This window comes from Marmoricola sp. Leaf446 (assembly GCF_001424755.1).
Lineage (GTDB): Bacteria > Actinomycetota > Actinomycetes > Propionibacteriales > Nocardioidaceae > Marmoricola.
Window position 1 is genome coordinate 56115 of sequence record NZ_LMRF01000005.1, and the last position, 115343, is coordinate 171457.

Sequence of the window (115343 nt, forward strand, 5' to 3'; positions counted from 1 at the left end):
TGTCGGCCGCGAAGACCGGCACGCCCTGGGCCGAGAGCTGCTCGGCGAGCAGCTGGAGGGTCTTGGTCTTGCCGGTGCCGGTGGCCCCGGCGACGAGACCGTGGCGGTTGAGCATGGCGAGCGGGATGCGGACGCGGACGTCGGTCAGGGTGCTCGGGTCGGTCATCAGGCCGCCCAGCTCGAGGGCGGCGCCCTCGAAGGAGTAACCCGCCGCGACGGTGCTGCTGATCGTGTCCGCTGGTCCGGGCGCCTGGCTCATGCGGGCCAGAGTAGACCGGGCCGGGGCCGGCCCGTCCCTATGATGTGGCGGTGATCTTCAAGCGCGTGGGCGAGGGACGGCCCTACCCCGACCACGAGCTGGCCGCCCGCGACTGGGCCGCGCTGCCGCCGCGTCCGGTGCGCCTCGACGAGCTGGTCACCACCAAGGACACGCTGCAGCTGGCCGCCCTGCTGGACGAGGACTCAACCTTCTTCGGCGACCTGTTCGCCCACGTCGTGGAGTGGCGCGACGACCTCTACCTGGAGGACGGCCTGCACCGTGCGCTGCGCGCGGCGCTGCACCAGCGGCACGTGCTGCATGCGAGGGTCCACGTCATCGACGACCTCTCCTGACCGACGCCGACCTGGGGGACCCACCGTGGACCGACGCCACATCACGACCGCCGCCACCCTCGTGGTGCTGCTGCTCGTGCTCGCCGGGATGGCGGTGTTCGGGGTGCGCGCGCTGACGGCCCCCCTGCCCGACCGCAGCGCCGGCGGGCCCGCGTGCAGCTCGGCCGAGCGGCAGGTGCAGGAGTTCGTCACCCGCCGCGACGTGCAGGTCAGCGTCTACAACGCAGGATCCATCTCCGGACGCGCCGGCACCGTGCTCGAGACGCTGGAGGAGGCCGGCTTCCGCGGCGGCAACGCCGGCAACGCCCCGGCCGACGTCCGGGTCCAGCGCGCGGTCGTGTGGACGACCGAGGCCGACGACAGCGCCGCCGAGCTGGTGGCTGCGTCGCTCGGGCCGCGCACGCGGGTGGAGGTGGTGCCCGAGGACCTCGGCCCCGGCGTCGACGTGCTGGTCGGCGACCGGCAGATCTCGGTCTCGCCCGACGCGCCGCGACGGGTCAGGCTCCCGCAGCCCGTCGAGAAGTGCATCGACGTCAGCTGAGCACCCCCCTCGCCCCGCCACCCACCGGGGCTCATGCCGGCGGGCGGGTGCCCAGCCACTGCGCGAGCCGGCCCCCGACCGAGACCGCCCGCAGCCGCTTCTCCGTCGCCTCGCGCAGCGCCCGGGGGGTGACGACGAGGACGTCGTCACCGTGCCGCAGCACGGTGCGGCGCTCGGGCACGATGGTGTGGCCGTCGCGCACCACCAGGGCCACCGAGGAGCCCGGCGGCAGCCGCAGCTCGCCCACCTCGACGCCGTGCATCAACGAGCGCGGCGAGATGGTGATCTGGAGCAGGTCGGCCGCGATCCGCTCCAGCGGGGCCGCCTCGACCTCGAGGTCTCGCGGCTCGCTGCGCCGGGCCAGCCGCAGCGCCCGGGCCACCCACGGCAGCGTCGGACCGGTCACCAGGGTGTCGAGCAGCACCACCACGAAGACGATGTCGAACAGCTGGGTCGAGCCGTCGACGGCGTCGGCGAGCGGGATGGTCGTGAGCACGATCGGGACCGCCCCGCGCAGCCCCGCCCACGACAGGAACGCCCCCTCGCGCAGCCCCACCGGCTGCACCAGGGAGGCCACCCCGACCGAGAGCGGCCGGGCGACCAGGGTCAGGGCCAGCAGCGCCAGCACCGCGATCACCACCGTCTCCAGGGTGATCCGCCCCGGCGCCGCGAGCAGGCCGAGCATCACGAACAACCCGATCTGGGCCAGCCACGCCACGCCCTCGGAGAACGACCGCGTCGCCGCCCGGTGGGGCAGCTCGGCGTTGCCGAGGACGAGCGCCGCGACGTAGACCGCGGCGAAGCCGGAGCCGTGCAGGGTCGCCGTCCCGGCGTACGCCAGGACCGTGAAGGACAGCACCGCGAGCGGGTAGAGGCCCGAGGCGGGGAGCGCCGAGCGGCGCAGCAGCCAGGCCCCGCCGAACCCGACCAGCGCACCGCCGAGGACACCGAGGCCGAGCTCGTAGACGATCTCGAGCGTGAAGCCGAGGACGCCGTGGCCGCCGCCCGCGCTGCCGGCGCTGACCAGGGTGACCAGCACGACCGTCGGGGCGTCGTTGAGGCCCGACTCGGCCTCGAGCGCGCCGGTGAGCCGGCGTGGCAGCGGCAACCGTCGCAGCACCGAGAACACCGCCGCGGCGTCGGTGGGCGCGGTCACCGCCCCCAGCAGCACAGCGAGCTCCCAGGTCAGCCCCAGCAGGAAGTGGCCGACGAGCGCCATCGTGAGCACGCTCACCGCCACCCCGACGGTGGCGAGCGAGACCCCCAGCCGCATCACCGGCCGGATCTCCGGCCAGGGGGTGGTGAGACCACCCTCGGCCAGGATCAGCACCAGCGCGGCGAAGCCCAGCGCGTGCGCGACCTCGGCGTCGTCGAAGCGGATGCCGAGGCCGGACTCGCCCATCACCACGCCCATGGCGAGGTAGACCAGCAGGCTCGGCAGCCCGGCCCGCACGCTCAGCCGCACGGCCAGGATCGCCAGCAGCAGCACGCCCGCCCCGACCAGCAGCAGGCGGTCGAGCTCGTGGACGTCGAGTGTCACGGGGGCACCTCGGCGGTCGTGGGGGCGGAGGCCCAGTCTAGTGCCGCGGGCGCCCCACCCACCGGACACGGCCCTTGGCGTCGGGGCCCGGCACTGCCACGATCCCGCTGTGCCGCAGCCGCTGATGTGGGAGCCCGACGACGGGCCCGCCGCGCGCGCCCTGCGGCGGGCGCTGACGCGCGGCGTCGGTCTGCTGTACGCCGGTGGCACCGTGCTCGCCCTGGTGGGGGCCCGGGTCGCCACGGGCGACGCACGGCTGCTGTACGCCGGGGCCGGGCTGGTCAGCCTGGTGCTGACCGGGCGCTGCGCCCGCGGCCGGCTCGTGCTGCCCGACCTGCTGCTGCTCCTGGCGCCGGTGGTGATGGTCAACGCCGTGCCCGACGTGCTCCCCATCGGGGCGGGCCTGCTGGGCGGGCTGTTCTCCTCGTTCTTCCTGGTCGGCTCGCTCACCGTGCTCACCCGCGCCTGGGGCCTCGCCCTGCTGGGGGTGTGCACGGTGGCGTGGCTGCTGGCCAGCCTGACCGGGCTGTCGGGGCAGGCGGTGGCGGACGCCCTCGACGTCGCCGCCCTCAACACCGGGATGTGCGTGGCCGAGGTGGTGTTCCTGCGCAGCCTGGTCGGCAACGCCCGCGTCCAGGACCGGCTGGCCGCCGAGCAGGAGCGGCTGGAGACCGAGACCAGCCTGCGCGACCTCGAGCACGCCTCGACCGCGGTCGTGCAGCGGGTGCTGCACGACGACGTGCTCAGCGCCCTGCGCGCCGTCGCGGACTCCCCCGCCGGGGTGACGCGCGACCCCGGCCAGGAGGAGGACGTGCGTCGTGCCTGTCGCGACGCGGCCGCCGCCGTACGGCTCCGGACGGGCGCCCCGTGAGCCCCGTGGGGCCCGTGACCCCGGCGAGCGCGGCCGCCGGCTTCGCCCGCGCGGCCACCGAGGGGCTCGGGCTGCGCGTGACGGTCGACGTCGTCGATCGCGCCTGGGAGGTGCCGGACGCCGTGGTGGCCGCCATGACCGGCGCGGTCCGCGAGGCGCTGCGCAACGTCGGTCGCCACGCCGGCACCGACGAGGCGACGGTCACCGTCGTCGCGACGGCCCGGGGCCTCGAGGTCGAGGTGGTCGACCGGGGACGCGGCCTGGGCCCGGACGCGGCCGAGGGGTTCGGGCTGCGCCGCTCGGTGCGCGAGCCCCTCGAGGCCGTCGGCGGCGGAGCCGAGGTGGCCCCGCGCTCGCCGGGTCCCGGCACGACGGTCCGGCTGTGGTGGCACGCACCGCCCCGGGACGGTGACGCCCGGCTGGCGCAGGCCTACGCCACCACGATGCGCTCCTCGGGCGGCTCGGGGATCGCCCGGACGGTGGCGATCCCGCTGCTGCTCGCCAACGCCGCCGTGGGCCTGCACGCGGCCGGGCAGGCGCGCTTCCCGGTCGCCACGGTCCTCGTCGTCGTGGCGCTCGCCCTCGCGACGCTCGTCGCGCTGCGCGACGTCGAGCGCGGCGCCCCCACCGCCCGTCGGCTGTGGGCCTGGGGCACGTGGGTGGCGGCCGCCGGCGGGGCGGGGCTGCTGCTGGCGGGGCCGGGGGCGCTCGCCGGCTTCGACTCCTTCTCCGTCGGGTTCGCCGCGCTGCCCCTGGTGCTGCTGGCGTACGTCGTGCCCGCCCGCGACCTGCCGGTGCTGGTCGTGCCGCCGCTGGCCACCGTGGTCGTGGCTCTGGCGCTCGACCCGGGCGTCGACCTCGTCGGCGGGTTCGGGGCGCTGAACGCGACCGTCACCCCGACCGCGGTCGCCTGCGCGATCGGCACGGCGCTGCGTCGCTCCGTGGCCGACCTCGACCAGCAGCGGCACCGCGTCGTGCGCGCCCGCGCCGACGCCAGCCGCGCCGACTTCCTCGCCCGGGCCGGCCAGCGCCACCTCGACCACACCCGGCGCCGGATCCTGCCGTGGCTGCACCGGGTCGCCTCCGGGGAGCTCGACCTCGACGACCCGGCCGTCCGCACCCGGGCGGCGCTGCTGGCCGCGGAGGCGCGCGACGACCTCTACGTGCCCGAGTTCTTCGACGACGACCTGCGGGAGCTGGTGACCGACTTCCGCCGCGGGGGCGGCACCGTCGTGGTCCGGCCCGGCGCCGACCCGGGGGTCGGTGAGCGCGACGCCGGCCGGGTGCTGCGCTCGCTGCTGACCGGCCTGCCGCCCGGGAGCCGGGTCACCTTCCACCAGCAGCCCGACGGTCGGCGGGTGCGGCTGGCGGTCGTGCCGCCGGCGGCCCCGGACCTGCTCGCCACGCTGCGGGTCCGCCACCCGGGCGTCACCGCCCGGTCCGACGCGTTCGCCACGACGCTGCACCTGGACGACCTCCCCTGAACCGGGGATGGCGAGCCGGTGCGGGAGGGGCGTACGACGTGCACATGCCGGTCCCCGCCACCCCGCCGCGCCCGCTCGAGGTCGTCGTCGTGGAGAACCACGAGAGCACGCTGGCCGGCATCGCCGAGCTGTGCGCCGCGCACCCCGAGGAGCTGCGGCTCGCCGGCGGACACACCTCGCTCGACGCCCTCGACCTCGACGGTCCGGCCCCCGACGTGGTCGTCCTCGACCTGCTCCTCGGCCGCGACGACGTGCTCTCCACCCCGGCCATCCCGCGGCTGCGCGACTGGCCGGCCAAGGTGCTGGTGCACACCTCGGAGGAGAAGCCGGTCGTGCTCCGCGCCGCCGTGCTGGCGGGGGCCAACGGCGTCGCGCTCAAGAACGACGGGCTCGGCGCCCTCCTCGGGGCGCTGCGCGACCTGCGCGAGGGCACCCACACGGTCTCCAGCGCCCTCGCCCTGGCGCTGCTCGAGGACGCCTCCCTGGCGGCGGCGCTCACCGCCCGCGAGGTCGAGGTGCTGCAGGGGGTCGACGACGGCCTGAGCCACAAGCAGATCGCCGCCCGGCTCGGCATCGCCCAGCACACCGTGAAGAGCCACGTCGACAACGCGTGCGCGAAGTACCGCCGCATCGGCCGCCCGGTGACCAACACCGTCTCGGTCGTGCGCCAGGCCCGCTCGGACGGCTGGCTGGACGGCTAGGCCCGTCGGCCCGTCGTGCGCCCACCGAACCCGGTTGGCCGCCCCCGGGGGCGTCCGCTGTGATGGACCCATGAGCCCCGAGCCGACGACCTCCGACGCGCCGCCGCCCGTCGTGCCGCCCGTCCTGCCGCCCGTCCTGCCGCCCGCCCCGCACCTGGCCGAGCCGTCGCTGGAGCAGGTCACCCCCGCGACGTTCGTCGACTGGACCAAGGCGTTCGCGCGCGGGTTCCACGAGGAGCACCACCCGGAGACCGAGGACCTCGACCGCGAGGTGTTCGAGGACGACCGCTCCTTCGGCTTCCGGGTCGGCGACCGCTGGGTCGCCACGTGCGGGGCGCTGACCCGCGAGCTCACCGTGCCGGGCGGCGCGTCGGTGCCGACGGCCGCGGTGACGGTGGTGACCGTGCACCCGCCGTACCGGCGACGGGGCCTGCTGAGCGCGATGATGCGCCACCAGCTCGACGACGTCGCCCGGCGCGGCGAGCCGCTGGCGGCGCTGTGGGCCTCGGAGTCGCTGATCTACGGCCGCTTCGGCTACGGCCCGGCGGTGTCACGGCTGCGGCTGCACGGGCGCACCCGGTCGCTCGACTTCCTCCCGGGCGTGGCGACCGGCGGCTCGGTCGACGAGGTCACCCGCGAGCAGTTCGAGGCGGTGGTCCGGCCGCTGCACGAGCGGCTGCGGCGGACGCGCCCCGGCACGATGGCGCGCCCCGCCGACCACTCCTGGGAGATGGCGCTCCTCGACCGGCCGTTCGTCCGCGACGGTGCCACCGAGCTGCGCCACGTCGTGCACTGGAGCCGGGCGGGCGAGGTCGACGGGTTCGCGACGTACCGCTTCAAGGAGGGCGGCACCGCCACCGAGCCCGACAGCGAGGTGCGGGTGCAGGAGCTGTGGGCCGAGGACCCCGTCGCGCACGCGACGCTGTGGCGCTACCTGCTCGACCTCGACCTCGCGCGTCGTTTCCTCGCCCGCAACGCGGCCTCCGACGAGCCGCTGCGGCTGCTGGTGCGCGACGCCCGTGCCGTGGGCACGGAGGTCCTCGACGCGCTCTACGTGCGCCTGGTCGACGTGCCCGCCGCGCTCCGCGCCCGGTCGTACGCCGCCCCGGTCGACGTCGTGCTCGAGGTCACCGACGAGCTGCTCCCCGCCAACGCCGGCCGCTGGCGGCTGCGCACCGACGGCCCGGCGGCGAGCACCACCGTCGAGCGCACCTCGGACCCGGCCGACGTCTCGCTGGGGGTGCTGGAGCTGGGCACGGCCTACCTCGGCGGCGTACGGCTGACCGACCTGCACCGCGTCGACCGCGTCACCGAGCACACGAGCGGGGCGGTCGCGGCGGCCGGCACCGCGCTGTCGTGGCACCGCGACCCCTGGTGCCCCGACTTCTTCTAGCCGGCGGAGGGCGGTCCCGGCGCGCCCGCGTCAGGTGCCCGTACGCCGGGCCGGCCGGCCGAGCCGCTCCTCGAGCACCTTGACGACGGCGACCGAGTCCTCGGCGCCGTGGCCCGCCTCGACCGCCTGCTCGTGCAGCGCCAGGGCGGCGGCACCGACCGGCAGCTCGACGCCGAGCGAGGCGGCGAGCCCGACAGCGAGCGCGTTGTCCTTGCGCACCAGGTCGAGCGCGAAGATCGGGTCGAAGTCGCCGGCCACGGCCCGGGGCGCGATCGAGCGGAACAGGCCGCTCACGCTGGCGGCGCCCGAGTCGACGACGGTGTCGACGAAGACACCGGGGTCGAGCCCGGCGGCGGTCGCGAGCACCAGCGCCTCGGCGGTGACGGCGTTGATGACGCTGAACATCAGGTTGTTGGCGACCTTGAGCGTCGCCCCCGCCCCCACGTCGCCGACGTGGACCACCCGGGCCGCCACCGGCGCGAGCACCCGGGCGACCTCGGGCTGCGCGGCGGCCGGGCCGCCCATCGGCACCGTCCAGCGGCCGACCATCTCGGGGCGGCCGAGCACCGGGGTGTCGAGGTAGGTCGCCCCGGCGGCGCGTGCCGTGGCGGCGATGCTCCGGGAGTCCTCGGGCCCGATCGTGCTGGTGTCGAGCAGCAGCAGCTCCGGGCCCGCACCGGCCACCTCCGCCACCTGGGCCACCACCTCCGACACCACCTGGGCCACCACCTGGGCCACCACCGCGGCCGACGGGAGCGAGAGCACGACGGCCCCGCACTCCCGGGCCAGGTGCTCCAGCGACGTGGCGAGCGCGACGCCCTCGCCGACCGCCCGGTCGCGGGCGCCGGGGTCGGCGTCCCAGGCGAGCACCGGACCGGCCGACCCGAGCGCGAGCGCCATCGGCCGGCCCATCGCGCCGAGACCGACGACCCCGACGACCCCGACAGGGAGCTCCCCGGCGGGGTCGTCGGCAGCAGGGACGTCGGTCACTGCTTGGCCTTGGCCGCCTCGATGAACAGCGAGGTGTCGAAGAACTCCTGCGGGTCGACGTACTCCGGCACGCCGCCGAGCTCGACGTAGGCCTTCTCGGCCTGGCCGACCCAGTCGAGGACGTCGCCGTCCTCGTAGGCCTCGAGCCACTCCTCGTTGGTGTAGTCCTCCTGGAAGCCCACCTGGTACTGCAGGTCAGAGAGCTCGGCCGCGTCCTGGTAGCCCGCCTCGTGGACCTTCTCCAGCGACGCCTCCGGGTCGGCGCGGAAGGCCTCGTTGACGTCGAGCCAGGCGCCGATCAGCTGCTTCACGGTGTCCTGGTTCTCGGCGTACCACTCGTTGTTGGCGATCCAGCCGTCACCGACGCCGGCGTCGGGGTAGCTGCCCGCGTCGTCGATCTCGCGGGCGTCGATGCCCGACTCCTTGACGCGCAGGTCGAAGGGGACCCAGAGCGCGATGGCGTCGACCTGGCCGCTGATGAAGGCCTGGACGGCGTCGGGCATCTTGGCGTTGACCACCTCGACGTCCTCGCGGGTGAGGTCGGCCTTCTGCAGGGCGCGGTGCAGGAAGATGTCGGCCGTCGTGCCCTCGGTCGTGATGACCTTCTTGCCCTTCAGGTCGGCCGCGCTCTCGATGCCGCTGTCGCCCTGCACCCACAGCCGCGCCGTGGCGGTCTCGCGGGAGTTGAGCATGAAGATCTTGCCCTGGCCCTGGGCCGGGAAGTTGGAGGTGACGCCGCCCATGATGGCGACGTCGACGCTGCCGCCGGTCAGCGCCTGCGCCAGCTCGACGCCGGTGTCGAACTGGGTGGTCTGCAGGTCCAGCCCGGCGTCGGCCCACTGGCCCTCGACCTGGCCGAGCCACAGCTTGTCGTCCACGGCGATGGTGTGCAGGTAGCCGACCTTGACCGGGGTCGCGCCCTCCTTGGGCTCCGCGGCCGCGTCGTCGCCGCCCCCGCCCTCGTCCAGCGCCCCGCACGCCGCCAGCAGCAGCGTGAGCAGGGCGGCCAGCAGCGTCCCGAGCAAACGTCGTGTCCTCATCGGTGTTCCTTCTCTCTGGGCTCTCGCCCCGGGCGGAGGGTCATGGACCTCATGACCTCTTCGAGGTGCTGCCGGAGCTCGACGAACTCCGGGGTGTGGCGTGACTGCGGGGTGCGCGGCCACGCGACGTCGACGTCGACGACCTCGTGGACCCGCGTGGGGCGGTTGGTGAGCACGACGATGCGGCGCGAGAGGAAGATCGCCTCCTCCACCGAGTGGGTGATGAGCATCGCCGCGCGCCGGTCCTGCCGGCTCGTGTCGTGGAGGAGCTCTTGCATGTACTCCCGGGTCTGCGCGTCCAGCGCCGCGAAGGGCTCGTCGAGCAGCATCACGTCGGGGTCCGTGGCGTAGGCCCGCGCCAGCGCGACCCGCTGCCGCATCCCGCCCGAGAGCGTCTTGGGCAGCGCCTTCTCGAACCCCTCCAGGCCCATCAGCCGGACGTAGCGCGCGACCACCTCGCGCACCTCGGCGGTCGGGCGGCGGTTGGCCCGCAGCGTCAGCCCGAAGGCGATGTTCTTCTCCACCGTCAGCCACGGGAAGATGGCGTACTGCTGGAACACCACCCCGCGCCGGGCGTCCAGGCCGCGCACCTCCTCGCCGTCGACGGCGACCGCGCCGGCGTCCGGGCGCAGGAAGCCCGCGGCGAGGTTGAGCAGCGTCGACTTGCCGCACCCGCTGGGGCCCAGCACGCTCACGAACTCGCCCGCGCCGACCGTGAAGCCGACGCCGTCGAGCACCTCCAGGCGCTGCCTGCCCCGGCCGAAGCCCAGGTGCACGTCGTCGAAGCGGATCCGCTCGCTCGTCGGGGCGCCGACCTGGTCGCTCATCGGGCCACCCGCTCCTGCCAGCGCACCGTGCGGGCCATGGCGAGCTGCACCAGCTTGTCCATCACCAGGGCGCTCAGGCCGATCAGGATGATGCCGGCGTAGACCTCGTCCTGGCGGAAGAAGTTCTGCGCGTCCTGCATCATCGCGCCGAGGCCGCGCTGGGCCGCCACGAGCTCGGCTGCGACCACGGTGGCCCAGCAGACGCCGAGCGCGACGCGGACCGCGACGAAGAGCTGCGGAACGGTCAGCGGCACCACCACCCGGCGGAACAGCTCGAGCTGGGTGGCACCCAGCGCCAGCCCGGCACGGACGTAGAGGTCGTCGACGGCGGCCACGCTCTCGTAGATCACGATCACGGCGGAGAAGAAGGCGGCGTAGGTCAGCACCGAGATCCGCGCCGTCTCACCGATGCCGAGGTAGACGATCACCAGGGGGATCAGGGCGAGCGGCGGCAGCGCCCGGAAGAAGCTGACGAGCGGGTTGAACATCGCGCGCACGACCGGGAACCACGCCAGCGCGAAGCCCACCGGGACGGCCGCCGTCGCCCCGAGGGCGACCCCGATGAGCACGCGCAGGACCGAGAGCCGGGTGTCGAGCAGCAGTCCGTCGGGCTCCACCAGGCCCCGGCCGACGACGCCCAGGACCGCGACCGGGCCGGGGGTCCGGTCGTCGAGCTCGCTCGCGAGCCACCAGGCCGCGAGGGCGAGGGCGATGCCCGCGAGCGGCAGCAGCACGCGTCGTACGGTGGCGGTCACCCGAGCTCCCCGAGTCGTCTAAGTCAATGGGTCCGGTGCACAATAAGCGGACCCACGAGAGGAAACGCATGCGACTCGCCCTGGAGCACGGCGACGGTCACGTCGAGGTCGAGCTGCCCGACGACACCACCGTCGTGTCGCCGTCGTACGCCGCGCGGGCCGGGCACCGCGAGCCCGAGCCGCTGCCCGACCCGGTCGCCGCCACCCGGGCCGCGCTCGCCGACCCGCTCGGCTCGGCGCCGCTGCGCGAGCTGGTGGGCCGCGGGAGCAGCGTGACCGTCGCCTTCCCCGACCGGGTCAAGGGCGGCGCCCACGACACCGCCCACCGCAAGGTGGCGCTGCCGCTGGTGCTCGACGAGCTCGAGGCCGGCGGCGTCGACCTGCGCGACGTGCGCCTGGTCTGCGCCATCGGGCTGCACCGCAAGAACCACCGCGACGAGATCGAGGGCTACCTCGGAGCAGAGACGCTCGCGCGGCTGCGGCCCGAGCAGGTCGTCAACCACGACGCCGAGGACCCCGACGGCATGGTCGACCTCGGGTCGTCCGCGCTCGGCGACCCCGTCCAGGTCAACCGCGCCGTCGTCGACTCCGACCTCACGGTGCTGGTCGGGCACGCGGCGGGCAACCCCTACGGCGGCTTCAGCGGCGGCTACAAGATGCCCGCCACCGGGCTCACCTCGTGGCGCTCGATCGCCTCCCACCACGCGCCGCGCTCGCTCTACCGCGACGACTTCGTGCCGGTCTCGGCGCGCAGCCGGTTCCGCGACCAGCTGCGGTCGATCGGCGAGGGCATCGAGGCCGCGATGCCGCAGCCGTTCTTCAGCATCGACGCCGTGCTCGACTCCGGCTCGCGCCAGCTCGGCGTCAGCGCCGGACGCATCCCCGACGTCGAGCAGGCCACCTGGCCGCTGGCCGGGCGGCGTACCGACCTGGAGGTGGTGGGCGAGCCCGCCGACGTCCTGGTCGTCGGGATCCCCCGGAACTTCCACTACGGCCCCGGCATGGGCAGCAACCCGATCCTGATGATGCAGGCGGTCGGCGCCTCGCTGGTGCGGGCCAAGCGGGCGCTGGTCGAGCGGCCGATCGTGATCGCGGCGGCGGTGTGCGACGGGTGGTTCAACGACGACGAGTTCCCGCCCTACCGCGCCGCCTTCGAGCTGCTGCAGACCTGCCAGCACCCGGCCGACATGGTCGACCACCAGGAGCTGCTGGCCACCGACCCGGTGTGGGTGGAGAAGTACCGCCACGGCTACGGCTACCACCCCTTCCACGCGTTCTCGATGGTCTACGTCGGCGGCATCGCCCGCGACCGGTCCAGCGCGGTCTACGTCGCCGGCGCGAAGCGGCCCGACCTCGCCCGTGCCATGGGCGCCCGCACCACGGCCACCGTCGAGGAGGCGCTGCGCGAGGCCACCGCCACCCTCGGCCGGGCGCCGCGGGTGCTGGCCGTCCCCGAGCTGTCCAAGCCGGCCTTCCACCTCGCCACCGCCGGGGGTCGCACGGCCTGAGCGGGCGCTCCCGCGCGGCTCCTACGATGGCTGCGATGACGCAGCTGCCGGACACCCGACTCCAGGTCGCCTCGCGGGCGAACGTGCCGCCCTTCCACGTGATGGACCTGCTGGCCGCCGCGCAGCGGCGCCAGCTCTCGCACGGCGACCTCGTCAACTGCGTGGCGGGGCAGCCCTCGACCGGCGCGCCGCGGGCGGTGCGCGAGGAGGCCAAGCGGCTGCTCGACGCCGAGGTGCTCGGCTACACCGTCTCGACCGGGATCCCCGGGCTGCGCCAGGCCGTGGCCGACCACCACCGCCGCACCAGCGGCATCGACGTCGACCTCGACGACGTGGTGATCACGACCGGGTCCTCGGGCGGCTTCCTGCTGGCGTTCCTGGCGTCCTTCGAGCCCGGCGACCGCGTCGTGATGGCCCGGCCCGGCTACGCCTGCTACCGCAACGTGCTGCGCGCGCTCGGGTGCGAGGTGGTCGAGGTCGAGTGCGGCCCGGAGACCCGCTTCCAGCCGACCGTCGAGCTGCTCGACGCCGTCGAGGGGCCCGTGGCCGGGCTGGTCATCGCCTCCCCGGCCAACCCGACCGGCACGATGATCGAGCCCGACGAGCTCGCCGCCGTCGCCCGGTGGTGCGAGGCGCGCGGCGTACGCCTGGTGAGCGACGAGATCTACCACGGCATCACCTACGACACCGGCGGCCCGACGACCAGCTCGGCCTGGGAGACCTCCCGGACGGGCGTGGTGTTCGGGTCGTTCAGCAAGTACTTCTCGATGACCGGCTGGCGGCTCGGCTGGATGCTCGTGCCCGAGGACCTGCGCCGCCCGGTCGAGGTGCTGACCGGCAACTTCACGATCTGTCCGCCGGCGCTCGGCCAGTACGCCGCCCTCGCGGCCTTCACCCCGGAGTCGTACGCCGAGCTCGACGGCCACGTCGCCCGCTACGCCACCAACCGCGCGCTGCTGCTCGACCGGCTCCCGCGGCTCGGCATCGACCGGCTGGCCCCCGCCGACGGGGCGTTCTACGTCTACGCCGACGTCTCCCACCTCACCGACGACTCCTACGCCTGGTGCCTGCGGCTGCTCGACCAGACCGGCGTGGCCACCGCGCCGGGCCTCGACTTCGACACCGTCCGGGGCCACGAGTTCGTCCGGCTGTCCTTCGCCGGCGGCACCGAGGAGATCGCCACCGGCCTCGACCGGCTGGCCGCCTGGCTCCCCTGACCCACCCGGAGCATCCACTGGGCCAGCCCGAGGTAGACCACTTCGTCATTTCCGCCCGGTTTGTGACGCCGCTGTCTAGCGTCGGGCGTCGTCCGACCTCCCCCCACTCGGACCTCGGGAGCTGTGCTGTGTCCACGTCTGGTCGTGTCCCCCTCGTCCGTCCGTCCGCCGTCGGCGCGCGGCTGGCCGCCCTCGTCGCGGCCCTGCTCGCCGCCTCGGTCGTCGCCCTCGCGCCGTCCGCCGCCCAGGCCGCGTCGAGCAGCGACGCCGACAGCCGGAGCGACGTCGTCGTGCAGGGCGGAGCCGCGCCGGGCCGTGTCGACGCCGGTCGCAGCAACGGCGACGTCACCTCCGTCCGCGTCGTCCACGGCCGCCGGGCCGTCAGCCTCGAGCTGCGCTTCGCCACGCTGCAGGCGACGGGGTCCTGGCACCGCCACTGGTTCCGGATGGTCACCGACGAGGGCGTGCGCCGCGAGCTCGCCGTCACCGCCGGCCCCGGCGCCTGGCAGGGCCGGGCGCAGCTGACCGGCGTCGACCGCAGCCCCGAGGGCTGCGTGCTGCGCAGCACCATCGGCTACGGCGCCGGCGCCACCGTCCGTGTCGTCGTCCCCCGCGCCTGCCTGAGCTCGCCCGCCTGGGTGCGGGTGGCGGCCGGCACCGTCACCGCCTCGGGCACCCGCGTGTGGGCCGACGACGCGCGCACCCGCGGGCAGCTCTGGGACGCCCCGGTCTTCGGCCCCCGGGTCCACCGCGGCTGACCCCGTCGAGGTGGCCCCCCGTGGACGCTGTCGGTGCCAGTGACTAACGTCACAGACCTACTCGGAGGAGGCACCATGACGGACACCCAGACCAGCGCCGCCGCGCTCAGCCGCCGCGCCCTGCTGCTCGGCACCGGCTCGGCCGGCCTGGCGATCGGGCTCTCGGGCCGCGCCGACGCGCTCTACACCGCGATGCCGGACGCCGGCCGCCGCGGTCCCCGCAAGGGCTACGGCCCGCTGGTGCGCGACCCCCGCGGCATCCTCGACCTGCCCCGCGGCTTCTCCTACCGGATCCTGTCCCGCGAGGGCCGGCCGATGCGCTCGGGCGGCGGCGCGGTCCCCAGCAACCACGACGGCATGGGCAGCTTCGCCAACCGCCGCGGCGGCGGCTTCCGGCTGGTGCGCAACCACGAGGTCTACCCCGACGCCGAGTTCCGGGTGCCGACCAGGGGCCTGGCGACGACGTACGACCCGGGCGCCGGCGGCGGCACGACCAACCTCGTGCTCGGCAGCGACCTCAAGCTGCGCGAGGAGTACGTCAGCCTCGGCGGCACGGCCATCAACTGCTCCGGCGGCATCACCCCGTGGGGCACCTGGCTGACCTGCGAGGAGACCGAGGACCGCACCGGCACCAACGGCTACACCAAGGACCACGGCTGGATCTTCGAGGTCGACCCCTACGACAACCGGCGCAACGCCGACCCCGTGCCGTTGACCGACATGGGCCGGTTCATGCACGAGGCCGTGGCCATCGACCCGAGCACCGGCATCGCCTACGAGACCGAGGACGCGTTCTCCGGTGCGCCGCTCGGCAGCTACTACCGCTTCCTGCCCCACAAGCCACGCGGCGGCTACGGCTCGCTGCGGGCCGGCGGCAGGCTCCAGGCGCTCCACGTGCCCGGGCTCGAGGACCTCAGCACCGTCCGCGAGGCCGGCACCACCTTCCGCGGGATCGAGTGGCTCGACGTGCCCGACCCGACCGCCGCGACGACCCCGACGCGCGCCCAGGCCTACAAGAAGCCGATCACCCGCGGGCAGAAGCTCGAGGGCGCGTGGTGGGGGCGGGCCGACAGCTCGTCCTACTTCGTCTCCAGCTTCGCCCGGCCCAAGGACGGCTCCGCGGCCAGCCACGACGGGCAGGTGTGGCGCTACGACACCCGTCGCAACACCCTGACGCTCGAGCTGATCTTCGTCGGCACCGAGGGCGACGACGTCTACGAGTGCCCCGACAACATCTGCGTCTCGCCGTACGGCGGGCTGATGATCTGCGAGGACTCCGACGGCCAGAACTACATGCTCGGCACCACCGCCGCGGGCGAGCCCTTCGTCTTCGCCCGCAACCGCCAGGCCACCACGCCCGGCAACACCGGCGAGCTGTCCGGCGTCTCGTTCTCCCCCGACGGCCGGGTGATGTTCTTCAACGTCTACGACCCCGGCACCACGTTCGCCGTCACCGGCCCCTGGCGCCGCCGGGGCGGCCGTCGTCGCGGCGGCCGCTGAGGGGGTGGGCGGGCGGCCGGCGGCGGACGGGGACGGCCGTCCGCATGTAACGCGGAGTTATTGATTCTGAACAAGGGGCGTACGCCGCACTCGGCAGCAACAGCACCGCACCAGATGGGGCGGCCGGGCTAGCCCTTGCGGCGCTCGAGGAACGCCGCCATCGCCTCCCGGGCGCCTTCCGATCCGAACAGCCGGGCGCTGAGGGTCGCCATCTCCTCGGCCTGGGAGTCGATGCGCCGCAGCAGGTCGCCGGCGAGCAGCGCCTTGGTCTCGCGCAGGCCCTGCGGGTGGGCCTGGCGCAGCTCCTCGCAGGCCTGCTCGACCTCCGTGTCGAGCTGGTCGGCGGGCACCGCGCGGGTCACCAACCCCATCGCGGCCGCCTCGGCGGCGTCGAAGGTGCGCCCGGTCAGGAAGGTGTCGGCGGCCGCCCGGCTGGTCAGCCGCGGCACGACGGTCAGCGAGATCACCGCCGGCGCCAGGCCCAGCCGGCTCTCGGTGAACGCGAACGTCACGTCGTCGCTGCACAACACCACGTCGCTGGCGGCCACGATGCCAAGCCCACCCGCGCGGACCGGACCGGCGAGCCGGGTCACGACCGGCTTGGGGTGCGCCACGATCGTGCGCTGCAGCGCGACCAGCGCCCGAGCGCCCTGCTGCATCCCGCCGGCGCCGGCCTCCTTGAGGTCGGCGCCGCTGCAGAAGACCCGGTCGGCCGAGCGCAGCAGCACGATCCGCGCCGCGTCGTCGTCCGCCGCCCGGTCGAGCGCGTCGAGCAGCTGGGTCACCAGCAGCGCCGAGAGCGCGTTGCGGTTGTGGGGCGAGTCCAGCGTGATGGTCGCGACGGCCTGCTGGACGTCGTACGTCACGAGGGTGGTGGTCTCGGTCATGCGGTCTCCTCGGGGCGGGTCTGTGGCTGCGCACGCGGCGTGCACCGCATCTGACGCGGCGCTGTTGCTGCCGAGTGCGGCGTGTGCGGCTTGTTCAGAATCAATAACTCCGCGTTACATGGGATCCGGCGGGCCGATCCGGCGGGCCGATCCGGCGAGCCGACGCTCAGTACGACTTCGGGAGGCCGAGGGAGTGCATGCCGACGTAGTTGAGGATCATCTCGCGGCTGACCGGGGCGATCCGGCCCGCGCGGGCGGCGACGAGGAGGCCGGCGACGCCGTACTCCTGGGTGATGCCGTTGCCGCCGTGGGCCTGGACGGCGCGGTCGGCCGCGTCGCAGGCGGCCTCGGCCGCGGCGTACTTGGCCATGTTGGCCGCCTCGCCCGCCTCGGAGTCGAGGCCGGCGTCGTAGAGGGCGGCGGCCTTCTGCGTCATCAGCCGGGCCAGCTCGATCTCGATCTTGGACTGCGCCAGCGGGTGGGCGAGGCCCTGGTGGGAGCCGATCGGGACGCCCCAGACCTCCCGCTCCTTGACGTACGCCGTGGCCTTGTCGAGGGCGAAGCGCGCGAGGCCGGTCGAGAACGACGCCGCCATGATGCGCTCGGGGTTGAGCCCGGCGAAGAGCTGCACCAGGCCGCCGTCCTCGTCGCCGACCACCGCGTCGGCGGGGAGCCGGACGTCGTCGAGGAAGACCTGGAACTGCCGCTCGGGGCTGACGATCTCCATCGGGATCGCCCGCGCCTCGAAGCCGGGCGCGTCGGTGGGCACCACGAACAGCACCGGCTTGACCCGGCCGCTGCCGTCGTCGGTCACCCGGGCCACGACGAGCACGTGGTCGGCCTCGTCGATGCCGGAGATCCAGACCTTGCGACCGTTGAGCACCCACTCGTCGCCGTCCTTGCGGCCGGTCGTGGTGATCTTGTGGGTGTTGGTGCCGGCGTCGGGCTCGGTGATGGCGAAGGCCATGGTGCCGGTGCCGTCGCAGATGCCGGGCAGCCACTTCTGCTTCTGGGCCTCGGTGCCGTAGCGACCGATGATCGTGCCGCAGATGGCGGGGCTGACGACCATGAGCAGCAGCGGGCAGCCCTGCGCGGCCAGCTCCTCGCAGACCGCAGCGGTGTCGCCGATGCCGCCGCCTCCGCCGCCGTACTCCTCGGGCAGGTTGGTGCCGAGGAACCCCTGCTTGCCGATCTCGAGCCACAGCTCGGTCGTCTTCTCGCCGGAGCGGGCCTTCTCGGTGAAGTACTCCCGGCCGTACGCCGACGCGAGCGACCTCACCGCCTTGCGCAGCTCCAGCCGCTCGTCGGACTCGGTGTAGGTGCTCATGCGGGTTCTCCTTCGTCGTGGTGGGTCGTGCCGTCATCGCTGGTCGAGCTCGTCGAGACCACCGCGAGCACGTCGCCCGCGGCCACCTGCTGGCCCGCGGCGACGAGGTCGGTGACGACGCCGTCGACGGGGGCCTTGATCGTGTGCTGCATCTTCATGGCCTCGAGGACCACGACGGGGTCGCCGGCGGCGACCTGCGCGCCCTCGGCGACCGGGACGCCCACCACGGTGCCGGGCATGGGCGCCAGCAGCGACCCCTCGGCGAGCACGTCGGCGGGGTCGACGAAGCGCGGGAGCGCGACGAGCGCCAGGTGGCCGGCCGCCGCGTCGACGTCGACCGCGTGGGGGACGAGGTCGCCGTGGAGCGTCACCTCGACCGGGTGGCTCACCCCGCCGTGCTCGACCACGACCTGCCACCGCTCCGGGCCGCCGGTGACCGACACCGCCCGGGCGCCGTGGACCTCGCCGTAGGTGTCGACGAACCGGTAGCCGCCCCGCCCGCCGAGCCAGCCCACGTCGACCCGCGTCCCGCGCACCTCCAGCGGCGTCACCTGCGGGGCCGAGACCACGTTGCGCCACCCCGACGGGATCCCGCGCTGCACCGGGCGCCGAGCGACGTCGCGCTCGGTCAGCGCCACCGCCGCCGCGAAGCAGAGCAGGCCCTGGTCGGTCGCGGTGCCGGGCAGCGCGTCGTCCTCGATGCTGGCGAACGCGTGGTCGTGCAGGAAGTCGGTGGACAGGTCTCCGGCCAGGAACGCCTCGTGGCCGAGCACCTCGACGAGCAGCTCCCGGTTGGTGCGTACGCCGTGCAGCCGGGCGCGGCGCAGCGCCCCGGCCAGCCGCCGGGCGGCCTGCTCGCGGGTCGGCGCCCAGGCGATCACCTTGGCCAGCATCGCGTCGTAGTGGGTGCCGACCTCGTTGCCGCTCTCGAAGCCGGAGTCGAGCCGGATCCCCGGGCCGGCGAGCGGCCCGAACGCGACGTCGACGTCGGGGACCTCGAAGCGACCGAGCCGGCCGCTCTGCGGCTGGTAGTCGGCCGACGGGTCCTCGGCGTACAGGCGGACCTCGATGGCGTGGCCGATCGGGTCGTGAGGCTGGGAGGGCGCTCCAGCGCCCGGTGGGACACACGACTCCCCCTCGGCGACCTGCAGCTGCAGCTCGACCAGGTCGACGCCGAAGACCGCCTCGGTCACGGGGTGCTCGACCTGGAGGCGGGTGTTCATCTCCAGGAAGGCGACCTTCTCGCCGGCCACCATGAACTCCACGGTGCCCGCGCCGACGTAGTCGATCGCGGCGGCCGCGTCGCGGGCGGCGTCGTGCAGCGTGCGGCGCACGTCGTCGGACAGGCCGGGGGCCGGCGACTCCTCGACCACCTTCTGGTGACGGCGCTGGACCGAGCAGTCGCGCTCGCCGAGCACCAGCACCTCGCCGCGGCCGTCGCCGACGACCTGCACCTCGACGTGACGGCCGTGCTCGAGATAGCTCTCGACGAAGACCGTGCCGTCACCGAAGGCCGACTCCGCCTCGGCGCGGGCACTCGTGACCGCGTCGGGGAGCGCGTCCAGGAGGCGCACGACCCGCATGCCGCGCCCGCCGCCACCGGCCGACGCCTTCACCAGCACCGGCAGGTCGGCCTCGGTGACGGCCGCGGGGTCGAGGTCGCGCAGCACCGGCACGCCGGCCGCCTTCATCAGCTTCTTGGCCTCGATCTTGGAGCCCATCGCCTCGATCGAGGCGGGGGCCGGACCGATCCAGGTGAGCCCGGCGTCGAGCACCGCCCGGGCGAAGCCGGCGTTCTCGGACAGGAAGCCGTAGCCGGGGTGGATCGCGTCGGCGCCGGTGCGGCGGGCGGCGTCGAGCACGAGGTCGGCCCGCAGGTAGGTGTCCGCGGGCGCGTCGCCGGGAAGTCGCACCGCGAGGTCGGCCTCGCGGACGAACGGCAGCCCCGCGTCGGCGTCGGAGTGGATCGCCACGGTCTCGATGCCCAGGCGCCGGCAGGTCGCGAAGACGCGGCGCGCGATCTCGCCGCGGTTGGCGACGAGCAGTCGGGTGATGGTCATGTCGTGTCCCCTACATCCGGAAGACGCCGAAGCGGCTGGTGCCCTCGACGGGGCGGTGGGAGGTGATCACGGACAGGCAGATGCCCAGCACCGTCCGGGTGTCGCGGGGGTCGATCACGCCGTCGTCGTAGAGCATCCCGGACAGGAAGTAGGGCAGGCTCTGCTCCTCGATCTGCGCCTCGACGAGCTCCTTGATGCCGGCGAAGCCGTCGGCGTCGAAGGCCTCGCCGCGGGACTCCGCCGACTGCCGGGCGACGATCTCCATCACGCCGGCGAGCTGCGCCGGCCCCATCACCGCCGACTTGGCGCTGGGCCAGGTGAACAGGAACCGCGGGTCGTAGGCGCGGCCGTTCATGCCGTAGTTCCCCGCGCCGTACGACGCCCCGAGGATCACCGTCAGGTGGGGCACCGTGCTGTTGCTGACGGCGTTGAGCATCTGGGCGCCGTGCTTGATGATGCCGCCCTGCTCGTACTCCGCGCCGACCATGTAGCCGGTGGTGTTGTGCAGGAACAGCAGCGGGCAGTCGACCTGGTTGGCGAGCTGGATGAACTGCGTCGCCTTCTGCGCCTCCTCGCTGAACAGCACGCCCTGGGCGTTGGCGAGGATGCCGACCTGACGGCCGTGGATCCGCGCCCACCCGGTCACCAGGGAGGGCCCGTAGAGCGGCTTGAACTCGTCGAGGACCTGGCCGTTGCCGGCCGAGACCCCGTCCGCCAGGTGCGCGATCACCTCGCGCGGGTCGAACGGCTCCTTGAGGTCGGTCGGGACCAGGTCGAGCAGGTCGTCGGGGTCCAGCGCCGGCTCGGCGTACGCCGGGGGCGCGGCCGGCCTCGACCGGTCGGCGTTGAGCCGCGCCACGATCCGCCGCCCGATCCGGATCGCGTCGTGCTCGTCCACCGCGAGGTAGTCCGCGAGCCCGGAGGTGCGGGCGTGCATCTCCGCGCCGCCCAGCGACTCGTCGTCGGACTCCTCGCCGGTGGCCATCTTGACCAGCGGCGGGCCGCCGAGGAACACCTTGGCCTGGCCCTTGACCATCACCGTGTAGTCGCTCATCCCGGGCACGTAGGCGCCGCCCGCGGTGGAGTTGCCGAAGACCAGCGCGATGGTGGGCTGCTTGCGGGCGCTGGAGCGGGTGAGGTCGCGGAAGACCTTGCCGCCGGGGATGAAGATCTCCTTCTGGGTGGGGAGGTCGGCGCCGCCGGACTCCACCAGCGAGATCGTCGGCAGGCCGTTCTCCTCGGCGACCTGCGCGGCCCGGAAGCCCTTCTTGACCGTCCACGGGTTGCTCGCCCCGCCCTTGACCGTCGGGTCGTTGGCGGTGATCAGGCACTCCACGCCCTCGACGACGCCGATGCCGGTCACCAGGCTCGCACCGACGGCGAAGTCGGAGCCCCAGCCCGCGAGCGGGCTGAGCTCGAGGAAGGCGCTGCCGGGGTCGACGAGCAGCTCGATCCGCTCACGGGGCAGGAGCTTGCCGCGGGCGTGGTGGCGGGCGACGTACTTCTCGCCGCCGCCGGCCACGGCCTTGGCCTGCTCGGCCCCGAGGTCGGCGACCTTGGCGAGCATCGAGTCGCGGCGGCTCACGTCGGCGCTCATCCGGCGTACCCCAGCAGTCGGGCGGTCAGGTCGGTCAGCACCTCGGTGGCTCCTCCTCCGATGGCCAGGATCCGGGAGTCGCGGTAGTGCCGCTCCACCTCGGTCCCGTGCATGTAGCCCGCACCGCCGTGCAGCTGCACGGCGCGGTCGACCACGTGGTCGCAGGCCTCGACGGCCGTCTGCTTCGCCAGGCACGCGTCGGCGACCACGTCCTCGCCGGCGACGTGGCGGGCGGCGACGTGGCGGGTGTAGACGCGGGCCGTCTCGACGAGCCGGTGCATCTCGACCAGCTGGTGCTGCACGACCTGGCGCGAGGCGAGCGGGCGGCCGAAGGTGTCGCGCTCCTGGGCGTACGCCGCCGCGAGGGCCAGCGACCGGGCCGCAATGCCGTAGGCGTGCACGGCCAGCGCGATCCGCTCGACGACGAACTGCTCGGCGATCTGGTAGAAGCCGCTGTCCTGCTCGCCGACCAGGTTCGCGACCGGGACCCGCACGTCGACGTAGGACAGCTCGGCGGTATCGGAGCAGTGCCAGCCCATCTTGGTCAGCGCCCGGTCGACGGTGAAGCCGGGCGTGCCCTTCTCGACCACCAGCAGGCTGATGCCGCCGTGGCCGGCGCCGCCGGTGCGCACGGCGGTCGTCACGAAGTCGGCCCGGACCCCGCTGGTGATGTAGGTCTTGGCGCCGTTGACGACGAAGTGGTCGCCGTCGCGGACCGCAGTCGTGCGGAGGCCGGCGACGTCGGAGCCGCCGCCGGGCTCGGTGACCGCCAGCGAGCCGATCTTCTCGCCGGCCAGCGTGGGCCGGACCCAGGCGTCGACCTGGTCGGGGGTGCCGTGGGCGGCGAGGTGGGGCAGCGCGATGCCGCCGGTGAACAGCCCGGCGGCCAGGCCGGACGAGCCGCCGGCGGCGAAGAACGCCTCCTGCAGCGCGACCGAGTCGAGCAGGTCGCCGCCCTGGCCGCCGACGGCCTCGGGGAAGCTCACGCCCAGCAGCCCGGCCTCGGCGGCGGTGAGGTGCAGCTCGCGGGGGATCTCACCGGCGTCCTCCCAGACCTGGAGGTGGGGGGTCACCTCCCGGCGTACGAACTCGGTCGTGGCGTCCTGCAGCGCGCGCTGCTCGGGGGTCCAGCCCCCGGGGGTCGGGCGGCTCACAGCAGCTCCTCGGGGATCTCGACGTGCCGGGAGCGGATCCACTCGCCGACGGCCTTGGCCTGGGGGTCGAACCGGGTGGACGCGGCCACGCCCTCGCCGAGCAGCCCCCGCAGCAGCACGTTGACGCCGTGCAGGTTGGGCAGCGGGTGCACCTCGACGTCGAGGTCGGCCGCCTCGGGCAGCAGCGTGCGCACCAGGTCGGGGGTGACCAGGTCGAGCAGCCATGCGGCCCGCTCGGCCTGCTTCTCGCCGCTCCTCACCCACAGCCCGACGTTGGCGTCGCCGCCCTTGTCGCCGGACCGGGCGTGCACGAAGGTGCCGAGCGGGACGCGGTGGGTGGGGCCGGCAGCGGGAGCGTCCCGGGTGGTCGAGGAAGGACGGAGTCCTGTCACGAGACCCCCCGCACCGGGTGCGTCCGCCACCACCCTTCGAGACGGTCGCTGCGCGACCTCCTCAGGGACCACCTCCACCGACCCGTCGGGCAGGTGGACGCTGTGGGTGACGGCCGCGCGGTCGACGTACGCCGCCCGGTAGACGCCGTAGGGCGAGGCGGGGCCGGGTGGGGCGGTCAGCGTGAAGCCGGGGTACGACGCGAGCGCGAGCTCGACGCCGGGCGCGGTGAACGCCTTGCCGACGACCTCCTGGTCGGGGTCGCGCACGGTGACGCGCAGCCGCAGCGAGGCGGCCTCCTCGGTGTCGGCGTCGGCGACCGGCGAGCCCGAGCGCGACCAGGTGACCGAGTCGGCGCGCAGCGAGGACTCGAGCTGGGCCCGGACCCAGGCCTCCTTCTCCTCGAGGTCGAGCCCGGTGAGCACCAGCTCGAGGGAGTTGCGCCACCCGCCGAGCGCGTTGACGCACACCTTGAGCCGCTCGGGCGGCGGCAGGCCGCGCACGCCGGCGATCCGGACCCGGTCGGGGCCCTCCTGGTCGAGGGCGACCGAGGCGAGGTCGACGGACACGTCGGGGCCGAGGTAGTGCGTCGACTGCACCTCGTAGAGCAGCTGCGCGGTCACGGTGTCGACGGTGACGGCCCCGCCGGTGCCGGCGTGCTTGGTCACCACGGCCGAGCCGTCGGCGGCGACCTCGGCGAGCGGGAAGCCGAGCGGGCGGGCGTCACGGGGCAGGTCCAGGAAGCCGGAGAAGTTGCCGCCGGTGGCCTGGGTGCCGCACTCGAGGACGTGGCCCGCCACCATCGCGCCCGCGAGCGCGTCGAGGTCGGCGGGGGTCCAGCCGTGGTGCCAGGCCGCGGGTCCCACCACCACCGAGGCGTCGGTGACCCGGCCGGTGACCACGACGTCGGCGCCGGCCGCCAGTGCCCGGGCGATGCCCCACCCGCCGAGGTAGGCGTTGGCGGTGAGGGCGTCGTCCCAGCCGTGGCTGGCGGCCTGCGGGGCCAGGTCGTCGCCGTCGACCCACGCGATCCGGGGCGAGAGGCCCTGGGCCTCGGCGACCTCGCGCAGCCGCGCGGCCAGTCCGGCGGGGTTGAGGCCGCCCGCGTTGCTGACGATCCGCACCCCGCGCTCCAGCGCGAGCCCGAGGCAGTCCTCGGCCTGGCGCACGAAGGTGCGGGCGTAGCCCAGGCCCGCGTCCCGCATCCGGTCCCGGCCCAGGATCAGCATCGTCAGCTCGGCCAGGTAGTCGCCGGTGACGACGTCGACCCCCTGCCCGTCCGAGCCGCCCTCCAGCACCTCGCGCATCGCCGAGAGCCGGTCGCCGTAGAACCCGCTGCAGTTCGCGATCCGCAGCACGCCGCTCATGGGTGGTCCTGCAGGCCGGTGTCGCCGGGCGGGCGCCCCGGTCCGGGCGGGCCGGCGAAGGCCTGGGCGAGGTCGAGCCAGCGGTCGGCGTCGGGCCCGACCGCGTGGAGGTCGAGGTCGTCGCGGTGGCGGCGCTGGGTGACCCGCAGGCAGAAGTCGTACGCCGACCCGGTGACCCGCTGCTCGGCGTCCTCGGCCCCCCAGGTCCAGGTCTCCCCCGACGGCGCGACCAGCTCGACGCGCACCTCGGCGGTGGGCGGCTCGAGCCCGTTCGCGGCATACGCGAAGCCGCGGGTGCGCACCCCGAGGTGGGCGACGTGACGGATCCGGTCGGTCGGGAGGGGGACGACACCCAGCGCGTCGGCGACGTCGAGCGCGTGGGCCCAGGTCTCCATGAACCGGGCGGTGGCCATCGAGGTCGGGCTCATCGGCGGGCCGAACCACGGCAGCTTCTGCCCGGCCGGCACGCCACGGAGCGCGGCGGCCAGCGCGTCCCGCCCCGCCCGCCACCGGGCGAGCAGCTCCTCGGCGGGAGAGCGACCACCGGCCAGCGCGACGGTGTCGACGAACCCCTCGGGATCCCCGATCGCGTCCATCACCACGGCGTCCCAGGCGGCCTTGTCCGTCGCGGCGGCCACCGCGACCTCGTCGGTCCAGGCGAGGTGGGCGACCTGGGTGGCGACGTCCCAGCCGGCGGCCGGGGTGGGGGTGCGCCAGCCGGCGTCGTCGAGCGGGGCGACCAGCTCCTCCAGAGCCGCCCCCTCGGCGGCGAGGTCGGCGAGCACCTGGTCGAGCACGTCCTGGCTGGTCACGGGGCCTCCGCTGCGGCGTCGGGGTCCAGTGCGGCGTCGAGGGTGCGCGCCCACCGGTCGAGGATCCGGCGGCGCCGGGCGGCGTCGTCGCTGATGGTGTCGGCCAGGCCGAGGCCGCGCACCAGGTCGAGCGTGGCCTGCACCAGCTCGCGGACCCCCGGGCGCGACTCGTCGGCGCCGAGGGCGTCGAGCGCGATCCGGTGGGCCTCGCGCCCGACCCGCTGCTCGAGCGGCCCGACGGCGGCGCGCAGCTCGGCGTCGGTGCGGGCCGCGACCCACAGCTCGAGCGCGGCGGCGAAGACCGGCGAGGTGAAGTGGTCGGCGAGCATCTCCAGCACCGCGCGCGTACGCCGCTCCCCCTCCGGGAGGCCGGCGGCGGCAACCCGCAGCTCCTGGCCCCGCACCTCGCTGAGGTGGGCGACGGCGGCCAGCACCAGGTCGCTCTTGCTCGGGAAGTGGTGCAGCTGGGCGCCCCGGCTGACCCCGGCCCGCTGCGAGACCAGCGTCGTCGAGGTGCCGCTCCAGCCGTGCTCGACCAGGCACTCCACGGTCGCCTCGAGCAGGCGCTGCCGCATCACGCGGCTCCGCTCGCCCTGGGGCACCCGCGTCGTGGTCACGCGGGGATCCTCGCCCGGCCACCAACAAACAGTCAAGCCTGTCTGTTTTGTCAGCGACCCGCCGCGGCGTAGTGGGCCTGGATCCGGGTCCCGGCCAGGGCCGTGCCGTAGACCGCGACCTCGTCGACCAGGCCGGACAGGGCGCCCGTCCCGGTGGGGGCGTTGGCGTAGCCGGTCAGGCTGCCCCCTCCCACCCGCCAGTAGCCGTTGTTGAGGACGGGCTTGCCCTTGAGGCCCGTCCCCTGGGACTGGCCGTCGACGTAGAGCGTCGCGTCGAGGTTGCCGTTGCCGTCCAGCACGCCCGCGACGTGGTGCCACCTGCCGTCGTTGAGCAGTGCCCTGCTGGAGGCGACGACCTTGCCGTCGACGCCGAGGCGCAGGCGGCCGTCGGGCGAGAGGTAGAGGACGCGGTCGAGGGCCGACGGGTCGGCGGCGCCGCCCGTGCTCCCGAGTCCGACGAGCAGACCCCCGGTGCCGGAGCTCGTTCTGAACCACGCCTCGACGGTGAAGCGGGCCGTCTGGGTCGAGGTCGGGTTGTCCTCCACCAGGGTCGCCGCGGTGAACACGGCCGAGCGCGACGACGGCTCCGAGGGCACGCCGCTCTCGGTCCCGCGGGTCCAGGACCCCCGCAGCGTGCCCGGGTCGGCGGCACCCGTCGCGGAGTCGGCCACGGTGGCGCCGGAGAGCTCGTCGAGCCGCCAGTACAGGAGCGGACCGTCGGCCCGCACCGCGTCGGGGTAGGCACCGCTGTCGAAGAGCGCGGCGGCCGCGAAGCTGTTGGCGGGGTTGGACGTGGTCGCCGACAGGGCGGCGTACGTCGTCTGGGTGGTCAGCGCGGTGGCGACGAGCGCCCCCAGGCCGGCCGCGGCCAGGCCGAGCAGACGGGGCCGACGTGCACCGGACACCTGCGCCGAGCGGGTGACGACACGTCCGCCGTGTCGCGCCGCCCGCGCGCGGAGGTCCGCGCGGCGGCGCTCGGCGTCCGCCCCGAGGACGCCGAGCCCGGCGTCCCGGTCGTCGGGAGCGTCGTCGTCCACATCGTCGTCGGCGTCGGCGTCGACGTCGGGATCGGCGAACCTGAGCGGCGCGGTCGCGGCGAGAGCGAGGAGGAGCAGCATCGTGACGGTGATGCCGACGGGCGCGAGCTGCCCCTGGGCCGTCCAGGTGACCGGGAGCCCGACGAGGGGGACCCGGAGCGCGGCCACGCCCAGGACGTCGTCCGGGTCGACCGGGGTCGAGTCGGGGGCGTCGTTGGCGTCGCCCTGGGTGACGAGCCTCCCGTCCTCGTCGAGGCGCAGGAAGCGGTGGGTGCGGGTCTTCTCGGGGTGGTCGGGGTCGGTGACGGTGACGATCCGCCCCTCGGTGAGGGCGCTCGGGTCGACCGGACGGTCGACGACCACGTCGCCGACGTGGATCCGGGGCATCATCGAGCCGGACATGATCACCCGGGGCGACCACCCCAGGACCGCCGGCAGCAGCGACCAGACCACGAGCGAGAGCACCACCGCGAGGGCGGCCCGCGAGCCGGCGACCAGCATCACCCGTGACCAGGCCGGGTCCCCGGCCGGCGCCGCGTCAGCGGACGCCGGGCCGGGGGCCGGACGCTGGAGAGGGAGGTGGATGGTGCTCATGGCTCGCTTCCTGGGGTCCCGAGACGGAGGGTGCTGTGCGGGTCGGTCAGCTGGTGCTCTGCGTCTCCCAGGTGAGGCCGATCGCCGCGGTCGCGGTCTGGTAGGCGTTGCCCGCGCTGCTGGCGAAGGTGTAGGTGACCTTGTAGGACTTGCTCTCGGTGGCGGGGCTGGTGACACCGGCCGGCGACCAGGTGCCGACGCCGGAGGCGTAGTCGGTCTTGCCCGCGGCGAACGCGGAGAGCGTGCCGTTGAAGACGGTCGCGGCCGGGGCGGTGTCGGCGACGAAGCCGGCGCAGGCGGCGTCGGTGGCACCGGCGCCCTCCTGCACGGTCAGGTTGATGACGTCGCCCAGGCTCTTGGTCGAGGTGAAGCCGGTGCCGTAGAGCTTGACGTTGGAGGCCACCGAGCCGGTCGAGGTGACGGTGATGCAGCGCGAGAGCGTGGCGCCGGGCTTGAGGTTGGTGGCGTTGAACAGCGCCGTGCCGGAGTCGTTGTCGGCGAGCTTGACCGTGCCGGTCGACCAGTTGCTGGTCGGGTTCGCCGTGGTGTCGGAGAACGCGGCGTACGTCGACTGCCAGACCAGCGCGCCGGAGGCGATCACGGCGACCGGGACGGACGCGGCGGCGACGAGGCGCTTGTGGCGGAAAGCGGAGCGAACAGACATTGGGATTCCCCCTCCAGGAAGCGACCCGCGGTGGTGCGGGCCGGTTCGAGAAGGGTGACGCCTCAACCATCGACATCTCTACTCGAAATGGTGCATCGGGCCCATAGCCGCTTGAAGTGTCTATATGGGACTAGACCGGCGGGTGGTTTACGCGGCAACTTCCCGACAGATCTGCACGAATACCTGAACAACGAGCGCAGGCCTGCTTCACTGGTGGGCCGCTCGGCGCCGCGACACCAGCAGCACGGCCGCCGCCCCCGCCCAGGACAGGCCCGCGGAGACCAGGACGGCCACGCTCCAGCCGGCCACCAGCCCGTCCGGGGTCGCAGCACCGCCGGCGTGCTGCGTCAGGACCGTGAACAGCGTGATGCCGGAGGCCGCGCCCAGGTAACGGGCGGTGTTGTTGGTCCCGCTGCCCATCGCCGCCCGGTCACGCGGCACCGACGCCACCGCCTCCCGACCCAGCACCGCGTTGAGCACCCCGCTCGCGAGACCGGCGACGACCATCGAGGGCAGCAGCCGCCACGGTGAGGAGTCGCCCGCCAGCCCGAGACCCAGGAGCTGGCCGGCCCCGACCACGGCCAGACCGGCCGCGATCGTCGGGCCACCCACGAGGGGGCGTCGCCACCGCCGCAGCAGCAGCGAGGAGACGACGCTGGTCGCGGACCAGACGACGACCAGCCAGGTCGCGACCCACAGGCTCCCGCCCAGCCCGACCTGCACCAGCAACGGGACGTTGGAGGTCATGCCGATGATGCCGAGGCCCACCGCGAGCGCCCCCGCGGTGGCCGCGAGGAAGCCGGGCTGCCGCAGCAGCGCGAGCTCGACCATGGGCTCGCGCACCCGAGCCTCCACCAGCGCGAACGACCCGAGGGCCAGGGCCGCCGCGACGAGGAGCCCGACCACGACGCCGGACACGCCCCCACGCACCTGGGTCAGCCCCGCGACGAGCAGGGTGAGGCCCAGCCCGAGCAGGACGGCCCCGGGCAGGTCCAGCCGCCGCGGGTGCGCCGCGGCCGACTCGGTGAGTCCCCGCACGCTCGGCAGCGCCAGGGCCAGGGCCGCCGCGCCCGTGAGGGCGTAGGTCTCGCGCCACCCGGTGCCGACCTCGAGGCCGGCGGCCAGCAGCGCCCCGGCCGTGATGCCGAGCCCGACGCTCGCCCCCCAGACCCCCGTGGCCCGAGCGCGAGCCGCCGGCTCCGGGAAGGCGTGGGCGAGCACCGCGAGGCCGCAGGACAGCACGGCGGCCCCGCCCAGTCCCTGCACCACCCGTGCCGCGACCAGGACCACGCCCGTCGGGGCGGCGGCGCAGGCGAGCGCCCCGAGCCCCAGGGCGACCAGCCCGGCGACGTACACCCGACGCCGTCCGCGGGCGTCGCCCAGCGCCCCGGCGGAGAGCAGGCCGGCCGCGAGACCCACGCTCATCGAGCTCAGCACCCACGCACGGGTGCCCGGTCCCAGGTCGAGGTCGGCCGCCGTCAGCGGCACGGTGGCCATCGGCGTCACGTAGGTGACCAGCACCAGCGCCGTCCCCAGCGCGACGAGCAGCAGGGTGCGGTCGGGGCGGGTGCCGGCGGCCCGGGTCGGCGTCGTCGGTTTGACATTCGAACTCACCGGGCCGAACCTAGCCTCGAACCCCGTCGACCGCCACCCCCGACCCCACCACCCCCCACACGGAGGCACCGTGACCGCCGTCCCGCTCGCGCAGCTGCCCGGTCGCCCCTGCCCGGTGGCCGCCACCCTCGAGCTGGTGGGCGAGCGCTGGTCGCTGCTCGTGGTCCGCGAGGTCGCCCTCGGCGCGCACCGCTTCGGCGAGATCGTCACCGGCACGGGGGCGCCGCGGGACCGGGTCGCTGCTCGGCTGCGCTCGCTGACCGCGGCGGACGTGCTCGAACGACGGCAGTACCAGTCCGCCCCCGACCGGTTCGACTACCACCTCACCGCCTCGGGTCGGGACCTGCTGCCCGTGCTCACGGCGCTGCTCGTGTGGGGCCGTGACCACGCGGTGGACCCCGACGACCCCGACCGGCACCGCTACCGCGACACCCTGCGGCTGCTGCGCGACCGCACCCCGACGCCCGACCCCACCCAGGAGCCCCGATGACCGAGCCGACCTCCACCGACGAGCCCGACCGGGCCTGGGGCGAGCCGCGCTCGCGCACCGTGACCTGGCACGACCCGCTGCGCTCCGCCGCCGCCGGGCTGGCGCTGCCGGGCCTGGACTACCTGCAGGCGATGGTCGAGGGGCGGATCGCGCCGCCGCCGATCTCGAGCCTGGTGCAGATGGAGCTGGTCAGCGCCGAGCACGGCCGGGTCGAGTTCGCGTGCACGCCGGACGAGTCGGCGTACAACCCGATCGGGGCGGTCCACGGCGGCCTGGTCTGCACCCTCCTCGACTCGGTGGCCGGCTGCGCGCTGCACAGCACGCTGCCGGCGGGCAAGGGCTACACCTCGGTCGAGATCAAGGTCAGCTACCTCAAGGCGGTGCGGGCGACCAGCGGTCGGCTGACCGCGGTCGGCACGGTCGTCAAGGCGGGGTCGCGGGTCGGCTTCACCGAGGGCGTGGTCACCGACGCGTCGGGCGCCGTGGTGGCGACCTGCTCGAGCACGCTGCTCGTCTTCGACCTGCCGACCGGCTGAGACGCGCCGACCTGGGCACTGCGCGGGTGTGAGCGACCCCCGCGATCCCGGCGACGCCCGGGCCCACCCCGAGACCTACCGCGTCGCCCGGGGGGAGCAGGGCGTGCTCACGGTGCAGCCCTACAAGTCCGAGCTGCTCCCGCTGTGGCGCTTCGCCACGCCCGACAAGGCCCGGGAGAGCGCGGCCGCGATCACCGAGCGCTTCCACGCCTACCTCGCGGCGGGCGACGTCGTGGGCGCCGACATGGCGCGGAAGTACCTCCAGATGGGCTTCACCCGGTCGCGGCGCTACGCCAACCACCCCGGCGGCAAGAAGTACGACGGCCCGGTGCCCGCCGACAAGCGGGGGCAGAGCGGCTCCCACGGCCGCGCCGAGCTGCCCCGCGGGCCGGAGGACCCCGTCAAGGCCGAGTGCGCCCGCATCTTCAAGGCCGCCTGGGACGCCGTGGAGCGGATCGAGGCCTACACGCAGGCGCGCGAGGAGCACCGCCGCCGATTCGGCTGAGCGCGAACGTCGCCCTCGCCGCCCGCGGGCTGTCGGCCCCCGCCGGTAGATTCGACGAGGTGACGATCCTCGACGACGCCCGCGAGGGCATGGACCCCGACATCCGCCCGCAGGACGACCTGTTCGGCCACGTCAACGGCCGGTGGCTCGACACCGCGACCATCCCCGACGACCGCTCCTCGTGGGGCCCGTTCGTGATGCTCGCCGACCAGGCCGAGGAGCACGTCCGCGAGATCGTCGAGGCCTGCGCCCAGGGCCGCATCGAGGGCGAGGAGGCGCGCAAGATCGGCGACCTCTACGCCAGCTTCATGGACGAGGAGCGCGTCGACGAGCTCGGCTACAGCCCGATCGTGCCGCTGCTCGAGCAGGTCGACGCGATCTCCGACCTGGGGTCGTTGTCCCGCTTCCTCGGCTCCTTCGAGCGGCGCGGCGGCGGCGGGCTGTTCGGCTCCTTCGTCGACACCGACGACCGCGACTCCGACCGCTACCTCGTGCAGGTCGGGCAGGGCGGCATCGGGCTGCCCGACGAGAGCTACTACCGCGAGGACAAGCACGCCGAGGTCCGCGACAAGTACGTCGCCTACCTGCGCCGGCTGCTCACCCTGGCCGAGCGGCCCGACGCCGAGGCCACCGCCGCGCGCGTGCTGGCGCTGGAGACACGCATCGCCGAGGGCCACTGGGAGCGCGCGGCCACCCGCGACGTCATCAAGACCTACAACCTGCGCACCCTGGCCGAGCTCGAGACCACCGTGCCGAGCTTCGACTTCACCGCCTGGATCACCGCGCTCGGCGGCGACCGGTCCACGATCGCGGAGACGATCGTGCGGCAGCCGTCCTTCTTCGAGCACCTCGAGGTGGTGCTCGGCGAGTCCGACATCGAGGACTGGAAGGCGTTCCTGACCGTGCGGGCGCTGCGCACCGCCGCGGCCTACCTCTCGGGCGACTTCGTGGAGACCAACTTCGACTTCTACGGCCGCACCCTGTCCGGCACGCCCGAGCTGCGGGCGCGGTGGAAGCGCGGCGTCGCCCTGGTGCAGGGCGCGCTGGGCGAGGCGGTCGGCCGGGAGTACGTCTCCCGCCACTTCCCGCCGCGCTCCAAGGAGCTCATGGACGGCCTCGTGGCCAACCTGCTCGAGGCCTACCGGCAGTCGATCTCCGGCCTGGACTGGATGACCGAGGAGACCAAGGAGCGGGCCTACGACAAGCTCGACACCTTCGTGCCCAAGATCGGCTACCCCGAGAAGTGGCGCGACTACTCCGACCTGGCGATCTCCGCCGACGACCTGCTCGGCAACGTGCTCGCCTCCACGGCCTACGAGACCGACCGCGAGCTGCGCAAGATCGGCGCCCCGGTCGACCGCGACGAGTGGTTCATGCTCCCGCAGACCGTCAACGCCTACTACAACCCCGGCACCAACGAGATCTGCTTCCCCGCGGGCATCCTGCAGAAGCCGTTCTTCGACGCCGAGGCCGACCCGGCCGAGAACTACGGCGGCATCGGCGCGGTCATCGGTCACGAGATCGGCCACGGCTTCGACGACCAGGGCGCGCAGTACGACGGCCACGGCAACCTGAACGACTGGTGGACCCCGGCCGACAAGGCCGCCTTCGAGGTCAAGTCCAAGGCGCTCGTCAGCCAGTACGACGGCTACGAGCCGCGCGACCTCCCGGGCGAGCACGTCAACGGCGCCCTGACGGTCGGCGAGAACATCGGCGACCTCGGCGGCCTCACCATCGCGCTCAAGGCCTACCGGATCTTCCTGGGCGACGACCCGGTCCCCGAGCGCGACGGCCTCACCGGCGTGCAGCGCCTGTTCCTCAACTGGGCCTACGTCTGGCGCACCAAGCGCCGCCAGGAGCTGGCGACGACCTTCCTCGCCACCGACCCCCACTCGCCGCCGGAGTTCCGCGCCAACATCGCCCGCAACCTCGAGGAGTTCCACGAGGCGTTCGAGGTGCAGCCCGGCGACGGCCTCTGGCTCGACGAGGCCGACCGCGTCCGCATCTGGTAGGCCGGGGCACCGCGCGAGGGGGGCGGCCGCGCGAGCGGGCAGTTGCTGCACGCGTGAGGACGCCGACCGGGCAGGTGCTGCACGCTCAAGGACGCCGACCGGGCAGTTGGCGCACGCGTGGGGACGCTGACCGGGCGGTCCTGCTCAGCACGCCCGGGCCTTGTCAGGTCGGTCGCCCCTCACCTCACAGCTGGCCCTGGTCGCTCTCGACGAGGAAGTACGGCGACTCGTCGGCCACCAGCTCCCGCGTCGGGATGACCGGGCTGACCGGCGTGCAGCCGAGCGTCCGCACCTCGCACCTGACCACCTGGCTGGCCTGGAGCGGGTTGACGTCGTCGCGGGCGTCGATGTCCTCGGCGACCCCGAAGAAGGTGTCGTCGTCGACCCACCCGACGAGGGTGAAGTGCTCCCAGGGGGCGTCGATCGGCCTCTGGCGACCGGTCGTCGCGTCGTACGCCACGGCATCGGTGGGCCACCGCCCCGTGTCGAAGAGGGTGGTGCGGTCGGGCGAGAGCACCCCGACGCCGTACACCGCGGAGCCGGCCACCCGCCGGGTCCGACCCTCGCCCCGGATGCCCACCCGGTAGCCGTCGGCGAACCGGGTCTCGGGGTACCCCTCGAAGACGTCGTTGTCCTCGCTGTCCTTCGTCATCGGCCGGATCGAGCCGTCGCCGAGGTCGATGGTGCTGCTGCCGAAGAAGAGCCGCTCGGTGCTGACGCCCTGGAGCAGCGGCATCGTCTCGCTGTAGAGGTCGGCCAGGTCGTCGCTGCCGTCCGGCTCCTCGTCGGGGGTCCGGTAGAGCTGCTCGCCGGTGCGGGTGTCGAAGGCCGCCGCCTGCAGGACGTGGGTGCCGTAGCGGTCGGTCGGGCCGCGCGACTGGTCGACCGTGGCGAAGACCGACCGGTCGGCCGAGACCGCGAGGTTGCCCCAGCCGACGTCCTCGACCCGCTGGGTCTCACCCTCGGCGGAGGTGAACATCAGCGTCCGGCCGCGCATCCAGTAGACGCCCGTGGCGCCGAGGGCGAACTGGTCCACGTCGTCGCCGAGCTCGACGGTGCGCTCACCGACGTGCAGCGTGCCGTCGAGCAGCCAGGCCGGCGCGGTGGCGTCCCAGCGCGTCGGGCCGACCGGGAGCGTGAAGGGCCGGTCCCCCGACGCGCCGCCGACGTCGCCGCACCCGGTGAGCGCCAGGCAGGCGAGGACGCCCCCGACGAGGACCCCGCGCAGCTTCACCGGCTCATCGTGGCACCCGGACGTGGCAGAAGTGCCCGCTCGACGCTCCTGGGCGCACCACAAGTGCCTGGTCGTCGTCCCCACGGTGACCACAAGTGCCCGGTCGACGTCCCCACGGTGACCACAACTGCCCGGTCGGCGCTCCCCGGCGGGCGCGGACTGCCCGGTCGCGCGCTAGGCGAGCTCGGCGAGGAGCTTCTGGCGCCAGGCCTCGGTCTCCGCGACCTGGTTGAAGGTGAAGACGTGGAGGCCCTCGATGCCGGCGGTGGGCTGGGCGGCCACCACCGCGCAGTCGCGCAGGAAGCGTTCGCCGGTGAAGCCGCCCGGGGCGGCGAGGCGAGCGAAGGTGCCCTTGTGCTTGGCCAGGAAGCGGGTGGACTCCCCCACCCCGATCTTGGTCGCCATGGTCAGCAGCTTGGCCCGGTCGATCGGGCCGGGCATCCCGAGCAGCAGCGGCATCGTGATGCCGCGCAGCCGCATCCGGCCGACCCAGTCGCGGATGGTGGCGGCGTCGAAGGTCAGGTTGCTGACGACGTGGGTGGCGTGGCGCCGCTTGTCCCACATCGCCTGGACGGTCAGGTCGTCGGCGATCGTGGGGTGGCTCTCGGGATAGCCGGCGATGCCGACGTGGGTGAACGGGTCGGCCAGCGTCGCGAGGTCCTCGAGCAGGCTGAAGGCGTCGGTGTAGTCGCCGGCCGGCTCGGCGTCGCCGCCCGGCACGAAGACCGCGGAGATGCCGGCGGCGCGGAGCCGGGCCCGGATGTCGACCAGCTCGGCGTGGTCGCGGACCATGCGGGCGGCGAGGTGGGGCACGACGGCGTACCCGTGGCCGGCGAGGGTCTCGCTCAGCGCCAGCGTCGCCTCGAGCCCCTTGCCCGGCGACGCGGTCACCGTCACCGCGACGTCGGTGGGCACCGCGGCGACCACCTTGTCCTCGGTGGTCGCGGTCGGGAGCACCTCGTAGCGGGCGTGCTCGAGCAGCCGGCGCATGGCCTGCTCCCGGCTCGCCCGGTGGCCGCGCTGGCCGCGCTGGACACGACGTACGCCGGTGGGGATCTTCACGGTGGACACAGGGCCTCCTCGGGGAGCAGCGACCGCAGGGCCAGCATCAGCCCGTCGGTGCCGGTGGTCAGGACCTGCAGCGGCAGCCCGAGGCGGTCCGCGGCATCCAGGGCGAGCGGCCGCAGCTCGGCCAGCTCGGTCGCGTCGTCGCTCTGGGCCAGCCACACGACGCGGGTGTAGTGGCCGAAGTAGGCGTCCAGCAGCTCGGGGTGACGGTCCAGGCCGAGCTCTTGCTCGACGGTCCGCGCGAACGAGCGCACCAGGAAGTCGGTCAGCAGGTAGGTGCCCGGCTGGTCCTCGAGGAGGGTCTCGACGCGGATCGCCCCGGCGAAGACGTCGTAGCAGTGCAGGCCGGCCAGGCGGCGTACGTCGAGCCGCTCGCACACCGCGTCGAGGGCGCCGTAGGTGCCGCAGTCGGCGTACCCCACCACCACCGCGTCGTACGCCGGACGCAGCCGTGCGACGAGGGTCTCCACCTCGCCGGCGATGCGGTCGGGCCGGTTGTGGAGCAGCGGCGGCAGCGGGTGGACGTCGACCGGCCACCCCTGGGCGGAGACGACCCGCGCGGCCGGATGGGCGATCGCCCCGCAGGCGACCAGCGCGGCGCGACCCTCACCCCGGGAAGGAGAGCTGGTCGACGAACCGGTCGTTGAACTCGGGACGGTCCGAGAGCTCGACATACTCCACCTCCTCCAGGAGCGTGGTGGCGCCGACGCGCTCGCGCAGCGACAGCAGCGCCATCTTGGCGCCCTCGCCCGCGACGTTGCCGGCCGAGACGATGCGCAGCACCGGGATCTTGGGCACCAGGCCGATCCGGATCGCGGAGGCGGGCGAGAGGTAGGACCCGAACGACCCGGCGAGCAGCACCTGCTGCACGTCGCCCTGCTCCAGGCCGAGCTGCTCGAGCAGCAGCGCCCAGCCGGTGGCAATGGCGGCCTTGGCGAACTGCAGCTCGCGCACGTCGCGCTGGGAGAGGTAGACGCACTCGGCGACGTCGGTGTCCGGGGCGGGCCGGTGCAGCACGAACACCCGCTCCTCGCCCACCTTGGTCAGCCGGTCGGCGAGCAGCGGCAGCGCGACGGCGGCCTGCTCCTCGGGCACGAACCGGCCCGAGGCGTCGAGCAGACCGACGCGGACCAGCTCGGCGACGGCGTCGACCAGGCCGGAGCCGCACAGGCCGCGGGGCTCGACGTCGCCGATCACCCCGAGCTCCACCGACCCGGCGGCCGGGTCGACCCTGACCACCTCGATCGCCCCGTCGGCGGCGCGCATGCCGCAGCGGATGGCGCCGCCCTCGAAGGCGGGCCCGGCCGGGGCCGCGGTCGAGACGAGGGTGTCGCCGTCGCTGAGCACGATCTCGCAGTTGGTGCCGACGTCGACGAACAGCCGGGTGCGCTTGTCGCGGTCCATGCCCGTGGCGAGCATGCCGGCCACGATGTCGCCGCCGACGTAGGCGCCGAGCGCCGGGAACAGCGCCAGCCGCGCCCGCGGGTGCAGCCGGAGCCCGACCTCGGCCGCCAGCACGACCGGCGGGTGGGCGGTCGGCATCACGAACGGCGCCACCCCGAGCGGCTCGGGGTCGATGCCGAGCAGCAGCGAGGTCATCGTGGCGTTGCCCGCCACGGCGCACTCGTAGACGTGGGTGGGGTCGACGCCGCCCTCGGCGCAGACCTGCTGGGCCAGCTCGTCGAGTGTCGCGGCGGCCAGTCCCTGGAGCCGGTCGAGCGCGTCGGGGTCGAGCATCACCGCGCTGATCCGGGTGATCACGTCACCGCCGAAGGGCTGCTGGGCGTTGAGCCGCGAGGCCACCGCGACCGGGGTGCCGGTGGTGAGGTCGAGCAGCGTCGCCACGACGGTGGTGGTGCCCAGGTCGAAGGCGATGCCGTACGCCGAGCCGGTGGTGTCGCCGGGCTCGACGTCGACCAGCGCCTCGTCGACGACGACGGCGGTGACCGACCAGTCGGCCTCGCGCAGCACCCGACCCAGCCGACGCAGCACCGGCAGGTCGACGGTGACCTCGAGGTCGTCGAGGGCGTCGGTGAGCCGCACCAGGTCGGTGCGCTGGTCGGCCAGTGTGGGCTCGACCAGCTCGACGTGACGCTTCTGCACGGCGGGGCGCAGGATCACCTGGCGCCCGACGCCGACCGTGGCCGCCTTGGGCCGGGTGGTCAGCGGCGGCACCTCGACGGCGAGGTCGCGGGTCGCGGTGGCCAGGCAGGCCAGCCGCCAGCCCTGGTCGAGCTCGCCGTCGGAGAAGGTGCGCCGGTCGTGGCGCGTCACCGGGGTGCCGACGTCGAGCCGCACCTTGCACTTGTGGCAGGTGCCGTGGCCGCCGCAGGTGGAGTCGATCGCGATGCCGTTCCACGACGCCGAGTCGAAGACCGTGACCCCCGTGGGCACGCGGACGGTGCGGTTATGCCCGTCGACGACGGTGAACGCGAGCTGCACCCGCCCGGTGCCGTCGTGGATCGGGGTCGGGGCGCCCGGCGTCTCCATCAGCCCCTCGCGGCCGATGGCGTCGAGGTCGACGTCCGGGCCGGCGCTCACGCCGTCACGGCCGCTTCCCCGGCCGATGCCTGGGCCGACTTCTGGGCCGACTTCGCCGCCGCCTGGGCGGCGCGGGCGCGCGAGATCCACGCCATGCCCCACTCGTCGTGACCCAGGAGCAGGTCGGCGGCGCGGACGGCGGAGACGACGCTCGGCGTGCGGGCGTCCATGATCGCGCTGGAGAGCCCGGCGGTCATGGCCATCGCGAGCCAGGCGCCGTTGAGCTCGTGGCGCCCGGGCATGCCGAAGGAGACGTTGGAGGCGCCACAGGTCATGTTCATGCCCCAGCGCTCGCGGATGCCGCGCATCGTCTCCAGCGTCGAGAGCCCGGTGGCCTGGTCGGCGCCGATCGGCATCGCCAGCGGGTCGATGACGATGTCCTCGATCGCGATGCCGTACTCCTGGGTCGCGACGCGCACGATCTTCTCCACCAGCAGGAGGCGCTTCTCGGCCTCCATCGGGATCTCGTCGACGTCGTTGGGCAGCGCGACGACCGCGGCGTCGTACTTCTTCACCAGCGGCAGCACCTGCTCAAGGCGCTCGTCCTCGGCGGTGATCGAGTTGACCAGCGCCCGGCCCTGGTAGACCGACAGGCCCGCCTCCAGCGCCTCGACGACCGAGGAGTCGATGCAGATCGGCAGGTCGGTCAGGTCCTGGACCATCCGGATGACCTTCGCCAGCAGCTCGGCCTCGTCGACGAGCGGGACGCCCATGTTGATGTCGAGAACGTCGGCGCCGCCCTCGACCTGGGCCTTGACGTCCCGCTCGACCGCGGAGAGGTCGCCGGCCTTGATCTGGTCCTGGAAGATCCGGCGCCCCGTGGGGTTCAGGCGCTCGCCGATGATGCAGAACGGCCGGTCGCTGCCGATCACGAACTCGCGCGTGGCCGAACGGATGGTGGTGTGCAGCGGGGCTGCCAGCTCGCCCGACATCAGGCGAGCACCTTTGAGCGCTTCTCCTGGAGCAGGGACTTGGCCTTGCGCACGCAGCCCGAGGCGTCAGCGGCGTAGCCGTCGGCACCGACCGCGTCGGCGTACTCCTGGGTGACCGGCGCGCCGCCCACCATCACGATCACGTCGTCGCGCATGCCGGCCTTCTGGAGCGCGTTGATGTTGGCCTTGAACATCGGCATCGTCGTGGTGAGGAACGCCGAGAAGCCGACGATGTCGGGCTGGTGCTCCTGGATCTTGGCGATGAAGGTCTCCGGCGCCACCTGCACGCCGAGGTCGATCACCTCGAACCCGGCGCCCTCGAGCATGATGTTGACGAGGTTCTTGCCGATGTCGTGGACGTCGCCCTTGACGGTGCCCATGAGGAACTTGCCCACGGTCTCGACGCCGGTCTCGGCCAGCAGCGGCCGCAGCACCTCCATCGCGCCGGCCATCGCGCGCCCGGCGATGAGCATCTCGGGGACGAAGTAGTCGCCGCGCTCGAAGCGGGCGCCGACCTCCTCCAGGGACGGGATCAGGGCGTCGAAGAGCAGCGACTGGGGCTCCATCTCCATCGCCAGGGCCTCGTGGGTCAGCTCGAGGACCCGCGGGCCGTTGCCGAGCAGGGTCTCGTCGTAGAGCCCCTTGAGGATCTCGTCGGGTGTCATGTCGCGCCTTCCGTGGGGGTGCCGGGCTGGAGCCGCCTCGAGAGCGTCCGGGCGTGGTGGACCAGGAGCTGTCCGACCTCCTCGGCGCGCTGCTCCAGCCGCGCCGTGGGACCGGACACACCGACCGCGGCGACCACGTCGTCGTCGGGGCCGAAGACAGGGGCGGCGACGCCGGAGAGCCCGATCTCGAGCTCGTCGTGGGTGACGGCGTAGCCGTGCTCGCGCACCCACTCCAGGTCCCACTCGAGGTCGGATCGCAGCGTGATGGTCTGGTCGGTCGGGGCGGCCAGACGGCCCTCGGGCAGCTCGACCTGCTTCCAGGCGAGCAGCACCTTGCCGAGCGCCGAGCAGTGGAGCGGCACCTCGACGTCGTTCCAGTTCACCGCGCCCAGCAGGTAGGTGCCGTCGACCTGGGCGACGTGCTCGAGCCGGCCACCGTTGGCCACGGCCAGGTGGGAGGTCTCGCGGGTCTCCTCGCCCAGCTGCTCGAGCATCGGCAGCGCGAGCCGGGCCAGCTGCTGGGTGCGGTCGTGGCGGGCGGCGTAGAGCACGAAGAGCGGGCCGCCGCGGTAGGCCCCGGGACCGGTGCGCTCGACCAGGCGGCCGCGCTCCAGCGCGGCGAGCAGCCGGGAGGTGGTCGAGCGGGCCAGCCCGAACTCCTCGGTGAGCTCACCGAAGGTGACCGGGCCGTCGGCCTCGACGATGCGCGTCAGCAGGGCGGCGGCGCGGTCGACCGCCTGGGTCCCGCTGGTGCCCTCGCCACTCCGGTCGCCCGTCACGCTTGACCGCCCTCCGCGGCTAGGTCCAAGGTTGTCCCACGCGGGATTCCCATGATGTGGATCACGTTGACCACATGGTGAGGCTAGGTTTTCCGTGTCGTCACGGTCAAGCACCCACCCCGCGTCGGTCTCGGCGCCGTCCGCCCGATCCGCCCCCGCCAGTCCTGCCAGCCCCGCCACCGCCTTCGAGGAGCCGCATGTTCCGCAACCGGATGCCCCACTACGAGGTGCTCTCCGCCGACGCCATGGCCACGCTCGACAAGGGCTGGCGCCGGCTGGTCTCGGAGCTGGGCGTGGAGTTCATGAGCCAGCGCGCGCTCGACCTGCTCGCCGCCGAGGGCCAGCAGGTCGAGGGCGACAACGTGAAGTTCGACCCCGACTGGATCCTGGCCCAGGTCGCGAAGGCGCCCCGCGAGTTCGACCTGCAGGCCCGCAACCCCGAGCACACCGTCCACGTCGGCGGCGACGCGATGGCCTTCGGCGCGGTCTACGGCCCGCCGTTCGTCCGGCAGGGCGACGTACGCCGCGACGCGACGATGGAGGACTTCCGCAACTTCACCAAGCTGGCCCAGGTCTTCCCGGTCCTCGACTCCGCGGGCGGCGTGATCTGCGAGCCCAACGACACCCCGCTCGACAGCCGCCACCTCGACATGACCTACGCGCTGGCCACGCTGACCGACAAGCCGTTCATGGGCAACGTCGTCTCGGGCCCCAACGCCCGCGACACCATCGAGCTGACCTCGATCCTGCTCGGCGGGTCGGCGGGCCGCGAGGCCGGCCGGGCCAGCATGGAGCAGACCCCGGCGCTGATCTCGCTGATCAACTGCAACTCCCCGCTGCGGTGGGACGACCGGATGCTCGACTCGCTCTTCGAGTACGCCGAGGCCAACCAGGCCGTCGTGCTCACGCCGTTCATCCTGATGGGCGCGATGTCGCCGGTGACCATCCCGGCGGCGCTGGTGCAGCAGATCGCCGAGGCGCTGACCGGCATCGCGCTGGCGCAGACCATCCGCCCGGGCTGCCCGGTCGTGTTCGGGTCGTTCCTGTCCAACATCGACATGCAGTCGGGATCGCCCACCTTCGGCACGCCCGAGTCGGGCATGGGCCTGCTCTGCACCGGTCAGATCGCACGCCACTTCGGGCTGCCGTTCCGCTCCGGCGGCACGCTGACCTCCTCGCAGGTGCCGGACGCGCAGGCCGGCTACGAGGCGCTGATGACGCTGCTGCCGACCTTCCTGGCCGGCACCAACTGGGTGATGCACTCGGCCGGCTGGCTCGAGGGCGGCCTGGTCGCGGGCTACGAGAAGTTCATCGTCGACGTCGAGCTGCTGCAGATGATGCGCGCCGAGTTCACCCCGCTCGAGATCGACGAGGCCTCGCTGGCGTTCGGCGCCCACGAGGAGGTCGGCGCGGGCGGCCACTTCCTGGGCGCGATGCACACCATGGAGCGGTTCCGCACCTGCTTCTACCGGCCGCTGCTGTCCTCCTCGGAGAACTACGAGAAGTGGTCGCGCAACGGCGGGCTGGACGCCGCGGCCCGCGCCTCGAAGATCTACGCCGACCGGCTGGAGTCCTACGAGCAGCCGCCCCTCGACGAGGCCGTCCGGGAGGAGATGGAAGAGTTCGTCGTACGCCGTCGCAAGGAGCTCGGGGACTGATGGTCACACCTGCGTCCACCAACGCCGGACCACCGTCCGGCGACTTCGTGCTCGCGCTCGACTGCCCCGACCGGCCCGGCATCGTGCACGCGGTCACGGGCTTCCTGGTGCGCCACGGCGGCAACATCGTGGAGAGCCAGCAGTTCGGCGACCGGCTCAACGGGCGCTTCTTCATGCGCATCGACTTCGCGATGACCACGCCGCCCCGGGACCGGCCGACGGTGGAGCAGCTGCGGACGGACTTCGCCGCGGTGGCCGAGACGTTCGAGATGACCTTCGAGCTGTGGGACGCGGTGACGCCGTACCGCACCCTGATCATGGTCAGCAAGCACCTGCACTGCCTCAACGACCTGCTCTTCCGGCACTCGACCGGGTCGCTGCACGTGGACATCCCGGTGGTGGTCTCCAACCACCGCGACGCCGAGCCGCTGGTGCGCTCCCACGGCCTGGAGTTCCGCCACATCCCGGTCACGGCGGCGAGCAAGGCCGACGCCGAGGCCGAGCTGATGGCCCTGCACGAGGAGCTCGACATCCACCTCGTGGTGCTGGCGCGCTACATGCAGGTGCTCTCCGACGACGTCTGCCGCCGACTCTCGGGCCAGGCGATCAACATCCACCACTCGTTCCTGCCGAGCTTCAAGGGCGCCAAGCCCTACCACCAGGCCTTCGACCGCGGCGTGAAGCTCATCGGCGCGACCGCGCACTACGTCACCGCCGACCTCGACGAGGGCCCCATCATCGAGCAGGACGTCATCCGCGTCGACCACAACCACGACCAGGACCAGCTGGTCGCGGCCGGTCGCGACGTCGAGGCCGCGGTGCTCTCGCGGGCCGTGCGCTGGCACAGCGAGTCGCGGGTGCGCCTCGACGGCCACCGCACGGTGGTCTTCCGCTGACGGCCCGGCCGGTGGGCTAGCGCGACTGTCCTATTCAGGGCATTTAAGAGGTTTCATCCGCTTCGGGGTGGGAACGTACCTCCATGCCGTCGCCGCGCCTCCGGGCGTCCCCGGGCCTCGACCGGGCCGTGCTGCGGCTCGGTGCGGCCCTCGTCGGGTCGCTGCTCGTGCTGTCGTGCGTCGTCATCCTCGGTGGGCAGTCGTGGGGCCCGGTGAACAGCGACTCGGTCGGCGTCCTGGCCGCCGCGCTCGCCTCGGTCTGCGCGTCGTACGCCGCCCTGCGCAACACCGGCCCGATGCGACTGTCCTGGCTGCTGTTTGCGCTGATGATCCTGCTCAACACCGTGGCGGCGTCGTACTGGCTCGCCGACGGCGGCTCCGACGGCACCCGCTCGCTGTCCTGGTCCGACGCGCTCTACCTCGCCGCGGTCGTGCCCGCGGGCGTCGCACTGCTGCGCTACCCGATGGCGAGCGGCCTGCGGCGCGCCTGGCGACCGGCGCTGCTCGACGGCCTGGTGGTGGCCTCCTCGACGCTGCTGCTCAGCATGGCGCTCGGCCTGAGCGAGGTGGCGCGGACCCTGACCGGCACCCGCGCCTTCGTGTTCCTGGTCTACCCCGTGATGGACGTCGTCATCATGTCGCTGCTGGTCGTGCTGCTGCTCCGCACGGCCGGACGGCTGCGCGTCGACGTCGTGCTGATCGCCTCCACCTTCGCCGTCTTCGCGGTCGCCGACCTGGGCTTCGCGCTGAGCAGCGTGCGCGACGAGCAGCTGGGCGACGCCTACCTGCTGGGGTACGTCGTGGCCGCGCTCCTGCTCGCCGGCTCCGCGCTGGCCGCCGCGACGCTCGAGACCCGCGTCCGCCGGCTGCTGCCCCACCTCACCGGGCCGGTCGCCCCGCTGCTGCCCGACCTCGCCGCCTTCGCCGCGCTCGGCGTCGCCGTGGTCGCCGGCGTCAGCGACACCGCGCAGGCGGTCCTGGTCGCGCTCGTCCTCGGGATCACCGGCCTGCGCCAGGTGCTGCTGACCACCACCAACCTGCGGCTGCGCGGCGACCTCGAGCGCCGCGTCGCCGACCGCACCCAGGAGCTGGAGCAGCTCACCGCCGAGCACCGGCGCCTGGACGCCATGAAGCAGGAGTTCGTCTCCGCCGTCAGCCACGAGCTGCGCACCCCGCTCACCGCCATCCGCGGCTCGCTCGAGCTGCTGGCCGACGGCGATGCCGGCGAGCTGCCCGCCCCCGCCCGGCCGGTGGTGGAGATGGCCGCGCGAGGCAGCGAACGGCTGTCCCGACTGGTCGACGACATCATCGACCTCGAGCGTCTCGAGAGCGGCGAGTTCGGCGTCCACCCCGCCCCGCACGACCTGCTCCCGCTGCTGGCCGACGCCGTCGGGTCGCTGAGCGTGCTGGCGTGCGACGCCGGCGTCGTGGTCCGGATCGCCGCCTGCCCCGCCCGGGTCGTGTGCGACGGCGACCGGATCACCCAGGCGCTGGTCAACCTGGTCGGCAACGCCCTGAAGTTCACCCCGCCCGGCGGCACCGTCACCGTCGACGCCCGCCGCACGGGCGAGGCCCTGCTGGTCTCGGTCGCCGACACGGGTCGGGGCATCCCCCCGGGCGAGCTCGAGGCCGTCTTCGACCGCTTCCACCAGGTCGAGCCCGACGACGCCCGGCAGCAGTCCGGCACCGGTCTCGGGCTCTCCATCACGCGCCGCATCGTCGAGGCCAACGGCGGCCGCATCTGGGCCGAGAGCGAGCCGGGCGTCGGCTCGAGGTTCTCCTTCACGCTGCCGCTCGCGGACGACGGCGCTGCCGGCGGGTCGGACGTCGGGTCCGTCCCCCACCCCGTCGCCACAGCGGGCCCGGGTCCGCTGCTGCGGGTCGCGGTCGGCCTGGTCGGGCCCTGACCCGCGGCCGCAGGCTGCCTCAGCCCGCCTGGTGGCTCGCCTCGACGGCCAGCCGGTCGACGAGGTCGTTCATCGGGTGTCCGGAGTGGCCCTTGACCCAGCGGAACGACACGTCGCCGCGCTCCTCGACCAGGTCGATCAGCGGCTCCCACAGGTCGCGGTTGGCCACCGGCTTCTTGGCCGAGTTGACCCAGCCGCGCGAGCGCCAGCCGACCCACCACCCGTTCTTGAAGCAGTTCACGACGTACGTCGAGTCGCTAACCACCACCAGCGGCCCCGGCAGCGCCACGATCGCCTCGTAGGCCGCCCGCACCTCCATCCGCTGGTTGGTGGTCGCCGGGTCGTGGCCCGATCCCTGCGGCCCGTCCTGCACCGCCCACGCCCAGCCGCCGGGGCCGGGATTGCCCCGGCACGCGCCGTCGGTGAACGCGACCGTGGTGCCGGCCGGCACCGGCTCGTCGGCCGTCTGCACCATCGGGACGCGCTTCGCGGTCCGCTTCGCGGCCTTCGCGGCCGGGGCCTTGGCGGGGGCCTTGGCCAGGGCCTTCGCAGGCGCGTCGCTGTCGGTCGGGGCCGCGCCCGCACAGGCGGCGTGGACCCAGGCGGAGCCGTCGGCGGAGCGCACGATCTCCTCGCCGGGCGCGATCCGGGTCGGGCAGGCGGCGCACCGGGTGGCGTACTTGGCGAGCATGGGCGCCATTGTGTCGCCCCGCCCCACCACCCACGCACCCACCTGGCGGAGTTGCGCGATGAGGTCTAGGTTCGCGCCATGAGCAACACGGCATCGGACGAGGAGCTGCTGCCGGCCGCCCCGGGGGGCGTGCAGTCCGTCGACCGGGCACTGCGGATCCTCGAGATCCTGGCACGCTCGGGCGAGTCGGGGGTGACCGAGGTCGCCGCGGCCCTCGCGGTGCACAAGAGCACCGCCTTCCGGCTGGTGGCCACGCTGGAGCAGCACGGGCTGGTCGAGCAGGTCGAGGGCCGGGGCAAGTACCGCCTCGGGGTCGGCCTGCTCCGTCTCGCCGGGGCCACCAGCGCCCGGCTCGACGTGGTGCAGGAGGCCCGGCCGCTGTGCAAGCAGCTGGCCACCGCGACCGGGGAGACGGTCAACCTGGCCACGCTCAGCGGCGGGTCGGCGCTCTACCTCGACCAGGTGGCCGGACCGAGCGCGCTGCAGCCGCACAACTGGGTGGGGCAGCACATCCCGCTGCACGCCACCAGCAACGGCAAGGTGCTGATGGCCTGGCTCGAGGACGACGAGCTCAAGCAGCTGCTGGGCCGGCTGCCGTCGTACACCGGGCTGACCATCACCTCGCGGGCCGCGCTGCGCAAGGAGCTGGAGCTGGTCCGCGAGCAGGGCTACGCCCTCGCCGTCGACGAGCTCGAGGTCGGCCTGGCCGCGGCCGCGGCGCCGGTGCGCAACGCCCACGGTGACGTCGTCTGCTCGGTGAGCGTCTCGGGACCGACCTTCCGGCTGACCGACGAGCGGATGCCACACGTGCTCCCGCTGCTGGTCGAGGCGGCCGACGAGCTCTCCCACCGCCTCGGCTGGGGCGCCCGGTGAAGCGCCCGGCGAGACGCCCGGTGGGGCGCCGGGGCCGGGGGCGGCTCGGTCTGCACCGCGACCACCCCGCACCTTGACGGGGACCCTCCCCGACCCGATGGTGTCCACGACGACGCCGCTCGGTCGCCCCGCAGGCGCCGACGGCCAGGACGGATGAGCAGATGCCCGAGAACTTCATCGCCGGAGCCTGGACCTCGGCGCGCGCCGGCGGTCGTCGCGAGATCCGCTGCCCCGCCGACGGCGCGCTGGTGGCTGAGGTCGACGAGTCGACGCAGGTCGACACCGAGGCGGCCGTGGCCGCGGCCCGTGCCGCGTTCGACGAGGGCACCTGGCCCGGCACCAGCGCCCGCGAGCGCGGCGACCTGCTGCTCCGCGTGGCCGACCTGCTCCAGCGCGACCGGGCCGAGCTCGCGCGCGCGGAATCCCTCGACACCGGCAAGCGGCTCGCCGAGAGCGAGCTCGACATCGACGACGTCACCAGCGTCTTCCGCCACTTCGGCCACGTCGCCGACGCGGGCGCCGGGCGGGTCGTCGACACCGGCAACCCCGGCGTCGTCAGCCGCGTCGTCACCGAGCCGGTCGGGGTCTGCGGCCTGATCACGCCGTGGAACTACCCGCTGCTCCAGGTCTCGTGGAAGGTCGCACCCGCGCTCGCCGCCGGCTGCACCTTCGTGATCAAGCCCAGCGAGCTCTCGCCCAGCACGGCGATCCACCTGCTGCGCCTGCTCGACGAGGCCGGGCTGCCCCCGGGCGTCGGCAACCTCGTCCTCGGCGACGGGCCCCACGCCGGCGCGCTGCTGAGCGAGGACCCCCGCGTCGACCTCGTCTCCTTCACCGGCGGCCTGGAGACCGGCAAGCGCATCATGGCCGCGGCCTCGCGCACGGTGAAGAAGGTCGCCCTCGAGCTCGGCGGCAAGAACCCCAACATCGTCTTCGCCGACGCCGACCTCGAGGTCGCGCTCGACATGGCGCTGACCGCGGTGTTCCTGCACTCCGGCCAGGTCTGCTCCGCCGGCGCCCGGCTGCTCGTCGAGGACGCGGTCGCCCAGGACTTCACCGCCGAGCTCGTGCGCCGCGCCGCCGCCATCCGGCTCGGCGGCCCCTTCGACGAGCACGCCGAGACCGGGGCCCTGATCTCGCAGGCGCACCTCGACAAGGTCACGGCCTACGTCGAGGCCGGGGTGGCCGAGGGCGCCACCGTCCTCGTCGGCGGCCACCGGGTGACCGACGGCGACCTGGCCCAGGGGTTCTTCTTCGCCCCGACCGTGCTGGGGGACGTGCACTCCTCGATGAGCGTGGCCCAGGACGAGTCGTTCGGGCCGGTGCTGACCGTGGAGACCTTCAGCGGCGAGGACGAGGCGGTCCGCATCGCCAACGACTCGATCTACGGCCTGGCCGGCGCGGTGTGGACCCGCGACGCGGGCCGGGGCCAGCGGGTGGCGGCCCGGCTGCGGATGGGCACGGTGTGGATCAACGACTACCACCCCTACGTCGCCCAGGCCGAGTGGGGCGGCTACAAGCAGTCGGGCATCGGACGCGAGCTCGGCGAGCACGGCCTGGCGGAGTACCAGGAGGTCAAGCACGTCTGGCACAACATCGCGCCGGCGCGATCGGACTGGTTCGCCGACGGGAGCGCGTCGTGAGCCGCCGCGACCGCTACGACTTCGTCATCGTCGGGGGCGGCTCGGCGGGGTGCGCCCTGGCCAACCGGCTCAGCGCCGACCCCTCCACCACCGTGCTCGTGCTGGAGGCGGGCCGCACCGACCGGTTCGACCCGCTGATCCACGCGCCGGCGGCGCTGCCGTTCCCGATCGGCAACCCGCTCTACGACTGGCGCTACGAGTCCGAGCCGGAGCCGGGCATGGGCGGCCGCCGGGTCTACCACGCCCGCGGCAAGGTGCTCGGGGGCTCGAGCTCGATCAACGGGATGATCTTCCAGCGCGGCAACCCGATGGACTACGAGCGCTGGGCCGCTGACCCCGGCCTGGAGCGCTGGGACTACCGCCACTGCCTGCCCTACTTCCGACGCATGGAGTCGCTCGTGCTGCCCGACGGACAGGTCGGCGCCGACGCCTGGCGCGGCGGGTCCGGCCCGCTCGTCCTCGAGCGCAGCCCGGCGACCAACCCGCTGTTCAGCGCCTTCTTCGAGGCTGCCCAGCAGGCGGGCTACCCGCGCTCGGACGACGTCAACGGCTACCGCCAGGAGGGGTTCGGGCGCTTCGACCGCAACATCGTCCGGGGCGTGCGGATGTCGGCCGCCCGGGCCTACCTCCACCCCGTGATGCACCGGCCCAACCTCACCGTCGAGACCTTCGCCCAGGCGACCCGGGTGCGCTTCGAGGGCACGCGGGCCGTCGGCGTCGACTACCTGCGCGGCGGCCGCGCCCGGCGCCACGCCGCCGCGGGCGAGGTGCTGCTGTGCGGCGGCGCCATCGGCACGCCCCAGCTGCTCCAGCTCTCCGGCGTGGGCGACCCCGACCACCTGCGGCCCCTGGGCGTCGAGGTGGTCCACGACCTGCCCGGCGTGGGCGAGAACCTCCAGGACCACCTCGAGGTCTACGTCCAGCACGCCTCGCTCCAGCCGGTCTCCATCGTGGAGGGACTGAAGTGGCGCAACCGGCCGCTGGTCGGGCTGGAGTGGCTGGTCCGGCGCACCGGCACCGCCGCGTCCAACCACTTCGAGGGCGGGGGCTTCGCCCGCAGCAACGACGACGTCGACTGGCCCAACCTGATGTTCCACTTCCTGCCCATCGCGATCCGCTACGACGGGTCGCCCCCGGCCGGGCAGGACCGCTACGCCCACGGCTACCAGGTCCACGTGGGCCCGATGTATGCCGACACCCGCGGCTGGGTCCGCATCGACAGCACCGACCCGCGGCGCAAGCCGAGGATGCAGTTCAACTACCTCACCACGCCCAACGACCGCCGGGAGTGGGTCGAGGCCGTCCGGGTCGCCCGCGAGATCCTGGGCCAGCCGGCGTTCGCGCCGTTCGACGGCGGTGAGCTGTCGCCCGGGGCGGATGTGGAGACCGACGAGGAGATCCTCGACTGGGTGCGTCGGGACGCCGAGACCGCGCTGCACCCGTCCTGCACGGCCAAGATGGGTCTCGACGCGGGCTCGGTCACCCACCCCGACTCGCTGCGGGTCCACGGGGTCGAGGGGCTCCGGGTGGTGGACGCCAGCGTGTTCCCCTACGTCACCAACGGCAACATCTACGCCCCGGTGATGATGGTCGCCGAGAAGGCGGCCGACCTGGTCCTGGGCAACACCCCGCTCGCGCCGACGGACACGCCGTACTACCGCCACCGCGGCGGCTCCCCGCTCCACCCTCCCGGTGACCCCCGCAACGACAGCGAGCCGGTGCCGCCGCGCGTCGCCGCGGCGTACGGCCGCTCGATCCACCCGCACCAGCACCCCGGCGCCGCCCGCCAGGACGACCTGGCGCCCATCCCCGCGACAGCTGAGGACACGCCATGACCGCCACCGACGCCCGGCCCACCCCCGACGCCACCGGCCGCACCGGCGGGGCCGGCCTCGAGGTCCGTGACCTGTGGAAGATCTTCGGCCCCAAGGCCGACAGGATCATCGGCACGCCGGACGCCGAGCTCTCGCGCGCCGACCTCAAGGCCAAGACCGGCTGCGTGGTGGGCGTCAAGGACGTCTCCTTCGACGTCGCGCCGGGCGAGGTGTTCGTGGTGATGGGCCTCTCCGGCTCGGGCAAGTCCACGTTGGTGCGCTGCCTGACCCGGCTGATCGAGCCCACCCACGGCACCGTGCGGATCGGCGACGACGAGGTGACCAGCTGCTCGGAGTCCCAGCTGCGCGAGCTGCGCCGCCACCAGGTCTCGATGGTGTTCCAGCACTTCGGGCTGCTGCCCCACAAGCAGGTCATCGACAACGTCGCCTACGGCCTCGAGGTCCGCGGGATGAGCAAGAAGGAGCGGCGCGCCAAGGCCGGCGAGGTCGTCGACCTAGTGGGTCTCTCGGGCTACGAGACCAGCTACCCCGACCAGCTCTCCGGCGGCATGCAGCAGCGCGTCGGCCTGGCGCGGGCGCTGGCCGGCGACCCGTCGATGCTGCTCTTCGACGAGCCGTTCTCCGCGCTCGACCCGCTGATCCGTCGTGACATGCAGAACGAGGTCATCCGGCTGCACCGCGAGGTCGGCAAGACGATGGTCTTCATCACCCACGACCTCGCCGAGGCGCTCAAGCTCGGCGACCGGATCATGATCCTGCGCGACGGCGAGGTGGTGCAGGTCGGCACGCCCGACGAGGTGGTGGGCGCCCCGGCCGACGACTACGTCGCCGACTTCACCTCCGACGTCCCCCGCTCCCACGTGCTGACGCTGAAGTGGGTGATGCGGCCCCCGCGCCCCGACGACTCCTCCGAGGGCCCGGTGATGAGCTCCTCGACCATCGTGCGCGAGGCCGCCCAGGCGGCGCTGGCCTCCGACCACCCGGTGCGCGTCGTCGACGACGGCGAGCTGGTGGGCATCGTCGACGACGACGCCATCCTGCGGGTCGTGGTCGCCGAGCAGGCCCCGCCCTCGGCCCGACAGGGGTCGGGCGAGCGCCGATGAGCACGGCCACCGACACCACGACCCCGGCGGTCGACACGACCCCCGCGGCGTCTCCCGAGCCGGAGGCGCGCAGCGGTCCGTCGCGCTGGGTGCTGGTCGTCGCGGTCGTCGTCGGCTGGGTGCTGCTGTGGCTCGTCGTGCGCGGGCAGGACACGCTCCAGCTCGCGGGCCGCGAGCGCACCGACGTGATGCGCTGGCTGGGCGAGTTCCGCGACGGCGTCATCGCGAGCCGCGACACCAACGCGCTCGTCGCCTTCACCGGAGCCGTCGGCGAGGGGATCCGCACGCTGTTCGGCGAGCTCCAGCAGGTGTTCTCGCTCCCGGCCTTCCCGCGTCCGGTGCCCCAGATCGGCTGGCTCGGCGTGGTCGCCCTCGCGACCTGGGCCGGGACGGCCGTGGCCAACCTGCGCATCGCGGTGCTGGTCGCGGTCACCTTCGTGTCCTACGGCGTCCTCGGCTACTGGGAGCAGGGCATCGACCTGCTGCTCGTCACCGGCCTGTCCGTCGCCGCGGTCGTCGTGATCGGGATGCCGCTCGCCGTCGCCGTCGGCACCAGCCGACGCGCCCGGGCCGTGATCACGCCGGTCCTCGACGCGATGCAGACCATGCCGACCTTCGTCTACCTGCTGCCGGTGGTGCTCTTCTTCGGCATCGGCGTCTCGAGCGCGATCGTGTGCACCCTGGTCTACGCGCTGCCGCCGCTCATCCGCATCGGCGGCTACGGCATCAGCGCCGTCTCGACCTCGGCCATCGAGGCCACCGACTCGACCGGGCAGACGAGCTGGCAGCGACTCCGCAAGGTGCAGCTGCCCCTGGCCCGCACGACCATCGTGGTCGGCCTCAACCAGAGCACGATGGCGGCCCTGTCGATGGCCATCATCGCGTCGTACGTCGACGGGCCGGGGCTCGGCGAGCCGGTGCTGTCGGCGCTGATCCGCAACGACGTGGGCGCCTCCCTGGTGCCCGGGCTGCTGATCGTGCTGACCGCGATCATGCTCGACCGCGCCACCACGGCCGCCAGCGAGCGGGCCGAGCTGGCCGCGCGGGGCCGGGGGCTGCGCGGACGCGCCCGCACGGTGGTGCTCGGCGTCGGCGGCGTCGTCGTCCTGGTCTGCGTCTACCTCTCCCGCACCTACCTCCCGCTCGCGGCCTGGCCCGAGACCTCCCTGGGCCGCGACCTGGCCGACACCCTCGACTCGGCCACGGACGCGGTCGTGGGGGTGCTGGGCGGCGCCGGCGAGGCGCTGCGCAACGCGATCTCCTACGGCCTGCTCAACCCGATGCAGTCGCTGCTCGCCGAGTCGCCGTGGTGGCTCGCGGCGAGCGCCCTCGTGCTGGTCTCCGCCGCGCTGGGCGGCCTGCGGGCCGTCGTGCCCACGGTGGTCTTCGGCACCGGCATCCTGCTCCTCGGCCTGTGGCACAGCACCATGCTGACCCTGACGATGGTGCTGGTCGCGACCGTCCTGGTCATGGTGATCGCCCTGGTCCTCGGCGTGTGGATGGCCCGCAGCCGCCGGGTCGACCTGCTGCTGCGGCCGCTGCTCGACGCCGGCCAGACCATCCCGGCCTTCTGCTACCTGATCCCGGTCCTGGCGCTCTTCGGCTTCGGGCGGTTCGCGGCCATCGCGGCCGCCATCGTCTACGCCGCACCCGCGGCCATCAAGCTCGTCGCCGACGGCGTCCGCGCCGTGCCCGAGACGACACTGGAGGCCTCGCGCTCGACCGGCACCACGTCGTGGCAGGAGATCACCCAGGTGCAGCTGCCCATGGCCCGCGGCTCGCTCGCCCTGGCCGCCAACCAGGGGCTGCTCTACGTGCTGGCCATGATCGTGATCGGTGGCCTGGTCGGCGCCCAGGCGCTGGGCTACGACGTCGTGCTCGGCTTCTCGCGCAGCGAGGAGTGGGGGCTCGGCGCGGCCGCGGGCATCACCATCGTGCTGCTCGGGCTGATGCTCGACCGGGTGGCCCGGGCGGCCGCCGACCGCACCGGCGGCCGCGTCGACGCACGGAGCCGCTTCACGCTGCCGCGCCGGCTCTCACCGACCCGGACCTGACCGACCCCCGACCCCCGACCCGGCGCGGCGCCGTACGCCGCAGCACCATCCCCGCTCCAACCCCAGCTCCACCCCGGCACCACCGGAACCACCCCCATCCACCGCACCACCGCACACACCTGGAGACCACGATGAGGACGAGCCTGAAGCGGTCCGGGAGGCTCGCCGCCGCAGCGGCGTGCGCCACCCTGGCCCTCTCCGCCTGCGGCAGCAGCTCGATCGACGAGCAGACCAGCGAGAACAAGGAGAACGCCGCCGCCTCGGGCGACTGCGGCGAGCTCAACATGGCCGTCAACCCGTGGGTCGGCTACCAGGCCGACGCCTACGTCGTCGGCACGCTGGCCAAGGAGAAGTTCGGCTGCACCGTGAACTACAAGGACCTCAAGGAGGACGTCTCCTGGCAGGGCTTCGGCACCGGGGAGGTCGACCTCGTCATCGAGGACTGGGGCCACCCCGACCTGGAGAAGAAGTTCTTCGAGGGCGAGGGCGACGGCAGCGCCCAGGACCTCGGCCCGACCGGCAACGAGGGGATCATCGGCTGGTACGTCCCGCCGTGGCTCGCCGAGAAGTACCCCGACATCCTCGACCACGAGAACCTCGACAAGTACGCCCAGCAGTTCAAGACCTCCGAGTCCGGCGGCAAGGGCCAGTTCCTCGGCGCCGACCCGTCCTACGTCCAGTTCGACGAGGCCATCGTCAGCAACCTGGACCTGGACTTCAAGGTCGTCTTCTCCGGCTCCGAGGCCGCCAGCATCGAGGCGTTCGAGAAGGCCGAGAAGGACAAGGAGTTCCTGATCGGCTACTTCTACGAGCCGCAGTGGCTCTTCGCCGAGGTACCGCTGAAGAAGGTCGAGCTGCCCGACTACGAGGACGGGTGCCAGGACGACCCCGCCGAGGTCGCCTGCGACTACCCCGTGACCACGCTCAAGAAGGTCGCCTCCACCTCGTGGGTGGAGGAGGGCGGCCCCGCCGTCGACCTGGTGAAGAACTTCGAGTGGACCAACGACGACCAGAACGAGGTCGCGAAGTACATCGCCAAGGACAAGATGGAGCCCGAGGCGGCGGCCCAGAAGTGGATCGAGGAGAACCCCGACAAGGTCGAGGCCTGGCTCGGCTGACGCCGGGCGGGTCCGGGTGAGCATCACCTCCGAGCCGTGGCCGCACCCGGACCCGACCCGGTCGCGGCTGCGGCTGGTGCAGGTGCCGGCGCCGCTCCTGCACGCGCTCGCCCGGGGCGCGGCGGGAGCGGCGGACCCCGTCGTGGGCGGCTACGTCGCCGACCCCGGGCTGCGGCCCCTGTGGGGACTGCGCAGCCGTCAGGTGACGGCCCGGCCCGACGACGCGGCGTGGGTGACCCGGCTTGTCGTGGTGCCGGGCGTCGCGGTGCCGGTCGGCGTGGCCGGCTTCCACGGCCCGCCCGACGACGCCGGGATGGTCGAGGTGGGCTACCGCACCGACCCCGCGCACCGCCGCCGGGGGCACGCCCGGCACGCGCTGCAGACCCTCCTCGCCGTGGCCGCCGCCCACCCGGACGTGCGGGTGGTGCGCGCCACCGTCAGCCCCGACAACCACGTCTCGCGCGCCCTCGTCGAGGCCCACGGCTTCGTCGAGACCGGTGAGCAGTGGGACGAGGAGGACGGGCTCGAGATCGTGCTCGAGCGGCCCGCCGCGGTGCTTGACACCCCCGAACCACCGGGGTGACGATGGAGTCGCGTTCCGCATAGCGCACCGCGTTGCACATGACGCAACTCAGACTCGAACTCCGGGAGGGCCCGTGGCCACCGTCCCCAGCACCGCCAACGTCGTCGTGATCGGCGCCGGCATCGTCGGCAACAGCCTGGTCCACCACCTCACCCGCCTGGGGTGGAAGGACGTCGTCCAGCTCGACAAGGGAGCCCTGCCCAACCCGGGCGGCTCGACCGGTCACGCGTCCAACTTCATCTTCCCGGTGGACCACTCCCGGGAGATCACGGACCTGACCATGGACTCGGTCCGGCAGTACCAGGAGATGGGCGTCTTCACCCAGTCCGGCGGCTTCGAGGTCGCTCGCACCGAGGAGCGCATGGAGGAGCTGCGGCGCCGGATGTCCAGCGCCAAGGCGTGGGGCATCGACTCCGAGCTGGTCACCCCGGCGCAGGTCGTCGAGAAGGTGCCGTTCCTCGACCCCGACCAGATCATCGGCGCGTTCTGGACGCCCACCGTCGGCGTCGTCGACAGCCTCCGCGCCGGCACGATCATGCGCGAGCAGGCGCTGGCCACCGGCGAGCTCACCGTCGTCGCGGGGGCCGAGGTCGAGGACCTGGTCGTCGAGGACGGCGAGCACGGACGGCGCATCCGGAGCGTCGTCACCGACCAGGGCACCATCGAGGCGTCGTACGTCGTGATCGCCGCCGGCGTCTGGAGCCCCAAGCTCGGCGACATGGCCGGCGTGCGGATCGCGCTGACCCCGGCGGTGCACCAGATGATCTCGGTCGGCCCGTGCCCGCAGCTGGCGGAGACCGACGGCGAGATCTCGTTCCCGATCATCCGGGACATGGACACCTTCTGCTACGAGCGCCAGCACGGTGCCGACATGGAGGTCGGCTCCTACGCCCATCGGCCGATCCTGCACGAGCCCGAGGAGATCCCCTCGATCGAGCAGGCCCGGCTCAGCCCGACCGAGATGCCGTTCACCGAGGACGACTTCGACCAGCAGCTCGAGGAGGCCCTGGAGCTGATGCCGGAGCTGCTCGGCGCCGAGGGCGCGGAGATCCGCTACGCCATCAACGGCCTGCTCTCGCTGACCGCCGACGGCAACCCCATCCTGGGCGAGAGCGAGGTCAAGGGCCTGTGGGTCTCGGCCGCGGTCTGGATCAAGGAGGGTCCGGGCGTCGGACGCGCGGTGGCGGAGTGGATGACCCACGGCCACTCCGAGATCGACCTGCACCACAGCGACATCGCCCGCTTCCACCCCCACGAGACCACCCGCGAGCACGTCCGGGCGCGCACCAGCGAGGCGTTCAACAAGACCTACGGGATCGTCCACCCCGGCGAGCAGTGGGGCTCGGACCGCGAGGTCCGCTACTCCCCGATGGCCGACTCGCAGAAGGCGCTCGGCGCCGTCTTCCACGAGACCGTCGGCTGGGAGCGGCCGTTCTGGTACGACTCCAACGCCGACCTGCTGGAGACGTACGGCGACCGGGTGATGCCCCGCGAGCACGAGTGGGACAGCCGCTGGTGGAGCCCGATCATCAACGCCGAGCACCTCGCGATGCGCGAGCACGCCGGCGTCGTCGACCTGACCGCGTTCTCGATCTTCGACATCACCGGTCCGGGCGCGCTCGCCTCGGTGCAGCGCACCTGCGTCGCCCAGTGCGACGTCGCGGTCGGCAAGGTCGTCTACACGCCGGTGCTCGACGCCAAGGGCGGGTTCCTCTCCGACCTGACCGTGATGCGTCTCGGCGAGGACCGCTTCCGCGTCGTCACCGGTGGCGCCCACGGCATGGCCGACCGCAAGCACTTCACCGACCGCCTCGTCGACGGCGCCGAGCTGGCCGACGTCACCGAGGAGGTCTCCACGATCGGCATCTGGGGCCCGAAGGCCCGCGAGGTGCTCGCCTCGCTCTCCTCCGACGACCTCAGCGACGGCGGCTTCGGCTTCCTGACCTCGCGCGAGATCGACGTCAAGGGCGTCGACGCCCCGGTCCTGGCCTCGCGGATCTCCTACGTCGGCGACCTCGGCTGGGAGCTCTACGTGCCGTTCTCGGCGGCGGCCTCGCTGTGGGACGCGCTGCTCACGGCCGGACGTGAGCACGGCGTGCGGCCGGTGGGGATCGGCGTCTACGGCACCACCGGCCGCCTCGAGAAGGGCTACCGCGCCTTCGGCGCCGAGCTCGACGCGGAGCGGACCATCGTGGAGACCGGGATGCAGCGGCCCAAGGTCAAGGCGGCCGACTTCCTCGGCCGGGAGGCCTACCTCGCCCAGCGGGAGGCGGCGCCGGCCGCGGTGCTGTGCACGCTGACCGTCGACGACCACACCTCGGCCAGCGGCGTGAAGCGCTACATGCTCGGCGGCGAGCCGATCCTGACCACCGACGGGCAGCTGCTCACCGACGGCCACGGCCACCACTCCTACGTCACCAGCGCCGGGTCGGCCCCCTCCCTGGGCAAGCACGTGCTGCTGGCGTTCCTGCCGCCCGAGGAGGCCACGATCGGCAACCGGCTCGCCGTGTCCTACATGGAGGAGCTCTACCCGGTCACGGTCGGCTCGGTGGACGCGACGCCGCTGCTCGACCCCGACAACGAGCGGCTGCGCTGATGGCCGACGTGCTGGTCTGCGTCAAGCGCGTCCCGGACTTCTCCGGCGAGGTGCTGCTCAGCGACGACGCACAGTCCGCCGACGCCCGCTACGTCGGCCACACCCTGTCCAACCACGACCTGTGCGCGGTCGAGACGGCCGTGCAGCTCGCGGCCGCGACCGGCGGGTCGGCGACGGTGCTGACGGTCGGCTCGGCCGACGCGGTCGAGCAGCTGCGCACGGCGCTGGGCGTCGGCTGCGCGGCGGCGGTGCTCGTCGAGGCCGACCCGGTCACCCTCGGTCCGGCCGACGTGGCACGGGAGGTCGCCGCGGTGGTGGCCGACCACGAGGCGTCGCGCGGAGCGTCGTACGACCTGGTGCTGCTGGGCAACGACGCCGCCGACTCCGGCGACTTCCAGGTCGGCATCCGGCTGGCCCGGCTGCTCGACCGGCCCGTCGTCACCGGGGTGCAGACCGTCACCCTCGACGGCGACCGGGCGACGCTGGTCAGCGACGTGGCCGAGGGGCGCGAGACCTACCGGGTGCCCACGCCCGCGGTGGTGACGGTCCTGGAGGGCGGCGTCGAGCCGCGCTACCCCACCATCACCGGCCGGATGAAGGCCAAGAAGATCCCCGTCGAGGAGCGTGCCCTCAGCGCCGAGCCCGTGGGCAGCGGCCGGGTGCGGCTGCGCGTGCCCGCCCCGCAGTCGTCGACCTCGACCCTGCTCGGCGAGGGACCCGAGGCGGCGCCCGCCGTCGTCGACCTGCTGCAGCAGCTGGGGGTGGCCCGATGATCGTGGTCTACGTCGAGACGGTGCGCGGCGTCGTCGCGGAGGTCTCCCTGGAGGCCGTCGCCTTCGCCCGCACCCTGGCCGCCGCCGGCGGGGGCATCCCCGTCGACGCCGTGGTCTGCGGACCGCTGGGCGACGCCGGGCCCAAGGAGCTCGCCGAGGCCGGGGTGCGCACGGTGCTGCACGCCGACACGGGCGAGTTCGACGTCTTCTCCGGTGCCGCCCACGCCCGGGCGGTGCTCGCGGCGCGCGAGCAGACCCGGGCGGTCGTGCTGATGGGCGGCGGAACCAACCGCGGCAACGACGTGATGGCGCGCGTGGCCACCGAGCTCGACGTCGCGATGGCCGCCAACGTCGTCGCCTTCGAGGGCCTCTCCCCCTTCACCGTCACCCGCCAGGTCGTCGGCGGCGCGGCGCTGGAGGAGGTGCGGCTCGGCTCGCGCCCGGCCGTCTTCAGCGTCGCCGGCCACGCGGTCGAGGCCACGCCCGCCGAGACCGCCGGACCGGCCACGCTCACCCCGCTCGCCGTCGCCCTCGAGCCCGGCGACCTGACCGTCCAGGCGGTCTCGGTCCAGCCCGTCGACACCGAGGCGGCCGGCAACCTGAAGTCGGCCCGCGTCGTCGTCGGCGCCGGGCGCGGCGCCGGCGGGCCGGAGGGCTTCGGCGACGCGCTCGAGCTCGCCGAGCTGCTCGGCGGCCAGCTCGGGGTCTCCCGCGTGGTCACCTCGCTCGGCTGGCGGCCCCACCACGAGCAGGTCGGCCAGACCGGCAGCCGGATCTCCCCGGAGGTCTACATCCCCTGCGGCATCTCCGGCGCGATCCAGCACTGGGCCGGCTGCGCCAGCTCCAAGGTGATCCTCGCCGTCAACACCGACGCCGACGCGCCGATGATGACCAAGGCGACGTACGCCGTGGTGGGCGACATGCACGAGGTCGTCCCCGCCGTCAACGAGGAGATCCGGCGGCGCCGGGGGTGAGCCCGCGCCTACGCTGACCGGCGTGCGCGGGAGATGGCTGGTGGTGGCGCTGGTCGTCGCGGTCGTCGCGGCGGGGGTCGGCACCTGGCTGACCCGGCGCGAGGCCGCTCCCGGGTGCGGCGCCGAGGTCACGTCGTACGCCGCGGCCGACTCCGCCAGCCCCTTCCTCGACGCCGAGGCCCGCGCGGCCGACCCCGACGAGCGGCGCGACCGGCTGGTCGAGGTGCTCCAGGAGGACGGCGGGCCCGTCGGGGAGGTGCTCGGCGCGGTCGGCTACGACTACCAGCAGTGGGCGCAGGTCGGCGGCTACGGCCAGGGCATCGGCGTCCGCACCCGCGACGACCCCGACTTCACGATGCTCGACGACCGGACGCTCGAGCCGCGGTGGAGCGTGGCGGTCAGCACCCAGCGGTCGACGTACGACGCCGACGACTCCCGCTACGTCGTCCTCACCCTGCCGACGCAGCACGCCCCCGACGTCGTGGTGCTCGACGCCGACAGCGGCGAGCGGCGCTGGTGCGCCCGTCTCGGCGGCGAGGCGCTGTCGCGGGAGGCGGCGGTCTCCACGCAGCTGCTCGACGACGGGGTGGCGGTGCTGGCCGGCGACCTGCTGACCCGGCTCGGCCCCGACGGACCCGGCTGGGAGCGGGAGACCACGCTGACCGGCACCGACTTCCTGGGCTCCCTCGACGGCGGCCTGCTGGTCGGTGGCAGCCCGCTGACCGACCTGCTCGACCCGGCGGCACTGGAGCGCCGCGAGGCCGGGCCCGCGCTGGCGCTGCTCGACGCCGACACCGGTCAGGCCCGGTGGACCGACGACCTGCCCGCCGGCGCCGGGGTCTCGGTGGTGGGCACCACGCAGGACCGGGCGGTGCTGACACGGTGGGACGCCGGGGACGCCGAGGGGCGGCTCGTGGCCCTCGACACCGACGGACGGGAGGCCTGGTCGGTCGTGCCCGCCCGCGGGACGGCGTACGACGCGACGGTGCGCGCGGGGCGGGTGCTGGTGCGCGCGGGCACCCGCTGGTCGGCGTACGACACGACGGACGGACGGCGGCTCTGGGCCTTCAGCGTGCCCGCGACCCCGCAGTTCCTGCCCTACGGCTCCGAGCTGGCCGCGGTGCCGCTGCTCGACGACGACCACGTCCTGGTCGCGGGCACCGACGCGCTGCACGTGCTCGACCTGCGCACCGGACGGCGCACGTCTACCCCGCTGCCCACCGACGGCGTCAGCACCACCTTCTGGCCGTACGCCGTGGCGCTCTCCCCCTCGCTGGTCGCGCTGGCCACCAACACCGGGGCCGTCGTGGCCCGCCGGGCGGACCGGGCCGACGCCTCCTGAGAGGGCTCGCGGGCGCCCCTGTGGACGCCGCCGGGCGGCTGTCGGACCCGGTTGACACACTCAGGGGCATGGACACCCGCGACGAGGCCGAACGTCACCTGCGCGCCCTCGTCGGCTCCGACGACGCGACCCTCCACGACGACCAGTGGGCGGCGATCGAGGCGCTCGTGGTCCACCAGCGGCGCTCCCTGGTGGTGCAGCGCACCGGCTGGGGCAAGTCGGCGGTCTACTTCGTGGCCACCGCCCTGCTGCGCGAGCTCGGCGCCGGCCCGACGGTGATCATCTCGCCCCTGCTGGCCCTGATGCGCAACCAGATCGAGGCCGCCCAGCGCGCCGGCATCCGCGCGGCGACCATCAACTCCACCAACCTCGAGGACTGGGAGTCGGTGCGGGCCCGCGTCGACGCGGGCGAGGTCGACGTGCTGCTGGTCAGCCCCGAGCGGCTCAACAACCCCTCCTTCCGCGAGCAGGTGCTGCCCCAGCTGACCGAGACCGTCGGGCTGCTGGTGGTCGACGAGGCCCACTGCATCTCCGACTGGGGCCACGACTTCCGGCCCGACTACCGCCGGATCCGCCAGATGCTGGCCACGCTGCCCGAGGGCATCCCGGTGCTGGCCACCACCGCGACCGCCAACAGCCGGGTCACCCACGACGTCGCCGAGCAGCTCGGCCACGACGTGCTCGTGCTCCGCGGCACGCTCGACCGGGAGTCGCTGCACCTCGGCGTCGTCGAGCTCGAGCGTCCCGAGCACCGGCTGGCGTGGCTGGCCGACCACCTCGACGAGCTGCCCGGGTCGGGGATCGTCTACACGCTCACGGTCGCCGCCACCCAGGAGATCGCCGAGCACCTCCGCTCGCGCGGCCACGCCGTCGCGGCGTACTCCGGGCAGACCGAGGCCACCGAGCGCCTCGCGCTCGAGCAGGACCTGCTGGCCGGCCGGCTCAAGTGCCTGGTCGCCACCAGCGCGCTCGGGATGGGCTTCGACGCCCGCCTCGGGTTCGTGGTCAACGTCGGCGCGCCGTCGTCCCCGGTGGCCTACTACCAGCAGGTGGGCCGTGCCGGTCGCGGCACCGACGACGCGACCGTGGTGCTGCTGCCCGCCTTCGAGGACCGCGAGATCTGGCGCTACTTCGCGTCGCTGGCGTTCCCGCCCGAGCAGCACGTCCGCAGCACGCTGCGCGCGCTCACCGACGCCGGCACGCCGCTGTCGACCGCCGCTCTCGAGACCCACGTCGACCTCAGCCGCACCCGCCTGGAGACGATGCTCAAGGTGCTCGACGTCGACGGTGCCGTTGACCGGGTCCGCGGCGGCTGGACCGCGACCGGGCAGGAGTGGGCCTACGACCAGGAGCGCTTCGACCGCGTCGCCGAGGCGCGACGCCAGGAGCAGGACGCGATGCTGGCCTACGTCGCGACCACCGGCTGCCGGATGCGCTACCTGCGCGAGCAGCTCGACGACCCCGACGCCGCCGACTGCGGCCGCTGCGACAACTGCGGAGGGCTCAGCCTGGCCGGCTCGGTCAGCGACGCCGCCGTCGAGGCCGCGGGCGAGCAGTTGCGCCGACCCGGCGTCACGGTCGCCCCGCGCAAGATGTGGCCGACCGCGCTGGCCGGCATGGGCATCGACCTGACCGGCAAGCTCAAGGAGCCCGCCGAGCCCGGCCGGGCCGTGGCCCGGCTGACCGACCTCGGCTACGGCCAGCAGCTCCGCGGCCTGCTCGCCGAGGGCGCGCCCGACGGGCCCGTGCCCCCGCAGCTGGTCGAGGCCGTGATGGCCGTGATGCGCGAGTGGGCGCCCGACTGGCCCGCCCGACCGACGGGCGTGGTCCAGGTCGGCTCGGCCCGGCGACCCCAGCTCGTCGCCGACCTGACCCAGGGGATCGCCCGCACCATGCGGATCCCCGTGGTCGCCACCTGGGCGGTGGCCGACGACTCCGTCCCGCCGCTGGCCGGGTCGTCCAACTCGGCGCAGCGCGTGGCCGCCGTACGCCGCCGCCACGCCCTCCAGGTCACCGGCGACCTCGACGGCGGGCCGGTGCTGCTGGTCGACGACCTCGTCGCGACCGGTTGGTCGCTCACGCTGGCCGCCCAGGCGCTCCGGGCCGCCGGCTCGGGCCCCGTCCTGCCGCTGGCGCTCGCCACCCAGTCGTGAGCCCGTGGTGAGACGGCCCGTCCCGGCCGGGCTCGTGGTGGCCGCGGTCGCGGGCACCCTGCACGCCGCCGTGAGCGCCTACTGGGGCCTGGGCGGCGACGCGCTGCTCGAGACCCTCGGCCGGCGCGTCGTCGAGCAGTTCGCCGACGCCCGTTGGGTGCTGCTCGTCGTCGCGGCGGTCAAGCTCGCCGGCGCGCTGGTGCCGCCGCTCCTCGCCCGTCGTGGCCGCCTCGGGCGGGGGTGGCGGGTGCTGTGCTGGCTGGGGGCCGCGGTCCTGGTGCTCTGGGGCGGGCTCAACACCGTCGTCGGCGGACTGGTGCTCTCCGGGGTGATCGACCCCGACGGCGGCTACGACCGCCCGGCGATGGTCGGGCACGCCCTGCTGTGGGACCCGCTGTTCCTCGTCTGGGGCATCGCCCTGGCGCTCGGCCTGCGGGCCCACGCGCGGTCTGCCCGCTGACCGTGTCGCCCGGTCGGCGCCGGGCCCGGCGTACGCACCACCGGACGTCATCACGATCGTGGCCTGGAACCCACGCTCCCGATGACGTCCCGACACCCCCTCAGGACGTCATGCGAACCGGTCGCCCGGACGACCACCACGTATGACGTCCGGGGCCCGAGGACGGTCCCCGCGGCGCTCAGTGGCCGACGAGGACCGGGGCCTGCTCGCCTGCGGGGTGCTCGATCTTGCGCCGGGGCAGGAACGCAGCCGGCACCAGGCAGAGCGCGACCAGGCCGGTGGCGACCCAGAAGACGAAACCGAAGGTGTCGGCCATCTCCGCGATCACGCGGCCCTGGAGGCCGGCGAGGTCGGAGGGGGCGAGGCCCTGCTGCTCCAGGAACGCGGCCAGCCGCTGCGGGGAGTCCTGCAGCGCGGCGACCGCGGTGCCCAGCGTGACGGTCGGGCTGTCCTTGAAGCCGTTGGTCAGCAGCACCGAGAACAGCGCCGTGCCCATCGAGGCGGCGACCTGCTGGGTGATGTTGAGGAAGGTCGAGCCGCGGGCGACGTTGCGCGGCGACAGGGTCGCGAGCGCGGCGGTCATGATCGGCATCATCGTGCCGCCCATGCCGAGGCCCATCACGAACAGGGCGACGATCAGGGCGAGGTAGCCCGAGCCCTGGCCTACGAACATCGCGAACATGCCCATGCCGGCGGTGATGACGGCGATGCCGACGAGCACGATCTTGCCGGGCCCGATCTTGTCCGCGAGCATGCCGGCGATGGGCATCGTGATCATGGCGCCGATCCCCTGCGGGGCCAGCAGCAGGCCGGAGCTGAGCGCCGACTCGCCGCGCACCTGCTGGAAGTAGAGCGGGAACAGCAGGCTCGCCCCGAAGAACGCGATCGCGAAGAGCATCATCGCCAGCACGGCGACGGTCATGTTCTTGTTCTTCAGCAGCCGCAGCTCGATCAACGGGTGCACGTTGGCCTTGCGCAGCGCCCACGGCACGAACGCCGCGATCAGCGCCAGGCCGAGCAGCGTCCACACCATCACGCGGGCGGAGAAGAAGGTGCCGGTCTCGGGGATCGAGGAGACGCCGTACAGGAACGCCGCGAGGCCGGGCGAGAGCAGCAGCATGCCGACGAAGTCGAAGGACTCCGAGGGCTCGACGGAGTCGCGCGGCAGCACGATCCAGGCGTACGCCAGGGCGGCGGCGCCGATCGGCAGGTTGATCAGGAAGATCCAGTGCCACGAGAACGCGTCGATCATCCAGCCGCCGAGGATGGGGCCGAAGATCGGCCCGAGCAGCATCGGCACGCCGAGGACGGCCATCACGCGACCGATCCGCTCCGGGCCCGCCGCCCGGGTCAGGATGGTCATGCCGAGCGGCATCAGCATGCCCCCGCCGAGGCCCTGGAGCACCCGGAAGGCGACCAGCGTCTCGAGCGTGTTCGCCGCCGCGCAAAGCACCGAGCCGGCGGTGAACAGCGTGACCGCGAGCAGGTAGAGCCGCTTCGTGCCGAAGCGGTCGGCGGCCCAGCCGGTCAGCGGGATGACGCTGGCCAGGGCGAGGGTGTAGCCGGTCATCGTCCAGGCGACCTGCGCCGCGGTGGCGTCGAACTCCTCCTGGAAGGTGCGCAGCGCGACCGAGACCACGGTGATGTCCAGGATCGACATGATCGCGCCGAGCACGACCACCCCGGCGACCATCAGCACGTCGCGGTCGAGCTTGTCGGTGCTGGAGGGTCCGGTCGGGCCGGTGGGCTGCGGGGGTGTGTCGAGGTCCTGGCTCACCGCACAAGGTTAGTTGCCTACGGCACCTGTGTCGCACCGGTTTCCTGGTGGTCTGGGTCACCGTCATGATCTCTCGGGTGACCTCCCGCCGACCGCTGCTCACCCGCGTCGAGGACGACCGGATGCACCTGGTGCTGATGCTCGTCCTCACCTTCGGCACCGGCCTGGTCGACGCCGTGGGCTACCTCGGCCTCGACCGCGTCTTCACCGGCAACATGACCGGCAACGTCGTCATCCTCGGCATGGCGCTCGTCGGCGGCAACGGGCTGCCCGTGCTCGGTCCCGTCCTCGCGCTCGGGGGCTTCCTGCTGGGCGCCGCCCTGGGCGGGCGGGTGCTCAGGGGCGCCGAGCACGCCTGGACCGGCCGTACGACGCTCCTGCTGGCCCTCGTCGGCCTCCTGGTGCTCGGCCCGGCGGTGCTGCTGCTGGTGCTGCCCGACCCGGGCGAGCCGGTGCTGCTGGGCGTGACCGGCGTGCTGGGCGGGGCGATGGGCCTGCAGGCGGCCACCGCCCGGTTCGTGGCCGTCAAGGACGTCACCACCGTCGTGGTCACCTCGACCCTGACCGGCCTCGCGGCCGATTCCGTGCTGGGCAGCGGCAAGGGCGGCGGCACCGGTCGCCGGCTGGCCGCCGTCGTCCTGATCCTGCTCGGCGCGACCGCCGGGGCGGCGCTGCTGCGCTGGGACGGCGGCCTGGGCCTGGCACCGGGCCTGGTCGTCGAGGCCGGCCTGGTGCTGCTCGTGACGCTGATCGGTGCGCTGCACGCCCGCGCCCGTGGCGCCACGGGCTGAGGCCCGTCGCGCCACGGGCCGAGCCTCAGGTGGAGGTCCCGGACGCGAGGACCCGCGCCGCCTCCCGGTCCGCGTTGGTGTTGGCCACGCCCGCGCGCGAGCCGGCCAGCTTGGCCCGCAGGTGCTCCTGCACGGTGATCGGCTCGTACGGCGATCCCGACCCCACGCAGGTCGGCAGCGTCGAGATCACGGCGTCGATGTTGCCGTCGTGGAAGTACGCCGCGCTCCGCCGACGCCGGATCGAGCCGTCGACGATGGGCGGCTTGACCCGGTGCACCGTCGAGCGCCACGCGTCGTTGGTCCAGCGCGCCATCAGGTCGCCGAGGTTGACCAGCAACGCGCCGTCGGCCGGCTGCACGTCGTTCCAGGCCCCGTCGTGGCCCAGGACCTGCAGCCCGGCGACCTGGTCGGCCCACAGCACGGTGACGATGCCGTAGTCGGTGTGTGCGCCCATCCCGGTCAGCTCCCCGTCGAGGACGACCGCACCCGGCTCGAGGGCGTAGTTGTTCATCCGCAGCACGTCGACGCTGTGGTCGGTGAAGCGGTCGAACCAGCCCGGGGACAGGCCGAGGGCGGCCTCGAAGACCGAGGTGAGGGTGGACGCGACCCGCCCGGCCTCCTCGAAGTACGCCGAGACGCTCGCCCGGAAGCCGGGCACCTCGGGCCACACGTTCTCGGGGTAGTCCTCGACCGGGAGGTCGAGGCCGGGGAAGTCCGAGACCGCCAGACCGACGTTGAACGCCTCGAAGAAGTCGTGCATCCGGTTGGACGGCGACACCCCGAGCGAGAGCGACAGCGACTCGGTCTTGGGCGGGCTGTAGCCGCGGTTGACCTCGGGCGGCGTCCGGTAGGCCTGCTTGTCCTCGAGCGGCTGGCCGAAGAACCCGTCGAGCGCGGCGGCGAAGTCGGCGAGCACCTCGTCGGGCACGCCGTGGCCGACGACCTGCACGAAGCCGACCGTGCGCGCCGCCTCGTCGAACGCCGCTGCGGCGGCGGCGCGGGAGGCCGGGTCGCCGTCCCCGACCCAGGCGGCGATGTCGACGGTGGGGACGTGGAAGCCGGGCGTGCTCATGGGTTCTCCTCGGGGTGCGGTGGGTCGGTGGGTGGGGGCGAGATCTCGGTCAGCCGCGCCTGGACGCGGTCTCGCAGCGCGGCCTTGTCGGTGTCGTCGAGCCACGTGGCCTCGACCCCGTCGAGCGCCAGCCGGCCGAGCTCGGCGTGGCCCCACCCCAGCGCGTGCGCGAGCACGCGGTGGTCGTGGGTGGGGTCGGTGCCGAACATGGGCGGGTCGTCGGAGTCGATCGTCACCAGCAGCCCGGCGTCGACCATCTCGGCGATCCGGCGGTGGCTGCCGTCGCCGGAGCCGGAGTAGCGGCCGATGTCGGAGCTGACCGGGGTGCAGGTGAACGGCACCCGCTCCTCGACGCAGCGCGCGGTGATCTCGGGGTCGTCGACGACGTGGTAGCCGTGGTCGACCCGGTCGCAGCCGAGCTCGTTGAGCAGGGTCAGGACGTGGGCGGGCGGGCCGGACTCGGAGTGCGCCGTGCGTCGCAGCTTGGCGCGACCGGCCGCGGCGAAGGCCTCGACGAACCGGCCCGGCGGGCCCTTGACCTCCTCGTAGTCGAGCCCGACGCCCCAGACCTCGTCGCGGCGGTGACGCACCACCTCCTCGACCAGGGAGAGTGCCTCGGCCCCGCTGCGCTCCCGGCACAGCCCGATGACCAGGCCGCTGCTGATGCCCGTGTCGGCCCGCGCGTCGCGCATGCCGGCCACGACCCCGTCGAGGATCGTCGGGTAGGCGACGCCCGGGTGGCCCGGCGGGCTGAGGTGGAGCTCGCGGTGCAGCACGCCGTGGGCGGCGCCGCCGTCGGTCAGCGACTCGTAGGTGATCCGGTGGAAGTCGTCGGCGTCGCGCACCACGGAGCCGACCAGGTCGAGCACGCGCAGGAACTCGCCGAGGTCCTCGTAGCTGTCGTGGTCGTAGAGGTCGTCCGCGGTCCGGCCCTCCAGGCCCACGCCGTGCTTGCGGGCCAGGTCGACCACGGTCGTGGCCGCCACGGACCCGATCAGGTGGCAGTGCAGGCTGATCTTGGGCAGCGCGGCCACCAGCCGCTCCACCTCGGGGTCGTGCCCCGTGGGGCGGGAGTACGCCGGTGCGCTGGTCGGGACCGTCATCGCGCCGCCCCCAGCACGCGCTCGCGCTCGGAGCCCGCGGCCGTGTTGAGCCGGCCCAGGTTGGAGCCCTCGACCTTGGCCCGGACGTGCTCGTCCACGCTCACCTCGGTGTAGCGCGCGGGGTGGTCGGCGTCGACGAAGCCGGGCAGCGGCGCGACGCGGGCGTCGGCGTTGCCGTCGTGGAAGTACGCCGCGGACCGACGCCGCAGCACCCTCCCGTCGAGCACGGGCGGGACCACGCGGTGCAGCGTCGAGGACCACTGGTCGTTGGTCAGCCGTGCGGTCAGGTCGCCGAGGTTGACCAGGAGCGCGCCCTCGTCGGGCATCACGTCGTGCCACGACCCGTCGCGTCCCAGCACCTGCAGCCCCGCCACCCGGTCGGCCCACAGCACGGTCAGCAGGCCGTAGTCGGTGTGCTCGCCCATCCCCCGCAGGTCGCCGTCCAGGGCGACGTCGGTGCCGGCCGGCAGGGCGTAGTTGATCAGCCGCATCGCGCCGATGGTGTGGTCGCTCAGCCCCTGCAGCGCGCCGGGCGCCAGGCCGAGGGCGTCCTCGGCCACGGTGACCAGGGTGGTGGCGACCCGCTCGGCCTCGGACAGGTAGGCCTCGACCCGGTCGCGGAAGCCGGTGAGGTGGCGCTCCTCAGGCCACACGTTGGCGGCGTAGTGGCCGGCGTACGCCTCGAGGCCGGGGACGTCCGGGTGGTCGTCCAGGCCGCGTCCGACGCCGAAGGCCTCGAAGAAGTCGTTCATGCGGTTGGCCGGCTGCACCCCGAGGCTGAGGCTCTGGCTCTCCGAGCGCGGCGGGGTGTAGCCCCGGTTGAGCGCCGGGTCGACGCGCACCGCCAGCTTCGCGGCCTCGTCGAGGGCGAAGAAGTCGTCGATCGCCGAGGCCAGACCGGCGAGGACCTCGGGCCGGACGCCGTGGCCCTGCACCTGGACGAAGCCGACCTCGCGGCAGGCCCGGTCGAGGTCGGCGGCGACCTGCGCCCGGGCTGCGGCCGTGCCGCGTGCGACGTAGGGCGCCAGGTCGACGGTGGGGACGACGAAGGGGGACATGGTTCTCCTCGGGGACGTGCTCCCGGAGGTGTCCGTGTCCCGGCGCCGGTCGACGCCTTCGTGTCCGTTGGAACTGTGGGGCGTGAGCGAGCCTAGGACCGCGGTGTTACGGCCGCGTGACGTCACCGTCACCGCTTCAGGCACGTCCGCCCGCGTCGCCGAAGCGGCTCAGCACGACCGCCTCGACCAGCTGCGCGACGAGGTAGAGCAGCAGCGCGGTCAGCGTGACCACGACGACCAGCGCCCAGGTGCGGCCGTTCTGCGACCGGCTGGCGGCCGAGACCACGGCGTACCCGATGCCGTTGCCGGTGGCGAGCCACTCGGCCAGCAGGGCGCCCGTCATGGCCCCGGGGATCGCGATCCGGACCGAGGCGAAGAACGCGGGCAGCGCCGAGGGGAAGCCCACCTTGCGCATCACCGTCATCGGGGAACCGCCGTAGACGAGCACCAGGTCGCGCATCTGCGGGGTGACCGAGCGCAGCCCGAGCACGATGTTCACCAGCGCGGGGAACAGCACCACGATCGTGCTCATCATCGCCACGATGGCGTAGCCGCGTCCCACCAGCAGGATCAGCAGCGGCGCCAGCGCGATCAGCGGCACCGTCTGCAGGACCAGCGCGACCGGCATCACCGCGCTCTCCAGGGTGCGGTAGCGGACCACGGTCACGGCGAGGACCACCGCCGAGACCATGCCGGCCACGAAGCCGATCCCGGCGTCGACGAGGGTCTCGCGGAGCAGCACCGCGATCTCGCCACGCAGCTCGGCCGAGTCGTCCTCGCCGAACAGGATGGTCCAGACCTCGCCCGGCCCCTTCCCGACGTACGTCGACACGTCGAACAGGCGCAGCGCCGCGACCCACAGCAGCACGACGATGCCGAGCACCAGCGCCATCGTCGCGACCGCGGTGACGACCGAGCGCAGCAGCGCCCGACCCGCCGAGCCGCGCGGCCCGCCGGCCGCCCCCGACGCCCCCGGGTCGGGCGCGCCGGGCAGGAACGCGGTGCTCACGAGACGGCCCCGCGGGACCAGGGCGTCACGACGCGTGCCAGCAGCCCGAAGAACGCGAAGGCGACCCCGGCGACGATCGCGCACCCGATGCCGACGGCCCAGGCGCGCTCGACGTCGACGTTCTGCTGCGCGATCTTCAGCACGAGGGCGACGCCACGCTCCACGCCGCCGACGTACTCGCCGAGGATCGCGCCCAGGAACGCTGCCGGCGCGGCGATCCGCAGCGCCGCGATGATCGAGGGCAGCGCCGAGACCAGCTGCACGGTGGTGAGCTGGCGGAGCCGTCCACCCCCGTAGACCGAGACGACGTCGAGGCTGGCCCGGTCGGCCGAGCGCAGCCCCAGGACGGTGCCGACGACGGTGGTGAAGAAGACCGACATCGCGGCCAGGGCGGTGGCCGTGCCCGAGCGGGCGCCCTCGTCGGGGTTGCCGATCACGATGAAGAGCACCGGCGCGATAGCCACGAGCGGGATGCAGTAGCTGATCACGGCCACCTGCATGATCACCGGTTCGAGCACCGGGAGCAGCAGCACCACCGAGGAGAGCACCACCGCTGCGAGCGTGCCGTAGGCGAAGCCCACCGCCGCCTCCTGCAGCGTCATCGAGAAGTGCAGGGCGTAGAACGACCAGCCGTCGTCGACCGCCGAGCCGACGACCGCGCCCGGCGAGGGGATCCGCAGCCCCGAGAGCACGGTGAGCGTCCCGAGCCACCACAGCGCCACCAGGACGACCAGGCCGGCGAGGCTGGTGCCGAGCGAGCGCAGCGCCTCGCGACCGGGCAGCACCCCGCTCACGTGGTCGCCGCCGACGCGGTGCCGGCCTGCGCCTCGGCCTCCGCCTTGCCGAACAGCAGCTCCGAGGCCCGGTCGTGCAGCGCGTGGAACTCCGGCGTCCGCATCATCTCGGGCAGCCGGGGTCGGGGCAGGTCGACGTCGATCACCTCGATCACCCGGCCTGGCCTCGCGCTCATCACCGCCACGCGGTCGGAGAGGAAGATCGCCTCCGAGATGCCGTGGGTGACCATGAGGGTGGTCGCGGGCTTCGCGGTCCAGATGCGGAGCAGCTCGACGTTGAGGCGCTGACGCGTCATGTCGTCGAGTGCCCCGAAGGGCTCGTCCAGCAGCAGCACCGAGGGCTGCACGACGAGCGCCCGCGCGATCGACACGCGCTGGCGCATGCCGCCGGAGAGCTGCGCCGGCTTGGCCTTCTCGAACCCCTCCAGGCCGACCAGCCGCACCAGCTCGGCGACCAGGCCGTCGTCCGGCTTGGTCCCCGACACCTGGAACGGCAGCCGGATGTTGGACAGCACCGAGCGCCAGGGCAGCAGCGCGGAGTCCTGGAAGGCGATCCCGAGGCTGTGGTCGCGCCGGAGCTCCAGCGGGGTGCGTCCCTCGACGAGGGCCGATCCCGAGGTGGGCTTCTCGAGCCCGGCGAGGATCCGCAGGATCGTGGACTTCCCGCAGCCCGAGGGCCCGAGCAGGGACAAGAAGCTGCCCTTGTCGGTGAACAGGGTGGTGTCCTGCAGCGCGGTCACGCGGGAGCGACCGACCGTGAAGGTCTTGGTCAGGTTCTCGATGCGCACCCCGGTGCCGCGGGAGCCGGTGGCTCCCGCGGCACCAGCGGCCGCGACGGGGTGGTGCAGGGTCTCGGGCACGGGGGTCTCCGGTCGGACGGACGGGTGGACGGTCGGGTCAGGGGACCTCGGTCAGCTCGGGCTTGTCCTCGAGCAGCTCGGTGAGGAGCGAGAGGTCGAACAGCTGGTCGGCCTCCACGTCGATGCCGGCCGCCTCGAGCGTCGTCATGTTGGCCGCGACCAGGTCGTCGGAGATCGTGAACAGCCCGTTGTCCTCGACCTCGGGGGTCACGATCAGGCCGCTCTGCACCTCGGCCTGCTCGGTCTCCTTCTCCATGTCGAGGTCGAGGTCCTTGCCGTAGTCCTCGACGGCCAGCTTCGCGCCCGCGTCGGGGTCGGCCAGCGCGTCCTGCCAGCCGCGGATCTCGGCCTCTAGGAAGGCCTTCACCTTCTCCGGCTCCTCGGCGATCATCTGGTCGGTGGTGATCACGCTCTCGGCGACGAACGGCAGGCCGTTGTCGGCGAAGGGCAGGTTGGAGACCTCGTTGCCGTCCATCGAGACCGTGATCGACTCGTTGGTCAGGTAGGCGAGGAACCCGTCGACCTCGCCGTCGACGAGCGGCGACGGGTCGTACTCGACCGGCACCTTGGTGACGTCGTCGGGATCGATGTCGTTCACCTCCAGCAGCGCGTCGAAGAGCGTCTCGTTGCCACCGGCCTGGACGCCGATCTTCTTGCCCACCAGGTCCTGCGGCGAGCTGATGTCGGCGCCGTCCTTGAGCGAGAGGATGGTGAAGGGGTTCTTCTGGAACTTGGTGCCCACGATCTTCAGCGGCGCCTCCTCCTCGGCGACCACCTGCGCGGTGGCGACCGCGTTGCTCAGGCCGAAGTCGGCGTCGCCGGTGGCGACGAGGGTCTCGATCGGGCCCGGGCCGGGGTCGAGCGACACCTCCGAGAACCCGGCGTCGGCGTAGTAGCCCTTGCTGTCGGCGAAGAACTCGCCGGCGAACTCGGCGTTCTTGATCCACGACAGCTGCACGGTGAGGTCGCCCAGGTCCGCGTCGCCCCCGCTGCCGGACGCGCTCGCCTCGCCGGAGTCGCTGGACCCGCAGGCGGACAGCACGAGCGCGCCGGCGGCGAGGAGGCCGGTGGCCGCCCGGCGACGTCCGCGGCCGCTGCGGGGGGAGGGGCGGAGGGACGGGCGCAATGACGGGCGCAGTGACGGGCGCAGGGAGGGGGTGGTGCGAGACAAGAGGCGCTCCTCGACGTGGGCATGGACGGGTGACCCGAGTGCGAGGAACCTAGGTCGGTCGCGTTTCCACCCCGGATGCCCGAGGTTTCGCCCGCGTTACGCCCCCGGGTGGTCTGGTCCAGCGGGCTCGGCGGGCGGAACCGCGGCCGCCGGTGGAGGCGGAGTTAGGGGAACCTAACCTGGTCACCGTGACCGCCCTCGCCGCTCCACCGATGTCCCCGCTGCGCGAGCTCTCCCGGAGGTACGCCGGCTACCGCGCCCGCCTGGTCGCCGCGGTCGTCCTCTCCACCGTCAACAAGGTCGCCGACGTGGTGCCCGAGCTGCTCATCGGCGCCGCCGTCGACGTGGTGGTGCGCGGCGACCGCTCCTTCGTGGCCGACGTCGTCGGTGCGGACTCGCGCTACGAGCAGCTGGTCTGGCTGGCCGTCGTCAACGCCCTGGTGTGGGTCGTGGAGTCGGTCAGCGAGTACCTCGCCGCGCTGACCTGGCGTCGGCTCGCCCAGTCCGTCGAGCACGACCTGCGCGTCGAGGCCTACGCCCACGTGCAGCAGCTCGACGTCGCCTGGCACGAGACCCGTCCGGCCGGGACGACGCTGGCCACCCTCAACGACGACGTCAACCAGCTCGAGCGGTTCCTCGACGTCGGCGCCGCCGCGATCCTGCAGACGGTGCTCAACGTGGTGCTCGTCGGCCTGGTGTTCGCGGCCGCCTCCCCGACCCTGCTGGTGCTGGCCTTCGCCCCGATCCCGGTCATCGTGGCCGGCAGCCTGGTCTTCCAGCGACGCCTCGACCCGCTCTACGCCCGGGTGCGCGAGACCGTGGCCGACCTCTCGGGGACGCTGTCGGCCAACCTCGGGGGCATCACCACCATCAAGGCCTTCACCGCCGAGGGCCGCGAGCGCGACCGCGTGGCGACGGCCTCGCTGGCCTACCGCGAGGCCAACGAGGCGGCGATCCGCAGCTCCGCGGCGTTCGTGCCGCTGGTGCGGATCGCGATCCTCGTCGGCTTCACCTGCACCCTGCTCATCGGCGGCTTCCAAGTGCTCGACGGCACCCTCGAGGTCGGCCTCTACTCGGTGCTGGTGTTCATGACGCAGCGGCTGCTGTGGCCGCTGACCGCGGTCGCCGAGGTGCTCGACCTCTACCAGCGCGGACGCGCCTCGGCCGGCCGCATCCTCGGCCTCCTGGCGGTGCCCGTCACGGTCCAGCCGGGCGAGGTGCTGCTGGCCGAGCCCGCCGGGCGCATCGAGCTGCGGGGGGTGAGGGCCGGGTACGCCGACGGCCCCGACGTCATCCACGACCTCGACCTCGTCGTCCCGGCGGGCGAGACCCACGCCGTGGTCGGGCCGACCGGTTCGGGCAAGTCGACGCTGCTGCGGCTGGTGCTGCGCTTCGAGGACCCGCGGTCGGGACAGGTGCTGCTCGACGACGTCGACGCCCGCGACCTGGAGTGGGCGACGCTGCGCGGCGCGATGGGCTACGTCTCCCAGGACGTCTACCTCTTCTCCGGCACCGTCGCCGACAACATCGCCTACGGCCGGCCCGAGGCCAGCCGCGCGGAGGTCGAGGCCGCAGCCCGGGCCGCCGAGGCGTCGGGCTTCGTCGAGGCGATGCCGCAGGGCTACGACACCCCGGTCGGCGAGCGCGGCGTGACCCTGTCGGGGGGCCAGCGGCAGCGGCTCGCGCTGGCCCGCGCCCTGCTGCGCGACCCCGCGGTGCTGGTGCTCGACGAGGCCACCTCGGCGGTCGACAACGAGACCGAGGCCGCGATCCAGCGCTCGCTGGGCCTGGTCACCGCCGAGCGGACCGCGCTCGTCGTCGCCCACCGCCTGTCCACGGTGCGGCACGCCGACCGGATCTGGGTGCTCGACGCCGGCCGGATCGCCGAGTCCGGCACCCACGACGAGCTGGTCGCGGCCGGCGGCGCCTACGCCCAGCTGTGGGCCGTGCAGACCGGCGACCTCGCCGTGGGGCGGGGCTGAGCCCGGGTCGGCACAGGGCTCAGCAGCGGGCCAGCAGCAGGCTCAGTAGTGGGTGCGGGCGGTGTCGGCCAGCCAGGCCTCGAACGGCGCGACCGCGCTGTCCAGGCGCAGCTCCTGGATCGGCAGCGGCCAGGCGTCGCGCTCCTGGCCGAACAGGTCGTAGAACGCGCGGTCGTCGAAGCCACCCCGGGCGGCGTCGTCGCGGTCGGCGGCGTACACCACCCGGTCCAGGCGCGCCCACAGCGCCGAGGACAGGCACAGCGGGCAGGGCTCGCACGAGGTGAACAGCACGCACCCCGACAGCGCGAAGTCGCCCCGGACCCGGCAGGCGTCGCGGATCGCGACCACCTCGGCGTGGGCGGTCGGGTCGTTGTCGCGGGTCACCCGGTTGACCCCGGTGGCGACCACCTCCTCCCCGCAGACCACCAGCGCCCCGAAGGGGCCGCCGCCGTCCTCGACGTTCGCCACCGCGAGCGCCACCGCCCGGTCCAGCCAGCCCTGGTCGCTCATGACCTCTCCTCCTGCATCAGCCGCCAGAGGCGGTCCCGGCTCATCGGCAGCTCGTGCGGCCGCACGCCCAGCGCGTCGCGGACGGCGTTGGCCAGCGCCGGCGCCACCGGGTTGTACGGCGCCTCGCTCATCGACTTGGCGCCGCGGACCCCGAGCTCGTCGTAGGTGTCGGCGAGCAGCACCTCGGTCGCCGGCACGTCGCCGATCTGGGGGAGCCGGTAGTCACGCAGCACCCGGCTGGTGACGTGGCCGTCGCCGCCGGGACCGTCGTCGACCACGACCTCCTCGTAGAGCGCCGACCCGATCCCCTGGGCCACCCCGCCCTCGACCTGGCCGCGCAGCTGCTCGGGGTTGATCACCACGCCCGCGTCGGCGGCCTGCACGGAGTGCAGCACCCGGACCTCGCCCGTGCCCGGGTCGACCGCGACCACGAACCCGTGCACGTTGAAGGCCACCGAGCGCGGCGAGCCGTGGTGCCGGCCGGTGGCCGAGACCGGCCCGACCAGGGGGCCCTCCATCGGGTCGAGCAGGGAGCGCAGCGACCGCGCCGCGTGGGCCACCGCCCGACCGGCGACCACCGAGCCGGTCGAGCCGTAGGCGCCGGTGTCGTAGCCGGTCCTGGCGGTGTCGGAGGTGACCAGCGAGACCGCCGAGACCGGCACGTCGAGCTCGGCGGCCGCGATCTGGGTGTGCACGGTCGCGGTCCCGTTGCCGAACTCTGCGCTGCCGACGGCCACGACCACGCTGCGGTCGGGGTGCATCGTGACCGTGGCCTCGGCGTGGTGGCCCCGGGGCGGGATGGTGGCGATCATCGAGGCCGCCATCCCCCGGCCGACCGCCCAGCCGGGCGGCGGCGGGGGCAGGTCGTCGCGCTCGAGCGAGGCCTCCACCAGGTCGAGGCACTCGTCGAGACCGTAGCTGCCGAAGACGAGGTCGGTGTCGGGCGGACCGTTGACCACGAAGTGGTCCTCGGGCACCACGACGTTGCGGCGGCGTACGTCGAAGGGGCTGATGCCGACCTCGCGGGCCAGCTCGTCGAGCGCGGACTCGATCGCGAAGACCACCTGCCCCAGCCCGTAGCCGCGGAAGGCGCCGGAGGGCACGTGGTTGGTGTAGACGGCCTCGGCGTCGAGGCGCTTGTTGGCGCAGCGGTAGAGCGCGATCGACTCGTGGCAGCCGTGGAACATCACGCCGGGGGCGTGGTTGCCGTAGGCGCCGGTGTCGGTGAGCACGTCGACCCGCATCGCGCTCAGCACGCCGTCGGCGTCGGCGCCGAGCTCGACCGAGACCCGCATCGGGTGCCGTCCCGGCACCAGGGTGAACTGCTGCTCCCGGGTGAGCTCGAGCTGGACCGGGGCGCCGAGCCGCAGCACTGCGAGGCCGACCAGGTCCTCGACCAGCATCTCCTGCTTGCCGCCGAAGCCGCCGCCCACCCGCGCGGCGACCACCCGGACCAGCTCGGGCCGGATGCCGAAGACGTGGGCCAGCTCGTCGCGGACCAGGAACGGCACCTGGGTGCTGCTGCGGACCACGAGCACGCCACGCTCGTCGAGCCACCCCCGGGCGCCGTGCGTCTCCAGGGCGGCCTGGTTGACCCGCCCGGTGCGCCAGGTGCCGCCCACCCGCACCGCGGACGCGGCCAGGGCGCCGGCCACGTCGCCGACCTCGCCGTGGGTCTGGGCCACGACGTTGCGGCCGGGATCGGAGACCCGCGAGGTCACCGGGTCGAGGTCGGGGTGGAGCAGGGGCGCACCCGGGAGGCGCGCCTGCTCGGGGTCGAGCACCACGGGCAGGTCGGCGTACTCCACCACCAGGAGGTCCAGGGCACGGGACGCGGTGACGAGGTCGTCGGCCACGACGGCCGCGACCCGCTGCCCGCGGAAGCGGACGACGTCGTCGAGCATCCGGGTGTCGTCGGGGTCGTCGGTGCGCGACTCGTGGCGGGCGGTGGAGTAGCGCACGTCGGGGACGTCGCGGTGGGTGAGGACGAGGTGGACGCCGGGCAGCGCCTCGGCGGCGGCCGTGTCGAGCCGCGTGATCCGGGCGTGGGCACGGGGGCTCTGCAGCAGCGCCATGTGCAGCACCCCGGTGCCGGGCTGGTCGAGGGTGAAGGCCTCCCGACCGGTGGCGAGTCGCGGTCCCGCAGGAGCGCCCACCGAGCAGCCGAAGCCGCCGACCGCGGGGGCGGCCTCGACGTTGGTGCGGCCCGCCAGGGCGTCGCGGATCGAGCGGTAGCCGGTGCAGCGGCACAGGTTGCCCTTGAAGTCGCGGGCCAGCCGCTCGGGGTCCTCGCCCACCCGGCCCTCGGCGTCGGCCAGCGCCGCGGCGGTGGTCACGAAGCCCGCCGTGCAGAAGCCGCACTGGAAGCCCTGCGCGTCCACGAAGCGGCGCTGCACCGGGTGGAGGTCCTCGGGGGTGCCCAGGCCGGCGGCGGTGGTGACCTCGCGGCCAACGGCCCGCACCGCGGGGACCACGCACGAGTGCACCGGACGGCCGTCGAGCAGCACGGTGCAGGCGCCGCAGTCCCCCGCGTCGCAGCCCTTCTTGACCTCGAGGTGGTCGTGCTGGCGCAGCCAGGTGCGCAGGCACTGCCCGGCGGCGGGCTCGCCCGCGAGCTCGGCACCGTTGACGCGCGTGGCGGCCGCGACCGGGGTCCCTCCGGGCGGGCGCTGGTCGAGGTCGGTCATCGCGCGAGCACCTCCGCCACGGCTTCCCCGGCCAGGCGCAGGGCCATGGCGGCCCGCCAGTCGGTCGCACCGTGGGCGTCGTCGTACCAGCAGTCCAGGGCCGCCAGGTCCGTCGCCAGACGGTCCCGCCACCCCTCGACGGGCAGGGCCAGCACCACCGGTCGGGTGGTCGCGGCGCTCACCACGAGCCGCACGGCGTCGGCGGTCGGACGTGAGGCGGTGACCACGACGCCCGAGCGGCCGTGCGGGGCCAGCGACTGCCGTCGGAAGGCGTACGCCGCGGCCAGCGACGCCGCGGGCACCTCGAAGGCCCGGAGCACCTCGTCCGCCGCGAGGGTCGTCGCGCGAGCGCCGGTGACGAGGTCGGCGACCGGCTGCCGGCGAACGTCACCGCCGGGGCCCCAGACGACGGCCGTGGCACCCAGGGCCACCAGCAGCGAGGTCATCGCCCCCGCGGGCAGGGCCAGCGCCACGTTGCCGCCGAGGGTGGCGGTGTGCGCGATCTTGAACGACATCACGAACGCGTCGGCACACGCCCTGGCCAGGGCGGCCGCCCCACCCAGGACGTCCTCGGGCATCGCGAGCAGCTGCTCCACCGTGCAGGTGGCCCCGAGCTCCAGGCCGGTGCCGGTCCGCTGCCAGGGGTCCCAGCCCAGGGTGGTCAGGTCGACCAGGCCGGTGGTGCCCGGCTGCGGCTCGGAGAACAGCCAGGTCCCCCCGGCCACGACCCGCTCGCCCGCGGCCAGAACCAGGTCGGAGCGCTGCGACGCGGAGCGCCACGAGGCCACCTCGACGAGGTCCATCACGCCTCCTCGAGGCGGCGGGCCACGGCCAGCACGGTGTGCTCGAGGGCGTCGAGGCCACGGGAGACGTCGACCTCCCGGACGTCCTCGCCCGGGTGGTGGCTGATCCCGTCGAGGCAGCGCACGAACAGCATCCCGACGTCGGCGACCGACGCCATCGCCATCGCGTCGTGACCGGCGCGGCTCCACAACGCCATCGGGTCGGCGTCGCCCGTGCTGCGGATGCCCTCGACCACCGCCTCCTGGAGCCAGGGCGCGCACGGGGTCGCGGCCGCCTCGTGGTGCTCGACGTGCTCGAAGCGCAGCCCGCGTGCGGCGCAGGCCCCGCCGATCTCGGCCTGGATCCGCAGCCACATCGCGTCGCGCTCCTCGTCGGTCTCGGCCCGCAGGTCGAGGCTGAAGTCGGCCCGCCCCGGGATCACGTTGACCGCGCCCGGCCACACCTCGATCCGGCCGACGGTGGCGATGCCGTCGCCGCTGCGCCCGATCCGCTCGATCGCCGCGATCGCCTCGCTGGCCCCGACGAGCGCGTCCCGGCGACGGGGGTACGGCGTGCCGCCGGCGTGGCGGGCCTCCCCGACGACCGAGAGCCGGAACCGTCGGGCCCCGGCGATCGTGGTGACGTAGCCGAGGGAGGCGTCGGCCGCCTCGAGGTAGGGGCCCTGCTCGATGTGGGCCTCGAGGTAGCCCACGATCCCCGCCGGCGGCCTGGCCGCGTCGCCGACGCGGGCGGGGTCGAGACCGAACTCGCGGAACGCGTGGTGCAGCGTGGTGCCGGTGCGGTCGCGCAGGTCCCAGTCGCCCTCGTCCCACAGCCCCGCCACGGCCTTGCTGCCCAGCAGCGCGGTGCCGAACCGGGCCCCCTCCTCGTCGCTGAAGCCGACCACCTCGAGGGCGAAGGGCAGCTCGGCGACCCGGTCGTCGTCGCCCCGGGCGAGGCGCTCGACGACGGCGATCGCCATCACGACGCCGAGCATCCCGTCGTAGCTGCCCGCGTCGGGGACGGTGTCGAGGTGGGAGCCCAGCACGAGGGCCGGCAGCCCGGGCTCGCGGCCCTCCCGGCGGCCCCACACGTTGCCGGCCGCGTCCTGCCAGGTCCGCAGCCCGGCCTCGCGCATCCAGTGGGCCGTGCGGGCGTTGGCCGCGGCGTGCTCGGGGGTGAGGTGGACCCGCTCCAGCCCGCGGCTGGAGGAGGAGAACGCGTCGAGCTCGGCGCAGCGGGCCAGGACGGCTGCGGCGGTGGTGCCGTCGCGGGCGGGGGCGTCGTGGGCGGTGCGGGCGAGCGTCATGCGGCGGTCCCGCCGTCAACGTACGCCTCGAGGGCGGCGCCGACCCCGCCCCCGGCCGTGACCGGGACGCCCCCGGCGCGCAGCACCTGCTCCAGCGCCGCGAGGGTCGTCAGCACGGCGTCGCGACGGGCGTTGTGGCCCATCGTGCCGATCCGCCAGACCTTGCCGTGGAGCGGACCGAACGACGTGCCGATCTCGATGCCGTAGTCGTGCAGCACCGCCGCGCGCGCCGCGTCGCCATCGATGCCGTCGGGGACGTGGACCGCGACGACGTTGGTCATCTTGTGGGCGACGTCGCCGAAGACCTGCAGGCCCAGGCCGCGCACGCCGGCGAGCATCGCGCCGCCGTGGAGCCGGTGCCGCGCGACGGCCGCGTCCACGCCCTCCTCGAGCAGGATCCGGGCGCACTCGCGGGCGCCGTACAGCATGGTCGTGGCCTCGGTGTGGTGGTTGAGCCGCCGCGGGCCCCAGTAGTCCATGACCATGGCGAGGTCGAGGTAGTTCGAGGCGATCCGCACCCCGCGCCCGACGTCGCCGGCCTCGCGGACGCCCGCCTCGACGTGCCGGCGCCCCTCGACCACCTCGACCGCGCGGGATCCGATCGTGATCGGGGCGCTGCCCGAGGGTCCGCCCAGGCACTTCTGCAGCCCGGCCGTGACGACGTCGACGCCCCAGGCGTCGGTCTCGAAGGGGTTGCCGCCGAGGCTGGCGGTGGCGTCGCAGTAGAGCAGCACGTCGTGGCGCCGGCAGATCTCGCCGAGGTCCTCCAGCGGCTGGCACATCGTGGTCGAGGTGTCGCCCTGGACGACGGCGAGCACCTTCGGGCGCACCTCGCGCACGGCCCGCTCGACGGCCTCGGGGGTGAACACCTCGCCCCACGGCACCTCGATGGTGTGCACCTGCGCCCCGCAGCGCTCGGCGATCTCGGTCAGCAGGTGGCCGAAGCGGCCGAAGACGGGGACCAGCACCACGTCGTTCGGCTCGAGCAGGCTCACCAGGGCCGCCTCGATGCCGGCCCGCGAGGTGCCGTCGACGACGAAGGTGTGCTCGTTGCCGGTGCGGAAGACGTCGCGGTAGAGCTGCATCGTCTCGGTCATGGTCGCGGTCATCCACGGGTCGTACTGCCCGACCAGCGGGCTCGACATCGCCCGCAGCACGCGGGGGTCGGCGTTGACCGGTCCCGGCCCCATCAGCAGCCGCGGCGGCGGGTCGACCGGGCGCGTGATCGACCCGGGGCGCAGGGCTCCGAGGCCGGGGAGGCCGGGGAGGACGGGTGAGGACGTCACCCGGCGGACGCTAGGTCGCGGTCGTTTCACCGGCGTTTCCACGCGGCACCACCTCGGTTTCCGGTCCGACGGGGCCTCACGGACGCCGCAGCTGCCGGCCCCAGGCGTGGTCGGGGCGCTCCACGTCGACGGCGTTGCCGCGGACGACCGTGCGGGTGACGCGCCCGCCGTAGCGCAGCCCGTCGTACGCCGAGATCGGGTTGCGGTGGGCCAGCCGGGTCGCCTCGATCCGGAAGTCGACCCCGGTGTCGTAGACCGCCAGGTCGGCGTCCGCGCCGGGCTCGATCCGGCCCTTGTGGGTCAACCCGACGAGGTCGGCGGTGTTGCGTGACATCCAGCGCGAGACCGCGGCCAGGCCGATGCCGCGGCGGCGGGCCTCCTGGGCCACGGCGCTGAACCCGACCTGGAGCCCGGACACCCCGCCCCACGCCAGCTGCAGGTCGCCGCCGCCGCGCTGCTTCTCCTCCGCCGTGGCCGGGGAGTGGTCGCTGACCACGGCGTCGATGACGCCGGCCCGCAGCGCCGACCAGAGCTCCTCGCGGTTGCCGCTGTCGCGGATGGGCGGGCAGCACTTGAACTGCGGCGCGGCGTCGGGGATGGTCTCGGCCGCGAAGCACAGGTAGTGCGGGCAGGTCTCGACCGTGACCGGCAGCCCCTCGTCGCGGGCCGCGGCGATGGCGTCCAGCGCCCGGGCCGAGGACAGGTGCAGCACGTGGACCCGGGCGCCGGTCTCCCGGGCCCCGTCGAGCACCTGGGTGATGGCCGCGACCTCCGCGTGGTCGGGGCGGGAGCGGACGAACGCCCGGTAGGACCGGCTCGGCGCCGAGGGTGCCGCGGCCAGCACGGCCGCGTCCTCGGCGTGCACGATCATCAGCGCGTCGAGCCGGGCCACCTCCGCCAGCGCGAGCCGGAACTGGGTGGGGTCCAGCGGTGGGAACTCCTCGACGCCCGAGGGCGACAGGAAGCACTTGAACCCGAAGACCCCGGCCTCCCAGAGCGGTTCGAGGTCGGGGAGGTTGCCGGGCACCGCACCGCCCCAGAAGCCCACGTCGACCATCAGCTCGCCGGCCGCCGCCTCCTGCTTGGCGCGCAGCCCCGCGAGCGTCGTGGTGGGCGGCACCGCGTTGAGCGGCATGTCGACCAGGGTCGTGGCGCCCCCGAGGGCGGCCGCCTCGGTGGCCGAGACAAAGCCCTCCCACTCGGTGCGACCGGGCTCGTTGACGTGCACGTGGGTGTCCACGACCCCCGGCACGACGTACGCCGAGTCGGGCACCTGCAGGACCAGGCCGTCGGCCTCGTGCTCGAACGGCTCGACCGCCGCGATGCGGCCGTGGTGCAGGGTCAGCGTGGCCGCCACGAGCTCGTCACCGACCAGCACCCGCCGGCCTCGGACCGCGTCGACCCTCACCCGTCGCCGGGCTTCCCGCCGCGGAACGTCCCGCCCTGCTCGAGGACCTCCACCTCGTCGGGGCGCACCTCCAGCGCCGGCGCGGCGGTGAGGCCCGACGGCTCCTCGGGGACCCCGGGCAGCAGCACGTTGAAGAACAGGTTGAGGGTGAACGCCACGATGGCGGCGGCGCTGATCTCGGAGTCGAAGATCGTCTGCCACCACTGCGGGAAGGCGCCCCAGAACTCCGGCCAGGCGATGGGGATGACCCCGAAGGCGACGGCCGCCGCCACAATGACGATGTTGTTGGTGCCGTCGTAGGTCGCCTTGCCCAGCGTGCGCACCCCGCTGGCCGCCACCGACCCGAAGAGCACCACGCCCGCTCCGGCGAGGACCGGGAGCGGCAGCAGGCCGACCACGGCGGCCAGCACCGGCGAGAGCCCGAGCACGAACAGCACCCCGCCGCCGACGGCGACCGCGAAGCGGCTGCGGATGCCGGTGAGCGCGACCAGGCCGACGTTCTGCGCGAAGGCGGTGGCCGGGAAGGAGTTGAAGACCGGCGCGATCGCCGAGGACACCATGTCGGCGCGCAGGCCGTTGCTGATCCGCTTGTTGTCGACGTCGGTGCCCACCACCTCGGCGACCGCGAGGATGTCGGCGGTGGTCTCGACCATGATCACGAGGATCACGATCGTCATCGACACGATGGCTCCGACCTCGAAGATCGGCGCCCCGAACTCGAACGGCGTCGGCACCGCCACCAGGTCGGCGTCCTGGCCGTTCCAGGTGGTCAGGCCGAAGATCGCGGCCACGACGGTGCCGGCCACCAGCGAGAGCAGCACCGCCAGCCGCGACAGCATCGGCACCTTGCTCAGCACCAGCACGAAGGCCAGCGACACGGCGGCGAGCGCCACCGAGCTGCCGGACGCCGTCTCCTCCTGGCCGGTGATCCAGCCCCCGGCGACCGGGAGCAGCGAGAGGCCGATGACCAGGATCACCGACCCGGTCACCACGGCCGGGAAGAACCGCACCACCCGGGAGAAGACCGGGGCGAGCAGCAGGCCGACCACCGCCGCCACGATGACGGCACCGAAGACGACCCGCAGGCCGCGCTCGCCGTTGCCCTCCCCCTCGGCGAGGATGATCGTCACCATCGTCGAGACGCTCGCGAACGAGATGCCCTGCACGAGCGGCAGCTGCGAGCCGAAGAAGGGGATCCCGACGGTCTGCAGCACGGTGGCCAGGCCGCTGACGAACAGCGCGGCCGAGACGAGCAGACCGGTCTGGGCCGGTTCGAGGCCCGCGACGCCGCCGATGATGAACGGCACGGCGATCACGCCGCCGAACATCGCCAGGATGTGCTGGACGCCGTAGCCGACCAGCTGCGGGGCCGGCAGGTGCTCGTCCTCGGGACGGGCCGGGCGGGGGGTGCGGGGGGTGTCGCTCATGGCGGACCTCCGGGTCCTGGGTGCTGCTGCGGGAGTGGTGCCGGTCAGCAGAAGCCGGGCAGCGTCGCCCAGGCCTCCTCGACGACCGGCACGCCCTCGCGCTGCACGGTCGCCTCGATGAGTCCGTAGGGCCGGTCGGCGGCGAGGAAGACCTCGCCGGGGTTGTCCTGGCCGAAGGGCGCCAGGTCGACCAGGAAGTGGTGCTTGTTGGGGCAGCTGAGCTTGATCTCGCCGACCTCGGGGTGCGCCTCCAGGACGGCCCGGCCGGCCTCGAAGACGGTCTGCTGCAGCGCCAGGGAGTGCAGCTCGGCGAAGGTGCCGAGCAGCAGCGCCCTGACCTCGGCGTACGCCGTGCCGAAGTCGAGCCCCCCGGCGACCGCGTCCGCGGTGTAGCACCACCAGGCGGTGATCGACGTCGCGAGGATCCGGTCGTCGGTCTCGGCCAGGGTCGTCCACCGGTCGCGGGGGAAGCCGTGGAACTCCGAGCCGGTCGACTTCAGCACCACGCAGTCCTCGAACCCCGCCAGCACGTGGGCCCGGTCGCCCACGAGCTGCACCAGGGCCGTGCGCGTCTCCTGGCCGGAGCGGACGAACGCGTGGTCGTGGGGCACGCCGCCGACGCCGATCCGGTCCCAGGCGAAGGACTGGGCGTGCCAGCGCCCGCCCTCCACCCAGGGGTACTCCGCGACGAAGTGGCGCCCCAGCGTCAGCAGGAACTGCTCGGGGCTGTGGACGCCGTGCTCGCGCGCCAGCGAGTAGACCGTGTTCTTCTGCGTGTCGGTGGCCACCACCCGGCTGTTGTCGCCCTCGGTGTGGCACGCCGTGAAGTCGCCGCGGAGCTGCGAGGTGACGTTGAGGTCCTCGATCTCGTGCCGCGGACCGTCGCGGGTGATCCTCACCAGCCGGCACTCGGCCTTGCCGTACTGGTTGGCGCCCAGGATGACGTCGCCGGTCGCCATGGTCAGCTCCCTCGGTAGGTGGTGTAGGACCACGGCCCCAGCAGCAGGGCGACGTGGAGGTGCGGCCGGTCGGCGACGGTGACCGCCACCACGACCTCGGGGTGGAGGTGGTCGCGGCCGGCGGCGTCGAACCAGGCGCCGGTCTCCAGCAGCAGCCGGTGGGTGCCCGGTGACAGCGGCTCCTCGAACCGCAGCCGGCCGTCGGCGTCGGTGGTCCCGCCGGCCACGCGGTGGCCGTCCGGGCCGCTCAGGGTGACCGCGACGCCCGCCGCGGGGGCGCCGAGGCCGGCGTCGAGGACGTGGGTGCTCAGCGTGGTCACGAGACCAGTCCCCGCACCCGGCGCACGGCGATCTCGCGCAGCTGTCCGGCGGTGACCGCCAGCTCGGTCAGAGGGTCGTGGGTCAGGCGCTGCTCGAGCAGGTCGAGCACCTCCTCCGCGCTGCGGCCGGCGGCCCGGACCAGGAAGATGCGGTCGAAGCGCTCCTCGTAGGCCCGGTTGCCCGCGGCCAGCCGTGCCGCCACGTCGGAGTCCCCCGCCGCGATGCCCGCCTGCTCCCCGGCGGAGTGCCGCGCCGCGTCGCCCGTGCCGGGGTGGCGCTCACCGATGCGCGGGTGGTCGGCCAGCGCCTGCACCACCTCGGCCCCGGTCCAGCCGGCGGCGAGCTCCTCGGCACGCGCGACCAGGGCGGCCGGGTCGGCGTACGGGCGGGCGGCGACGAGGGCCGCGGCCCAGCGCGGCACCGCGGCGCACCCCAGCAGCAGCTGCTGCGCCGTCGCCTCGTCGAGCTCGTCGAACGCCTGCATCTCCACGGTCACCGTCCCCTGCCGCCCGCCGTCCCCGGGGACGCTAGGACGCGGGCTTTACGGGCGTGGACCAGCGGTGTTTCGGGGCTGTGACAGCGCCTCGGCCAGGCGCAGCAGCGACAGGTCGCGGCCCCGGCCCGCCACCAGGCACGCGCCGGCGGGCAGCCCGGTGGCCGTGGGCACCGGGACGCCCAGGGCCGGCATCCCGCCGATCCCCGCGAGGCAGGTCAGCCGCATGGTCGCGTCGCGGGTCTGCTGCAGGCGCTCGGCCAGACCCGGCCCGAGGCGGGGCGCGACCGACGACGCCGAGGGCAGCAGCAGCACCCGGTCGCCCACCAGCGCGTCGACCTGCTCACGGGCCTCGACGAGCACCGCCCGCGCGTCGTCGGCCTCGGCGGCCGTGGTGCGCGAGCCCCGCTCGAACCGGCCCCGCACGTCGGCCCCCAGGGTGTCGAGCCGGCCCCGCAGCCAGCCGCCGTGGGACTGCCAGGCCTGCCACGCCTGCAGCGTCTGGAAGGCGGGCAGCCAGCGCGCCAGGGCCTCGGGGCTCCAGTCGCGCGTCTCCGCCCCGTGCTGCTCGGCCAGGCCCGTGACCGCCGCGCGCACGTCCGGCTCGGCCAGCTCCAGCAGCGCGGGGACGACGACCAGCGCCTCCGGGCCGAGCCCCGGGCCGTCGTACGCCGGAAGCAGCGCCTCGCCCACCCGGCGCAGGGTCGTCGCGTCGCGGGTGAGCCAGCCGACGGCGTCGAAGTCCGTCGCCAGCGGCAGCAGCCCCTCACGTGGCACCGCGCCGTGGGTGGTGCGCAGCCCGAACAGCCCCTGGTAGGCCGCCGGCACCCGGACCGAGCCGCCCGTGTCGGTGCCCAGGCCGACGGTCGCCTGGCCGAGTGCGACCGCGCTCGCCGAGCCCGACGACGAGCCGCCCGGGATCCGACCCGGCGCACGCGGGTTGGGCGGGGTCCCGTGGTGGGCGTTGGTGCCGGCCAGGCTGTAGGCGAGCTCGTCGGTCCGCGCGATGCCGGTGACCTCCGCCCCCTCCTCCAGCAGCCGGGCCACCGCCCAGGCGTGCTCGGTCTCGACCGGCGCCGCCTCCAGCCACGCGGGGTTGCCCGCGCCGACGGGGTGCCCGGCGACGGCGTACAGGTCCTTGACGGCGACGCGCTCCCCGGCCAGGGCACCGTCGGCGGTCGTGGCCGGGACCAGCGGGGTGCCCACGACCCGCCACACCCGCGGGTCGAGGGCCGGGGCCGCCTGGGTCACGTGGGCCGCGGTGACGACCCAGCCGTCGGGCTGCCGCTCCCAGACCTGGGTCTGCAGGCCGCGCCCGCCGTGCGCCGGCTCGGTCACCGCGACCACGACCGCGTGGTCGGCGTCGACCACCTGCAGGTGGGTCTCGACCAGGGTCCGCACCGGGGCGCCGCCCCGCCCGCTGCGGAACGCGGAGATGGCGTCGTGGCCGACCAGCAGTCCGGAGGCGTCGCCACGCAGCGTGGCGGGCCCGGGCGCGAAGAGCCGGTCGAGGACCACCAGGTCGTCGTCGGCCAGGGCGCGCTCGTAGGTCGCGAACGCCTCCTCCAGCCCGTCGGGCCAGACCGGAGCGCCCACCGGGTCGCTCACCGGGTCGCTCATCGGGTCGCTCACCGGTCGACCCGTGCGAAGTCCGCCTTGCGGATCCGGGCGTGCACGCCCTTGACCACGTCGACCACCTGGGAGATGTCGAAGTCGGTGGCCGCCGAGAGGTAGGCCAGGGCGAGCCCCGGGTCCATCCCCCACCTCGCCTGCAGCAGCCCGATCGCGGCCCGCACGCAGTCGGCCACGGCGAGGTCGAGGTCCTCGTCCATGCCGGTCGGCACCAGGTGCTCGGCGGTCTCGGCGAGCGGTCCGGCCAGCTCGCCGAAGCGGCGTACGGCGTCCTCGTGGGGCACCACGTCGAGCCGCAGCGTCGCCCGCAGCGAGGCCTCCATCGCGGTCAGCGCCACCTCGCCGTCGCCCTGCGCGAAGTGGGGGTCGCCGACGTAGAAGCCCGCCCCCGGCACCTGGACCGGCAGGTAGAGCGTCGCGCCGACGGTCAGCAGGTTGATGTCGATGTTGCCGCCGTGGGGGCCGGGCGGCACGGAGTGCGGCCGGTCGTCGCTGGCGACCGCGACGCCCATGATGCCCAGGAACGGGTGCAGCGGGAACTCCACGAGCCGCTCGCCGCCCGGCACCAGCGGCAGCTGCCCCCGCGTGCCGGTCTCGTCGACCGAGGCGAAGGCGCTGACGACCGGCTGCCCGTCGCGGGGGAACTCCCCGGGCAGGGCGCCCTTGCCGTGGCGGTTGGAGACCACGCCGTACGGCACCCGCGGCAGCGTCTCCAGCACGGTCACCGCCAGCAGGTCACCCGGCCGGGCCCCCTCGACGTGGACCGGCCGCGAGACGACGTGGGGGCCGTCGACACCGAAGGTGCGGGGGTGGGTGCGCTCGTCGGTGGCGCACAGGGCCACCGCGTCGGCGAGCACGTGCGCGACGTCGTGGGCGCCGAAGAAGGCGCGCGGGTCCCGGCCCTGGTCCTCCAGGATCCCCTCGTGGCTCAGCGTGTCGAAGGTGACCTCGGCGCCCGGCCCGACGCGGGCGACCGCGTCGTCGGCCTGGCACGGGAGCCGGCCCCAGAGGACGTGGCCGGGCGTCGAGGGCACGTACGTCGACCCGCGCAGCGGACCTTCACCGGTGGGCAGCGGGGCGGTGACCGGGCTCATGCCCGGCGACCCTAGGCCCGCCGTGTTTCACCGGTGTTCCGCGCGACCCCGCCGGTCCGACCTGCTGCGCCTCCCGCCGGTCGAGACCGTCGGGACCCCGGCCCGCCCGCCGGTCGAGCCCGTCGAGACCCTTGTGTTCGTAATGTTCTCGGCGTGACGGACCTCACGACTCGCGGGTAACCACCCCCGACGGGCAGGATGCGACCCATGGCTGACAAGAAGCGCAGAGCGGCGACGAGCGGGTCCTACAGCATCACGGTGCGGCTGTTCACCGAGGTCGACCCGGCGATCGTGGGCCAGGTCGCCACCGCCATCGCCGCCGAGGGCGGCATCGTCACCGCGCTCGACGTCGCCGAGTCGCGCCACGACCGGATCGTCTACGACGTGACCTGCTCGGCCACCGACTCCGAGCACGCCGCCGAGATCGTGGACCACCTGCGCAACCTGCAGGGCATCACCGTCCACAAGGTCTCCGACCGCACCTTCCTGCTCCACATTGGCGGCAAGATCGAGGTCTCCTCCAAGGTCCCGCTGCGCACCCGCGACGACCTGTCCATGGCCTACACCCCGGGCGTCGGCCGGGTCAGCCTGGCGCTGGCCGAGAACCCCGGCGACGTGCCCCGGCTGACCATCAAGGGCAACAGCGTCGCCGTGGTGACCGACGGCTCGGCCGTCCTCGGCCTGGGCAACATCGGGCCGGGCGCCGCTTTGCCGGTGATGGAGGGCAAGGCCGCGCTGTTCAAGCGGTTCGCCAACATCGACGCCTGGCCGATCTGCCTGGACACCCAGGACACCGACCGCATCGTCGACGTCGTGGCCGCGATCGCGCCGGGCTTCGGCGGCATCAACCTCGAGGACATCGCCGCGCCGCGCTGCTTCGAGATCGAGCGCCGGCTGCGCGAGCGCCTCGACATCCCCGTCTTCCACGACGACCAGCACGGCACCGCGATCGTGGTGCTCGCCGCGCTCACCAACGCGCTGCGGTGCGTCGAGAAGGACCTCGCCTCGATCCGCGTGGTCGTGGCGGGCGCCGGCGCGGCCGGCACCGCGATCGTCACGCTGCTGCTCGCCGCGGGTGCCGCCGACGTCGTGGTCTGCGACAAGGACGGCGCGCTGGCCGAGGGCGACGAGTCGCTGTCGCCGGCCATGGCCGACCTGGCCTCGCGCACCAACCCGCGCCGCGTCCGGGGCGACCTCAGGACGGCGCTCGAGGGCGCCGACGTGTTCATCGGCGTCAGCGCGCCGGGCGTGCTCCAGGCCGAGTGGATCCCCGGCATGGCCGAGAAGCCGATCGTGTTCGCCCTGGCCAACCCCGACCCCGAGATCGACCCCGCCGAGGCCGCGCCGTACGCCGCCGTGGTCGCCAGCGGCCGCAGCGACTACCCCAACCAGATCAACAACGTGCTGGCCTTCCCCGGCGTCTTCCGCGGCCTGCTCGACGCCCGCGCCAGCGACGTCACCATCGAGATGCTGCTCAGCGCCGCCACCGCGATCGCCGACTGCGTCAGCGCCGAGGAGCTCAACGCCAGCTACATCATCCCCAGCGTCTTCGACTCCAAGGTGCCCAAGGCCGTCGCCCGGGCGATCCAGGGCCTCGACTGACCCTCGCCCCCGCCCGCCCGCACCCCCCTTTCCGGGTACTCCGAGACGAAACGCACCACGTCGGCCCTCCCGGTGGTGCCGATCGTCTCGGACTACCGGACCACCAGCCACACGTCCCGGCGCTGTCGGTGAGCCGGGCTAGGTTCCTCCGGTGAGCTTCGTGCCGTTGCAGGGTCAGGCGACCTGGGTGCCGCAGCAGCCGGCGCGGCTGAGCGAGGTCGAGTTCTCCGGGCCGCGGCGTACCGTCCGGATGCCGCTCAAGGGCGCCATCCCGGTGCTCACCCGGGCCGTCCGCGTCGAGGACGCCCATCCCTCGGTCGGCCTGCTCAGCGGGGCGACGCTGCTGGCGATGCGGCTGGTCGCCGCCGGTCGCGTACGCCGCACCGAGGCCGGCGACGCGTGGCGCATCGGCCCGCTCCAGCCCGACGACGACGACCGGGTCCGGGCGCTGGCCGGCTCCCGCGCCCACGCCGGCACCTCGGTCGACGACGCCGAGCAGCTGATCCGCGAGCTGCTCGACGCCGTGGCCGACACCATGGTCAAGCCGCCGGGCACCGCCGTCGCGCCGACCGAGGACGACACCGGCGGCACCCGCCGGGTGCACTGGTCCGAGCGGCTGGCCGCCCGCGAGGCCCCGACCGAGCCGGAGCCCGACGGCCTGCCCGACCGGGTGCGCATCACGCTGCGGGTCGAGGCGCCCGAGGAGGTGCTCGCAGGCGGCGGGGTCGTGCTGGTGCCGCAGGCCCACGACCTCGACGACGAGACCGTCTTCGTCGACGTCGCCCGGCTGTGGCACGAGGGTCCCGAGGAGCACGGCTTCTCCGCCCGGGCGCGGCTCTCGGCCAGCGTGGCGCTCGGGGAGGCCGCGTCGGCGTGGGAGCCGCTGGGCCGGCTGCTGCGCGAGCGGGTGCCCGAGCAGCTGGTGCTCGACGGCGAGGAGCTGACCGGGCTGCTCGACCACGGCCTCGAGGCGCTCGACGCGGTCGGCATCGACGTGTTCTGGCCCCGCGGGCTGCGCGGCGAGCTGGTCCCGCAGGGCCGCGTCGAGGTCTCCGGGCCCCGCGAGGGGCCCCTGAACGAGGGCCTGTTCGGCCCCGACTCGCTGTTCGGCTTCGACTGGCGGCTCGCGATGGCCGGGCAGCAGCTCAGCGACGAGGAGATGGTCGCGCTCGCCGAGGCCACCACCCCGGTGATCCGGCTGCGCGACAACTGGGTCGTCATCGACCCCCGCGTCGCCCGACGTGCCCGCAAGCGGGTCAAGGCCGGGCTCGACCAGGCCGACCGGGCGATCGCGCCGGCCGCCGCGCTCCAGGCCGCGCTGACCGGCACGCTCTACCTCGACGGCGGGGCGATGCAGGTGCACCCCGGCGCCACGCTGGAGCAGGCCCGGAGGCGCATCGTCGACGCCGCGACCGTGGCCCCGCTGCCCGACCCGCCCGGGCTGCACGCGACGCTGCGCGACTACCAGCGCCACGGCGTGACCTGGCTGGCCGAGCTGACCGGCGCCGGGCTGGGCGCGTGCCTGGCCGACGACATGGGGCTGGGCAAGACCGTCACGCTGATCGCGCTCCACCTCCACCGCCGCGCGCGCGGGCTGCTGGTCGGGCCCACGCTGGTGGTCTGCCCGGCCAGCCTGATGGGCAACTGGGAGACCGAGGTCCGGCGGTTCGCCCCCGGGGTCGACGTACGCCGCTTCCACGGCAGCTCGCGCTCGCTGGCCGACCTCGGCGAGGGGTTCGTGCTCACGACGTACGGCACCATGCGCGCCGACACCTCGGCCGAGACCGGCGGCGACCTGGCCGCCGTGTCCTGGGACCTCGTGGTCGCCGACGAGGCGCAGCACATCAAGAACGCCCGCTCGACCACGGCCAAGAACCTCCGCACGCTGCGCTCGCGCTGCCGGGTCGCGCTGACCGGCACGCCGGTCGAGAACGACCTGACCGAGCTGTGGGCGATCCTCGACTGGGCCACGCCGGGCCTGCTGGGCTCGCGCAACGCCTTCCGCAAGGTGTGGGCCGCGCCCATCGAGAGCGGCGTCGACCCGTCGGTGGCGCGCCGGTTCGCCCAGCTGGTCGAGCCGTTCCTGCTGCGCCGCCGCAAGACCGACCCCGGCATCGCGCCCGAGCTGCCCGCCAAGACCGAGACCGACCACGTCGTCGGGCTGACCCGTGAACAGGTGGTGCTCTACGAGACGCTCGTGCGCGAGTCGATGCGCCGCATCGAGGAGGCCGACGAGGACACCCGCCGCGGCCTGGTGCTGGCGCTGCTGACCGGGCTGAAGCAGATCTGCAACCACCCCGCCCACTACCTGCGCCAGCCCGGCGGCCGGCTGCGCGGGCGCTCCCGCAAGCTCGAGCTGCTCGACGAGCTGCTGGCCACGATCCTGGCCGAGGGCGGGCAGGTGCTGCTGTTCACGCAGTACGTCGAGATGGCCCGCCTCCTCGAGCGCCACCTCGCCGCCGCCGGCACCCCGTCGCTGTTCCTCCACGGCGGCACCCCCGTCGCCGCCCGCGAGCGGATGGTGCGCGACTTCCAGGACGGCCAGGCGCCGGTGTTCCTGCTCTCGCTCAAGGCCGGCGGCACCGGCCTCAACCTGACCCGCGCCGACCACGTCGTCCACGTCGACCGCTGGTGGAACCCCGCCGTCGAGGACCAGGCCACCGACCGCGCCCACCGGATCGGTCAGACCCGGCCCGTCCAGGTGCACCGGCTGGTCACCGAGGGCACCATCGAGGAGCGCATCGCCGAGCTGCTGCAGCGCAAGCGCAGCCTCGCCGACGCCGTGCTCGGCCGCGGCGAGGCGGCGCTCACCGAACTCTCGGACGCCGAGCTGCACGACCTCGTCGGGCTGCGCCGCACCCGTCAGTACCCCGATGCCTGACCCCCTCGTCCTGCCCCGCAGCCCCCGCCGCCGCGGCGCCGTGGCGCGGAGCGACACCTGGTGGGGCCGGGCGTTCGTGCGGTCGTTCGAGGAGCTGGCCCTCGACGTCGGCGACCTCGTCGCCGCCCGGTCGCTGGCCCGGTCGGGCCGGTTCGGCGCGATCGTGGTGCTGGAGGCGATGGCCTCGGCCGTGGTCGACCCCGGCAGCGAACAACCGCTGATGAGCCAGCTCAAGGTGGAGCGGCTCGACGCGCCCGACTGGACGACCTTCGCCCGCGAGGCCGCCCGCGAGAGCGGCTTCACCGCCGCGCTCGAGGTGGGCACGCTGCCCGTCGACCTGGTCGAGCACGCCGACGAGGCCGGCGTCGAGGTGCTGCCCGGCGCCCCCGACCTCGACAGCGCCTGCGAGTGCGACGCCTGGGCGCAGCCGTGCGTCCACGCCCTCGCGCTGCTCTACCTCCTCGCCTGGCACGTCGACCGCGACCCCTACGTGCTGCTCCTGCTGCGTGGCCGCACCCGCGAGGCGCTGCTCACCGAGGTCCACGCCCTCACCGCCGCCGAGGCCGACGACACCGGCGCGGCCGAGCGCGAGGCCGCCCGGGTCCGCGCCGCCCAGGTCCTGGCCCTGGCGCAGGACGCGCCGGGCGGCCACGGCCTCGCCGACGCGGCCGTGGCGGCGTACGACGAAGCGGTCACCCGCCTCCTCTAGCGCGAGCGGGCACTTCTGCACACCCAGGAGATCCCGAGCGGGCACTTCTGCTCACGCAGGGAGCGCCGAGCGGGCACGTCTGCGGGCGCGCATCGGCACGACTGCCCGCTCGGCGTCCGTCCGGTGCGCAGAACTGCCCGGTCGCGGTCAGGCGGGCAGGAGGGCCCTCGCGGCCATGTCCGAGAGCAGGCGGTGCATCTCGGCGCGGTCGAGGAAGGCGCTGTGGGGGGTGGAGTTCAGCAGCCCGAAGCCGGCATGGACCTGGGCCCGGGCCTGCTGGCGCGTCAGGCCGGCGTCGAGGGCGAGGAGCTGGTCGGCCCAGACGTCGACGTAGGCCCGCTGGGTCTCGCGGACCTTCTCGCGGGCCTCGAGCGGGAGCGCCGACCAGTCGCGGTCCTGCACCACGATCAGCGCCTTGTGCTCCAGCGCGAAGGCGACGTGCCAGTCGATCAGCCCCTCCAGGGCCTGCTGCGGGGAGGAGGCGGCGGCGACGCGGCGACGCCCCTCGGCGAGCAGCTCGTCGCTGATGTTGACCAGCATCGCGGCCAGGACGGCGTCCTTGGAGCGGAAGTGGCGGTAGAGCGCCGGGCCCGAGAAGCCGCACGCGGCACCGAGCTCGGCGATGGACACGCCGTGGAAGCCCTTCTCGGCGAACAGCTCCGCCGCGACGGCCAGGATCTGCTGCCGGCGCTCGCTCACCCGGCCGAGGTTATCGCCCGCTCACGGTCCAGCGACGCGCGGACCAGCTCGTGGTAGCCCGGGGGCGCGAGCAGGAACGAGTCGTGCCCGTACGCCGAGGCGAGGTCGGTGTGCTCGCTGGCGACCCCGGCGGCCACCAGGTGGGCGTGGATCCGGGCGGAGTGGGCCGTCGGGAACCGCCGGTCGGAGTCGAAGGAGACCACCTCGAACCGGGTGCCGCCCGCGCGCAGCCGCTCCGCCGCGGCCGGGTCGGCGAACGGGTCGAAGTAGTCCATCACCCGCGTCAGGTGGAGGTACGTCAGGGCGTCGAACCGCTCCAGGAACACCGCCGCCTGGTGGTCGAGGTAGGACTCGACCTGGAAGTCAGTGCCGAGCCGCGGCGGCCCGTCGTCGAGCCGGCGTCGGCCGAACTTGTCCTCCAGCAGCTGCTCGGAGACGTAGCCGACGTGCGCCAGCCGCCGGGCCACGGCCAGGCCGTGGTCGGGGCGCCGGCCGTGCTCGGCGTACCGCCCGCCGCAGAAGTCGGCGTCTCCCGTGATCGCGTGCCGCGCGACCGCCGAGAGCGCGATGTTCTCGGCCGAGAGCAGCGAGGAGGCGGCGACGACCACCGCGCGCTCGAGCTGGCCGGGCGCGTCGATCGCCCACTGCAGCACCTGCATCCCGCCGAGCGAGCCCCCGACCGCGGCGTGCACGCGGCCGAGGCCGAGCCGCTCCAGCAGCCGCCGCTGCACCAGCACGAGGTCGGAGACGGTGAGCAGCGGGAAGTCCGGGCCGTACGCCGCCCCGGTGGCCGGGTCGATCGACTGCGGCCCCGTGGTGCCCTGGCAGCCGCCGAGCAGGTTGCTGCTGACCACGAAGAAGCGGTCGGTGTCGACGGCCCGGCCGGGACCCACGAGGTTGTCCCACCACCCGCGCCGCGCCGGGTCGCCGTGGTGGCCCGCGGCGTGCGCGTCCCCGGTCAGCGCGTGGCAGAGCACCACGACGTTGTCGCGGGCCGCCGACAGCCGGCCGTAGGTCTGGTAGGCGACCTCGACGTCGCGCAGCACCGCGCCCCCGGCGAGGCGCAGCGGGCCGTCCAGGACGACCCGCTGCGTCTCAATCAGCCCGAGACCGAGACCGGGCCCGGGAGTGGGCCCGGGCGTGGGCCCGGTGCTCACTTCGCGGCGGTCAGCGCCTGGTCGAGGTCGCTCAGCAGGTCCTCGACGTTCTCGATGCCCACCGAGAGCCGCACGAGGTCCTCGGGCACGCCGGCCGCCTTGAGCTCCTCGGCGGTCAGCTGCGAGTGGGTGGTGGTGGCGTTGTGGATGGCCAGCGACTTGGCGTCGCCGATGTTGGCGAGGTGGCTGAACAGCTCCAGCGCCTCCACGAACCGCCGGCCCCCGTCGCGCCCCGACCGCAGCCCGAAGCTGACCAGGCCGCCGTACCCACGCCCGGTGAAGACGCGGTCGGCCACCTCCTTCTGCGGGTCGCCCTCCAGGCCCGGATAGCTGACCCAGGCGACCGCGTCGTGCTGCTGCAGGTGCTGCGCCACGGCCAGCGCGTTGCTGCTGTGCCGCTCCAGCCGCAGGTGCAGCGTCTCCAGGCCCTGCAGGAACAGCCACGAGTTGAACGGCGTGATCGCGGCGCCGGTGTTGCGCAGCAGCACGGTGCGCGCCCGCACGATGTAGGCCAGCTCGGCGACGGCGTCGGTCCACACCACCCCGTGGTACGCCGCGTCGGGCTGGGTCAGCCCGGGGAACCGCTCGACGTGCGCCGCCCAGTCGAAGCGGCCGGCGTCGACGATGACGCCGCCGATCGAGGTGCCGTGGCCGCCGATGTACTTCGTCGCGGAGTGCACCACCACGTCGACACCGTGGTCGAAGGGTTTGACCAGGTAGGGCGTCGGGGTGGTGTTGTCGACGACGAACGGCAGCCCCTGGGCATGGGCGGCGTCGGACCACGCCTGCAGGTCGACCACGTTGAGGCGCGGGTTGCCGATGGTCTCGCCGAAGACCAGCTTGGTGCGCTCGTCCACGGCGGCGGCGAGTGCGGCCGGGTCGCCCGGGTCGACGAAGCGGACCTCTATGCCGAACTGCGGGAGCGTGTGGGCGAACAGCGCGTAGGTGCCGCCGTACAGCGTCGAGAGCGCGACGATGTTGTCGCCGGCGTAGGTCAGGTTGAGCACGGAGTACGTCACGGCCGAGGACCCCGAGGCCACCGCCAGCGCACCGACCCCGCCCTCGAGCTGGTTGATGCGGTCCTCGAAGACCGACTGGGTCGGGTTCATGATCCGCGTGTAGATGTTGCCGGGCACGGCCAGCGAGAACAGGTCGGCCGCGTGCTCGGTGTCGTCGAAGACGTAGGACGTCGTCTGGTAGATCGGCACCGCGCGGGCGTTGGTGGCGGGGTCGTGCTCCTCCTGGCCGGCGTGCACGGCAAGGGTCTCGGGGCGGTAGGGCATCGGCTCACTCTCGACGGGGCTGGGCGGAACACCACCATAAAGTCAATCGAGTTACTCCACAATGGGCTGGGTAGTCCCTGACGAACTCGCCCCGGATCGACCCGGACGGGGCCAGAACGTCAGGGACTATCCCCTCGCCCCGCCCCGGTGGCGCCGGGTGTTAACGATCGCTAACCTGACCCGGTGATGTCCTCCCCCGGTGACCTGCGGTCCCTCGTCGACGACCTGCGGGAGCGCACCGAGGCCGTGCGCCGCGGCGGCTCCGAGGCCGCGCGGCGCAAGCACACCGACCGCGGCAAGCTGCTCGTCCGTGACCGGGTCGACGCGCTGCTCGACCCGGGCAGCCCGTTCCTGGAGCTGAGCGCGCTGGCGGCGTACGGCATGTACGGCACCGGCGAGGACGACCTCCTCGCCGTCCCCAGCGCCAGCATCGTCACCGGCATCGGCACCATCGAGGGCAGGCTGTGCGTGGTGGTGGCCAACGACGCCACCGTCAAGGGCGGCACCTACTACCCGATGACGGTCAAGAAGCACCTGCGTGCCCAGGAGGTCGCCCGGGCCAACCGGCTGCCCTGCGTCTACCTCGTCGACTCCGGCGGCGCGTTCCTGCCGATGCAGGACGACGTCTTCCCCGACCGCGAGCACTTCGGCCGGATCTTCTTCAACCAGGCCAACCTCTCGCGCGAAGGCGTTGCCCAGATCGCCTCGGTGATGGGCTCGTGCACCGCCGGCGGCGCCTACGTGCCGGCCATGTCCGACGAGTCGGTGATCGTGCGCGACCAGGGCACGATCTTCCTCGGCGGCCCGCCGCTGGTGAAGGCCGCGACCGGCGAGGAGGTCACCGCCGAGGAGCTCGGCGGCGGCGAGGTCCACGCCCGGCTCTCCGGCGTCGTCGACCACCTCGCCGAGGACGACGCCCACGCGCTCGCGATCGTGCGCTCGATCGTGGCGACGCTGCCCGCGCCCGAGCTGCCGACGACCGCCCCCGTCGAGGAGCCCACCGTCGACCCCGAGGGCCTCTACGACGTGGTGCCGACCGACACCCGCACGCCGTACGACGTCCGCGAGGTCATCACCCGGATCGTCGACGGCAGCCGGTTCGCGGAGTTCAAGCAGCTGTACGCCGAGACCCTGGTCTGCGGCTTCGCGAAGATCTGGGGCCACGACGTCGGCATCGTGGCCAACAACGGCATCCTGTTCGCCGAGTCGGCCCGCAAGGGCGCCCACTTCATCGAGCTGTGCAACCAGCGCCGGATCCCGCTGGTGTTCCTGCAGAACATCAGCGGGTTCATGGTGGGCAAGGAGTACGAGAACGGCGGCATCGCCCGCGACGGCGCCAAGCTCGTCACCGCGGTCGCCTGCTCGGTCGTCCCGAAGTTCACCGTCGTCATCGGCGGCTCGTTCGGCGCCGGCAACTACGGCATGTGCGGCCGCGCCTACGACCCCCGCTTCCTGTGGATGTGGCCCAACGCCCGGATCTCGGTGATGGGCGGCGAGCAGGCCGCGAGCGTGCTGGCGACCGTCCGGCGCGACGGCCTCGAGCGCCGCGGCGAGGAGTGGTCGGCGCAGGACGAGGAGGAGTTCAAGGCGCCGGTGCGCGACCAGTACGAGCACCAGGGCTCGCCCTACTACTCCACCGCCCGGCTCTGGGACGACGGCGTCATCGACCCCGTCGACACCCGCCGGGTCCTCGGCATGGGCCTCGAGGCGGCGGCGCACGCGCCCGTGCCCGACCCCTCCTATGGCATCTTCCGGATGTGAGCCCGAGATGACCCGCATGTTCGACACCGTCCTCGTCGCCAACCGCGGCGAGATCGCGCTGCGCGTGATCCGCACCTGCGACCGGCTGGGCGTCCGCTCGGTCGCGATCCACACCGACCTCGACGCCACCGCGCCCCACGTGCGCGCCGCCACCGAGGCCGTCCGGGTGGGGTCCTACCTCGACGTCGACGAGGTGGTCGCCGCGGCGCAGTCCTCCGGTGCCCAGGCCGTCCACCCCGGCTACGGCTTCCTCTCCGAGCGCGCGGCCTTCGCCCAGGCCCTCGAGGACGCCGGCATCGCCCTGGTCGGCCCCACCGCCGCGGTGATGGAGCAGATGGGACGCAAGGACCACGCCCGCGAGGTGGCGGTCGCGGCCGGCGTGCCGGTCGTCCCGTCGTACGCCGTGACCGACGACCCCGCGACCTTCGCCCTGCCCGTGCTCGTCAAGGCCGCGGCCGGCGGCGGCGGCAAGGGGATGCGCGTGGTCCGCACCGTCGGGGAGTACGCCGACGCCGTGGCCGCCGCCCGCCGCGAGGCGCAGTCGTCCTTCGGCGACGACACCCTCCTGGTCGAGAAGTACGTCGAGCGCGGCCGCCACGTCGAGGTGCAGGTGCTGGCCGACCACCACGGCCACGTCGTCCACCTCTTCGAGCGCGACTGCTCCACCCAGCGCCGCCACCAGAAGGTGCTCGAGGAGGCCCCCGCGCCGACCATCGACGAGGCGGTCCGCGAGCGGATCACCAGCGCGGCCGTCGACCTGGCCCGCGAGGTGGGCTACCGCAACGCCGGCACGGTGGAGTTCCTGCTCGACGTCGACACCGACGAGGCCTACTTCCTGGAGATGAACACCCGGCTCCAGGTCGAGCACCCGGTGACCGAGGCGGTGGTCTCGACGGGCTCGACCGGCGAGGGCGGGTCGACCGGCGGGTCCATCGACCTCGTCGAGCACATGCTGCGGGTCGCGGCGGGCGAGGAGCTGGCGCTGCGCCAGGAGGACCTCCAGCTGCGCGGGCACGCCATCGAGGCCCGGGTGTACGCCGAGGACTCCTTCCACGGCTTCCTGCCGCAGGCCGGCCGGGCGACCCTGGTCCGCTGGCCCACCACGCCGCGCACGCGGGTCGACCACGCCCTGGAGAGCGGCCAGCAGGTCAGCACCTCCTACGACCCGATGCTGGGCAAGGTCGTCGCGCACGGCCCGACCCGCGAGGCCGCCCGGCAGGCGCTGCTCGCCGCGCTCGACGACACCGCGATCCTCGGGCTGACCACCAACGCCGGCTTCCTCCGGGCCCTGGTGGCGAGCGGGGAGTTCCGCGACACCACCATCGACACCGCCTGGCTCGACACCGCCGTCGTGCCCGAGCCTGAGCCGGACGTCGCCCGGGTGTTCGCCGCCTGGACCGACGCGATGCTCGCCGCCGACCACGGCCGCCCCGGGCCCTTCCGCGCCGACGGGTTCCGGCTGGCCGGGGAGAGGGCGCCGTTCCTGGTCCACCTCGACCGCACCGTCCGGGTGCACCGCGACGCCGACGGCCTGGGCGGGACGGTGGACGGCGTGACGGTGCGCCAGCTGCTGGCCGAGCGGCACGTCGTACGCCTCGACCTCGACGGCCGTCGTCACCAGGCCGTGGTGCACGCCGACCGCCACGCCGTCGAGGTGGTCCACCAGGGCCAGCGCTTCGTCTTCGAGCGTCCCGACGTCGCGCTGCAGCACGGGCCCGCCGCGGGCGCCGGCACGCTCACCGCGCCGATGCCCGGCACGGTGCTGGCCGTCGACGTCGCCGAGGGCGACCGGGTCGCCGAGGGCGCGCGCCTCGGCGTGCTGGAGGCGATGAAGATGGAGGTGGCGCTGACCGCGCCCTTCGCCGGCACGGTGACGACCGTCGGCGCCCCGGTCGGCGGCCGGGTCGCGCTGGGCGAGGTGCTCTTCGAGGTGGAGGCCGACGATGACTGACCCCCTGCCCGCGCGGGTGACGATCTACGAGGTCGGGCCGCGCGACGGGCTGCAGAACGAGTCGGCGCTGGTGCCGACGTCCACCAAGGCGGAGTTCGTACGCCGCCTGCTCGCCGCCGGCCTGCCCGTCGTCGAGGCCACCAGCTTCGTCCACCCCCGGTGGGTGCCGCAGCTGGCCGACGCCGCCGAGCTCATGGGCGAGCTCGGGGAGGCCGGGCGCGACCTGCCGGTGCTGGTGCCCAACGAGCGCGGCCTCGACCGCGCCCTGGAGCTCGGCTGCCGCCACGTCGCGATCTTCGGCAGCGCCACGGAGACCTTCGCGCAGCGCAACCTCAACCGCAGCCTCGACGAGCAGTTCGCGATGTTCGAGCCGACCGTGGCCCGGGCCCGCGAGCACGGCCTCGACGTCCGGGCCTACGTCAGCATGTGCTTCGGCGACCCCTGGGAGGGCGACGTCGCGATCGAGCAGGTCGTCGACGTCGGACGGCGGCTCCTCGACCTCGGTGCCAGCCAGCTGTCGCTGGGCGACACCATCGGCGTCGGCACCGCCGGGCACGTACGCCGCCTGCTCACCGCCTTCAACGACGCGGGCGTGCCCGACGACGTGCTCGCGGTCCACTTCCACGACACCTACGGCCAGGCGCTCACCAACGCCCACGCCGCGCTCGAGCACGGCGTCACCACCTTCGACGCCAGCGCCGGCGGGCTGGGGGGCTGCCCCTACGCCGAGAGCGCCACCGGCAACCTCGCCACCGAGGACCTCGTCTGGCTGCTCCAGGGCCTCGGCGTGGAGACCGGCGTCGACCTCGGGGCGCTCGTCGGGACCAGTCGCTGGATGGCGGGCGTGCTCGGTCGGCCCAGCCCCTCGCGCGTCGTGCAGGCCCTCTCCCCTGCCTGATCGCGCCCCCGGCATGATGACCCCCATGTCGCGCCGCCGGGTCCTCGTCCACGTGGGGACGCCCAAGAGCGGCACCAGCTATCTCCAGGACCGGCTGGCGCGCAACCGCGAGCGGCTCGAGGCCGACGGGATCGACTACGTCACGACCCGGTCCGGCGACCACTTCGAGGCGGCCCTCGACGTGCTCGGCCGCCGCTGGGCCGGCGCCGAGGAGGAGGCGCGCGGGCAGTGGGACGAGCTGGTCGCCACCGCCCGCACCAGCCGCGGCGACGTGCTGGTCACCCACGAGATCCTGGCCGGCGCGGGTCCCGAGGTGGTCGAGCGGGTGCGCGGCTCCTTCCCCGACCACGAGGTCCACGTCGTGCTGACCGCGCGCGACCTGGGTCGCCAGATCCCCGCGGAGTGGCAGGAGCGCGTCAAGCACCGCGCCCGCAAGGACTACGCGTCGTACCTCCGGACGCTGCAGCGCAACTACGGCGACCAGCCGACGCCGTTCTGGCGGGTGCAGCACCTGCCGCGCATCCTGGCCACCTGGGGCGCGGGCCTCCCGCCGGAGCAGGTCCACCTCGTCACCGTGCCGCCCGCCGACGCACCGCGCGACCTGCTGTGGCGCCGGTTCAGCGAGGTGCTCGGCCTGACCGACCCCGCGTCGTACGCCGAGAGCGACCGCACCAACGCCTCGCTGGGCGGCGTCGAGGTGACCGCGCTGCGACTGATCAACCTGGCCACGAAGGAGCGCGAGCTGCCGCGCGACCCCTACGTGCGCTGGGTCCGCGAGGGCCTGGTCAAGGAGGTCCTCGCCGTGCGGTCGACCTCGCCGCCGGCGACGGTGCCGCCCGCCGCCCGCGCCCGGGTCGACGCCGTCGTCGAGGACTGGCTCGCCGAGCTGCGCACCGCCCGCGTCCACGTCGTGGGCGACCTCGAGGACCTCCGCCCGGTCTGGCCCGACGAGTCGACCACCCCGTGGTCCGACCCCGACTCCGCCGACCCGCAGCTGGTCGCCCAGCGGGTGGCCGAGGCCGCGGCCTGGCTGGCCGAGCAGGCCGGCCGACCTCCCGCCGAGCCCGCCCCGGCGATGCCCGTGCCCCCGCGGATGTCGCGGCTCGCACGTCGGTGGCTCGGATGAGCTACGACGCCGCGGTGCACGCCTGGGTGGAGCACCTCCGCGCCGGCGGCACCACCCCGTGGGACGCCCGCCGCTGGTCCCTCGCCGCCGACCCCGCCGACCCCGCCGACCCCGCGGCCCCGGCGCCCCCCAGCGCGGTCCACCTCGCGCTGCTGCACCGCCTCAACCTGGCCGGGCACGGTCCCGCACCCGCGGGGCTGGCCGAGGTGCTCCTCGGCACGCCCCGCCCCGGCCGCGGCCCCGTCGACCCGCCGCTGCCGTGGACCGACCCGCCGCGCTTCGGGTCGCCGCCGCGGTCACCCGCCGACCTCGACCCCGACCTGTTGCTGGTCCTCGCCTCGGCCGTCCTCGTCCGCCTGCTCGCCGGCACCGGCGGCGGCCGGGCCACCGACGCGCCCGCACCAGGGCCTGCGTCGCGGGGAACGGCACGACCCGCGCGACGACCGGCCCGGCGACTGGCCCGACGACTGGCCCGACGGCCGCTCGGGCGCCGCGGCTTCCGGCTCCACGGCACCCACCTCGCCGTGCGCGCGGTGCGGGAGCAGCTGCTCGACGCGGGTGCCGTCGAGGGCGGCCGGCGACCGGTGCACCTGGTGCTGGGGCAGCCCCTCGAGACGGCGCTGGCCGAGCACTGGGCGGGCCGCATCGGCCGCGGCGCCACCCTGGGCTGGGGCGCCCTGTGGCGGCGTACGACGACGGCGGACCGGCTGCCGCACCCCGTCGACGTCGACCGGCTGGCCGAGCAGGTCGCCGCCGACGAGCGGGGCCGGGTGCTGCTCGTGCTCGGCGCCGACCACGCCGCCCTGGCCGCCGCGTGCCTGGACGCGCTGGGCCGTGCGGCAGCCCCCGGGGTGGCGGCCACCGCGCCGGTCCTCCTCGCCCGCTGGGACCTGCAGCGACGGGTCAACCGGCTCGCCCCGCTCGCGCGCGGACCCGTCAGCGGCACCGACCTGGTCGCGCGCCTGCTGCCGGTGCTGCGCCGGCTGGCCCGCGAGCACGACCGGTCGACCGCGCCGGCGCCCGCGGTGCCCGAGGCCCACGCGGCGGCCGCCGCCCGGGTCGCCGACGACCTCGCCACGCGGGTCCGCGACGGCGGCTACCGTGTCCTGGGCGATCCCGGGATCCTCGCGAGGACGACCCCCGGAGGCGCCCCCGGACGCGACGGCCCCGTCGACCCGGACGCGACCCTCGACCTCGCGCTCGCCGCGTGCGTGCAGCTGTGGAGCACCCAGGAAGGACCCCGCCCGTGACCCCCGCCCCGTGCCGGCCCGACACCGCGGTCGTGCTCCCGTGAGCCGGCGGGTGCTGCTCCACGTCGGCACGCCCAAGACCGGCACGTCCTTCGTCCAGGACATCCTGTTCACCCACCAGGACGTGCTGCGCGAGCGCGGCATCCTCTACGCCGCCGAGCGGCCCGACGCGCACTTCCTGGCCGCCCTCGACCTGATGCAGCTGCCGTGGGGCGGCCTCGAGCGCGAGGCGGCCGGCACCTGGGACGCCCTGGCCGCCGAGGTGCGGGCCTACCCCGGCGACGCCGTGGTGAGCCACGAGATCCTCGCCACCGCCTCCCGGGGCCAGGCCGAGCGCGCGGTCACCGACCTCGACGGACCCGGCACCGAGGTGCACCTGGTCCTCTCGGCCCGCGACCTGGTGCGCCAGCTCCCCGCCGAGTGGCAGGAGAACGTCAAGCACCGGCGCCGCAAGACCTACGCCGCCTTCCTCGCCGACCTGCAGGACCCCGCGCGTGCCACCGAGGTGGCGCAGTGGTTCTGGGGCGTGCAGGAGCTGCCTGACATCCTCGACCGGTGGGGCTCGACGCTGCCCGCCGACCGGGTCCACGTCGTCACCGTGCCGCGTCCCGGCGCCGCCCCGACCCTGCTCTGGGAGCGGTTCGCGGGCCTGTTCGGCATCGACCCGGACGAGTTCACGCCCGGCGCTCGCGCCAACGCCTCGCTCGGGGTGCCCGAGTCGGAGATGCTGCGCCGCCTCAACGAGCGGCTGCGCCACGTGCTGCCCAACCACCACTACCGCTCGCTGGTGCGCGAGATGGTGGTGCACCGCAACCTCGCCGGCCGACCCGGCAGCTCGCGCCTGGGCCTGCCCCCCGACGCGCACGCCTGGGCCGCGCAGCTGGCGCTCGACTGGGCCGAGGAGCTCGGCCGCCGGGGCTACGACGTCGTGGGCGACCTCGCCGAGCTGCGGCCCGACGGACCCCGCCCGTTCGTCGACCCCGACGCTCCCGACGAGCACGCGGTGGCCGCCGCGGCGCTCGACGCGCTCGCGATCATGACCGGCGAGGCGGCCAAGCTGCGCGACGTCGAGGTCGAGCTCCACGAGGTGATCCAGGACCTCATGGGCCAGATCGACGCGCTCCACGCCACGCCCGGCTACCAGGCCAAGGAACGGCTGGTCGCGCTCGCGCGCCGCAACCCCGTGGCCCGGGTGGGGTACGCCGGCTACCGGCGCCTGCGCGGCAGCAGCTCGCGGTCGACGTAGCGCCCGATCCGCCAGGTGGCGTAGCCGTCGGTGCCGGCCCCCACGAGACCACCGACGACCGGCACCCGGCGGCCGACGGTGCTGGCCAGCCGCTTGCCGGCGACGCGCGTCATCAGCTCCGCCGCGACCTCGTTGGCGACCACGACGTCGAGCCGGGGGTCGTGGACGGGTGCCGTGGCCAGCGCCATCGGGGTGCCGGGGAGCTTGTGCTGGGTGACCAACGAGAGCAGCTTCTCCTCGCCCACGAGGGTGGCGAGCACCGCGTTGCGGGTGCGCGGGTCGGCGAGGTCGTAGCCGCGCAGGTGCGCGACCGCCGCGACCAGCCGGCACTGCACCATCGCGAGCCCGGCGATGTTGGCCGGCACCGCGACCGTCATGGTCACCAGCCCGCCGAGGTTGGTCACGAACCCCTGGGCCCCGGCCAGCCGCACGTGGTCCTCGATCAGCCTCGACACGGCCGCGTCCGGGTCGTCGCGGTGGGCGTCGAGCGCCTTCTCGGCTGCCATCGCGGCCCCGTCGAGCGGGCCCGCACCACGGATCGCCCGGTCCAGCGCCTGCTGCACGAAGCCCGACGCCAGCTGCGGCGCCCGCTCGGCCAGGCGCGGGCCGAGCTGCTGGTCGAGCTGGCGACCGAGGCGACTGGCGAGGCTCATGCCCGTCAGCGTACGGCGGCCCGCGCAGCCGTTTGCGACGATGGGGCCGTGCCCCTCGAACCCCCCAGCACCCCGTGGGCGTTCCCCTCGCCGGTCTCGGCGGAGAGCGACCTGGTCGCGGTCGGGGCCGACCTGGAGCCGGGCACGCTGCTCAGCGCCTACCGTCGCGGGCTGTTCCCCATGGCCGTCGACGAGCTGCCCGACCAGATGGCCTGGTGGTCGCCCGTCGACCGCGGGGTGCTGCCGCTCGACGGGCTGCGCGTCAGCCGCTCGCTGCGGCAGTCGGCCGCCCACCTGGAGGTGCGGGTCGACACCAGCTTCGCCGAGGTGCTCGCGGGCTGCGCCGACCCGTCACGACCGGGTGGCTGGATCGACGAGGCCATCGCCTCGGCGTACACCCGGCTGTTCGAGCTGGGCTGGGCCCACTCGGTCGAGACGTGGCGCGACGGCGAGCTGGTGGGCGGGCTGTACGGCGTCGCCGTCGGCGGCCTGTTCGCCGGGGAGTCGATGTTCTCCCGCGCCCGCGACGCCTCCAAGGTGGCGCTGATGGGCCTCGTCGACCTGCTCCGCGACGAGTACGCCGACCGCCGGCTGCTCGACACGCAGTGGCAGACCGACCACCTGGCCACGCTCGGCGTGGTCGAGGTCGACCGGCGGGTCTACCTCAAGCGGCTCGAGCGCGCCCTGGCGCTGCCGCTCCCCGCCGCGTTCGCGGGCTGAGGCCCGGGGTCAGACGACCGCCGGGTCCTGCCCGGTCTCGGCGACCATCGGGCGGTCGGCGTCGGCCCAGTCGATCATGCCGCCGGCGAGGTTGACCGCCTCGAAGCCCTTCTCGCGCAGGAACGCCGTGGCCTGCGCCGAGCGGCCGCCGACCTTGCACACCACGAGCAGCTGCTGGTCCTGGGGCAGCTCCTCGAGCCGGTCCGGCACCTGGGTGAGCGGCACGTGGAGCGCGCCGTCGATGTGGCCGTGCTGCCACTCGACGGGCTCGCGGACGTCGAGCACGGTGACCCCCGCGGGCAGCGGGTCGGGCACCTGGGCGACCTCGATGGTCGGGACCTCGATCATCAGCTGGCCCTCTCTGGTCGTGGGCGCCGGCTGCGCCGCGGGCCAGCCTAGGGGGTGGGGGTCTGCGGGGCGGTGGGCGGTTTCCCAGGTGATGAACCCAGACCGCCTCTGCGCACAGGTACCTGCCCCGGCGTACGTCGGGCGCGGGGTCTCCTCGCACGGCAACCCGCCTCCTCGCACACGGTGCGACGTGTGTGCAGAGGCAGGACGGGTTCATCACCTGGGAAACCGGCTCCAGCATCACGGGATACACCCCCCGGGGGTATCGTTGGCGTCCACATGAGCGCCTCCCGCACCACCCACACCCACGGGGGCGGCCGCGCGATGGCCGCCAGCGCGACGCTGCACTGCCTGACCGGCTGCGCGATCGGCGAGGTCACCGGGCTGCTGGTCGGCACCGCCCTCGGGCTCGGGACCGGCCCGACGGTGCTGCTCGCGGTGGCGCTCGCCTTCCTGTTCGGCTACACCCTCTCGACGCTGCCGCTGCTGCGCGCCGGGCTGGGCCTCGGCGCCGCGCTGTCGGTCGTGCTGGCGGCCGACACGCTGTCGATCGCGGTGATGGAGGTCGTGGACAACCTGGTGATGGCGCTCGTCCCGGGGGCGATGGACGCCGGTCTGGTCAACGTCGTCTTCTGGGTCTCGATGCCGCTCGCCCTGGCCGTCGCGTTCGCCGCGGCGTACCCCGTGAACGCGTGGCTGCTCGCGCGCGGCCGCGGCCACGCCCTGACCCACCGCTTCCACGACGCCCCGGCCCCGACGGGCTGGCGCCGCCTGGTCCCGGCCCCCGCCACCGGCACCCTGGTCGCGGTCGTCGTCGCCTTCATGCTCGGCGGCCTGGTCGTCTCCGCGGCCGCGTCGCTGGGCTGAGGTCGCGGAGGACCGAACGGACGATCAGTTCGCGTGGCTCGTGCCCCTCGTCCCGCGTGGACCGCGGGTCCGCCCGACGAGCTGATCGTCGGTTCGGCGTACGACGCACCAGGCCGGCGGCCCCTACTTCAGCAGCCGCGACATCCGGCGGTCGGCGAGCGGCTTGCCGCCGGTCTGGCAGGTGGCGCAGTACTCCAGGCTGGAGTCGGCGAAGCTGACCGAGCGGACGGTGTCGCCGCAGACCGGGCACGCCTGACCGGCGCGGCCGTGGACCCGCAGGTTGGTCTTCTTCTCGCCCTTGAGCTTGCTGGCCTCCAGGCCGGTGGACCGCTCGACCGCCTCGCCCAGCGAGGACCGGATGGCGGCGAAGAGCACCTCGAGCTCCTCGTCGTCGAGGCTGCTGGCGGGCTTGAACGGCGACATCCTGGCGACGTGGAGGATCTCGTCGGAGTAGGCGTTGCCGATCCCGGCGATGTTGCTCTGCTGGCGCAGCACGCCCTTGATCTGGGCGCGGCCGGCCCGCTGCAGGATCTCGCGCAGGGTGTCGGGGCCGAAGTCGCCGACCAGCGGGTCGGGCCCGAGGCGGGCGATCCCCTCGACCTCGGCGGGGTCGCGGACGACGTAGAGCGCCAGGCTCTTGCGGGTGCCGGCCTCGGTCAGGTCGAGCGCGGCCTCCTCGCCCCCGTCGGGGCCGGGGCTGAGCACCACGCGCGCGGCGAGGGTGGACTTGCTGCTGGGGCGCGGCGGGGTGGCCGGCACCTCGTCGCGCCAGCGCACCCAGCCGGCCTTGGCGAGGTGGAGCACCAGGTGGGTGCCGGAGACGTCGAGGTCGAGGAACTTGCCGTAGCGGCGCACCCCGTCGACCATCCCGCCCGCCAGCGCCGTCACCGGCGGGTCGTAGGTCTTCAGGCAGCTGAAGGCGACGATGTCGACCCGGACCACGGCGCGGCCCGCCAGGCGACGCGACAGGTCACCGGCGAGGGCTTCGACCTCGGGCAGCTCGGGCACGTGTCAACCCTACTCAGCACCACCGACGTGCGTGAGGTCATCGCGCGCACGAAAGGGCTGGTCAACGCCGCTCCCGGGCGCGAGGATGAGCCATGAGCTCCGTCGTCCACCTCCCCTACGGAGCGGAGACGTACGCCGACACCCGCGGTGACGGCCGCTCGATGCGGGTCCGGTGGCACACCGAGGACGACCTGGTGGTGCTCTCGCTGTGGCGCGGCCGGGAGTGCACCGCCACCTTCCGGCTCGACGCCCACCAGGTGCCCGCGCTCATCGCCACGCTGCAGGCCGGCCTCGACGCGTCGTACGACGTGCCGCGGCGCGCCTGAGCCCGACACGCCTACCGTCCGCTAGCCACATCTACGGAAATCGCTAGACGCACCGATACCGTCGCAGCATGGACCCCGTGCGCAACCCCTACGCCCCCGGCGCCGGTCAGCGGCCTCCCGAGCTGGCCGGTCGCGACCGCGAGCTGCGGCAGTTCGAGGTGGTGCTCGAGCGGGTGGCCGCCGGCCGTCCCGACCGCAGCCTGGTGCTCTCGGGCCTGCGCGGCGTCGGCAAGACGGTGCTGCTCAACGCGCTGCGCAGCCTGGCCGTCAAGCGGGCCTGGGGCACCGGCAAGATCGAGGCCCGGCCCGACCAGTCGCTGCGGCTGCCGCTGGCCCAGGCCGTCCACGCCGCGGTCCGCGAGGTCGCCCACCGCCACCGCGACCCCGAGCGGGTCGAGGAGATCGCCGGGGTGCTCAAGGCGTTCGCGCTGCGCACCGACCTCAAGGACCGCAAGGCCGCCGGCGCCGGTCGCTGGCAGCCGCCGACCGACGTCGTCGCCGCCCGCGGCCGCGCCGACTCCGGCGACCTCGAGCTCGACCTGGTCGAGCTGTTCACCGACGTCGCCTCGCTGGCCCGCGACCTCGGCGTCGGCATCGCGCTGTTCGTCGACGAGATGCAGGACATCGCCGTGCCCGAGCTCGCCGCGCTGTGCGGCGCGTGCCACGAGATCAGCCAGCAGGGCGCCCCGCTCGTCGTGGTCGGCGCCGGCCTGCCGCACCTGCCGGCCGCGCTGGCCGCGTCCAAGTCGTACGCCGAGCGGCTGTTCCGCTACGTCGCCGTCGACCGGCTCCCGCGCGACATGGCCGAGCGGGCCTGGACGCTGCCCGCGGCGACCGAGGACGCGACGTACGAGCCGCAGGCCCTGGCCGAGCTCTACCGCCTCACCGACGGCTACCCCTACTTCGTGCAGGCCTACGGCAAGGTCACCTGGGACGTCGCGGTGGACACCCCGATCACCTGGAGCGACGTGATGCAGGCCGCCCCGGAGGCCGAGGCCGAGCTGGCCGTGGGGTTCTTCGGGGCCCGCTACGACCGCGCCACCCCCGCCGAGCGCGACTACATGGTGGCCATGGCCGACCTCGGGGAGGGCACCGGCGACGCGGCCGTGACCACCGCCGACGTGGCCCGGCTGCTCGAGCGCAAGCCGCAGTCGCTCTCCCCCGCCCGCGACGGCCTGATCAAGAAGGGCTTGGTGTTCAGCGCCGAACGGGGCACCGTGGCCTTCACCGTGCCGCACTTCGGCAAGTTCCTGCGCGCCCAGCGCTGAGTCGTCCCGGAGGGCCCCGATGTCGCTGACCTGGGACGAGCTGGCCGGCCGGGCGCTGGCCCGGCAATTCCCGGCGGCGCCGGCACGCGACCCCGCCGCGGTGGCCGACGCCCTGGCCCGGGTCGGGCCGGTGCAGTCGCAGACGGCCCGGTCGCCCTTCCTCGGCCTGGCCGCCCGGCTGCCCGGAGTCGAGCACAGCGCGATCACCGCGGCGTACGACGCCCACCTGGTCGTCCGCGGCTCCAACCTGCGCGGCACCGTGCACACCTCGACCGCCGCCGACCACGCGCTGCTCGAGGTCGCCACCCGCACCGGCCAGCGGGCGCTTTGGGCCCGCTACCTCCGGCTGGAGGACACGACGCTGGAGCAGGTGTGGGCGGCGCTGGAGGACCACGCCCGCGAGGAGTGGCGGACCCCGGCCGAGCTCGGGGCCCACCTCCGCGCCTGGGTCGCCGAGCACGACCCCGGCGCCGCGCCCCGGCTCGACGACACCCAGGGCCGCTACCTCGCCTTCGGCCACGGCGGGCTCGTGCGCCGCCCGCTCACCGGCGGCTGGGAGGGCCAGGGCAAGCCCGTCTACCGCACCGCGACGGCGCTGCTGGGCCCCCGCGACGACGTGCTGGACGATCCCGCCGCCGCCCTGGACGCGCTGGTGCGCCGCCACCTGTCGTGCCACGGCCCGGCGAGCCGCCAGGACCTCGCCTGGTGGGCCGGGCTCGGGCTACGGGTGGTCGACGCCACCCTCGCCCGTCTCGCCGAGGACGGCGCGACCGAGCAGGAGGAGGGACCGGACGGCCGGACCCACCACGACCTGACCGACGCCCCGGGGCCGGTCGACCTGCCCGGCGTACGCCTGCTGCCGGAGTTCGACGCCCTGATGTGCGCCTACGAGCCGTCGGCCCGGGTCAGGTTCGCCACCCCCGAGCACCTCGCGCGGCTCTGGCACTCCGAGAACGGTCTCGTCGACGCCCCGCTGCTCGTCGACGGTCGGCTCACGGGCGTGTGGCGGCTCGCGGGCAGCGGTCGGGCGCGGCGGTGCGAGGTGCGGTGGTTCGCGGGCACCCGCCGGCCGCGTCGCGCCGAGGTGGAGGAGCAGCTGGAGCACCTGCAGCGGGCCTACCCCGTCGAGGTCACCGCCCTCGACGTGGCCCGGGAACAGGGCTGAGGCTTCGGGGTCGTCGGTGGTCGGTCGCAGGATGGGGCGACCGAGACCCCGAGCCGAGGAGGCCCCCGTGTTCCCACCCGACGAGCACAGCGAGAGCGAGACGCTGCTCGGCTACCTCGCCTCCCAGCTCGAGGCGCTGCGCACCAGCGCCCACGGCCTCACCGACGCGCAGGCGCGCGCGACGCCGACGCGCAGCACGCTGTCGGTCGGCGGGATGCTCAAGCACGCGACCTACGTGCTGAGCGGCAGCGCCCAGGTGGTGGAGGGCGTCGAGATCACCGAGGAGGCCCAGGCCGACTTCGCGGGCAGCTTCACCCTGACCGACGACGAGACGCTCGAGGAGGTCCGCGGTCGCTTCGACGAGACGGTCGCGGCCTACCTCGAGCGGGTGCGCTCGATCGACCCCGACGCCCCGACCGTCGAGCCGCCCGCGCCGTGGGACGGCGTGCTGCAGGCGACGCCGGTGCGCCACCGCTACCAGCTGGTCCACCACGTCGAGGAGCTCGCGCGGCACGCCGGCCACGCCGACATCCTGCGCGAGCAGCTCGACGGCGCCACCGCGCTCTCGCTGCGCCTCGCCGTGCTCGGGCTCCCCGGCAACGACTTCGTGCAGCCGTGGCGACCCGAGGACGGCGCGTCCGGGTCCCCCTGACCGACAGCCGCCCCCGCGCAGGTGCAGGATGGAGGCATGCCTCGCTCCCGGCCGCAGGTGGTCGCGCACCGCGGCGCCAGCGACGTCAAGGCCGAGCACACCCTGGGGGCCTACGTCGCGGCGCTCGACGCCGGCGCGGAGGCGCTGGAGTGCGACGTCCGGCTCACGGCCGACGGTCACCTCGTCTGCGTCCACGACCGCGACCTGCGCCGCATCGGCAGCAACCCCTCGGTCGTCTCCGCCACCGAGCTGGCCGACCTCGAGGCGCTCGACGTGGCGTCGTGGAAGGAGCCGTGGGCCGACCTCGACGACGAGGCCCCGATGGGCGATCCCGCGCTGGGCAAGGTGCTGACCCTGCGCCGGCTGCTGGAGACCGTGGCCGACTACGACCGCCCGGTCTCGCTGGCGATCGAGACCAAGCACCCCACCCGCTACGCCGGCCTGGTCGAGCAGCGGCTGGTGGAGCTGCTCGACGAGTTCGGCTGGACCGGCGCCGACGCCCCGGTGCGGGTGATGTCGTTCTCCTGGCTGGCGCTGCGCCGCGTGCGCCGCCTCGCGCCCGACCTCGACGTGGTGATGCTCGTGGAGAACCGTCAGCAGTGGTACCGCGTCAAGCCCTTCCTCGACGCCGACTGGATCGCCGGCCCGGGGATGGACATGGTGCGCGACCACCCCGACGTCGTACGCCGCATGATCGAGGTCCACGGCCGCCGCGTCCACGTGTGGGTCGTCAACGACCTCGTCGACGTCGACCGGTGCGCGGGCCTCGGCATCGAGGCCGTGATCACCGACCGCCCCGGGGCCGTCGTGACCCACCTGACACGGGGGTGAGTTTCGCACCGCTCCCGCGGGGGCACGATCGGACCCGAGACGCGTCCGCGACGCGCCCATCCCCGACGCGGAGGACGACATGACCACCCTCTCCCCCCAGCCCCCGGCCTCCGAGCCGGTGACGCTGGCGCTCCCCTTCAGCGCCGAGAGCGCCGCCGTCGCCCGACACCAGCTGCGCGACTGGCTGGCCGGTCACGGCGCCGGTGGCGAGCGCCTCGACGACGCCCGGCTGGTGGTGAGCGAGCTCGTCGGCAACGCCGTGCGCCACGCCCGGCCGCTGTCCGACGACACCCTGCGGGTGGAGTGGGACCGCCACGACGCCGGCCTCGACATCGCCGTCACCGACGGCGGTTCGGTGAGCAGCCCTGAGCGCCTCGACGCCGCGGTCTCCGACCTCGCCGGCCGCGGCCTGGCCATCGTCGACACCCTGGCCTCGCGCTGGTGGGTCGAGGCCACCCGGTCACGCACCACCGTGCACGCCCTCCTGACCCTGCCCTGACCCCGGCGTCCCGGACCCGTCCCGACGACTTCCGTCCACGGCGGTCTCCGGCCCGGCGCAGCCGTCGTCGCGACCGCCTAGGCTGCGGGGATGGGCAAGAAGTCACGTCAACGTCAGCGCTCCGAGGACCCGGGTCCCGCCGCTGACGGACCGGGCGCCCGGCAGCCGTGTCCCTGCGGTTCCGGTCGTCGCTACAAGGCCTGCCACGGCAGCAAGGACTCGTCCTCGCCCTACGTCGCCCGGCCCTTCGAGGGTCTGTCCGCCGAGGCCGACCTGGTGGCGCTGCGCGAGTTCGTCCCGGCCGCCACGGCACCGGTCGAGCTCGCCCCCGCGGTGGAGAACCCCGAGGGCCGCAGCGTGCAGCTGTGCTCGCTGCTGCCCGGCGCCACCCCGGCGATGGTCCGCCAGGACGGCAGCATCTGGCTCGGCCTGCAGGTGCAGCACGGCTACGGCGACCCCAGCCGCGACCTCGGTGCCGTGCTCGAGGAGGCGCTGCAGGCCGACCCGGGCAGCCTCGTCGGACTGTCGGCCCCTCCCGGGGACGGCGCCCGGCTGCAGGACCTGCTGGCCGACGCCCCGATCACGGTGACGGTGCACGAGGGCTTCGACTACTGGGTGGCCGACGTCGACGACGCGGACGGCAGCATGGCGAGCGCCCTGGAGGCGGCCAACGAGGCGGCCGCCCCGACGGTGCGCCTCACCACGGTGCCAGCGGCGTACTGGACCTCGATGGGCGACCGCGAGTACCTCCGCTGGGTGCTGCCCCACTCCGAGGACCGCGTGCTCGACGCGCTCGCGCGGCTGCGCGTGCTCGGCGACGTCTCGCTCGTCGAGGGCGACCGGCTGATCGGGATGTTCCGCACCCACGGCCTCGTCGTCCCCGTCTGGGACCTTCCCGTGGGCACGGGCGCCGAGGCGCTGGAGGAGCCCCTCGACGCCTTCTCGGCCCGGTTCGAGGAGGCCCTGGGCCGCGAGGACGCCCTGACCGGCGAGGAACGCGCCTCCCGCGCCGGTCTGGCCAGCCGTCAGCTGACGATCCGTTAGACCACGATCGCGACCGCCTCCTAGACCAATGCGGCGAAGGAGCGCGGGATCGCGGGTCCTTGTTGTGGGCACCCACCCCATGCCGTACATTCGACGTGCCCGGCCGATGTTGTCCCCCCCGTCAACACCGGCCGGGTTCTTCATGCCCAGCGGCCGACGACGCGCTCACTGGGGCGTGGGCGGCTCCGAGGCCCGGCCGATGCCGGCGATGGCCAGCACGACCAGCAGCGAGCCGACGACCCCGGCCGGCGTCAGGTGCTCGCCGAGCAGCAGCACCGCGATCAGCACGGCGGTCACGGGCTCCAGCAGCGTGGCGACGACGGCTGCCCCGCTCGGCGTGGTCCGCAGGCCGGTGAACAGCAGGGCGTAGGCGATCGCCAGCGTGAACACCCCGAGGTAGGCGATCAGCGCCCACGAGGTCGCGTCCGTCGTCACGAACGGGTCACCGCGCACGGCCGTCACCACGAGCCCGAGCGGGACCAGCACCAGGGCCGCCACCCCGACCGTCGCCGCGGTGATGGTCAGGGTGTCCAGGTCCTGCGACAGCGGTGCCGCGACGTCCGCCGAGAGGGCGTACGCCGCTCCCGACGCGAGC

Annotated in this window: 102 protein-coding genes (2 of these 102 cut by a window edge); 50 read left to right on the plus strand and 52 right to left on the minus strand. The window is 74.1% G+C overall.

Annotated elements, in window-relative coordinates; genetic code table 11:
- On the minus strand, window positions 1-259 hold the start of the coding sequence (locus ASG49_RS13005; RefSeq protein ID WP_056542566.1) for a helicase HerA-like domain-containing protein. It extends 1358 nt beyond the left edge of the window; only the first 259 of its 1617 coding nucleotides appear in the window; it begins with the start codon at window positions 257-259; its stop codon lies off the left edge, out of view.
- Between the two features lie 50 nt (window positions 260-309).
- Between ASG49_RS13005 and ASG49_RS13010 the strand changes: the two genes are divergently transcribed.
- Window positions 310-612, plus strand: coding sequence for a type II toxin-antitoxin system VapB family antitoxin (locus ASG49_RS13010; RefSeq protein ID WP_056542568.1), 303 nt, complete (start codon window positions 310-312; stop codon window positions 610-612).
- Window positions 613-637: 25 nt separating this feature from the next.
- A complete protein-coding gene (locus tag ASG49_RS13015; RefSeq protein ID WP_056542570.1) occupies window positions 638-1153 on the plus strand; it encodes a LytR C-terminal domain-containing protein in 516 nt (171 codons plus the stop codon).
- A gap of 31 nt (window positions 1154-1184) precedes the next feature.
- On the opposite strand, the gene ASG49_RS13020 is transcribed toward ASG49_RS13015, so the two are convergent.
- Window positions 1185-2693 carry a potassium/proton antiporter gene (locus tag ASG49_RS13020; protein WP_056542572.1) on the minus strand — a complete coding sequence of 503 codons (1509 nt, stop codon included), beginning with the start codon at window positions 2691-2693 and terminating at the stop codon, window positions 1185-1187.
- Between the two features lie 109 nt (window positions 2694-2802).
- Between ASG49_RS13020 and ASG49_RS13025 the strand changes: the two genes are divergently transcribed.
- The 4 genes from ASG49_RS13025 to ASG49_RS13040 all read left to right on the plus strand — a co-directional run bounded on the left by ASG49_RS13025 (window position 2803) and on the right by ASG49_RS13040 (window position 7142).
- Window positions 2803-3564, plus strand: coding sequence for a hypothetical protein (locus ASG49_RS13025; protein WP_056542575.1), 762 nt, complete (start codon window positions 2803-2805; stop codon window positions 3562-3564).
- Window positions 3561-5048, plus strand: a complete 1488-nt coding sequence (locus ASG49_RS13030; RefSeq protein ID WP_156384336.1) for a sensor histidine kinase — start codon at window positions 3561-3563, stop codon at window positions 5046-5048. The genes ASG49_RS13025 and ASG49_RS13030 overlap by 4 nt, the downstream gene beginning before the upstream one ends.
- Window positions 5049-5092: 44 nt before the next feature.
- Window positions 5093-5749 carry a response regulator transcription factor gene (locus tag ASG49_RS13035; RefSeq protein WP_056542579.1) on the plus strand — a complete coding sequence of 219 codons (657 nt, stop codon included), beginning with the start codon at window positions 5093-5095 and terminating at the stop codon, window positions 5747-5749.
- A gap of 70 nt (window positions 5750-5819) precedes the next feature.
- Window positions 5820-7142, plus strand: a complete 1323-nt coding sequence (locus tag ASG49_RS13040) for a GNAT family N-acetyltransferase (protein WP_056542581.1) — start codon at window positions 5820-5822, stop codon at window positions 7140-7142.
- 30 nt (window positions 7143-7172) lie between these two features.
- Here the strand turns inward: ASG49_RS13040 and ASG49_RS13045 are convergent, their stop codons facing one another.
- From ASG49_RS13045 to ASG49_RS13060, 4 genes are read right to left on the minus strand one after another with little or no spacing between them, the layout of a single operon-like run.
- Window positions 7173-8132 (minus strand): NAD(P)-dependent oxidoreductase, encoded by a 960-nt coding sequence (locus ASG49_RS13045; RefSeq protein WP_056542583.1) that lies wholly within the window; start codon window positions 8130-8132, stop codon window positions 7173-7175.
- The gene (locus ASG49_RS13050) at window positions 8129-9172 is read right to left on the minus strand and encodes an ABC transporter substrate-binding protein (protein WP_082534122.1); all 1044 of its coding nucleotides are present in this window, start codon (window positions 9170-9172) and stop codon (window positions 8129-8131) included. Before ASG49_RS13050 ends, ASG49_RS13045 begins: the two co-directional genes overlap by 4 nt.
- Entirely contained in the window at window positions 9169-9999 is an 831-nt protein-coding gene (locus ASG49_RS13055) for an ABC transporter ATP-binding protein (protein ID WP_056542586.1), read from the minus strand. The genes ASG49_RS13050 and ASG49_RS13055 overlap by 4 nt, the downstream gene beginning before the upstream one ends.
- Window positions 9996-10754: an ABC transporter permease gene (locus ASG49_RS13060; protein ID WP_056542588.1), complete on the minus strand. Its 759-nt coding sequence runs from the start codon at window positions 10752-10754 to the stop codon at window positions 9996-9998. Before ASG49_RS13060 ends, ASG49_RS13055 begins: the two co-directional genes overlap by 4 nt.
- A 68-nt stretch (window positions 10755-10822) precedes the next feature.
- On the opposite strand from ASG49_RS13060, the gene ASG49_RS13065 reads away from it, so the two are divergent.
- The 4 genes from ASG49_RS13065 (at window position 10823) to ASG49_RS13080 (ending at window position 15737) form a co-directional block, all read left to right on the plus strand.
- Window positions 10823-12262 carry a lactate racemase domain-containing protein gene (locus ASG49_RS13065; protein WP_056542590.1) on the plus strand — a complete coding sequence of 480 codons (1440 nt, stop codon included), beginning with the start codon at window positions 10823-10825 and terminating at the stop codon, window positions 12260-12262.
- Between the two features lie 35 nt (window positions 12263-12297).
- Window positions 12298-13479, plus strand: coding sequence for a pyridoxal phosphate-dependent aminotransferase (locus ASG49_RS13070; RefSeq protein WP_056542593.1), 1182 nt, complete (start codon window positions 12298-12300; stop codon window positions 13477-13479).
- A gap of 128 nt (window positions 13480-13607) precedes the next feature.
- A complete protein-coding gene (locus ASG49_RS13075; protein ID WP_056542598.1) occupies window positions 13608-14237 on the plus strand; it encodes a hypothetical protein in 630 nt (209 codons plus the stop codon).
- A gap of 75 nt (window positions 14238-14312) precedes the next feature.
- Window positions 14313-15737, plus strand: coding sequence for an alkaline phosphatase PhoX (locus tag ASG49_RS13080; protein WP_056542601.1), 1425 nt, complete (start codon window positions 14313-14315; stop codon window positions 15735-15737).
- 128 nt (window positions 15738-15865) lie between these two features.
- On the opposite strand, the gene ASG49_RS13085 is transcribed toward ASG49_RS13080, so the two are convergent.
- The 11 genes from ASG49_RS13085 to ASG49_RS13135 form a co-directional block, all read right to left on the minus strand.
- The gene (locus ASG49_RS13085; RefSeq protein WP_056542604.1) at window positions 15866-16624 is read right to left on the minus strand and encodes an enoyl-CoA hydratase family protein; all 759 of its coding nucleotides are present in this window, start codon (window positions 16622-16624) and stop codon (window positions 15866-15868) included.
- Window positions 16625-16790: 166 nt separating this feature from the next.
- Entirely contained in the window at window positions 16791-17951 is a 1161-nt protein-coding gene (locus tag ASG49_RS13090) for an acyl-CoA dehydrogenase family protein (RefSeq protein WP_056542605.1), read from the minus strand.
- Window positions 17948-20011, minus strand: coding sequence for a biotin carboxylase N-terminal domain-containing protein (locus tag ASG49_RS13095; RefSeq protein WP_056542607.1), 2064 nt, complete (start codon window positions 20009-20011; stop codon window positions 17948-17950). Before ASG49_RS13095 ends, ASG49_RS13090 begins: the two co-directional genes overlap by 4 nt.
- Before the next feature lie 10 nt (window positions 20012-20021).
- On the minus strand, window positions 20022-21608 hold the full coding sequence (locus ASG49_RS13100) for an acyl-CoA carboxylase subunit beta (RefSeq protein ID WP_056542609.1): 1587 nt from the start codon (window positions 21606-21608) through the stop codon (window positions 20022-20024).
- On the minus strand, window positions 21605-22762 hold the full coding sequence (locus ASG49_RS13105) for an acyl-CoA dehydrogenase family protein (protein WP_056542610.1): 1158 nt from the start codon (window positions 22760-22762) through the stop codon (window positions 21605-21607). The genes ASG49_RS13100 and ASG49_RS13105 overlap by 4 nt, the downstream gene beginning before the upstream one ends.
- On the minus strand, window positions 22759-24519 hold the full coding sequence (locus ASG49_RS13110) for an acyclic terpene utilization AtuA family protein (protein ID WP_056542612.1): 1761 nt from the start codon (window positions 24517-24519) through the stop codon (window positions 22759-22761). The genes ASG49_RS13105 and ASG49_RS13110 overlap by 4 nt, the downstream gene beginning before the upstream one ends.
- The gene (locus tag ASG49_RS13115; RefSeq protein WP_235562067.1) at window positions 24516-25331 is read right to left on the minus strand and encodes a TIGR03084 family metal-binding protein; all 816 of its coding nucleotides are present in this window, start codon (window positions 25329-25331) and stop codon (window positions 24516-24518) included. Before ASG49_RS13115 ends, ASG49_RS13110 begins: the two co-directional genes overlap by 4 nt.
- Window positions 25328-25948 carry a TetR/AcrR family transcriptional regulator gene (locus ASG49_RS13120; RefSeq protein ID WP_369814229.1) on the minus strand — a complete coding sequence of 207 codons (621 nt, stop codon included), beginning with the start codon at window positions 25946-25948 and terminating at the stop codon, window positions 25328-25330. Before ASG49_RS13120 ends, ASG49_RS13115 begins: the two co-directional genes overlap by 4 nt.
- A 50-nt stretch (window positions 25949-25998) precedes the next feature.
- Window positions 25999-27579, minus strand: a complete 1581-nt coding sequence (locus tag ASG49_RS13125; protein ID WP_082534125.1) for a signal peptidase I — start codon at window positions 27577-27579, stop codon at window positions 25999-26001.
- 46 nt (window positions 27580-27625) lie between these two features.
- A complete protein-coding gene (locus tag ASG49_RS13130; protein ID WP_056542617.1) occupies window positions 27626-28243 on the minus strand; it encodes a TasA family protein in 618 nt (205 codons plus the stop codon).
- 207 nt (window positions 28244-28450) lie between these two features.
- Window positions 28451-29857 (minus strand): MFS transporter, encoded by a 1407-nt coding sequence (locus ASG49_RS13135; protein WP_056542618.1) that lies wholly within the window; start codon window positions 29855-29857, stop codon window positions 28451-28453.
- 70 nt (window positions 29858-29927) lie between these two features.
- Here ASG49_RS13135 and ASG49_RS13140 point away from each other — a divergent pair, with 70 nt between their 5' ends.
- From ASG49_RS13140 to ASG49_RS13155, 4 genes are all read left to right on the plus strand, one after another.
- Complete coding sequence (locus tag ASG49_RS13140; protein WP_056542619.1) at window positions 29928-30347, plus strand: helix-turn-helix domain-containing protein; 420 nt, start codon at window positions 29928-29930, stop codon at window positions 30345-30347.
- A complete protein-coding gene (locus ASG49_RS13145; protein ID WP_056542620.1) occupies window positions 30344-30883 on the plus strand; it encodes a PaaI family thioesterase in 540 nt (179 codons plus the stop codon). Before ASG49_RS13140 ends, ASG49_RS13145 begins: the two co-directional genes overlap by 4 nt.
- Before the next feature lie 28 nt (window positions 30884-30911).
- On the plus strand, window positions 30912-31388 hold the full coding sequence (locus ASG49_RS13150; protein WP_056542625.1) for a DUF4385 domain-containing protein: 477 nt from the start codon (window positions 30912-30914) through the stop codon (window positions 31386-31388).
- Window positions 31389-31477: 89 nt separating this feature from the next.
- On the plus strand, window positions 31478-33400 hold the full coding sequence (locus ASG49_RS13155; protein ID WP_200936338.1) for a M13 family metallopeptidase: 1923 nt from the start codon (window positions 31478-31480) through the stop codon (window positions 33398-33400).
- A 184-nt stretch (window positions 33401-33584) separates the two neighbouring features.
- Here the strand turns inward: ASG49_RS13155 and ASG49_RS13160 are convergent, their stop codons facing one another.
- From ASG49_RS13160 to ASG49_RS13190, 7 genes are all read right to left on the minus strand, one after another.
- The gene (locus ASG49_RS13160; protein ID WP_056542629.1) at window positions 33585-34634 is read right to left on the minus strand and encodes a hypothetical protein; all 1050 of its coding nucleotides are present in this window, start codon (window positions 34632-34634) and stop codon (window positions 33585-33587) included.
- A gap of 174 nt (window positions 34635-34808) precedes the next feature.
- Window positions 34809-35705: a methylenetetrahydrofolate reductase gene (locus tag ASG49_RS13165; protein WP_200936318.1), complete on the minus strand. Its 897-nt coding sequence runs from the start codon at window positions 35703-35705 to the stop codon at window positions 34809-34811.
- Window positions 35693-36376, minus strand: a complete 684-nt coding sequence (locus tag ASG49_RS13170) for a DUF1638 domain-containing protein (RefSeq protein ID WP_082534126.1) — start codon at window positions 36374-36376, stop codon at window positions 35693-35695. Before ASG49_RS13170 ends, ASG49_RS13165 begins: the two co-directional genes overlap by 13 nt.
- Window positions 36309-38243, minus strand: a complete 1935-nt coding sequence (locus ASG49_RS13175) for an ASKHA domain-containing protein (protein WP_200936319.1) — start codon at window positions 38241-38243, stop codon at window positions 36309-36311. Before ASG49_RS13175 ends, ASG49_RS13170 begins: the two co-directional genes overlap by 68 nt.
- Window positions 38240-39175, minus strand: a complete 936-nt coding sequence (locus ASG49_RS13180) for a dihydropteroate synthase (RefSeq protein ID WP_056542632.1) — start codon at window positions 39173-39175, stop codon at window positions 38240-38242. The genes ASG49_RS13175 and ASG49_RS13180 overlap by 4 nt, the downstream gene beginning before the upstream one ends.
- Entirely contained in the window at window positions 39175-39840 is a 666-nt protein-coding gene (locus ASG49_RS13185) for a corrinoid protein (RefSeq protein WP_056542634.1), read from the minus strand. The genes ASG49_RS13180 and ASG49_RS13185 overlap by 1 nt, the downstream gene beginning before the upstream one ends.
- On the minus strand, window positions 39837-40619 hold the full coding sequence (locus ASG49_RS13190; RefSeq protein ID WP_056542635.1) for an IclR family transcriptional regulator: 783 nt from the start codon (window positions 40617-40619) through the stop codon (window positions 39837-39839). The genes ASG49_RS13185 and ASG49_RS13190 overlap by 4 nt, the downstream gene beginning before the upstream one ends.
- 197 nt (window positions 40620-40816) lie before the next feature.
- Here ASG49_RS13190 and ASG49_RS13195 point away from each other — a divergent pair, with 197 nt between their 5' ends.
- From ASG49_RS13195 to ASG49_RS13205, 3 genes are all read left to right on the plus strand, one after another.
- Window positions 40817-42277 (plus strand): trimethylamine methyltransferase family protein, encoded by a 1461-nt coding sequence (locus ASG49_RS13195; RefSeq protein ID WP_056542636.1) that lies wholly within the window; start codon window positions 40817-40819, stop codon window positions 42275-42277.
- Window positions 42277-43173, plus strand: a complete 897-nt coding sequence (gene purU / locus ASG49_RS13200) for a formyltetrahydrofolate deformylase (RefSeq protein ID WP_056542637.1) — start codon at window positions 42277-42279, stop codon at window positions 43171-43173. The genes ASG49_RS13195 and purU overlap by 1 nt, the downstream gene beginning before the upstream one ends.
- Before the next feature lie 83 nt (window positions 43174-43256).
- Entirely contained in the window at window positions 43257-45080 is a 1824-nt protein-coding gene (locus ASG49_RS13205) for a cell wall metabolism sensor histidine kinase WalK (protein ID WP_056542638.1), read from the plus strand.
- Between the two features lie 19 nt (window positions 45081-45099).
- On the opposite strand, the gene ASG49_RS13210 is transcribed toward ASG49_RS13205, so the two are convergent.
- Complete coding sequence (locus tag ASG49_RS13210) at window positions 45100-45771, minus strand: ribonuclease H (protein ID WP_082534161.1); 672 nt, start codon at window positions 45769-45771, stop codon at window positions 45100-45102.
- 78 nt (window positions 45772-45849) lie between these two features.
- Here ASG49_RS13210 and ASG49_RS13215 point away from each other — a divergent pair, with 78 nt between their 5' ends.
- The 13 genes from ASG49_RS13215 to ASG49_RS13275 all read left to right on the plus strand — a co-directional run bounded on the left by ASG49_RS13215 (window position 45850) and on the right by ASG49_RS13275 (window position 63278).
- The gene (locus tag ASG49_RS13215) at window positions 45850-46644 is read left to right on the plus strand and encodes an IclR family transcriptional regulator (RefSeq protein ID WP_056542640.1); all 795 of its coding nucleotides are present in this window, start codon (window positions 45850-45852) and stop codon (window positions 46642-46644) included.
- Between the two features lie 161 nt (window positions 46645-46805).
- The gene (locus ASG49_RS13220) at window positions 46806-48287 is read left to right on the plus strand and encodes an aldehyde dehydrogenase family protein (protein WP_056542642.1); all 1482 of its coding nucleotides are present in this window, start codon (window positions 46806-46808) and stop codon (window positions 48285-48287) included.
- Window positions 48284-50122 (plus strand): choline dehydrogenase, encoded by a 1839-nt coding sequence (gene betA, locus ASG49_RS13225; protein ID WP_082534127.1) that lies wholly within the window; start codon window positions 48284-48286, stop codon window positions 50120-50122. The genes ASG49_RS13220 and betA overlap by 4 nt, the downstream gene beginning before the upstream one ends.
- Window positions 50119-51225, plus strand: a complete 1107-nt coding sequence (locus ASG49_RS13230; protein ID WP_056542644.1) for a glycine betaine/L-proline ABC transporter ATP-binding protein — start codon at window positions 50119-50121, stop codon at window positions 51223-51225. The genes betA and ASG49_RS13230 overlap by 4 nt, the downstream gene beginning before the upstream one ends.
- Window positions 51222-53279 (plus strand): proline/glycine betaine ABC transporter permease, encoded by a 2058-nt coding sequence (locus tag ASG49_RS13235; RefSeq protein ID WP_082534128.1) that lies wholly within the window; start codon window positions 51222-51224, stop codon window positions 53277-53279. The genes ASG49_RS13230 and ASG49_RS13235 overlap by 4 nt, the downstream gene beginning before the upstream one ends.
- 131 nt (window positions 53280-53410) lie before the next feature.
- Window positions 53411-54397, plus strand: coding sequence for an ABC transporter substrate-binding protein (locus ASG49_RS13240; RefSeq protein ID WP_056542645.1), 987 nt, complete (start codon window positions 53411-53413; stop codon window positions 54395-54397).
- 16 nt (window positions 54398-54413) lie between these two features.
- A complete protein-coding gene (locus ASG49_RS13245) occupies window positions 54414-54980 on the plus strand; it encodes a GNAT family N-acetyltransferase (protein ID WP_200936320.1) in 567 nt (188 codons plus the stop codon).
- A gap of 73 nt (window positions 54981-55053) precedes the next feature.
- The gene (locus ASG49_RS13250) at window positions 55054-57576 is read left to right on the plus strand and encodes an FAD-dependent oxidoreductase (RefSeq protein WP_056542647.1); all 2523 of its coding nucleotides are present in this window, start codon (window positions 55054-55056) and stop codon (window positions 57574-57576) included.
- Window positions 57576-58349: an electron transfer flavoprotein subunit alpha gene (locus ASG49_RS13255; protein ID WP_056542648.1), complete on the plus strand. Its 774-nt coding sequence runs from the start codon at window positions 57576-57578 to the stop codon at window positions 58347-58349. Before ASG49_RS13250 ends, ASG49_RS13255 begins: the two co-directional genes overlap by 1 nt.
- Window positions 58346-59323, plus strand: a complete 978-nt coding sequence (locus ASG49_RS13260; RefSeq protein WP_056542649.1) for an electron transfer flavoprotein subunit alpha/FixB family protein — start codon at window positions 58346-58348, stop codon at window positions 59321-59323. Before ASG49_RS13255 ends, ASG49_RS13260 begins: the two co-directional genes overlap by 4 nt.
- A 22-nt stretch (window positions 59324-59345) precedes the next feature.
- On the plus strand, window positions 59346-60665 hold the full coding sequence (locus tag ASG49_RS13265; protein ID WP_156384337.1) for a PQQ-binding-like beta-propeller repeat protein: 1320 nt from the start codon (window positions 59346-59348) through the stop codon (window positions 60663-60665).
- Between the two features lie 68 nt (window positions 60666-60733).
- Window positions 60734-62818 carry a DEAD/DEAH box helicase gene (locus ASG49_RS13270; RefSeq protein ID WP_056542651.1) on the plus strand — a complete coding sequence of 695 codons (2085 nt, stop codon included), beginning with the start codon at window positions 60734-60736 and terminating at the stop codon, window positions 62816-62818.
- A 7-nt stretch (window positions 62819-62825) separates the two neighbouring features.
- Window positions 62826-63278: a DUF3995 domain-containing protein gene (locus ASG49_RS13275; protein WP_156384338.1), complete on the plus strand. Its 453-nt coding sequence runs from the start codon at window positions 62826-62828 to the stop codon at window positions 63276-63278.
- A gap of 178 nt (window positions 63279-63456) precedes the next feature.
- Here the strand turns inward: ASG49_RS13275 and ASG49_RS13280 are convergent, their stop codons facing one another.
- Window positions 63457-65055, minus strand: coding sequence for a DHA2 family efflux MFS transporter permease subunit (locus ASG49_RS13280; protein ID WP_056542653.1), 1599 nt, complete (start codon window positions 65053-65055; stop codon window positions 63457-63459).
- Window positions 65056-65132: 77 nt separating this feature from the next.
- Here ASG49_RS13280 and ASG49_RS13285 point away from each other — a divergent pair, with 77 nt between their 5' ends.
- Window positions 65133-65846: a YoaK family protein gene (locus ASG49_RS13285; RefSeq protein ID WP_235562068.1), complete on the plus strand. Its 714-nt coding sequence runs from the start codon at window positions 65133-65135 to the stop codon at window positions 65844-65846.
- Window positions 65847-65871: 25 nt separating this feature from the next.
- On the opposite strand, the gene ASG49_RS13290 is transcribed toward ASG49_RS13285, so the two are convergent.
- From ASG49_RS13290 to ASG49_RS13320, 7 genes are all read right to left on the minus strand, one after another.
- On the minus strand, window positions 65872-66918 hold the full coding sequence (locus tag ASG49_RS13290; protein WP_056542654.1) for an isopenicillin N synthase family oxygenase: 1047 nt from the start codon (window positions 66916-66918) through the stop codon (window positions 65872-65874).
- The gene (locus ASG49_RS13295; RefSeq protein WP_056542655.1) at window positions 66915-68021 is read right to left on the minus strand and encodes an adenosine deaminase; all 1107 of its coding nucleotides are present in this window, start codon (window positions 68019-68021) and stop codon (window positions 66915-66917) included. Before ASG49_RS13295 ends, ASG49_RS13290 begins: the two co-directional genes overlap by 4 nt.
- Window positions 68018-69079, minus strand: coding sequence for an isopenicillin N synthase family oxygenase (locus ASG49_RS13300; RefSeq protein ID WP_056542656.1), 1062 nt, complete (start codon window positions 69077-69079; stop codon window positions 68018-68020). Before ASG49_RS13300 ends, ASG49_RS13295 begins: the two co-directional genes overlap by 4 nt.
- A 136-nt stretch (window positions 69080-69215) precedes the next feature.
- The gene (locus tag ASG49_RS13305; protein WP_200936321.1) at window positions 69216-70088 is read right to left on the minus strand and encodes an ABC transporter permease; all 873 of its coding nucleotides are present in this window, start codon (window positions 70086-70088) and stop codon (window positions 69216-69218) included.
- Window positions 70085-70882, minus strand: coding sequence for an ABC transporter permease (locus ASG49_RS13310; protein ID WP_200936322.1), 798 nt, complete (start codon window positions 70880-70882; stop codon window positions 70085-70087). Before ASG49_RS13310 ends, ASG49_RS13305 begins: the two co-directional genes overlap by 4 nt.
- Window positions 70879-71742, minus strand: coding sequence for an ABC transporter ATP-binding protein (locus ASG49_RS13315; RefSeq protein WP_235562069.1), 864 nt, complete (start codon window positions 71740-71742; stop codon window positions 70879-70881). Before ASG49_RS13315 ends, ASG49_RS13310 begins: the two co-directional genes overlap by 4 nt.
- A gap of 37 nt (window positions 71743-71779) precedes the next feature.
- On the minus strand, window positions 71780-72913 hold the full coding sequence (locus tag ASG49_RS13320; RefSeq protein WP_200936323.1) for an ABC transporter substrate-binding protein: 1134 nt from the start codon (window positions 72911-72913) through the stop codon (window positions 71780-71782).
- Window positions 72914-73101: 188 nt separating this feature from the next.
- Between ASG49_RS13320 and ASG49_RS13325 the strand changes: the two genes are divergently transcribed.
- Window positions 73102-74895 carry an ABC transporter ATP-binding protein gene (locus tag ASG49_RS13325; protein WP_235562070.1) on the plus strand — a complete coding sequence of 598 codons (1794 nt, stop codon included), beginning with the start codon at window positions 73102-73104 and terminating at the stop codon, window positions 74893-74895.
- A gap of 42 nt (window positions 74896-74937) precedes the next feature.
- On the opposite strand, the gene ASG49_RS13330 is transcribed toward ASG49_RS13325, so the two are convergent.
- From ASG49_RS13330 to ASG49_RS13385, 12 genes are all read right to left on the minus strand, one after another.
- On the minus strand, window positions 74938-75405 hold the full coding sequence (locus ASG49_RS13330) for a nucleoside deaminase (RefSeq protein ID WP_056542660.1): 468 nt from the start codon (window positions 75403-75405) through the stop codon (window positions 74938-74940).
- The gene (locus ASG49_RS13335; RefSeq protein WP_056542661.1) at window positions 75402-78092 is read right to left on the minus strand and encodes a molybdopterin cofactor-binding domain-containing protein; all 2691 of its coding nucleotides are present in this window, start codon (window positions 78090-78092) and stop codon (window positions 75402-75404) included. Before ASG49_RS13335 ends, ASG49_RS13330 begins: the two co-directional genes overlap by 4 nt.
- Complete coding sequence (locus ASG49_RS13340; protein ID WP_056542663.1) at window positions 78089-78895, minus strand: FAD binding domain-containing protein; 807 nt, start codon at window positions 78893-78895, stop codon at window positions 78089-78091. Before ASG49_RS13340 ends, ASG49_RS13335 begins: the two co-directional genes overlap by 4 nt.
- On the minus strand, window positions 78895-80184 hold the full coding sequence (locus ASG49_RS13345; protein WP_056542665.1) for an allantoate amidohydrolase: 1290 nt from the start codon (window positions 80182-80184) through the stop codon (window positions 78895-78897). Before ASG49_RS13345 ends, ASG49_RS13340 begins: the two co-directional genes overlap by 1 nt.
- Complete coding sequence (locus ASG49_RS13350) at window positions 80181-81470, minus strand: alanine--glyoxylate aminotransferase family protein (RefSeq protein ID WP_235562071.1); 1290 nt, start codon at window positions 81468-81470, stop codon at window positions 80181-80183. Before ASG49_RS13350 ends, ASG49_RS13345 begins: the two co-directional genes overlap by 4 nt.
- A 76-nt stretch (window positions 81471-81546) precedes the next feature.
- The gene (allB, locus tag ASG49_RS13355; protein WP_056542667.1) at window positions 81547-82878 is read right to left on the minus strand and encodes an allantoinase AllB; all 1332 of its coding nucleotides are present in this window, start codon (window positions 82876-82878) and stop codon (window positions 81547-81549) included.
- Window positions 82875-84305, minus strand: coding sequence for a nucleobase:cation symporter-2 family protein (locus tag ASG49_RS13360; protein WP_056542668.1), 1431 nt, complete (start codon window positions 84303-84305; stop codon window positions 82875-82877). The genes allB and ASG49_RS13360 overlap by 4 nt, the downstream gene beginning before the upstream one ends.
- 44 nt (window positions 84306-84349) lie before the next feature.
- Window positions 84350-85264 (minus strand): factor-independent urate hydroxylase, encoded by a 915-nt coding sequence (pucL, locus tag ASG49_RS13365; RefSeq protein ID WP_056542670.1) that lies wholly within the window; start codon window positions 85262-85264, stop codon window positions 84350-84352.
- A 2-nt stretch (window positions 85265-85266) separates the two neighbouring features.
- Window positions 85267-85584, minus strand: coding sequence for a hydroxyisourate hydrolase (gene uraH, locus ASG49_RS13370; protein ID WP_056542671.1), 318 nt, complete (start codon window positions 85582-85584; stop codon window positions 85267-85269).
- Complete coding sequence (gene uraD, locus ASG49_RS13375) at window positions 85581-86081, minus strand: 2-oxo-4-hydroxy-4-carboxy-5-ureidoimidazoline decarboxylase (RefSeq protein ID WP_235562073.1); 501 nt, start codon at window positions 86079-86081, stop codon at window positions 85581-85583. Before uraD ends, uraH begins: the two co-directional genes overlap by 4 nt.
- Window positions 86082-86126: 45 nt before the next feature.
- Window positions 86127-87686, minus strand: coding sequence for an AtzH-like domain-containing protein (locus ASG49_RS13380; RefSeq protein ID WP_235562074.1), 1560 nt, complete (start codon window positions 87684-87686; stop codon window positions 86127-86129).
- 20 nt (window positions 87687-87706) lie between these two features.
- Window positions 87707-88804, minus strand: a complete 1098-nt coding sequence (locus tag ASG49_RS13385; protein WP_056542674.1) for an acetamidase/formamidase family protein — start codon at window positions 88802-88804, stop codon at window positions 87707-87709.
- Between the two features lie 207 nt (window positions 88805-89011).
- On the opposite strand from ASG49_RS13385, the gene ASG49_RS13390 reads away from it, so the two are divergent.
- The 3 genes from ASG49_RS13390 (at window position 89012) to ASG49_RS13400 (ending at window position 93996) form a co-directional block, all read left to right on the plus strand.
- Complete coding sequence (locus tag ASG49_RS13390; RefSeq protein WP_056542676.1) at window positions 89012-90406, plus strand: NAD-dependent malic enzyme; 1395 nt, start codon at window positions 89012-89014, stop codon at window positions 90404-90406.
- A gap of 151 nt (window positions 90407-90557) precedes the next feature.
- The gene (locus tag ASG49_RS13395; protein ID WP_056542678.1) at window positions 90558-93287 is read left to right on the plus strand and encodes a DEAD/DEAH box helicase; all 2730 of its coding nucleotides are present in this window, start codon (window positions 90558-90560) and stop codon (window positions 93285-93287) included.
- Window positions 93280-93996, plus strand: coding sequence for a hypothetical protein (locus tag ASG49_RS13400; protein WP_056542680.1), 717 nt, complete (start codon window positions 93280-93282; stop codon window positions 93994-93996). Before ASG49_RS13395 ends, ASG49_RS13400 begins: the two co-directional genes overlap by 8 nt.
- A 147-nt stretch (window positions 93997-94143) precedes the next feature.
- Here the strand turns inward: ASG49_RS13400 and ASG49_RS13405 are convergent, their stop codons facing one another.
- Genes ASG49_RS13405 through ASG49_RS13415 form a run of 3 tightly spaced genes read right to left on the minus strand, consistent with a single transcriptional unit; the run spans window position 94144 to window position 97135 of the window.
- Window positions 94144-94695 (minus strand): TetR/AcrR family transcriptional regulator, encoded by a 552-nt coding sequence (locus tag ASG49_RS13405; protein WP_056542682.1) that lies wholly within the window; start codon window positions 94693-94695, stop codon window positions 94144-94146.
- Window positions 94692-95852 carry a homoserine O-acetyltransferase gene (locus tag ASG49_RS13410; protein WP_082534129.1) on the minus strand — a complete coding sequence of 387 codons (1161 nt, stop codon included), beginning with the start codon at window positions 95850-95852 and terminating at the stop codon, window positions 94692-94694. The genes ASG49_RS13405 and ASG49_RS13410 overlap by 4 nt, the downstream gene beginning before the upstream one ends.
- On the minus strand, window positions 95849-97135 hold the full coding sequence (locus tag ASG49_RS13415; protein WP_056542684.1) for an O-acetylhomoserine aminocarboxypropyltransferase/cysteine synthase family protein: 1287 nt from the start codon (window positions 97133-97135) through the stop codon (window positions 95849-95851). The genes ASG49_RS13410 and ASG49_RS13415 overlap by 4 nt, the downstream gene beginning before the upstream one ends.
- 186 nt (window positions 97136-97321) lie before the next feature.
- Between ASG49_RS13415 and ASG49_RS13420 the strand changes: the two genes are divergently transcribed.
- From ASG49_RS13420 to ASG49_RS13445, 6 genes are read left to right on the plus strand one after another with little or no spacing between them, the layout of a single operon-like run.
- Window positions 97322-98896, plus strand: coding sequence for a carboxyl transferase domain-containing protein (locus ASG49_RS13420; RefSeq protein WP_056542687.1), 1575 nt, complete (start codon window positions 97322-97324; stop codon window positions 98894-98896).
- 16 nt (window positions 98897-98912) lie between these two features.
- Window positions 98913-100847: a biotin carboxylase N-terminal domain-containing protein gene (locus tag ASG49_RS13425; protein WP_156384364.1), complete on the plus strand. Its 1935-nt coding sequence runs from the start codon at window positions 98913-98915 to the stop codon at window positions 100845-100847.
- A complete protein-coding gene (locus ASG49_RS13430; RefSeq protein ID WP_056542691.1) occupies window positions 100840-101745 on the plus strand; it encodes a hydroxymethylglutaryl-CoA lyase in 906 nt (301 codons plus the stop codon). Before ASG49_RS13425 ends, ASG49_RS13430 begins: the two co-directional genes overlap by 8 nt.
- 25 nt (window positions 101746-101770) lie before the next feature.
- Window positions 101771-102871, plus strand: coding sequence for a hypothetical protein (locus tag ASG49_RS13435; RefSeq protein ID WP_056542693.1), 1101 nt, complete (start codon window positions 101771-101773; stop codon window positions 102869-102871).
- The gene (locus tag ASG49_RS13440; protein WP_056542695.1) at window positions 102868-104121 is read left to right on the plus strand and encodes a hypothetical protein; all 1254 of its coding nucleotides are present in this window, start codon (window positions 102868-102870) and stop codon (window positions 104119-104121) included. Before ASG49_RS13435 ends, ASG49_RS13440 begins: the two co-directional genes overlap by 4 nt.
- A 40-nt stretch (window positions 104122-104161) precedes the next feature.
- Complete coding sequence (locus ASG49_RS13445) at window positions 104162-105367, plus strand: hypothetical protein (protein WP_056542697.1); 1206 nt, start codon at window positions 104162-104164, stop codon at window positions 105365-105367.
- On the opposite strand, the gene ASG49_RS13450 is transcribed toward ASG49_RS13445, so the two are convergent.
- Window positions 105328-106020: an EcsC family protein gene (locus tag ASG49_RS13450; RefSeq protein WP_056542699.1), complete on the minus strand. Its 693-nt coding sequence runs from the start codon at window positions 106018-106020 to the stop codon at window positions 105328-105330. The genes ASG49_RS13445 and ASG49_RS13450 overlap by 40 nt on opposite strands.
- Before the next feature lie 48 nt (window positions 106021-106068).
- Here ASG49_RS13450 and aat point away from each other — a divergent pair, with 48 nt between their 5' ends.
- Window positions 106069-106740, plus strand: a complete 672-nt coding sequence (gene aat, locus ASG49_RS13455) for a leucyl/phenylalanyl-tRNA--protein transferase (protein WP_056542702.1) — start codon at window positions 106069-106071, stop codon at window positions 106738-106740.
- 9 nt (window positions 106741-106749) lie between these two features.
- Here aat and ASG49_RS13460 read toward each other — a convergent pair whose 3' ends face one another.
- Window positions 106750-107088 (minus strand): rhodanese-like domain-containing protein, encoded by a 339-nt coding sequence (locus ASG49_RS13460; protein WP_056542703.1) that lies wholly within the window; start codon window positions 107086-107088, stop codon window positions 106750-106752.
- A 279-nt stretch (window positions 107089-107367) separates the two neighbouring features.
- On the opposite strand from ASG49_RS13460, the gene ASG49_RS13465 reads away from it, so the two are divergent.
- Window positions 107368-107955: a DUF4396 domain-containing protein gene (locus ASG49_RS13465; RefSeq protein ID WP_235562075.1), complete on the plus strand. Its 588-nt coding sequence runs from the start codon at window positions 107368-107370 to the stop codon at window positions 107953-107955.
- A gap of 123 nt (window positions 107956-108078) precedes the next feature.
- Here ASG49_RS13465 and ASG49_RS13470 read toward each other — a convergent pair whose 3' ends face one another.
- Window positions 108079-108963, minus strand: coding sequence for an Fpg/Nei family DNA glycosylase (locus tag ASG49_RS13470; protein ID WP_056542706.1), 885 nt, complete (start codon window positions 108961-108963; stop codon window positions 108079-108081).
- A 92-nt stretch (window positions 108964-109055) separates the two neighbouring features.
- Between ASG49_RS13470 and ASG49_RS13475 the strand changes: the two genes are divergently transcribed.
- The 7 genes from ASG49_RS13475 to ASG49_RS13505 all read left to right on the plus strand — a co-directional run bounded on the left by ASG49_RS13475 (window position 109056) and on the right by ASG49_RS13505 (window position 114748).
- On the plus strand, window positions 109056-109289 hold the full coding sequence (locus ASG49_RS13475; RefSeq protein WP_056542708.1) for a hypothetical protein: 234 nt from the start codon (window positions 109056-109058) through the stop codon (window positions 109287-109289).
- A gap of 68 nt (window positions 109290-109357) precedes the next feature.
- Window positions 109358-110557: an ATP-binding protein gene (locus ASG49_RS13480; RefSeq protein WP_056542710.1), complete on the plus strand. Its 1200-nt coding sequence runs from the start codon at window positions 109358-109360 to the stop codon at window positions 110555-110557.
- A gap of 19 nt (window positions 110558-110576) precedes the next feature.
- Window positions 110577-111722 carry a winged helix DNA-binding domain-containing protein gene (locus tag ASG49_RS13485; RefSeq protein WP_056542712.1) on the plus strand — a complete coding sequence of 382 codons (1146 nt, stop codon included), beginning with the start codon at window positions 110577-110579 and terminating at the stop codon, window positions 111720-111722.
- Window positions 111723-111789: 67 nt separating this feature from the next.
- Window positions 111790-112374 carry a DinB family protein gene (locus ASG49_RS13490; RefSeq protein ID WP_056542714.1) on the plus strand — a complete coding sequence of 195 codons (585 nt, stop codon included), beginning with the start codon at window positions 111790-111792 and terminating at the stop codon, window positions 112372-112374.
- A gap of 36 nt (window positions 112375-112410) precedes the next feature.
- Window positions 112411-113205 carry a glycerophosphodiester phosphodiesterase family protein gene (locus tag ASG49_RS13495; RefSeq protein WP_056542716.1) on the plus strand — a complete coding sequence of 265 codons (795 nt, stop codon included), beginning with the start codon at window positions 112411-112413 and terminating at the stop codon, window positions 113203-113205.
- 79 nt (window positions 113206-113284) lie between these two features.
- A complete protein-coding gene (locus tag ASG49_RS13500; RefSeq protein WP_056542718.1) occupies window positions 113285-113704 on the plus strand; it encodes an ATP-binding protein in 420 nt (139 codons plus the stop codon).
- A gap of 90 nt (window positions 113705-113794) precedes the next feature.
- The gene (locus ASG49_RS13505) at window positions 113795-114748 is read left to right on the plus strand and encodes a DUF5926 family protein (RefSeq protein ID WP_056542720.1); all 954 of its coding nucleotides are present in this window, start codon (window positions 113795-113797) and stop codon (window positions 114746-114748) included.
- A 165-nt stretch (window positions 114749-114913) separates the two neighbouring features.
- On the opposite strand, the gene ASG49_RS13510 is transcribed toward ASG49_RS13505, so the two are convergent.
- A protein-coding gene (locus tag ASG49_RS13510; protein ID WP_369814230.1) for a DMT family transporter crosses the window boundary here: on the minus strand, window positions 114914-115343 show its 3' end. The gene runs 617 nt beyond the window's last position; only the last 430 of its 1047 coding nucleotides appear in the window; its start codon lies beyond the right edge, outside the window — the gene reads right to left on this strand; its stop codon occupies window positions 114914-114916.

Bases quoted from the DNA above. Each gene is read 5' to 3' on its own strand.
- ASG49_RS13035 (WP_056542579.1), top strand. From the start codon at position 5,093: ATGCCGGTCCCCGCCACCCCGCCGCGCCCGCTCGAGGTCGTCGTCGTG.
- ASG49_RS13040 (WP_056542581.1), top strand. From the start codon at position 5,820: ATGAGCCCCGAGCCGACGACCTCCGACGCGCCGCCGCCCGTCGTGCCG.
- ASG49_RS13050 (WP_082534122.1), bottom strand. From the start codon at position 9,172: ATGAGGACACGACGTTTGCTCGGGACGCTGCTGGCCGCCCTGCTCACG.
- ASG49_RS13055 (WP_056542586.1), bottom strand. From the start codon at position 9,999: ATGAGCGACCAGGTCGGCGCCCCGACGAGCGAGCGGATCCGCTTCGAC.
- ASG49_RS13065 (WP_056542590.1), top strand. From the start codon at position 10,823: ATGCGACTCGCCCTGGAGCACGGCGACGGTCACGTCGAGGTCGAGCTG.
- ASG49_RS13070 (WP_056542593.1), top strand. From the start codon at position 12,298: ATGACGCAGCTGCCGGACACCCGACTCCAGGTCGCCTCGCGGGCGAAC.
- ASG49_RS13080 (WP_056542601.1), top strand. From the start codon at position 14,313: ATGACGGACACCCAGACCAGCGCCGCCGCGCTCAGCCGCCGCGCCCTG.
- ASG49_RS13085 (WP_056542604.1), bottom strand. From the start codon at position 16,624: ATGACCGAGACCACCACCCTCGTGACGTACGACGTCCAGCAGGCCGTC.
- ASG49_RS13090 (WP_056542605.1), bottom strand. From the start codon at position 17,951: ATGAGCACCTACACCGAGTCCGACGAGCGGCTGGAGCTGCGCAAGGCG.
- ASG49_RS13095 (WP_056542607.1), bottom strand. From the start codon at position 20,011: ATGACCATCACCCGACTGCTCGTCGCCAACCGCGGCGAGATCGCGCGC.
- ASG49_RS13100 (WP_056542609.1), bottom strand. From the start codon at position 21,608: ATGAGCGCCGACGTGAGCCGCCGCGACTCGATGCTCGCCAAGGTCGCC.
- ASG49_RS13110 (WP_056542612.1), bottom strand. From the start codon at position 24,519: ATGAGCGGCGTGCTGCGGATCGCGAACTGCAGCGGGTTCTACGGCGAC.
- ASG49_RS13125 (WP_082534125.1), bottom strand. From the start codon at position 27,579: ATGAGCACCATCCACCTCCCTCTCCAGCGTCCGGCCCCCGGCCCGGCG.
- ASG49_RS13130 (WP_056542617.1), bottom strand. From the start codon at position 28,243: ATGTCTGTTCGCTCCGCTTTCCGCCACAAGCGCCTCGTCGCCGCCGCG.
- ASG49_RS13145 (WP_056542620.1), top strand. From the start codon at position 30,344: ATGACCGAGCCGACCTCCACCGACGAGCCCGACCGGGCCTGGGGCGAG.
- ASG49_RS13155 (WP_200936338.1), top strand. From the start codon at position 31,478: ATGGACCCCGACATCCGCCCGCAGGACGACCTGTTCGGCCACGTCAAC.
- ASG49_RS13170 (WP_082534126.1), bottom strand. From the start codon at position 36,376: ATGTCGAGCTCTCGGACCGTCCCGAGTTCAACGACCGGTTCGTCGACC.
- ASG49_RS13180 (WP_056542632.1), bottom strand. From the start codon at position 39,175: ATGTCGGGCGAGCTGGCAGCCCCGCTGCACACCACCATCCGTTCGGCC.
- ASG49_RS13185 (WP_056542634.1), bottom strand. From the start codon at position 39,840: ATGACACCCGACGAGATCCTCAAGGGGCTCTACGACGAGACCCTGCTC.
- ASG49_RS13195 (WP_056542636.1), top strand. From the start codon at position 40,817: ATGTTCCGCAACCGGATGCCCCACTACGAGGTGCTCTCCGCCGACGCC.
- purU (WP_056542637.1), top strand. From the start codon at position 42,277: ATGGTCACACCTGCGTCCACCAACGCCGGACCACCGTCCGGCGACTTC.
- ASG49_RS13205 (WP_056542638.1), top strand. From the start codon at position 43,257: ATGCCGTCGCCGCGCCTCCGGGCGTCCCCGGGCCTCGACCGGGCCGTG.
- ASG49_RS13210 (WP_082534161.1), bottom strand. From the start codon at position 45,771: ATGCTCGCCAAGTACGCCACCCGGTGCGCCGCCTGCCCGACCCGGATC.
- ASG49_RS13215 (WP_056542640.1), top strand. From the start codon at position 45,850: ATGAGCAACACGGCATCGGACGAGGAGCTGCTGCCGGCCGCCCCGGGG.
- ASG49_RS13220 (WP_056542642.1), top strand. From the start codon at position 46,806: ATGCCCGAGAACTTCATCGCCGGAGCCTGGACCTCGGCGCGCGCCGGC.
- ASG49_RS13230 (WP_056542644.1), top strand. From the start codon at position 50,119: ATGACCGCCACCGACGCCCGGCCCACCCCCGACGCCACCGGCCGCACC.
- ASG49_RS13235 (WP_082534128.1), top strand. From the start codon at position 51,222: ATGAGCACGGCCACCGACACCACGACCCCGGCGGTCGACACGACCCCC.
- ASG49_RS13240 (WP_056542645.1), top strand. From the start codon at position 53,411: ATGAGGACGAGCCTGAAGCGGTCCGGGAGGCTCGCCGCCGCAGCGGCG.
- ASG49_RS13255 (WP_056542648.1), top strand. From the start codon at position 57,576: ATGGCCGACGTGCTGGTCTGCGTCAAGCGCGTCCCGGACTTCTCCGGC.
- ASG49_RS13260 (WP_056542649.1), top strand. From the start codon at position 58,346: ATGATCGTGGTCTACGTCGAGACGGTGCGCGGCGTCGTCGCGGAGGTC.
- ASG49_RS13270 (WP_056542651.1), top strand. From the start codon at position 60,734: ATGGACACCCGCGACGAGGCCGAACGTCACCTGCGCGCCCTCGTCGGC.
- ASG49_RS13290 (WP_056542654.1), bottom strand. From the start codon at position 66,918: ATGAGCACGCCCGGCTTCCACGTCCCCACCGTCGACATCGCCGCCTGG.
- ASG49_RS13295 (WP_056542655.1), bottom strand. From the start codon at position 68,021: ATGACGGTCCCGACCAGCGCACCGGCGTACTCCCGCCCCACGGGGCAC.
- ASG49_RS13300 (WP_056542656.1), bottom strand. From the start codon at position 69,079: ATGTCCCCCTTCGTCGTCCCCACCGTCGACCTGGCGCCCTACGTCGCA.
- ASG49_RS13330 (WP_056542660.1), bottom strand. From the start codon at position 75,405: ATGAGCGACCAGGGCTGGCTGGACCGGGCGGTGGCGCTCGCGGTGGCG.
- ASG49_RS13335 (WP_056542661.1), bottom strand. From the start codon at position 78,092: ATGACCGACCTCGACCAGCGCCCGCCCGGAGGGACCCCGGTCGCGGCC.
- ASG49_RS13340 (WP_056542663.1), bottom strand. From the start codon at position 78,895: ATGGACCTCGTCGAGGTGGCCTCGTGGCGCTCCGCGTCGCAGCGCTCC.
- ASG49_RS13345 (WP_056542665.1), bottom strand. From the start codon at position 80,184: ATGACGCTCGCCCGCACCGCCCACGACGCCCCCGCCCGCGACGGCACC.
- ASG49_RS13360 (WP_056542668.1), bottom strand. From the start codon at position 84,305: ATGAGCGACACCCCCCGCACCCCCCGCCCGGCCCGTCCCGAGGACGAG.
- pucL (WP_056542670.1), bottom strand. From the start codon at position 85,264: ATGGCGACCGGCGACGTCATCCTGGGCGCCAACCAGTACGGCAAGGCC.
- ASG49_RS13385 (WP_056542674.1), bottom strand. From the start codon at position 88,804: ATGAGCCCGGTCACCGCCCCGCTGCCCACCGGTGAAGGTCCGCTGCGC.
- ASG49_RS13390 (WP_056542676.1), top strand. From the start codon at position 89,012: ATGGCTGACAAGAAGCGCAGAGCGGCGACGAGCGGGTCCTACAGCATC.
- ASG49_RS13400 (WP_056542680.1), top strand. From the start codon at position 93,280: ATGCCTGACCCCCTCGTCCTGCCCCGCAGCCCCCGCCGCCGCGGCGCC.
- ASG49_RS13415 (WP_056542684.1), bottom strand. From the start codon at position 97,135: ATGCCCTACCGCCCCGAGACCCTTGCCGTGCACGCCGGCCAGGAGGAG.
- ASG49_RS13420 (WP_056542687.1), top strand. From the start codon at position 97,322: ATGTCCTCCCCCGGTGACCTGCGGTCCCTCGTCGACGACCTGCGGGAG.
- ASG49_RS13425 (WP_156384364.1), top strand. From the start codon at position 98,913: ATGTTCGACACCGTCCTCGTCGCCAACCGCGGCGAGATCGCGCTGCGC.
- ASG49_RS13430 (WP_056542691.1), top strand. From the start codon at position 100,840: ATGACTGACCCCCTGCCCGCGCGGGTGACGATCTACGAGGTCGGGCCG.
- ASG49_RS13435 (WP_056542693.1), top strand. From the start codon at position 101,771: ATGTCGCGCCGCCGGGTCCTCGTCCACGTGGGGACGCCCAAGAGCGGC.
- ASG49_RS13440 (WP_056542695.1), top strand. From the start codon at position 102,868: ATGAGCTACGACGCCGCGGTGCACGCCTGGGTGGAGCACCTCCGCGCC.
- ASG49_RS13450 (WP_056542699.1), bottom strand. From the start codon at position 106,020: ATGAGCCTCGCCAGTCGCCTCGGTCGCCAGCTCGACCAGCAGCTCGGC.
- ASG49_RS13460 (WP_056542703.1), bottom strand. From the start codon at position 107,088: ATGATCGAGGTCCCGACCATCGAGGTCGCCCAGGTGCCCGACCCGCTG.
- ASG49_RS13465 (WP_235562075.1), top strand. From the start codon at position 107,368: ATGAGCGCCTCCCGCACCACCCACACCCACGGGGGCGGCCGCGCGATG.
- ASG49_RS13475 (WP_056542708.1), top strand. From the start codon at position 109,056: ATGAGCTCCGTCGTCCACCTCCCCTACGGAGCGGAGACGTACGCCGAC.
- ASG49_RS13480 (WP_056542710.1), top strand. From the start codon at position 109,358: ATGGACCCCGTGCGCAACCCCTACGCCCCCGGCGCCGGTCAGCGGCCT.
- ASG49_RS13485 (WP_056542712.1), top strand. From the start codon at position 110,577: ATGTCGCTGACCTGGGACGAGCTGGCCGGCCGGGCGCTGGCCCGGCAA.
- ASG49_RS13495 (WP_056542716.1), top strand. From the start codon at position 112,411: ATGCCTCGCTCCCGGCCGCAGGTGGTCGCGCACCGCGGCGCCAGCGAC.
- ASG49_RS13500 (WP_056542718.1), top strand. From the start codon at position 113,285: ATGACCACCCTCTCCCCCCAGCCCCCGGCCTCCGAGCCGGTGACGCTG.
- ASG49_RS13505 (WP_056542720.1), top strand. From the start codon at position 113,795: ATGGGCAAGAAGTCACGTCAACGTCAGCGCTCCGAGGACCCGGGTCCC.